At 67.6% G+C, this 113,949-nt stretch carries 106 protein-coding genes, 1 tRNA gene, 1 rRNA gene and 2 pseudogenes (1 of these 110 only partly in view); 62 read left to right on the plus strand and 48 right to left on the minus strand.

Going from position 1 to position 113,949, the window contains the following annotated elements; translation table 11 throughout:
- The 4 genes from rrf to ACFVJ5_RS31100 form a co-directional block, all read left to right on the plus strand.
- Positions 1-91 (plus strand): 5S ribosomal RNA (gene rrf, locus ACFVJ5_RS31085); the annotation flags it as partial.
- 163 nt (positions 92-254) lie between these two features.
- Positions 255-872 (plus strand): YdcF family protein, encoded by a 618-nt coding sequence (locus tag ACFVJ5_RS31090; RefSeq protein ID WP_379225652.1) that lies wholly within the window; start codon positions 255-257, stop codon positions 870-872.
- A gap of 140 nt (positions 873-1,012) precedes the next feature.
- Positions 1,013-1,822, plus strand: a complete 810-nt coding sequence (locus tag ACFVJ5_RS31095; RefSeq protein WP_379225654.1) for an SAM-dependent methyltransferase — start codon at positions 1,013-1,015, stop codon at positions 1,820-1,822.
- A 35-nt stretch (positions 1,823-1,857) separates the two neighbouring features.
- Positions 1,858-3,150 carry a diguanylate cyclase domain-containing protein gene (locus ACFVJ5_RS31100; protein WP_379225656.1) on the plus strand — a complete coding sequence of 431 codons (1,293 nt, stop codon included), beginning with the start codon at positions 1,858-1,860 and terminating at the stop codon, positions 3,148-3,150.
- A gap of 18 nt (positions 3,151-3,168) precedes the next feature.
- Here the strand turns inward: ACFVJ5_RS31100 and ACFVJ5_RS31105 are convergent, their stop codons facing one another.
- Complete coding sequence (locus ACFVJ5_RS31105; RefSeq protein WP_379225658.1) at positions 3,169-4,161, minus strand: acyl-ACP desaturase; 993 nt, start codon at positions 4,159-4,161, stop codon at positions 3,169-3,171.
- Positions 4,162-4,362: 201 nt separating this feature from the next.
- Here ACFVJ5_RS31105 and ACFVJ5_RS31110 point away from each other — a divergent pair, with 201 nt between their 5' ends.
- Positions 4,363-5,610: a KasA/KasB family beta-ketoacyl-ACP synthase gene (locus ACFVJ5_RS31110; protein ID WP_379226027.1), complete on the plus strand. Its 1,248-nt coding sequence runs from the start codon at positions 4,363-4,365 to the stop codon at positions 5,608-5,610.
- Positions 5,611-5,668: 58 nt separating this feature from the next.
- On the plus strand, positions 5,669-7,549 hold the full coding sequence (gene fadD32 / locus ACFVJ5_RS31115; RefSeq protein WP_379226029.1) for a long-chain-fatty-acid--AMP ligase FadD32: 1,881 nt from the start codon (positions 5,669-5,671) through the stop codon (positions 7,547-7,549).
- A gap of 90 nt (positions 7,550-7,639) precedes the next feature.
- Here fadD32 and ACFVJ5_RS31120 read toward each other — a convergent pair whose 3' ends face one another.
- The 5 genes from ACFVJ5_RS31120 to ACFVJ5_RS31140 form a co-directional block, all read right to left on the minus strand.
- Positions 7,640-9,097 (minus strand): LCP family protein, encoded by a 1,458-nt coding sequence (locus ACFVJ5_RS31120; RefSeq protein ID WP_379226031.1) that lies wholly within the window; start codon positions 9,095-9,097, stop codon positions 7,640-7,642.
- Positions 9,098-9,222: 125 nt separating this feature from the next.
- Entirely contained in the window at positions 9,223-10,431 is a 1,209-nt protein-coding gene (locus tag ACFVJ5_RS31125; RefSeq protein ID WP_379225660.1) for an Ig-like domain-containing protein, read from the minus strand.
- A gap of 25 nt (positions 10,432-10,456) precedes the next feature.
- A complete protein-coding gene (locus tag ACFVJ5_RS31130; protein WP_379225662.1) occupies positions 10,457-10,999 on the minus strand; it encodes a YceI family protein in 543 nt (180 codons plus the stop codon).
- Between the two features lie 90 nt (positions 11,000-11,089).
- The gene (locus tag ACFVJ5_RS31135) at positions 11,090-11,284 is read right to left on the minus strand and encodes a hypothetical protein (RefSeq protein ID WP_379225664.1); all 195 of its coding nucleotides are present in this window, start codon (positions 11,282-11,284) and stop codon (positions 11,090-11,092) included.
- Between the two features lie 77 nt (positions 11,285-11,361).
- The gene (locus tag ACFVJ5_RS31140; protein ID WP_379225666.1) at positions 11,362-12,582 is read right to left on the minus strand and encodes an MFS transporter; all 1,221 of its coding nucleotides are present in this window, start codon (positions 12,580-12,582) and stop codon (positions 11,362-11,364) included.
- A 167-nt stretch (positions 12,583-12,749) separates the two neighbouring features.
- On the opposite strand from ACFVJ5_RS31140, the gene ACFVJ5_RS31145 reads away from it, so the two are divergent.
- Complete coding sequence (locus ACFVJ5_RS31145; protein ID WP_379225667.1) at positions 12,750-13,592, plus strand: DUF72 domain-containing protein; 843 nt, start codon at positions 12,750-12,752, stop codon at positions 13,590-13,592.
- A gap of 111 nt (positions 13,593-13,703) precedes the next feature.
- Positions 13,704-14,237: an Rv3235 family protein gene (locus ACFVJ5_RS31150; RefSeq protein WP_379225669.1), complete on the plus strand. Its 534-nt coding sequence runs from the start codon at positions 13,704-13,706 to the stop codon at positions 14,235-14,237.
- Between the two features lie 62 nt (positions 14,238-14,299).
- Here ACFVJ5_RS31150 and ACFVJ5_RS31155 read toward each other — a convergent pair whose 3' ends face one another.
- The 4 genes from ACFVJ5_RS31155 to ACFVJ5_RS31170 form a co-directional block, all read right to left on the minus strand.
- Positions 14,300-15,679 (minus strand): metallophosphoesterase family protein, encoded by a 1,380-nt coding sequence (locus ACFVJ5_RS31155; protein ID WP_379225671.1) that lies wholly within the window; start codon positions 15,677-15,679, stop codon positions 14,300-14,302.
- 114 nt (positions 15,680-15,793) lie between these two features.
- On the minus strand, positions 15,794-16,318 hold the full coding sequence (locus ACFVJ5_RS31160) for a DUF4254 domain-containing protein (RefSeq protein WP_379225673.1): 525 nt from the start codon (positions 16,316-16,318) through the stop codon (positions 15,794-15,796).
- 159 nt (positions 16,319-16,477) lie between these two features.
- On the minus strand, positions 16,478-17,623 hold the full coding sequence (locus ACFVJ5_RS31165) for an acyl-CoA dehydrogenase family protein (protein WP_379225675.1): 1,146 nt from the start codon (positions 17,621-17,623) through the stop codon (positions 16,478-16,480).
- A 112-nt stretch (positions 17,624-17,735) separates the two neighbouring features.
- Positions 17,736-18,296 (minus strand): hypothetical protein, encoded by a 561-nt coding sequence (locus tag ACFVJ5_RS31170; protein ID WP_379225677.1) that lies wholly within the window; start codon positions 18,294-18,296, stop codon positions 17,736-17,738.
- 423 nt (positions 18,297-18,719) lie between these two features.
- On the opposite strand from ACFVJ5_RS31170, the gene ACFVJ5_RS31175 reads away from it, so the two are divergent.
- Entirely contained in the window at positions 18,720-20,012 is a 1,293-nt protein-coding gene (locus ACFVJ5_RS31175) for a hypothetical protein (protein ID WP_379225679.1), read from the plus strand.
- A 60-nt stretch (positions 20,013-20,072) separates the two neighbouring features.
- Here ACFVJ5_RS31175 and ACFVJ5_RS31180 read toward each other — a convergent pair whose 3' ends face one another.
- From ACFVJ5_RS31180 to ACFVJ5_RS31220, 9 genes are all read right to left on the minus strand, one after another.
- Positions 20,073-21,575 (minus strand): AIM24 family protein, encoded by a 1,503-nt coding sequence (locus ACFVJ5_RS31180; RefSeq protein WP_379225681.1) that lies wholly within the window; start codon positions 21,573-21,575, stop codon positions 20,073-20,075.
- Positions 21,576-21,724: 149 nt separating this feature from the next.
- Positions 21,725-22,717: an ABC transporter substrate-binding protein gene (locus tag ACFVJ5_RS31185; protein ID WP_379225683.1), complete on the minus strand. Its 993-nt coding sequence runs from the start codon at positions 22,715-22,717 to the stop codon at positions 21,725-21,727.
- Positions 22,718-22,776: 59 nt separating this feature from the next.
- Positions 22,777-23,865, minus strand: a complete 1,089-nt coding sequence (locus ACFVJ5_RS31190; protein ID WP_379225685.1) for a FecCD family ABC transporter permease — start codon at positions 23,863-23,865, stop codon at positions 22,777-22,779.
- Positions 23,862-24,674, minus strand: a complete 813-nt coding sequence (locus ACFVJ5_RS31195; RefSeq protein WP_379225687.1) for an ABC transporter ATP-binding protein — start codon at positions 24,672-24,674, stop codon at positions 23,862-23,864. Before ACFVJ5_RS31195 ends, ACFVJ5_RS31190 begins: the two co-directional genes overlap by 4 nt.
- Positions 24,671-25,618, minus strand: a complete 948-nt coding sequence (locus ACFVJ5_RS31200; RefSeq protein ID WP_379225689.1) for a hypothetical protein — start codon at positions 25,616-25,618, stop codon at positions 24,671-24,673. Before ACFVJ5_RS31200 ends, ACFVJ5_RS31195 begins: the two co-directional genes overlap by 4 nt.
- A gap of 5 nt (positions 25,619-25,623) precedes the next feature.
- Positions 25,624-26,928, minus strand: coding sequence for an MFS transporter (locus ACFVJ5_RS31205; RefSeq protein WP_379225691.1), 1,305 nt, complete (start codon positions 26,926-26,928; stop codon positions 25,624-25,626).
- Positions 26,925-28,028 carry a PLP-dependent cysteine synthase family protein gene (locus ACFVJ5_RS31210; protein ID WP_379225693.1) on the minus strand — a complete coding sequence of 368 codons (1,104 nt, stop codon included), beginning with the start codon at positions 28,026-28,028 and terminating at the stop codon, positions 26,925-26,927. Before ACFVJ5_RS31210 ends, ACFVJ5_RS31205 begins: the two co-directional genes overlap by 4 nt.
- Positions 28,025-28,852: a hypothetical protein gene (locus ACFVJ5_RS31215; RefSeq protein ID WP_379225695.1), complete on the minus strand. Its 828-nt coding sequence runs from the start codon at positions 28,850-28,852 to the stop codon at positions 28,025-28,027. The genes ACFVJ5_RS31210 and ACFVJ5_RS31215 overlap by 4 nt, the downstream gene beginning before the upstream one ends.
- Positions 28,849-30,126, minus strand: a complete 1,278-nt coding sequence (locus ACFVJ5_RS31220) for an ATP-grasp domain-containing protein (protein WP_379225697.1) — start codon at positions 30,124-30,126, stop codon at positions 28,849-28,851. Before ACFVJ5_RS31220 ends, ACFVJ5_RS31215 begins: the two co-directional genes overlap by 4 nt.
- 102 nt (positions 30,127-30,228) lie before the next feature.
- Between ACFVJ5_RS31220 and ACFVJ5_RS31225 the strand changes: the two genes are divergently transcribed.
- On the plus strand, positions 30,229-31,653 hold the full coding sequence (locus ACFVJ5_RS31225) for an amidase (RefSeq protein WP_379225699.1): 1,425 nt from the start codon (positions 30,229-30,231) through the stop codon (positions 31,651-31,653).
- Between the two features lie 47 nt (positions 31,654-31,700).
- On the opposite strand, the gene ACFVJ5_RS31230 is transcribed toward ACFVJ5_RS31225, so the two are convergent.
- Positions 31,701-31,931, minus strand: coding sequence for a hypothetical protein (locus ACFVJ5_RS31230; RefSeq protein ID WP_358068415.1), 231 nt, complete (start codon positions 31,929-31,931; stop codon positions 31,701-31,703).
- A 212-nt stretch (positions 31,932-32,143) separates the two neighbouring features.
- Positions 32,144-32,584: a MarR family winged helix-turn-helix transcriptional regulator gene (locus tag ACFVJ5_RS31235; RefSeq protein WP_379225701.1), complete on the minus strand. Its 441-nt coding sequence runs from the start codon at positions 32,582-32,584 to the stop codon at positions 32,144-32,146.
- Between the two features lie 80 nt (positions 32,585-32,664).
- Here ACFVJ5_RS31235 and ACFVJ5_RS31240 point away from each other — a divergent pair, with 80 nt between their 5' ends.
- The 5 genes from ACFVJ5_RS31240 (at position 32,665) to ACFVJ5_RS31260 (ending at position 36,055) form a co-directional block, all read left to right on the plus strand.
- Positions 32,665-33,039, plus strand: a complete 375-nt coding sequence (locus ACFVJ5_RS31240) for a cupin domain-containing protein (RefSeq protein WP_379225703.1) — start codon at positions 32,665-32,667, stop codon at positions 33,037-33,039.
- A 133-nt stretch (positions 33,040-33,172) separates the two neighbouring features.
- Entirely contained in the window at positions 33,173-34,045 is an 873-nt protein-coding gene (locus ACFVJ5_RS31245; RefSeq protein WP_379225705.1) for a metal ABC transporter substrate-binding protein, read from the plus strand.
- Positions 34,042-34,776 (plus strand): metal ABC transporter ATP-binding protein, encoded by a 735-nt coding sequence (locus ACFVJ5_RS31250; RefSeq protein ID WP_358116468.1) that lies wholly within the window; start codon positions 34,042-34,044, stop codon positions 34,774-34,776. Before ACFVJ5_RS31245 ends, ACFVJ5_RS31250 begins: the two co-directional genes overlap by 4 nt.
- Positions 34,773-35,657: a metal ABC transporter permease gene (locus ACFVJ5_RS31255; RefSeq protein WP_378994708.1), complete on the plus strand. Its 885-nt coding sequence runs from the start codon at positions 34,773-34,775 to the stop codon at positions 35,655-35,657. The genes ACFVJ5_RS31250 and ACFVJ5_RS31255 overlap by 4 nt, the downstream gene beginning before the upstream one ends.
- 59 nt (positions 35,658-35,716) lie before the next feature.
- On the plus strand, positions 35,717-36,055 hold the full coding sequence (locus tag ACFVJ5_RS31260; protein WP_379225707.1) for an MmcQ/YjbR family DNA-binding protein: 339 nt from the start codon (positions 35,717-35,719) through the stop codon (positions 36,053-36,055).
- Positions 36,056-36,088: 33 nt separating this feature from the next.
- Here ACFVJ5_RS31260 and ACFVJ5_RS31265 read toward each other — a convergent pair whose 3' ends face one another.
- Positions 36,089-36,520, minus strand: coding sequence for a hypothetical protein (locus ACFVJ5_RS31265; RefSeq protein ID WP_379225709.1), 432 nt, complete (start codon positions 36,518-36,520; stop codon positions 36,089-36,091).
- Positions 36,521-36,606: 86 nt separating this feature from the next.
- Here ACFVJ5_RS31265 and ACFVJ5_RS31270 point away from each other — a divergent pair, with 86 nt between their 5' ends.
- Both ACFVJ5_RS31270 and ACFVJ5_RS31275 read left to right on the plus strand, forming a co-directional pair.
- Positions 36,607-37,149, plus strand: a complete 543-nt coding sequence (locus tag ACFVJ5_RS31270) for a YaeQ family protein (RefSeq protein WP_379225711.1) — start codon at positions 36,607-36,609, stop codon at positions 37,147-37,149.
- A gap of 100 nt (positions 37,150-37,249) precedes the next feature.
- Positions 37,250-38,152, plus strand: coding sequence for an alpha/beta hydrolase fold domain-containing protein (locus ACFVJ5_RS31275; protein WP_379225713.1), 903 nt, complete (start codon positions 37,250-37,252; stop codon positions 38,150-38,152).
- 6 nt (positions 38,153-38,158) lie between these two features.
- Here ACFVJ5_RS31275 and ACFVJ5_RS31280 read toward each other — a convergent pair whose 3' ends face one another.
- Positions 38,159-38,740, minus strand: a complete 582-nt coding sequence (locus tag ACFVJ5_RS31280; RefSeq protein ID WP_379225715.1) for a TetR/AcrR family transcriptional regulator — start codon at positions 38,738-38,740, stop codon at positions 38,159-38,161.
- An 89-nt stretch (positions 38,741-38,829) separates the two neighbouring features.
- Between ACFVJ5_RS31280 and ACFVJ5_RS31285 the strand changes: the two genes are divergently transcribed.
- A complete protein-coding gene (locus ACFVJ5_RS31285) occupies positions 38,830-39,867 on the plus strand; it encodes a beta-ketoacyl-ACP synthase III (protein ID WP_379225717.1) in 1,038 nt (345 codons plus the stop codon).
- Positions 39,868-39,936: 69 nt separating this feature from the next.
- Here ACFVJ5_RS31285 and ACFVJ5_RS31290 read toward each other — a convergent pair whose 3' ends face one another.
- From ACFVJ5_RS31290 to ACFVJ5_RS31300, 3 genes are all read right to left on the minus strand, one after another.
- Positions 39,937-40,266, minus strand: coding sequence for a hypothetical protein (locus ACFVJ5_RS31290; protein WP_378639262.1), 330 nt, complete (start codon positions 40,264-40,266; stop codon positions 39,937-39,939).
- A gap of 156 nt (positions 40,267-40,422) precedes the next feature.
- Positions 40,423-41,004 carry a TerD family protein gene (locus ACFVJ5_RS31295; protein WP_101464103.1) on the minus strand — a complete coding sequence of 194 codons (582 nt, stop codon included), beginning with the start codon at positions 41,002-41,004 and terminating at the stop codon, positions 40,423-40,425.
- A 54-nt stretch (positions 41,005-41,058) separates the two neighbouring features.
- Entirely contained in the window at positions 41,059-41,337 is a 279-nt protein-coding gene (locus ACFVJ5_RS31300) for a hypothetical protein (RefSeq protein ID WP_378994690.1), read from the minus strand.
- Positions 41,338-41,718: 381 nt separating this feature from the next.
- Between ACFVJ5_RS31300 and ACFVJ5_RS31305 the strand changes: the two genes are divergently transcribed.
- The 5 genes from ACFVJ5_RS31305 (at position 41,719) to ACFVJ5_RS31325 (ending at position 47,922) form a co-directional block, all read left to right on the plus strand.
- Positions 41,719-42,759: an acetyl-CoA carboxylase biotin carboxylase subunit family protein gene (locus ACFVJ5_RS31305; protein WP_379225719.1), complete on the plus strand. Its 1,041-nt coding sequence runs from the start codon at positions 41,719-41,721 to the stop codon at positions 42,757-42,759.
- Positions 42,760-42,849: 90 nt separating this feature from the next.
- Positions 42,850-44,805, plus strand: a complete 1,956-nt coding sequence (locus ACFVJ5_RS31310) for a hypothetical protein (protein WP_379226032.1) — start codon at positions 42,850-42,852, stop codon at positions 44,803-44,805.
- 79 nt (positions 44,806-44,884) lie between these two features.
- Positions 44,885-45,460, plus strand: coding sequence for a TerD family protein (locus tag ACFVJ5_RS31315; RefSeq protein ID WP_067457219.1), 576 nt, complete (start codon positions 44,885-44,887; stop codon positions 45,458-45,460).
- Between the two features lie 194 nt (positions 45,461-45,654).
- Entirely contained in the window at positions 45,655-47,460 is a 1,806-nt protein-coding gene (locus ACFVJ5_RS31320; RefSeq protein WP_379225721.1) for an alkyl/aryl-sulfatase, read from the plus strand.
- A 63-nt stretch (positions 47,461-47,523) separates the two neighbouring features.
- The gene (locus ACFVJ5_RS31325) at positions 47,524-47,922 is read left to right on the plus strand and encodes a nuclear transport factor 2 family protein (RefSeq protein WP_379225723.1); all 399 of its coding nucleotides are present in this window, start codon (positions 47,524-47,526) and stop codon (positions 47,920-47,922) included.
- Positions 47,923-47,932: 10 nt separating this feature from the next.
- On the opposite strand, the gene ACFVJ5_RS31330 is transcribed toward ACFVJ5_RS31325, so the two are convergent.
- On the minus strand, positions 47,933-48,709 hold the full coding sequence (locus ACFVJ5_RS31330) for an SDR family NAD(P)-dependent oxidoreductase (RefSeq protein ID WP_379225725.1): 777 nt from the start codon (positions 48,707-48,709) through the stop codon (positions 47,933-47,935).
- 142 nt (positions 48,710-48,851) lie between these two features.
- Here ACFVJ5_RS31330 and ACFVJ5_RS31335 point away from each other — a divergent pair, with 142 nt between their 5' ends.
- Positions 48,852-49,457 carry a TetR/AcrR family transcriptional regulator gene (locus tag ACFVJ5_RS31335; protein WP_379225727.1) on the plus strand — a complete coding sequence of 202 codons (606 nt, stop codon included), beginning with the start codon at positions 48,852-48,854 and terminating at the stop codon, positions 49,455-49,457.
- On the opposite strand, the gene ACFVJ5_RS31340 is transcribed toward ACFVJ5_RS31335, so the two are convergent.
- Positions 49,415-49,885 (minus strand): hypothetical protein, encoded by a 471-nt coding sequence (locus ACFVJ5_RS31340; RefSeq protein ID WP_379225729.1) that lies wholly within the window; start codon positions 49,883-49,885, stop codon positions 49,415-49,417. The two genes, ACFVJ5_RS31335 and ACFVJ5_RS31340, sit on opposite strands and share 43 nt — an antisense overlap.
- A 185-nt stretch (positions 49,886-50,070) precedes the next feature.
- Between ACFVJ5_RS31340 and ACFVJ5_RS31345 the strand changes: the two genes are divergently transcribed.
- The 5 genes from ACFVJ5_RS31345 to ACFVJ5_RS31365 all read left to right on the plus strand — a co-directional run bounded on the left by ACFVJ5_RS31345 (position 50,071) and on the right by ACFVJ5_RS31365 (position 55,794).
- Positions 50,071-50,448 (plus strand): SHOCT domain-containing protein, encoded by a 378-nt coding sequence (locus tag ACFVJ5_RS31345; protein ID WP_378629635.1) that lies wholly within the window; start codon positions 50,071-50,073, stop codon positions 50,446-50,448.
- A gap of 55 nt (positions 50,449-50,503) precedes the next feature.
- The gene (locus tag ACFVJ5_RS31350) at positions 50,504-52,399 is read left to right on the plus strand and encodes an alkyl/aryl-sulfatase (protein ID WP_379225731.1); all 1,896 of its coding nucleotides are present in this window, start codon (positions 50,504-50,506) and stop codon (positions 52,397-52,399) included.
- Between the two features lie 64 nt (positions 52,400-52,463).
- Complete coding sequence (locus ACFVJ5_RS31355) at positions 52,464-54,143, plus strand: SulP family inorganic anion transporter (protein ID WP_379225733.1); 1,680 nt, start codon at positions 52,464-52,466, stop codon at positions 54,141-54,143.
- A 1-nt stretch (position 54,144) separates the two neighbouring features.
- Positions 54,145-54,804: a GAP family protein gene (locus ACFVJ5_RS31360; protein WP_379225735.1), complete on the plus strand. Its 660-nt coding sequence runs from the start codon at positions 54,145-54,147 to the stop codon at positions 54,802-54,804.
- Positions 54,805-54,828: 24 nt separating this feature from the next.
- Positions 54,829-55,794 carry a DUF389 domain-containing protein gene (locus ACFVJ5_RS31365; protein WP_379225737.1) on the plus strand — a complete coding sequence of 322 codons (966 nt, stop codon included), beginning with the start codon at positions 54,829-54,831 and terminating at the stop codon, positions 55,792-55,794.
- 51 nt (positions 55,795-55,845) lie between these two features.
- On the opposite strand, the gene ACFVJ5_RS31370 is transcribed toward ACFVJ5_RS31365, so the two are convergent.
- Together ACFVJ5_RS31370 and ACFVJ5_RS31375 are read right to left on the minus strand one after the other, a co-directional pair.
- Positions 55,846-56,157 (minus strand): SHOCT domain-containing protein, encoded by a 312-nt coding sequence (locus tag ACFVJ5_RS31370; RefSeq protein WP_379225739.1) that lies wholly within the window; start codon positions 56,155-56,157, stop codon positions 55,846-55,848.
- Between the two features lie 12 nt (positions 56,158-56,169).
- Entirely contained in the window at positions 56,170-56,592 is a 423-nt protein-coding gene (locus tag ACFVJ5_RS31375) for a DUF6325 family protein (RefSeq protein ID WP_379225741.1), read from the minus strand.
- Between the two features lie 122 nt (positions 56,593-56,714).
- Here ACFVJ5_RS31375 and ACFVJ5_RS31380 point away from each other — a divergent pair, with 122 nt between their 5' ends.
- From ACFVJ5_RS31380 to ACFVJ5_RS31390, 3 genes are read left to right on the plus strand one after another with little or no spacing between them, the layout of a single operon-like run.
- A complete protein-coding gene (locus tag ACFVJ5_RS31380) occupies positions 56,715-57,371 on the plus strand; it encodes a GAP family protein (RefSeq protein WP_379225743.1) in 657 nt (218 codons plus the stop codon).
- Positions 57,372-57,383: 12 nt separating this feature from the next.
- On the plus strand, positions 57,384-59,066 hold the full coding sequence (locus tag ACFVJ5_RS31385) for a SulP family inorganic anion transporter (protein WP_379225745.1): 1,683 nt from the start codon (positions 57,384-57,386) through the stop codon (positions 59,064-59,066).
- A 28-nt stretch (positions 59,067-59,094) separates the two neighbouring features.
- A complete protein-coding gene (locus tag ACFVJ5_RS31390; RefSeq protein ID WP_379225747.1) occupies positions 59,095-59,718 on the plus strand; it encodes a DUF4203 domain-containing protein in 624 nt (207 codons plus the stop codon).
- 39 nt (positions 59,719-59,757) lie between these two features.
- On the opposite strand, the gene ACFVJ5_RS31395 is transcribed toward ACFVJ5_RS31390, so the two are convergent.
- Genes ACFVJ5_RS31395 through ACFVJ5_RS31405 form a run of 3 tightly spaced genes read right to left on the minus strand, consistent with a single transcriptional unit; the run spans position 59,758 to position 64,799 of the window.
- Complete coding sequence (locus tag ACFVJ5_RS31395) at positions 59,758-61,362, minus strand: MFS transporter (RefSeq protein ID WP_379225749.1); 1,605 nt, start codon at positions 61,360-61,362, stop codon at positions 59,758-59,760.
- A gap of 38 nt (positions 61,363-61,400) precedes the next feature.
- Entirely contained in the window at positions 61,401-63,785 is a 2,385-nt protein-coding gene (locus ACFVJ5_RS31400) for a beta-glucosidase (protein ID WP_379225751.1), read from the minus strand.
- Between the two features lie 21 nt (positions 63,786-63,806).
- The gene (locus ACFVJ5_RS31405; RefSeq protein ID WP_379225753.1) at positions 63,807-64,799 is read right to left on the minus strand and encodes a hypothetical protein; all 993 of its coding nucleotides are present in this window, start codon (positions 64,797-64,799) and stop codon (positions 63,807-63,809) included.
- Positions 64,800-64,943: 144 nt separating this feature from the next.
- Here ACFVJ5_RS31405 and ACFVJ5_RS31410 point away from each other — a divergent pair, with 144 nt between their 5' ends.
- The gene (locus ACFVJ5_RS31410) at positions 64,944-66,188 is read left to right on the plus strand and encodes a helix-turn-helix domain-containing protein (RefSeq protein ID WP_379225755.1); all 1,245 of its coding nucleotides are present in this window, start codon (positions 64,944-64,946) and stop codon (positions 66,186-66,188) included.
- Positions 66,189-66,228: 40 nt separating this feature from the next.
- Here ACFVJ5_RS31410 and ACFVJ5_RS31415 read toward each other — a convergent pair whose 3' ends face one another.
- From ACFVJ5_RS31415 to ACFVJ5_RS31425, 3 genes are read right to left on the minus strand one after another with little or no spacing between them, the layout of a single operon-like run.
- Entirely contained in the window at positions 66,229-66,834 is a 606-nt protein-coding gene (locus ACFVJ5_RS31415) for a DUF305 domain-containing protein (RefSeq protein ID WP_379225757.1), read from the minus strand.
- Complete coding sequence (locus ACFVJ5_RS31420; protein WP_379225759.1) at positions 66,831-68,378, minus strand: LVIVD repeat-containing protein; 1,548 nt, start codon at positions 68,376-68,378, stop codon at positions 66,831-66,833. Before ACFVJ5_RS31420 ends, ACFVJ5_RS31415 begins: the two co-directional genes overlap by 4 nt.
- Complete coding sequence (locus tag ACFVJ5_RS31425; protein ID WP_379225761.1) at positions 68,375-68,983, minus strand: TetR/AcrR family transcriptional regulator; 609 nt, start codon at positions 68,981-68,983, stop codon at positions 68,375-68,377. The genes ACFVJ5_RS31420 and ACFVJ5_RS31425 overlap by 4 nt, the downstream gene beginning before the upstream one ends.
- 126 nt (positions 68,984-69,109) lie before the next feature.
- On the opposite strand from ACFVJ5_RS31425, the gene ACFVJ5_RS31430 reads away from it, so the two are divergent.
- Both ACFVJ5_RS31430 and ACFVJ5_RS31435 read left to right on the plus strand, forming a co-directional pair.
- On the plus strand, positions 69,110-70,225 hold the full coding sequence (locus ACFVJ5_RS31430; RefSeq protein ID WP_379225763.1) for a hypothetical protein: 1,116 nt from the start codon (positions 69,110-69,112) through the stop codon (positions 70,223-70,225).
- Positions 70,225-71,253, plus strand: coding sequence for a phosphotransferase family protein (locus ACFVJ5_RS31435; protein ID WP_379225765.1), 1,029 nt, complete (start codon positions 70,225-70,227; stop codon positions 71,251-71,253). Before ACFVJ5_RS31430 ends, ACFVJ5_RS31435 begins: the two co-directional genes overlap by 1 nt.
- A 53-nt stretch (positions 71,254-71,306) precedes the next feature.
- Here the strand turns inward: ACFVJ5_RS31435 and ACFVJ5_RS31440 are convergent, their stop codons facing one another.
- Complete coding sequence (locus ACFVJ5_RS31440; RefSeq protein ID WP_379225767.1) at positions 71,307-72,434, minus strand: NADH:flavin oxidoreductase; 1,128 nt, start codon at positions 72,432-72,434, stop codon at positions 71,307-71,309.
- A gap of 92 nt (positions 72,435-72,526) precedes the next feature.
- On the opposite strand from ACFVJ5_RS31440, the gene ACFVJ5_RS31445 reads away from it, so the two are divergent.
- The 4 genes from ACFVJ5_RS31445 to ACFVJ5_RS31460 all read left to right on the plus strand — a co-directional run bounded on the left by ACFVJ5_RS31445 (position 72,527) and on the right by ACFVJ5_RS31460 (position 77,338).
- A complete protein-coding gene (locus ACFVJ5_RS31445) occupies positions 72,527-73,114 on the plus strand; it encodes a TetR/AcrR family transcriptional regulator (protein ID WP_379225769.1) in 588 nt (195 codons plus the stop codon).
- Positions 73,115-73,203: 89 nt separating this feature from the next.
- On the plus strand, positions 73,204-74,217 hold the full coding sequence (locus ACFVJ5_RS31450; protein ID WP_379225771.1) for a TIGR03617 family F420-dependent LLM class oxidoreductase: 1,014 nt from the start codon (positions 73,204-73,206) through the stop codon (positions 74,215-74,217).
- Positions 74,214-75,062 carry an enoyl-CoA hydratase/isomerase family protein gene (locus ACFVJ5_RS31455; RefSeq protein WP_379225773.1) on the plus strand — a complete coding sequence of 283 codons (849 nt, stop codon included), beginning with the start codon at positions 74,214-74,216 and terminating at the stop codon, positions 75,060-75,062. Before ACFVJ5_RS31450 ends, ACFVJ5_RS31455 begins: the two co-directional genes overlap by 4 nt.
- Entirely contained in the window at positions 75,047-77,338 is a 2,292-nt protein-coding gene (locus tag ACFVJ5_RS31460; RefSeq protein WP_379225775.1) for an acyl-CoA dehydrogenase, read from the plus strand. Before ACFVJ5_RS31455 ends, ACFVJ5_RS31460 begins: the two co-directional genes overlap by 16 nt.
- 25 nt (positions 77,339-77,363) lie before the next feature.
- Here ACFVJ5_RS31460 and ACFVJ5_RS31465 read toward each other — a convergent pair whose 3' ends face one another.
- Complete coding sequence (locus tag ACFVJ5_RS31465; protein WP_379225777.1) at positions 77,364-78,374, minus strand: AraC family transcriptional regulator; 1,011 nt, start codon at positions 78,372-78,374, stop codon at positions 77,364-77,366.
- Positions 78,375-78,482: 108 nt separating this feature from the next.
- On the opposite strand from ACFVJ5_RS31465, the gene ACFVJ5_RS31470 reads away from it, so the two are divergent.
- The 7 genes from ACFVJ5_RS31470 to ACFVJ5_RS31500 all read left to right on the plus strand — a co-directional run bounded on the left by ACFVJ5_RS31470 (position 78,483) and on the right by ACFVJ5_RS31500 (position 84,828).
- Positions 78,483-79,454: a quinone oxidoreductase family protein gene (locus tag ACFVJ5_RS31470; RefSeq protein WP_379225779.1), complete on the plus strand. Its 972-nt coding sequence runs from the start codon at positions 78,483-78,485 to the stop codon at positions 79,452-79,454.
- A gap of 26 nt (positions 79,455-79,480) precedes the next feature.
- Entirely contained in the window at positions 79,481-80,347 is an 867-nt protein-coding gene (locus ACFVJ5_RS31475) for a TauD/TfdA dioxygenase family protein (RefSeq protein ID WP_379225781.1), read from the plus strand.
- Between the two features lie 46 nt (positions 80,348-80,393).
- Positions 80,394-81,446: a 3-keto-5-aminohexanoate cleavage protein gene (locus tag ACFVJ5_RS31480; protein WP_379225783.1), complete on the plus strand. Its 1,053-nt coding sequence runs from the start codon at positions 80,394-80,396 to the stop codon at positions 81,444-81,446.
- Positions 81,447-81,525: 79 nt separating this feature from the next.
- Positions 81,526-82,827: an MFS transporter gene (locus ACFVJ5_RS31485; protein ID WP_379225785.1), complete on the plus strand. Its 1,302-nt coding sequence runs from the start codon at positions 81,526-81,528 to the stop codon at positions 82,825-82,827.
- A gap of 26 nt (positions 82,828-82,853) precedes the next feature.
- On the plus strand, positions 82,854-83,438 hold the full coding sequence (locus ACFVJ5_RS31490; protein WP_379225787.1) for an RBBP9/YdeN family alpha/beta hydrolase: 585 nt from the start codon (positions 82,854-82,856) through the stop codon (positions 83,436-83,438).
- A complete protein-coding gene (locus tag ACFVJ5_RS31495) occupies positions 83,435-84,178 on the plus strand; it encodes a CoA transferase subunit A (protein ID WP_379225788.1) in 744 nt (247 codons plus the stop codon). Before ACFVJ5_RS31490 ends, ACFVJ5_RS31495 begins: the two co-directional genes overlap by 4 nt.
- Entirely contained in the window at positions 84,175-84,828 is a 654-nt protein-coding gene (locus tag ACFVJ5_RS31500; protein ID WP_379225790.1) for a CoA transferase subunit B, read from the plus strand. Before ACFVJ5_RS31495 ends, ACFVJ5_RS31500 begins: the two co-directional genes overlap by 4 nt.
- Here ACFVJ5_RS31500 and ACFVJ5_RS31505 read toward each other — a convergent pair.
- Positions 84,815-85,267, minus strand: a complete 453-nt coding sequence (locus ACFVJ5_RS31505; protein WP_378629686.1) for an Lrp/AsnC family transcriptional regulator — start codon at positions 85,265-85,267, stop codon at positions 84,815-84,817. The genes ACFVJ5_RS31500 and ACFVJ5_RS31505 overlap by 14 nt on opposite strands.
- A 130-nt stretch (positions 85,268-85,397) precedes the next feature.
- Here ACFVJ5_RS31505 and ACFVJ5_RS31510 point away from each other — a divergent pair, with 130 nt between their 5' ends.
- Entirely contained in the window at positions 85,398-86,354 is a 957-nt protein-coding gene (locus ACFVJ5_RS31510) for a DMT family transporter (protein WP_379225792.1), read from the plus strand.
- Here the strand turns inward: ACFVJ5_RS31510 and ACFVJ5_RS31515 are convergent.
- Together ACFVJ5_RS31515 and ACFVJ5_RS31520 are read right to left on the minus strand one after the other, a co-directional pair.
- Entirely contained in the window at positions 86,351-87,469 is a 1,119-nt protein-coding gene (locus tag ACFVJ5_RS31515; protein WP_379225794.1) for a PucR family transcriptional regulator, read from the minus strand. The genes ACFVJ5_RS31510 and ACFVJ5_RS31515 overlap by 4 nt on opposite strands.
- Before the next feature lie 337 nt (positions 87,470-87,806).
- The gene (locus tag ACFVJ5_RS31520) at positions 87,807-88,445 is read right to left on the minus strand and encodes a PadR family transcriptional regulator (protein ID WP_379225796.1); all 639 of its coding nucleotides are present in this window, start codon (positions 88,443-88,445) and stop codon (positions 87,807-87,809) included.
- A 118-nt stretch (positions 88,446-88,563) separates the two neighbouring features.
- Between ACFVJ5_RS31520 and ACFVJ5_RS31525 the strand changes: the two genes are divergently transcribed.
- Entirely contained in the window at positions 88,564-89,502 is a 939-nt protein-coding gene (locus ACFVJ5_RS31525) for an ATP-binding cassette domain-containing protein (RefSeq protein WP_379225798.1), read from the plus strand.
- Positions 89,499-90,305 carry an ABC transporter permease gene (locus ACFVJ5_RS31530; RefSeq protein ID WP_379225800.1) on the plus strand — a complete coding sequence of 269 codons (807 nt, stop codon included), beginning with the start codon at positions 89,499-89,501 and terminating at the stop codon, positions 90,303-90,305. Before ACFVJ5_RS31525 ends, ACFVJ5_RS31530 begins: the two co-directional genes overlap by 4 nt.
- Before the next feature lies 1 nt (position 90,306).
- Here the strand turns inward: ACFVJ5_RS31530 and ACFVJ5_RS31535 are convergent.
- Positions 90,307-90,844: pseudogene (locus tag ACFVJ5_RS31535) on the minus strand (hypothetical protein).
- A 151-nt stretch (positions 90,845-90,995) separates the two neighbouring features.
- Between ACFVJ5_RS31535 and ACFVJ5_RS31540 the strand changes: the two are divergent.
- Complete coding sequence (locus tag ACFVJ5_RS31540) at positions 90,996-91,937, plus strand: SDR family oxidoreductase (protein ID WP_379225802.1); 942 nt, start codon at positions 90,996-90,998, stop codon at positions 91,935-91,937.
- A gap of 13 nt (positions 91,938-91,950) precedes the next feature.
- On the opposite strand, the gene ACFVJ5_RS31545 is transcribed toward ACFVJ5_RS31540, so the two are convergent.
- The 3 genes from ACFVJ5_RS31545 to ACFVJ5_RS31555 form a co-directional block, all read right to left on the minus strand.
- A complete protein-coding gene (locus ACFVJ5_RS31545; RefSeq protein WP_379225803.1) occupies positions 91,951-92,721 on the minus strand; it encodes a sulfotransferase family protein in 771 nt (256 codons plus the stop codon).
- Complete coding sequence (gene cysC, locus ACFVJ5_RS31550) at positions 92,718-93,296, minus strand: adenylyl-sulfate kinase (protein WP_379225805.1); 579 nt, start codon at positions 93,294-93,296, stop codon at positions 92,718-92,720. The genes ACFVJ5_RS31545 and cysC overlap by 4 nt, the downstream gene beginning before the upstream one ends.
- Before the next feature lie 138 nt (positions 93,297-93,434).
- Positions 93,435-93,935 carry a GtrA family protein gene (locus ACFVJ5_RS31555; RefSeq protein WP_379225807.1) on the minus strand — a complete coding sequence of 167 codons (501 nt, stop codon included), beginning with the start codon at positions 93,933-93,935 and terminating at the stop codon, positions 93,435-93,437.
- 157 nt (positions 93,936-94,092) lie between these two features.
- Here ACFVJ5_RS31555 and ACFVJ5_RS31560 point away from each other — a divergent pair, with 157 nt between their 5' ends.
- The 11 genes and pseudogenes from ACFVJ5_RS31560 to ACFVJ5_RS31610 all read left to right on the plus strand — a co-directional run bounded on the left by ACFVJ5_RS31560 (position 94,093) and on the right by ACFVJ5_RS31610 (position 103,735).
- Positions 94,093-94,272: a hypothetical protein gene (locus tag ACFVJ5_RS31560; RefSeq protein ID WP_358068566.1), complete on the plus strand. Its 180-nt coding sequence runs from the start codon at positions 94,093-94,095 to the stop codon at positions 94,270-94,272.
- A 127-nt stretch (positions 94,273-94,399) separates the two neighbouring features.
- Positions 94,400-94,861, plus strand: coding sequence for a phage tail protein (locus ACFVJ5_RS31565; protein ID WP_379225809.1), 462 nt, complete (start codon positions 94,400-94,402; stop codon positions 94,859-94,861).
- A 109-nt stretch (positions 94,862-94,970) separates the two neighbouring features.
- Entirely contained in the window at positions 94,971-95,492 is a 522-nt protein-coding gene (locus tag ACFVJ5_RS31570; protein WP_379225811.1) for an OsmC family protein, read from the plus strand.
- Positions 95,493-95,979: 487 nt separating this feature from the next.
- Positions 95,980-96,525 (plus strand): hypothetical protein, encoded by a 546-nt coding sequence (locus ACFVJ5_RS31575; protein WP_379225813.1) that lies wholly within the window; start codon positions 95,980-95,982, stop codon positions 96,523-96,525.
- A gap of 68 nt (positions 96,526-96,593) precedes the next feature.
- Entirely contained in the window at positions 96,594-97,955 is a 1,362-nt protein-coding gene (locus ACFVJ5_RS31580) for a hypothetical protein (protein WP_379225815.1), read from the plus strand.
- Positions 97,956-98,003: 48 nt separating this feature from the next.
- Positions 98,004-99,572, plus strand: coding sequence for an MFS transporter (locus tag ACFVJ5_RS31585; protein WP_379225817.1), 1,569 nt, complete (start codon positions 98,004-98,006; stop codon positions 99,570-99,572).
- A 107-nt stretch (positions 99,573-99,679) separates the two neighbouring features.
- Positions 99,680-100,657, plus strand: a complete 978-nt coding sequence (locus ACFVJ5_RS31590; RefSeq protein WP_379225819.1) for a sterol desaturase family protein — start codon at positions 99,680-99,682, stop codon at positions 100,655-100,657.
- Between the two features lie 372 nt (positions 100,658-101,029).
- Positions 101,030-101,205, plus strand: a pseudogene (locus ACFVJ5_RS31595) (GAP family protein); the annotation flags it as partial.
- Between the two features lie 119 nt (positions 101,206-101,324).
- Positions 101,325-102,722, plus strand: coding sequence for a DUF1254 domain-containing protein (locus ACFVJ5_RS31600; protein WP_379225820.1), 1,398 nt, complete (start codon positions 101,325-101,327; stop codon positions 102,720-102,722).
- Between the two features lie 189 nt (positions 102,723-102,911).
- Positions 102,912-103,088, plus strand: a complete 177-nt coding sequence (locus tag ACFVJ5_RS31605) for a hypothetical protein (RefSeq protein ID WP_379226039.1) — start codon at positions 102,912-102,914, stop codon at positions 103,086-103,088.
- A gap of 236 nt (positions 103,089-103,324) precedes the next feature.
- On the plus strand, positions 103,325-103,735 hold the full coding sequence (locus ACFVJ5_RS31610) for a DUF4189 domain-containing protein (protein WP_379225822.1): 411 nt from the start codon (positions 103,325-103,327) through the stop codon (positions 103,733-103,735).
- Between the two features lie 150 nt (positions 103,736-103,885).
- Here ACFVJ5_RS31610 and ACFVJ5_RS31615 read toward each other — a convergent pair whose 3' ends face one another.
- From ACFVJ5_RS31615 to ACFVJ5_RS31625, 3 genes are all read right to left on the minus strand, one after another.
- Complete coding sequence (locus ACFVJ5_RS31615) at positions 103,886-104,527, minus strand: hypothetical protein (protein WP_379225824.1); 642 nt, start codon at positions 104,525-104,527, stop codon at positions 103,886-103,888.
- Positions 104,528-104,636: 109 nt separating this feature from the next.
- Positions 104,637-104,966: a hypothetical protein gene (locus ACFVJ5_RS31620; protein ID WP_379225826.1), complete on the minus strand. Its 330-nt coding sequence runs from the start codon at positions 104,964-104,966 to the stop codon at positions 104,637-104,639.
- Positions 104,967-105,203: 237 nt separating this feature from the next.
- Positions 105,204-105,285 (minus strand) — tRNA-Leu (locus ACFVJ5_RS31625).
- 373 nt (positions 105,286-105,658) lie between these two features.
- Here ACFVJ5_RS31625 and ACFVJ5_RS31630 point away from each other — a divergent pair.
- Positions 105,659-113,949 carry the 5' portion of a fatty acid synthase subunit beta domain-containing protein gene (locus ACFVJ5_RS31630; protein ID WP_379225828.1) on the plus strand. The gene runs 1,036 nt beyond the window's last position, so the window shows 8,291 of its 9,327 coding nt (coding positions 1-8,291); its start codon is at positions 105,659-105,661; the stop codon falls past the right edge of the window.

Here is a 113,949-nt window from a genome sequence, read left to right on the forward strand (position 1 = left end):
GCCCGGTCCCATTCCGAACCCGGAAGCTAAGGCCACCTGCGCCGATGGTACTGCACTCGACAGGGTGTGGGAGAGTAGGACACTGCCGGAACATCATTGCGAAAGGCCCTCCAACTTCGGTTGGAGGGCCTTTTTGCGTTCCCAGGATACCTCCAGGACCGGGGCGAACAGTCCGAACCATCAACATTTCAGAAATGGGCATGTCGGAGGTTCCGGTAGGCGACGATGATGCGACGTCGCTTCGGGAGGTCACCATGAACTGGCTCTTCACTCACCAGTCACTGCGTCGTTGTGCGGCCGCCCTGGTGCTGCCCGCCGCACTGGTCGGAGCGGTCGCGACAGCGCCACCCGGGGCCGCCTCGCCATCCGCCGACCCACTGGTCGGCGCGGTCGGTTCGGTCGCGGGCCTCGCCGGGATCGAGCTGCCGGCCACCTACGGCCCCGAGACGGCGATCGTGGTGCTGGGATACGGTCTGCTGCCCGATGGCACGATGCGACCCGAACTGGGTAATCGCTTGCACGCGGCGCTGATTCAGGCCTTCATGTCACCCGCTTCCCCGGTCATCGTGACCGGCGGCAACCCACGCAACGGCATCACCGAGGCGCAGGTGATGGCCGACTGGCTCAATATTCGCGGTGTCGCCAGGAATCGGCTGCACGCGGAAACCGAAGCCGGTTCCACCGTGCAGAATGCCGAGTTCTCGGCGCGCATGATGGAAGCGCTCGGCGTGACCAAAGCTGTCCTGATCACCTCCGCCGACCACATGCGCCGCGCCCTGGACAATTTTCTGGCTGCCGGCATCCCGGTCGTCGCCACGATGACCCCGGACGTGGCTCCCCTCTGGGCTCAGCCCTACGGCACCGAAAAGTAGACCGCGGCAGCACCGTTGGTCGAAAACATAACCCTCGCTAATAGATAGCCGCGCCGATGTCGGTGGCGCCGATTACGATGCGGGTGGCGTCATCGCGGGTTGCGCGGGCGCGGTGCGGTAATGGCAGACAGGGGAATTCGATGGAACGGCCGGTATGGGCGCCCGAAGGTGTCGATATGCAGCATCCGAGTCCGGCTCGGATGTACGACGCTTTGCTCGGCGGCTCGCACAACTTCGCGGTCGACCGGGACGCCGCGGAGCTGGCTACCGGGCTCGTTCCTGATCTGCCGCGGTTGGCACTGAGCAATCGCGCGTTTCTGCGACGGGCGGTCCGCTTCATGCTCGACGCCGGAATCCGGCAGTTCCTCGACGTCGGGTCGGGCATCCCCACCGCGGGCAATGTGCACGAGATCGTGCACGAGATCGATCCGGAAGCCCGAGTGCTCTATGTCGACATCGACCCGGTGGCGGTCGCTCATTCGCGAACCATCCTGCAGGGCAACGAGCGCGCGGGTGCGATCGAGGCCGATCTGCGCAAACCCGTCGACCTGGTCGCTGCGGTACGCGAAACAGGATTGATCGACTTCGACGCCCCCGTGGGTTTGCTGCTGATCGCGGTGCTGCATCTGGTGCCCGATGTCGATGATCCGGTCGGCAAGGTGGCAGCGCTGCGCGAAGTGGTGGCACCGGGTAGTTTCATAGCCATTTCACATCTCACTTCCGAGCTTCGGCCCGATGACGCCGGTAAACTGGGTACGCACTCGGTGAACCAGTCCAAGGTCGGTATTCATTTCCGGTCGAAGGATGAGATCGTCGCATTGTTCGAGGGATGGGATTCGGTCGAGCCCGGCGTTGTCGAGTTGCCGTTGTGGCGGCCCGAGTCCGAGCGTGACCAGCACGAGAAGCCAGGCCGTTCGCTCGGCATGGGTGGGGTCGCGATCAAGAAGTAGGCCGCCTGCATGGCGGTTGCGATAGACGATGACAGGTGGATGAAGCAGTGGGGTCGTGGGAGCTGGCGCAGCGGTGGGCGGATGCCCTCGACGGCGTCGTAGCTCCTACCCTCAATCGCTCCCAGATCGAAGACATGCTGGCGGCCCTGTGCATCGGTCTGATCGACGCGGCGCGCGGCGGGGAGGATCCGGATATCGCCCGGCGGGCCGCTCGGATGCTGGTCGCCGCCAACTACCGTGATCCGTCGGCCGTGAGCCGCTCGGTGCCGGTGATCTGTGCCGATCTGGTCGAGATCGTCGCCGATGGTCCAGCCGACCCCGCGCTACCGCAGATCCGCGACCGGGCGATCGTCCTGGCCGCGGATTTCGCGGCAGGCTTCACCGCGGCGTTGCGGGCTGCCGCGCTGGCCGAGCAGGAGGCCACGCTGGCCGCTGTGCTCGCCGCGGCGCAGGAGGCCGAGAACCGCAGAGCGCTCTCGGAAGCCCGCTTCGAGGCGGTCTTCGACGGTGCGCTCGTCGGCATCGGCACTGTCGACATGACCGGTCAGGTCGTCAACTGCAATGCCATCATGGCCCAGATGCTCGGCCAGACCCCGGAGACGATGCCGGGCCGCACCGTCGCCGACATTCTCGGTCCGCGGAATCTGAACTTCGCGTTCGAGCAACTTCAGCTCATGGTCGCCGGCAAGTCCGAGAGCTTCCGCACCGAGACCGAGCATCTGCATACCGACGGCCGGGTGACCGCGATCGACCTGTCGATGTCGGCGGTGCGTCGTACAGACGGAGATATCGAGTTCCTGATCGGCGTCGCGGTCGATGTCACCGAGCGTAAGCAGCTCGCCGACCGCCTGTGGCACGACGCCAATCACGACGCGCTCACCGGCCTACCGAACCGCCCGCACCTGTTCAACAGGCTGGCCGACGCGCAGCCGCCGATCGGGGTCTGTTATCTCGACCTCGACGGCTTCAAGGAGATCAACGACCTGTGGGGGCACACGGTCGGAGATCGTGTGCTCGAGGTCGTGGCCGACCGAATGCGCGAGGCGGTGCGGCCGGACGAGGCGCTCGCCGCCCGCATCGGCGGTGACGAGTTCCTCGTCCTGGTCGAAAGATGCTCCGGTGAAGCGCAATTGGCGCGACTGGCCGACGAGCTGCTGTCCGCGCTCACCGAGCCGCTCGAGGTGGACGGACACATGCTCGCCGTGGGCGCCAGCATCGGCACCGCCTTCTTCGAGCAATTGCCCGGCGCCGTAGACGAATTGGTGCACGCCGCCGACGCGGCGATGTACCGCAACAAGAACGACGCACGCCGCGACCCGGCCCGGTAGCGGCCGGGTCGGAGTCGATCAGACCGATTGCTGCTCGCGCTCGGCCGCCCGTGCCAGCGAGCGATCGCGTTGCTCCTCGAAGCGAAGGACGTCCCCGCCCAGCCGTTCGAGGAAGGCTGCCAGATCCTCGCGAGCGCGCTCGCCCCGAGGCCCGAAGTCGTTGCGCTCGAAGATGTCCCACTTGCGCAGCACCGGCATCAGTACCTCTTCGAGATGCTGGCGCAGATCGTAGATGCCGTGCTTGGCCATCAGCACGCCGTTGCGCCGCCAGCCGGGCATGCCCGCACCGGGCATCTGGAAGTTCTGCACGATGGTGTTGATCGCCTCGATGGTCTGGTCGGGGGCCAGGTCGAGCGAGGCGGCGCACAGGTTGCGGTAGAAGATCATGTGCAGGTTCTCGTCGGCGGCGATGCGGGCGAGCATGCGGTCGGCGATCGGATCGTCGCAGACGCGACCGGTGTTGCGGTGGCTCACTCTGGTGGCCAGTTCCTGGAAGGTCACATAGGCCACGGAGAACAGGAATCCGGCGCCGGTCGAGGCGTGGATGTCGAAGCCCGGCGCCTTGTCGTCCACGACGGCCATCGCCGAGTATCCGTTGGTCATGTGGATCATGCGGGCCTGCTCCAGCGCGACCGGGTCGACCCCACGGGTCACCACGAGGTAGTCGCGCAGCACGATCCCGTGCCGGTTCTCCTCGGCGGTCCAGCGACCCACCCAGGTGCCCCAGGCGCCGTCCTTGGAGAAGTTCTCGGAGATCTCACGGTGGTAGGAGGGCAGGTTGTCCTCGGTGAGCAGGTTGGTGACCATCGCCGCCTTGGCGAGTTCGCTGAGGGCGGATTGTTCTGGGTCCCAATCGATTCCGCCCATGGCCGCGAAGTTGCGGCCACGGTCCCACGGCACATAATCGTGCGGGTGCCAGTCCTTTGCCATCGATAGATGGCGGTCGACATTGCTCGCGGCGATGGGTTCCAGCTCGATCAGTAGTTCCAGTTGGGTCAGGTTCCTGGCCACGCTCGTTGCCCTTTCCGGTTAGTGAAAAGCGAGAGTTGCGTCGGTCCGGTAGTGTTGCCCGTCGTCACAATAGACCCGGCGCATCGCGCCTGGAAACGACACGGTGTTCCTGCGCACTGTTTCGGAATTTGGGCGCGTCGCGCCGTGTGCATATACGCTCCACCAGTTCAGCTCCATCAGCGGTTCCCGTTCAGTCGTGGCATAGCTAGAGAGAGTGAGCGAAAAATTATGACGGACATCGTGGTCACGAGCCTGGCGGCGACCACGTCGATCGCGGGCGACGTCGACTCGACCTGGAAAGGTCTGCTCAACGGCGAGAGCGGAATCGACGTCTTGGAAGACTCCTTCATCGACGACTTCGAACTTCCGGTGCGGATCGGCGGCCACCTGAAGGTGTCGCCCACCCTCTCGCTCACCCGCGAAGAGGCGCGCAAGCTGTCCTACGTAGAACAGATGGCGGTGGTCCTCGGCCGCGAGGTGTGGCGCAACGCGGGTAGTCCCGAAGTGGACCGCGACCGCCTCGGCGTGTCGATCGGCACCGGCCTCGGCGGCGCGGAATCGCTGATCTACGCCCGCGACCGGCTCCGCAACGGCGGCTACCGCAAGGTCTCACCGCTGACCGTGCAGGCCATCATGCCCAACGGTCCCGCGGCCTGCGTCGGCATCGAATTGGGTGCGCGCGCGGGGGTTTCCACTCCTGTTTCGGCCTGCTCGTCGGGCTCGGAGGCGATCGCCAACGCGTGGCGGATGATCGTGATGGGCGATGCCGACATGGTGGTCACCGGCGGTGTCGAGGGCTCCATCCAGGCGGTGCCGATCGCGGCGTTCACGCAGATGCGGGCCATGAGCACCCGCAACGACGATCCCAAGGCGGCCTCGCGTCCCTTCGACGCCGACCGTGACGGGTTCGTCTTCGGCGAGGCCGGCGCGATGATGGTGATCGAGACCGAGGAGCACGCGAAGGCGCGTGGTGCGACGATTCACGCCCGACTGCTCGGCGCGGGCGTCACCTCCGACGGATTCCATCTCGTCGCACCGGATCCCGAGGGCACCGGCGCCGCGCGGGCGATGACACGGGCGATGCAGACCGGCGGGATCAGCCGCGCGGATGTCACCCACATCAACGCCCACGCCACCGCGACCCCGATCGGTGACACCGCCGAGGCCAATGCCATCGCGAAGGCGATCGGCTCGCACGCCTCGGTGTACGCCCCGAAATCGGCTCTCGGGCATTCGATCGGCGCGGTCGGTGCGCTCGAATCGGTGTTGACGGTGCTCAGTGTTCGCGACAGCATCGTTCCGCCCACGCTGAATCTGGACAATCAGGACCCCGCAATCGATTTGGATGTCGTGTCGGGTCAGGCGCGGCGCGGTCGCATCGATTACGCGGTCAACAACTCCTTCGGTTTCGGCGGTCACAACGTGGCGATCTCGTTCGGACGGTATTGACGATTCGCCTCGTGGTGGCGGATTCGGAGTCAATGTGCGTTGAAAAGGATTGGGAATGATCGGCGAGACTTTCGACGACTATGTAGACGAACTGGGGACTATCCGGATTCCCGGTGATCAGACCTTGATCGACTTCGTCGACAAACACAGCGAGGCCAACGGGGACGACCTGGCCTATCGCTTCATCGACTATTCGACAGAACGTGAGGGGGAGTACCAGGAGCTGACCTGGCGTGAGTTCGGCGTGCGGCTGCGCGCGGTGGCCGCACGATTGCAGCAGGTGACCCAGCCCGGCGACCGGGTGGCGGTGCTGGCGCCGCAGGGCCTCGACTATGTCGTCGCGCTGTTCGCGGCGGTGTACGCGGGGAATGTGGCTGTGCCACTGTTCGATCCGGAGGAGCAGGGCCACAGCGACCGGCTGCACGCCGTCCTCGGCGACTGCGAACCCGCCGCGGTGCTGACCGTCGGCAGCGCGGCCGCTGGGGTGCGCAACTTCTTCCGCGAGCAGCCTGCCGCGCAACGGCCCAGAATCATCGCGGTCGAGGCGATTCCCGATACCGTCGGCGCACGCTGGCGCAGGCCCGACATCAATATCGACAGCGTGGCGTATCTGCAGTACACCTCCGGGTCCACCCGGGTGCCCGCCGGCGTCGAGATCACTCACCGCTCGGTGGGGACCAACCTGCTGCAGATGATCGATGCCATCGGGATCACCGAGAACGCCCGCGGGGTCACCTGGCTGCCGCTGTTCCACGACATGGGGCTGCTCACGGTGATCCTGCCGACCATCGGCGGCAAGTTCATCACCATCATGTCGCCGAGTGCGTTCGTGCGCAGGCCCGCGCGCTGGATCAAGGAATTGGCCGCCCAGGCAGACGGTGCCGAAATCTATTCGGCAGCACCGAATTTCGCGTTCGAACATGCGGCGATGCGTGGGTTGCCCAAGGGCGGCGAGTCGCTCGACCTGTCGAACGTGATCGGTCTGATCAACGGCAGCGAGCCGGTGTCGGTGGCCTCGATGCGCAAGTTCAACGAGGCGTTCGCGCCCTACGGGCTGTCCAAGACCGCGATCAAGCCGTGCTACGGGATGGCCGAGGCGACACTGTTCGTGTCGGCGACCAAACGCGACGACGAGGCGCGGGTGGTCTATGTCGATCGCGGGCAGCTGAACGACGGCCGGATGGTGGAGTGCGACGAGCACGCCGCGAACGCGGTGGCGCAGGTGTCGTGCGGATACGTCGCGCGGTCACAGTGGGCGGTGATCGTCGATCCCGGCACCGGGGTGGAGCGTCGCGACGGCGAGGTCGGCGAGATCTGGTTGCACGGTGACAATATGGGCATCGGGTACTGGGGGAGGCCGGAGGAGACCGAGGAAACCTTCCACAACCGGGTGGTCGCGCGCATGCCGGTCGGTAGTCGCGCCGACGGTGCGCCCGATGACGCGAAGTGGATGCGGACCGGCGACTACGGCGCCTATCACGACGGCGAGCTGTTCATCACCGGTCGGGTGAAGGACCTGGTGATCGTCGACGGGCGCAACCACTATCCGCAGGATCTCGAATATTCGGCACAGGAGGCCAGTACGGCCCTGCGGCCCGGTTTCATCGCGGCCTTCTCGGTGCAGGCGGGGCAATTGCCCGCACCGGTGCTCGAGGCCGGGACGGTGTCCGATCCGGCCGCGGAGCAATTGGTGATCGTCGCCGAAAGAGGCACGGGTGCGGCGAAACTCGAGCCGGGCCCGATCACGGACGCGGTGCGCGCGGCGATCGCGCGCAGGCACGGGGTGATGGTGCGGGACCTGCTGCTGGTGCCCGCGGGGTCGATTCCGCGGACGTCGAGCGGGAAGATCGCCCGACGGGCCTGCAAGGCCGCGTATCTGGACGGGACGCTGCGCGGTGGATACCGGCAGCAGGCCTATCCGGACGCACCGGAGGAGTGAGAATCGGTCGGCCACTGGGCAGTCCAGTGGCCGACCGACATCCACCCAGCGCGTCCGGTGACTGCGCCTGGCCGAAGCGGCGCAGGATGCTCAGTTGACGCAGGGGATGGTGTCGCCGATGTTGGTGGACAACGGTTTTCCCTGATCGGGCAGTGGCGTCGAGCCGGACGCCGTAGTCGTGGGGGGAGTGGTCGTCGATGTGGTCGGGCTCAGCTCGGCGGGCATGATGAAGTCCGCGCCGAGCGCGACCTCGATCCGCCCGTCTTCGATCGACGGCGACGCGGAAACAGGCAGCCCGCCGAGAAGTTCCGCCAGCGCACGCGCATCGTCGGCGGCACCGAGGCCGTAGGTGATGGCCGAGTACTGGCCGCCGCTCGGATCACCGCTGCCGATCAGGCCCGCACCGTAGCCCCGGCTCGTCAGCGCGGCCGAGAGTGCCGCCGCCTGACCATTCGCGGTGCCCACATTGTGCACATCGACCACGCTCGTCGGGGTCGGTGCCGTGGTTTTCGGCACCTCCTGGCCGAAAGCCGCCCGCACCTCCCGTTTGATCGCGGCCGGGTCGACGATGTTCACGTCCTGACCGTCGATCACGTCGTAGCGCACCACCGGCAGCGTGCGGAATTCGACCGGTACCGAGCCGGCGGAGCCCATGTCGCGGGCGAAGTCGAACAGGTTCCAGCCGTCGGAGAGCACCACATCGCGGTGCGCCACGTCCATCAGTTCCGTGAGCTGGCTCAGATTGGTCAGCGTTCCGGAGTCCTTGAGCGACTTGGCCACCGAGGTGAGGAAAGCCTGTTGACGGTGGGTGCGGTCGAGATCGCCGTTGAGCAGTCCGTGACGTTGACGGACGAACGCCAGGGCTTGTGAACCATCGAGATGTTGCCTGCCCGCGGGGAAGGTCGCGCCGGAGAACTCGCTGTCGTCGACGGCGTGGTTGAGGCACACATCGACCCCACCGACCGCGGTGGCCAGGTCGTAGAAGCCCGCGAGGGAGATCTCGGCGAACCGGTCGATCGGAACCCCGACGAGATTGCGGACGGTGGTGACGATGGACGCGCGTCCGGCCTCCCGGCCGCGCCGCTCCAGCACGACCGGATCCTTCTCGCCCCGCTCGATCAACCTCGCTTGCACCGCAGCCTTTTTCAGACCGTATGCCTCTTTGATCTTGACCTGCTGGTAGCCGGGGATACCCGTCACCGGCACATAGTTGTCGCGGGGGATGGAGAAGGCGACGACCTTGCTCTTGTCGGCCGGAATATGCAGCAGGATCAGCGAATTCGCGTTGTAGCCGCCCTCGGTGCCGTCGCCGGCGTGCAACTGGTCGAGCACCTCTTTCGGCAGGTCGTTGCCGTTGAGGTCCTTGCGGGTGTCCAGGCCGATCAACAGGATGTTGACGGCGCCGCCGCCGGAACGCGGGGCGTCCTCCCCGAGTGCGGTGGAATGGGTGAAGCCGGAATCGAAGTCCTGCTTGGCCGACCAGGCCAGGCCGGTGCCCGCGAGTACGGCCAGCGCGGTGGTCGCCACGAGCATCCTGGCCATGATCAGCCCGGCTCGGCGAGCGCGTCCGCGCCGTGGCGCGCGATGGTCGGTGGGGGCGTGCCTGCCGACGCGCTGTGGTCCCCGCCGTGTTGTCTCCCGGCGCGGCGGCGCCGGAAAGGTGTTGTCCCCGTTCACCGCAGCGCGCTACCTGCCTGCCACTGTTCCCACGGCACACTCCAGTCGCCGTTCTGCCACACCTCGAGCGGGGCGCCGCCGGTATTCCTGATCTCGACCACGTCGCCGGGTTGGGAGAAATCGTAGAACCAGCGGGCGTTCTCGCCGCTGAGATTGAGGCAGCCATGTGAGACGTTGGTGTTGCCCTGCGCCCAGATCGTGTCGTCGAGTTGGTGCAGATAGATGCCGTCGGTACTGATCCTGGTCGCCCAGCCGATGGATTCCTTGTAGCCGAGCCGGGAGTTCACCGGCAGGCCGTAGGTGGAGGAGTCCATGATCACCGGATTGGCCTTGTCCATCACGGTGTACACGCCCGGCTGGGTCCAGAAGGTGATGGTCTTGCCCGCGACGGTCTGGCTGCCGCCCATGCCCAGCGAGGTGGGCATGGTCTTGATCAGCGTGCCGTTCTCGTACACCTGCACCTGCTTGTCGTTGTCGTCGACGATCGAGACGTGCGAGGGGCCGATGGTGAAGCTGGTCTTGGTGTCTTCCTGCCCGTAGAGGCCGCCGCCGAGATCCTTGCCGTAGATGTCGGCGGTGAGTGTCACCTTCGTGCCGGGCGCGTAGTAGTTCGCGGGGCGCCAGTGGGCGTTGCGGTTGTCGAGCCAGTACCAGGCGCCGGTGACGGGCGGATCGGTGGTGACCGACAGGTGCTTCTCGGCCGTCGCGCGATCGGGCACGTCCTCGTCGAAGTGCGCGACGACGACGGTGCCGACGCCGAATGTGCCCGACGAGGAGAGTTCCGTGCCGCCCGTGGTTCGGAAATAGACCTTGGTCTGGTTGTTCGGCGCCAGGGTGGTGAACGACGACGTGATCGGCCCGACCCGGCCGGTGACGGTGACCGCCTCGGCTGTGACCGTGTAGGTATGGCCGTAGCCCAGCGGTTCCGACGGTTTCCATGCCGACTGGTCGGGGGTGAGGATGCCGTCGACCGTGCCGCCCTGCTCGTTGGTCATCGTGACCGCGGTGAGCTGCCCGTCGCTGGTGCTCACGCGGACCGGGCCGAGCGGATCGATCTCGGTCGCGCCGTCTTCCGGCGCGACCGAGATCGCCGGTGCCGGCGGGGCGGCGGATTCGGTCCCTGATTCGGTGGGTGAGCCGCCGCAGGCCGCGACCAACACCAGGAAACCGGCAGCTAGGCCGGCTCGGAAACGTCGTCCTGACATGCGCCCCTCCTGTGCTCGGTGCCGCTCAGCTCTGCAGGCCGACCTCGACGTCGAGCGAGAGGTTGATCTTGTCGCCGATCACGGCGCCGCCGTCGGCCATCGGTATCTCGGTGGTGAGGCCGAAATCGCGGCGGTTGATGGTGGCGGTGGCGGTGAAACCGGCGACCGGGGCGTCGGCCATACCGGGGCCGGTGCCGAGGAATTCGACCTCGAGGGTCACCGGGTGGGTGTTGCCGCGGATGGTGAAGTCGCCGGTGACGGAGAATTCGGTGCTCAGTGCCTTGATACCAGTGGCTTTGAAGGTGGCGATCGGGTGGTTGGCGACGTCGAAGAAGTCGGCGCTGGCCAAGTGCCCGTCTCGCTGCGCGTTGTCGGTGGTGACGGAGGCGACCTTCATCTCGACATCGGCGTCGGCGGTGCCGTCGGGATGAACCACGAGTGTGCCCGCGAAATCGGTGAATCGGCCGTGAACTTTGCTCACCATCAGATGGCGCACGGAGAACTGGAGCGTGGAATGCGCGGGGTCGATGACCCAGGTTCCAGCGGATAGTCCGGTAGGGGCCGACATGGTCTCTCCTCACTTGGCGATCCGGCCGTGTGGGCCGACGGGCGTGAAGCGATAGCGCCAACCAGCGTAACCCTGTTCACCGCGGGCGGGTCAGTCCTCGCTGGTGGCGCGTTCGCCGAGAAATCGCAGGAGCGCGGGATCGGTGGAGGTGAAGCGGTCTACTTCCTGTCCGCCGGTGCATTCGTAGAGGGCGATGGTCACGGAGTCCGGTCGGCGGCGCACGACCCGCCAGACCGCGCCGGAATCCTGCCAGCGGAGCAGGGTTTCGACGGGGTCGGTGCTCACCCGATCCACCGTAATGCGCGTCGCGGATCGTTCGGTTGTCCGATGTGCGTGCGAGCTTCGGCGGGACAGGGTTCCGCTCAGATCCGTTCGCGGTAATTCGCGGCTACGAGCGCGAGGCAACCGGCGGCGATCGCGGCGGTGACCAGATACATGGCGGGATAGCCGACACCGAGGCCGCTGTGCAGGGACGACAGGACCGCGGGCACGCCGAAGCCGAGGTAGCTCACCGAGTAGAAGACCGCGTTCAAGCCCGCCAGGTCGCCGGGGCCCGCGATACGTTCGATCTGCTGCAACCCGGCGACCAGGCCGATGCCGTAGCCGCTGCCGAGCACCACGGCGGTCAGGAGCGTCACCCAGATGCTCAGGGTCGCCGCCGTCCACGCAGCCAGGACCATGCCGGTGGTGAGCAGTACGAGCGCGACCACCGCCGCGCGCGCGGTGCCGGGGCGGTCGATGCGTCGCGCCACCGATTGGATGGTGAATCCGCAGCCGAGCGTCACCATGGTGACCAGCGCGGAGAAGGCGATCGGGGCCTGCTGCACGCGCGGCAGCATCAGCGTCGGCAGGACGGCGTAGGCGGTGGCGTTGGCGGTGAACAGCCACAGGGCGATCGGCACCGCCACCCGCAGAAATCGTCGGTGTCCGGCGGCGGGGATCTTCAGGTCGTCGCGCAGCCTGCCCGGATTCGCTCGGCGGGTCACGGTTTCCGGTGTTCGAGCCACCCAGAACGCGGTCGCGACACAGAGCGCCGCATTGACGAGATAGGCGGTCGAATCGGGCAGCGGACCCCACTGCGCGAGAGTTCCCGCCACACCCGCGCCGAGGGCGAACCCGGCGGTCAGGCTCATCGCGGATCGCCGGGCGCCCTTGCCAGTGGCGGCCGCGGCGAACGGTGGTTGCGACAGTTCCTTGAGCCAGCTGCCGCCGACCGCCATCGCCAGTCCGAGCGCGGCACCGCACAGCATCCGCCCGGCCGCGAGCATCGGCACCGAGGCCGCGCCCACCGCGAGCAGCAGCGAACCGGCCGCGGCGATCAGCGGTGCGGGCAGCATCAAGGGGCGGCGGCCGAACCGGTCGGACAGCGGGCCGCCGATGAGCAGGGCGGGCACGATGCCCAGGACGTAGTAGAACAGCAGCAGGTCGACCGCGGTCAGCGGAAGGCCGTGGGCTTTGTACATCACCAGCAGTGGTGTGAACTCGTTGCCGCCCCACGCGATCGCCACCATGGCGGCGGATACGCCGAGCCACGCGCGGGTGACGGAGACAGCACTGGGCCGCTCGGTGGTGAGAATCGCCATCACAGGCCCTTTCCGTCGTGCGCGCACCGGAATTCATGGATGTGGCGGGCGCACGGTCGCCGACCTGCTCGGCCGGACACCGCTACTCCCGCCGCCCGCGCACAGGGCGAATTGGTGGCAACCGGTCTCATTTTAGGGGCGGCCGGTCGCTGTACTACCGTCGGCCTGTGCGTGAGCTGCGGATGGGGTGTGCGATGTGGACGCATCCGCAGTGGCAGCAGCGGTTGCCGGCGCCGGGGGAGCGCTTGCGTGCCTACGCCGGGCACTGCGGTGCGGTCGAGGGCAACACCACGTTCTACGCGACGCCGTCCGCGTCCACCGTCGAGTCCTGGGCGCGACAGACCGCGCCCGATTTCCGGTTCGTGCTCAAGCCGCCGAGGGCGGTGACGCATGAGCGCCGACTCGTCGACGCGGGCGCCGAACTCGGTGCGTTCCTCGACGTGATGGCGCCGCTCGGACCGCGGGTGCACGCACTGTGGATCCAGTTGCCCGCGTCGTTCGGCCCGACCGACCTGGGCGCCCTCGCGCGCTTCCAGCGTGAGCTGCCCGGTGGACTGCGGTGCGCTGTGGAGGTGCGTCATCCGGCGTTCTTCGAAGACGAGCGGGCCGCGGTGCAGCTGGAACGGGTGCTCGGGCGGATCGGGGCCGAGTGGGTGCCGTTCGACACGACGGTCCTGTTCGACGGGCCACCGGGTGACCCCTCCGAATACGAGGCACGAGCGAAGAAGCCTCGCGTTCCGCGTCGGATGCGGGCGCTCACCGAGAACCCGATCGTGCGCTACCACGGGCGCGCCGACACCGACCGCACCGTCGCGGGCTGGCGGCCGTGGGTGGAGACCGTCGCGGGCTGGTTGCGCGAAGGTCGCTCGCCCACGGTCTTCGTGCACACTCCCGACAATGCCGCGGCGCGTGGCCTGGCTCGCCGCTTCCACGACGAGGTCCGGGCGATCGTCCCCGATCTACCCGCACAGCCGACGCCGGTGTCCGACGAACCGATGACGCTGTTCTGAGAGCGGACATCTGCGGCGACCTGCGTTGATTTCGCGAACACCTGTCGGACCTCCGTGTCATGCTGTGCGCCACCACTGGGGAGTGGGTGGACTGACTCGAAGGGGACGAGCATGTCTACGGAGGGAACGGTGTTGTCGCCCGCGCCGCATTGCGAGCCGCGGTTGGAGGGCGGGGAAGCGGTACAGCGGTCTGCGGCCGTGAATACCGCTGTGCCCCATCGGGTTACTGGTTCCGGTCGACCGAGGGCCGCGGGCGGGACGCCGGCGAGTATTCGCAGGGCAGTGCGTGCGTCCTGCCCCCGAGCAGCGACAACGGCCGAATCTTCCGCGACCGCAAAGCGATTCACCGAGCAGGTACTCCGGCTGCTCTTGGAGGTGGTCGATCGGCGCAGATCGTCGACTCACCTGCGCGCTTACACAGACGCACGAGCGCTCGCCGCCATCAACACCATGCTCGCGCAGGACTTGGTCCCCGGCCGGGGCCTGGGCAGCGCCACCCTGACCCGCGTGAAACTGACCGCGACACACGACGGTGCCGCCGAAGTCTTCGCGTCGTATCAGCGTGGGCCTCGGACGCTCGCTATCGCCGGCCGCATCGAGTCGACCAAGGACAGTTGGCGCTTGGTCGCGGTGCGGATGTTCTGATCGCCGGGGGGCGAAGCGTGATGTCGATTCGACGAGCTCATGGGCGAGGTCCGTCGACTGCCTCAACGCAGCGCGGTGACTCCCGAGAAGTCATGGGGTGCGCGGTGATTGCGGTCGGGGAGGCTGCCGAGAGCGTGGTCGGGGTGAAGGCCGAAGTACTGCTTGCGAGTCTTGCTGGTCCAGGCCAGCGCCGCCGCGGCGGCGATGCGGTGGAAGTGGACGGTGTAGCCGTGTTCGTAGATGCGCAGCAGGACGTAGCCGCCGGGGTACTCCTTCACGGCAGCCACCTCCAGGTACTCGACGTGGCCGGAATCGGGGCGGCTGCGCCGATTCCGGTGGGTGTGGCCGCTGTGGTGCAGGAATACGCCAGGGGTCGTTCGGTAGCAGGCTTGCAGCGCGACCACGCTCGCGCGATCGAGGACGAAACCGGGGCCGCCGGGGTTGCTCAGTGCCGCGTAGCGAGTCGCGGGGTGGTGCCCGAAGATCAGCGTCGGGCGGTCGGGGTCGGCGGCGAGTGTCGCGCGGAGCTGGGCGAGTTGGCCGGCGTCGATCGTGCCGCCGGAACCTCGCCGACGGGTGGTGTCGAGGCCGATCAGGCGCAAGCCACCGAGCTCATGGCAGGTGAGTTGCCCGAACGGCTGAAACGCCGTGCCCCAGTGATCGTTCGCGCCGCGCGGAACGTCGTGATTGCCGCGGCAGACGAAGTGATCGCTGCCCGCCCTGCCCCAGGCGTCCAGGCGCGCCCTGATGCCCGCGGACTGTTCGGCGGTGCCGCAGTCGGTGAGATCGCCCGCGACCACCAGATGATCCGCCGCGCGCTCGGGTCGGCGGATGTCGTGCAGCAGTGCCTCGGTCATCACCTGCGGGTAGTGACCGTCGTCGTGGCGCAGACCCGGCGGCAGTCCGGCGACGATCAAGCCGCTGCGGTCCTCGCCCCAGTGCAGGTCGTTGGCGAGGGCGATCGTGCGCAGCAGTCGTCCCGGTGGTGGCGGCGCGGTCAGGAAAACGCCCGTGACCTCCGGAGTTCCAGGGCGTCGAGTGACCCAGGTACGGCCGGGAACAGCGATTTCGCCGTCGGAGCAGGCCCGGAAGCGATAACGGCGGCCGGGTTCGAGGCCACGCACCTCCGCGTAGTGGTGCGCGGTGCGACGGCCGTCGAGGTAGCAGGTCACCGGTGTGGCAGCGCTGTCGGCGGGCGCGAGCAGCACTTCGGTGTCGGCCGCGGCCGGGCGAAGCCGGCCCGCGCGATCACGTCGATGGGTGGACCACGTGAGGATCGCCGTGTCGTGAGTGACGGTGACGACCTCGAGATCGGTGACGACGAGCTGATCACGCACGCCGCTCCACGAATACGGCCGCGCCATCGGCGCGCGCACGGTGGCCGCCGCGGCCCCCGAGGCGGCGTTGACCAACCATGCGGTGTGCAGTCGCGGATCGAGCATGCCGGGCTCCGTTCGCCGTCTCCCGCTGACGGTACGGCGCCCGGCTGAACACCCGTGGGCGGTGATGTGGACGTTGATCGCCCAGGTAGCGACCGGAAAGCGATGACGCCGCCGCTAGTCGTTGTGCGGCTTCTTCCTGAGCTGCTGTGTCCCATCGCTTTCCGGTGGGTCGCTGTCGAGTCCGTCGGGTAGCCGCCGTGCCCCACTGGCTACCTCGGCGATGAGATCGTCATAACCGCACGCCAATTCGTGCAGGCGTAGTTGCGCGGCATGCAGTTGGGCTTCGGCGCCGCAGGCCAGCGCGCGGTAGGTGAGCGCGGCGAAATGGGCCATGCGGTCGACGACGGCGCCGATGCTCTCGGTGTGCATCGGCGCCGAGGTCGCCGGAGTGGGCGAGCGGATCACCACCCAGCGGTCGATCTCGCAGACCAGACGCGCACGCGCCCAGTCGATCTCGCTGGTATCGCCGGGGATCTGCTGTTCGCGGCGTTCGTGCAGCGTGGCCAGCTCGTGCGCGGCGGAGAGGACGGGATCACTCGCGCCGGCGACCCCGCAGACCGCCTGCATCATCTGTGCTCGGTCCGGCAGTACCGGTTCCGGTCCGGGTCGTCCCGTCGAACCGCTGCCGTCCGTGTCCACTGTTGCCGCACCGTCCCCGTCGTCGGTTTTGTACCGCTTGTCGAAGGACATTCGTCTCGGCGGGGACGACGGATAGGTCACGAAATGACCCCCCAACAGCGAAAACCGGCCGCGAACAGGCGTTCGCGGCCGGTCGGGATCACCGATCGAGCTGGAGTATCACAGGCTCCGGGCGATGATCTCCTTCATGATCTCGTTGGTGCCCGCGTAGATCAGCTGGACGCGGTTGTCGACCCACATGCGTGCGATCGGGTACTCGTTCATGTACCCGTAGCCGCCGAACAGCTGCAGACAGGTGTCGGCGATCTGCATCGCCTTGTCGGTGGTCCACCACTTGGCCATGGCAACAGTGGGGATGTCGAGTTCGCCGCGGATGTGCTTCTCGACGCAGTCGTCGATGAACACCCGCGCGATGCGGGCCTCGGTGGCGACCTCGGCCAGCTTGAACTTGGTGTTCTGGAAACCGAACACCGGGCGGCCGAACGCCTCGCGCTCCTTGGTGTAGCGCAGCGTGTGGTCGAGGGCGACCTCCATGCCCGCGACCGCGCCCATCGACACGATCAGGCGCTCCTGGGGCAGCTGCTGCATCAGCTGGATGAAGCCCTGGCCCTCCTGGGTGCCGAGCAGGTTGGTCACCGGGACGCGCACGTCCTCGAAGAACAGCTCGGAGGTGTCCTGGCCCTTCTGGCCGATCTTGTCGAGCACGCGACCGCGACGGAACCCTTCGCGATCGGCCTCGACCAGGACCAGCGAGACGCCGGAGGCGCCCTGGGTGGGGTCGGTCTTGGCGACCAGGATGATCAGGTCGGCCTGTGCGCCGTTGGTGATGAAGGTCTTGGAGCCGTTGATGACGTACTCGTCGCCGTCACGGATCGCCTTGGCCTTGACGGCCTGCAGGTCGGAGCCGGTGCCGGGCTCGGTCATCGCGATGGCGCCGACGACCTCGCCGCTGGCCATCTTGGGCAGCCAGTGCTTCTTCTGCTCCTCGGTGCCGTAGGCGAGCAGGTAGTGGGCCACGATGCCGTTGTGCAGGCTGACGCCCCACGAGGTGTCGACCGCGCGGGCCTGCTCCTCCATGAGCACGGCCTCGTGCGCGAAGGTGCCGCCACCGCCGCCGTACTCCTCGGGGATCGAGATGCACAGCAGGCCGACTTCGCCCGCCTTGTTCCACAGGTCGCGGTCGACGTGGTGCTGCTCGCGGTACTTGTCGATGTTGGGGACAAGTTCCTTGGCCATGAACGCGCGGGTCATGTCACGCAGGGCGTCCAGGTCCTCGTTCATCCAGCTGGACCGATTGGCGGCCATCGAGTCTCCTTGTTCGGCTCGGCACAGCACCGGTCCAGGCGTGACCGGTGGTTACGGACACCAGTGTGCCGCAGTATTGGCGTCGTGACAATAGTGCCGCCGAAATGGGCTCTCACCAGCGCATCATGGGTAACGGTGAGAGCGGATGGATGAGCGCGCGCCGGACCGTCAACTCCACCAGCTTGAAGTGGAAGCCGCTGTCGGGGTATCGCCGCATCAGTGCGGAGTAGGCCGCGTAGGGCAGGCCGTAGCGCCGCGCGCCGAATGTCACGTCGATCAGATCGGCCCGCCGGAACAGCTCCACCGGATCGGTCGCGCCGCCCGCCGGGCGCACACGATGGTGGTCGCGGATCATCGCGGTGACGAGCTCGGCGATGTCCTCGCGGTCGTGCGTGATCAGCCAGTCGCCCGCCAGCGCGCACGACGGTTCGAGATAGTCGAAGGTGCACGCTGCCCAAATGCCGAGATCGTGGAAGGTCGCCGCGGTGCGGAACTCCTCCCGCGAACTCGGCGGCGGCCCCGGCTCGCCGCTGCGGGCGAACAGGAGATCGGCCGAGCGTAATACCCGCAGCACATGATGGAAATAGGCCTTGCGGTCGGCGCCGAGCCGGGCGGTCCACGGTTCGAGTCGTTCGGCGATCGCCTGGTCGAGTTCGCTTGTGTGCTCGGTCAATTCGTCACTCCGAAGTAGATCTCACGGGCGTACGCGAACCCCCCGGCACCCCCGAACCAACCCTAGGTGTCCGCGGTGGGCGTCGCCCGGCGAAACGGAGTTTCACTCGAACGGCTCGGCTACGCGGTGCGGCGTGCGAACAGTGCGCCGGTCCGGCCCGGTCGGGTTGTCCGCGAGCGGTGTTCGGCAACGGTCGGGCACCGAACTCCCGGAAACTCCGGCTCGGGCGGCGGCGGGGGATTATCTTCGCTGATCGAGTGTCCGACCGAAATTGTTGGGCGTGTCGCGCGCGGCGCGCCGTGTTCGGGGAGCCGTGTAGGAGCATCGGTTTCGCGCTCGAGGGTATATCGACTAAGAATGGTCCGTGCCGTTCACACCTGTGGTCACCTGCCTGCCTTCGCGCGCCCGGGGCGGTGGTCTGGCATGACGATCGAATCCGGTCTCGAGGACGACGTCAGCCAGCTCGCCCAGCGAGTCGAACGTGCCCGCGGGCGTCTTGCTTACCAATTCGATCCGGCCCTCACCGACGCGCTCTCCGAAGACGAGTTGCGCGCCGAACGCGAACTCGCCGAACGCATCCGTGAACAGGATCGCGAGCAGCGCTGGAAGCACACCCAGGCGATGGCGTCCGCATCGGACCGCAGCCGACAGACCACCGAAGCGATCGAGAAGGCCGACATGCGAGATCTGCTGCTCGCCAGGAAGGCGATGGCGTCCCAGCGTCGCGAATCGAGCCCGCACGCGAAGCTCGCTTCGCTGTACCGGCACCGGTCGTGGTCGCTGAAGGCACTGGCCGGTGTGGTCGGCGCGGGCATGCTGTGGTCTGCGGTGAACGTGCAGCAGAACATCGCGCCCGGTGGGCCGAGCGATCCGCTGTTCTGGTTCAGCTATCTGCTCGAAGCGATGATCAGCGTGTGTTTGATCATCATCATGGTCGGCACGAACAAGGTCGCCGAGTGGGGCGTGATCGACAACCGCCGCCAGGTCGCGCTCGCCGAGCTCGCGCTGCTGGGGCTCACCGTCACCCTCAACACCTATCCCTACGTGCGGGAGGGACGGTGGTACGACGTCGCCGTGCACGCGGTCGCGCCGGTGATGATCGGTGTCGCGCTGCTGATCCACGACGCGGTCAGCGCCAGGTACGGCTTGGCCATCACTCGCGCGACCAGCCAGGTCAGGGACCTGCCCGACCCCGCCGACAACATCCTCGGCCGTCAGGCCACCGAGGGGATCCGCCTCACCTACACCCCGCCGATGACGAGCGCGGCTCGCGCCGAGGCGATCGCCGCCACCGAAACGGCCGCTACGACGCCGATCACCCGCGAACCCGCCTGGACCCCCACCGAGCCGGTCACCAACGGCAACGGCCGCCCGCCGGAGAAGCGCAAGCGCTTCGGCATCGGCAAGCCGTCCGCCGCGGACAAGGCCACCGCCAAGAAATCCGCCCCCGCGCCCGTCGTGGCGCCGGAGCCGGCCAAGGAGCCTGCCAAGCCGGAGCCGGCCACCGATTCGGTTCCCGCCGCCCGCAAGAGCGCCATCTCCGACATCGAGGCCCGGGTCGAAAAGGCGTTCGCCGAAGCCAATTTCGGCTACGAGGCGATCGAGCCGACCAGCATCTACGACACCGGCCAGTTCCGCATCGCGGAGAGCCTGGAACAGGAACTCAACGACATGCGTGAGGCCCGCCGCCAGGCCCGCAAGGAGCGCGCGAACTAGCAGGCAGGACAAAGGCCGATATCCGCGAACGCGCGGGTATCGGCCTTTTCCGTGTTCGGGTCAGCCGAAGATGCTGCCGCCGGTGCCCGCTTGCTGGCCGCCGCCGGTGCCGCCGATGAGGCCGCCCGGGGGAAGTTCGGAGGGCTGGACGATGACGAAGCCGCGGCCGGAGAAGGCCAGGGTGCTCGCCTCGCCGGTGCTGCGGCCCATCAGACGACCGAGGCCGAAGGAGTCGTTGCGCTTGATGCCGGTCTGCAGGCTCGACGACCACGCTACGGCGGCGTTGGGGTCGGCGTAGGTGGCCTGGTCGACGGTGAGGACGACCGGGGTGCCGTGCGTGGTGATGGCGATGCGGCCGCGGCCGGTGAAGACGCAGTTGAACAGGCCCGCGTTGGAGGCGTAGCCCGCGGCGCCCTGGACGCGGCCGATGTCGTAGCGCAGCGTGGAGTCGAAGGCGAGGACGTTGGCGCCGTTGATGGTGAGCCCGTCGGTGCCGTCGAGGTCGATGATGTGCACGTCGGCGGCGCTGTTGGCCAGGAACAGGTCGCCGCGGCCGGTCACCTTCATCAGCGGCACGCCTTCGCCGGTGAGGTGCTGGCGGATGGCGCGGCCGATGCCGCCGGAGCCGAGCGCTTCGAATTTCAGGTCACCCTGGTAAGCCACCATCGACCCGGACCGTGCCATCACCTCCCCGTTCATCCCGACCTTCACCATCTTGCCGCCCTGTTTCTGGATACCGAGGCCGTTGACCTCGGCATGCGAGGGGTCGAACAGGTCGCTGTGCACGGGCTGGGCTCCTTGCTGAGATGCATACGTTGGCTGTTGAGCGGGTCCGCCGGGTTGTCCGTAGGCGGGTGGTGGGTAGGCCGGCGCACCCGGTGGGGGAGCGGCTGGGTAGCCGCCCGGCTGACCGGGCAGCGGGGGTGGCCCAGGCGGCGGCGCGAATCGGCCGGGCGGCACCGGGGCGTTGGACCCGGGATGGTGACCAGGGCCGGGCGCACCCTGATAGCCGCCGGCAGGGCCCGCACCGGGGACCGAATTGTCCTGCGCCGCAGCGGGTGCGGGGTCATCGTCGAGGTTCACCCCGTAGGCCGAGGCGATACCCGCGAGCCCGTCGTCGTAACCCTGACCGATCGCGCGGACCTTCCACGCGCCGTTGCGGCGATAGATCTCCACGCACACCACACCGCTCTCGGTGGTGAGTCCGGGGATCGGGAAAGTCAGTGCGGTGGAACCGGATTCGATGGTGGTGGTCAAGGTGCCGACGGCGGCGAAAGTGGCGGGTCCACGACCGTCGAGGCTCGCGGTGACCACCACCTTGTCCACATCGGCGGGCAACGCCGAGGTCTGCACACCCACCACGTCGGGTCCGCCGTTGCCGTGCCGGTACACCACGCCCGGCCCGGTCGGCTGATTGAAGAAGACGAAGTCGGCGTCGGAGCGCACCTTGCCCGCCGCGTTCACCAGCAGGGCCGACACATCGACCGACGCCGAACTCGCGACCGTGACGGTCAGTTGATCACCGGGCGCGGGCCGGTTCTCGCCGGGAGCCAGCGCGGTCACGACGCAGCACCCGAACGTCGCGCGATTCGCAAGTGTTCCACGCGTTCGATAGTGCCGTGTATGCCGTCACCGCGCCAGCGACGGCCGTCAGCCCGGCTGTTTTCCCGGATGCGCGGGCCCCTGCGCCCGGATCGCGGTGGTGGTGGCGGTCATCGCAGCTGCGCCAGTTCGCGGTCGAGCACTTCCAGTCCCTCGACGGCTACCGGCCCCGGCCCGGTGTAACCGAAGGGCGCCACGATGATCCGGTTCTCGCGGATCGCGCGCAGCCCGGCCAGTTCCCGACGTTGGCGCAGGGCGGTGCGCACCGAGTCGGGTGTCTGGTCGCCCTGGGTGAGCAGGACGATCACCTCGGGGTCGGCGGCGATGAGTGTTTCGGTGTTGGCTTCGAAGTTGCGCTTGTCGATCTGGCCGTAGACGTTGCCGAGGCCGAGGATCTTCAGCTGTTCGTGGACGGTGCTCTTGGCGCCATAGGCCTTGAGCTGGGCGCCGTCGCGCGACAGGATCAGCGCGGCGGCGGGACGGGGAGTCGTCGTGCCACTGTGCCGTTCGGTCACGGCCTGTACTCGCTGCTTCAGCGTGGTGACTTCGGCGTCGGCCGCGTTCTCGGTACCGAAGAGCTTTCCGTAGAGGGTGATGTCGGCGAAGACGTCCTCGAAGGTGCCCGCCGCGTCGCGGCAGTAGCCGCGGGTCACGATCAGCGGGATGTTCACCTGGGCGAGGTCGTCGGGGGTCACCGAGAGCCCTTCCACGCTCACGACCAGGTCGGGGGACCGGCTGATGATCTCCTCGCGGGCGAGTTCGGCGGTGGGGGCGGTGATTTCGATGCCCCGCAATGCGTCGCCGTACTGGCCGGGGAAGGCGGCGGCTTCGAAGGTGCGGGTGACGATGCGGTCCGCGGCGCCCGCGGCCGCGATCAGCGGTGCGGCGATGGATCCGACCGTGACGACGCGCTGTGGGGGCGAGGTGAAGGTGACGTCGCGACCGCAGCTCGAGATCGTCAGCGGGAAACCGCTTGCCGAGGGTGTGGTGGCGGGAGCTGTTGTGCCGCAACCGGTAACGATCGCAGTGGTGAGGAGGGCGAGTACGAGAGCGGCGGAGCGGCGGGCGGAGATGACACGGGTGAACACGGTGTTGGTCCTCATCGATCGGTGGTGGGGATTGGCCGGTCGTCGTGACCGGGACAGCGGGTGGGGTGTGGGATTCAGGACTCGCCGGTCGCACGGAAGCGGCGGATCAGGACGAGGAGCAGTGGGGCGCCGACCGCGGCGGTGACGATGCCGATGGGCAGTTCGCGTGGTGCGAAGACGGTGCGTGCGGCGACATCGGCGATCACCAGGAACAGCGCGCCGATCAGCGCGCTGACCACGAGTAGGTGCCGATGTGTGCCACCGGTACACAGCCGGGCCACGTGCGGCACGATCAGCCCGACGAATCCGATCGCCCCCGCGACGGCGACCACCGCGCCGACCGCGAGCGCGACGATCAGCAACGCCCACAGCCGAATTCGATTCGGTGCGATGCCGAGCGTGCGCGCGGTGTCGTCACCGGCAGCCAGTGCGTCCAGCCGGGGTGCCATCAGCAGTACCGCGAGCAGTGACACCGCGACGACGGCCACGGTGGTCGCCACCGAGGACCAGGCGGCGGGCGCGAGCGAGCCGAGCAGCCAGAACAGCACGGTGCGCGCGCCTTCGGGCCGGTCGGAGGCGAAGATCAGGAAGCTGGTCGCGGCCGAGAAGATGTAGCCGATGGTGACCCCGCCCAGCAGCAGCCGCAGCGAGGTGAGCCGGCCGTTGATCCGCGAGATCACGAACAGCAGCGCGGTGGCGATCAGCGCGCCGATGAACGCGCTCGCCGCGAGTGCGGTGGCTGTGGTCGCCGCGGCGACCCCGAACAGCAGATACACCGCGGCGCCGGTCGACGCGCCCGAGGTGACGCCGAGGATGTGGGGGTCGGCGAGCACATTGCGCACGATGGTCTGCAAGACGGCGCCGGTGATCGCCAGAGCGGCGCCCACGAGCGCGCCGAGCAGCACACGCGGCACCCGCACCAGCCAGACGATGGAGTCCTGGGCGGCGCTCCAGTCGACGGTCGCCGGGTAACCGAAGGCGTGGTGGCCGATGATGCGCGCCACCGTGCCCGGCGGCACGGCGACCGGTCCGAGCCCGGCCGCGACCACCAGCGTGAGGGCGAGCGCGACGGTCAGCCCGGTCGTCAGCAGCACTGCGCGGCCGCGGTGGCGGGCGTGGTCGAGATCGTCGATGGCCGGCTCGGCCACCAGGGTCACGGTCATGTCGTGGCCGCCTCTCTGGTCTCGGACGGAGGTGTTGTGGCGAGCGGTTCGGTGGCCGGGCCGAAGAGGAGCTGGACAGCGCCGAAGGCCGACGTTCGGCGGACGGGGATCTTGTAGACGGGCTCGAGGATCCGCGGGGTCAGGACTTCGGCGACGGTGCCCGCGGCGGCGACGCGGCCCTGGTCGAGCAGGACGAGGCGGTCGCAATAGCGGGCGGCCAGGTTCAGCTCGTGCAGCACCACGACCGTGGTGGTCGCGGTGAGATCGCGGACCAGGGTGAGCAATTCGTGCTGGTAGCGGATGTCGAGGTGGTTGGTCGGTTCGTCGAGGAGCAGGTGGTCGGCCTGCTGGGCGAGTGCTCTGGCGATCAGGACGCGCTGGCGTTCGCCGCCGGAGAGCGTCGCGAAACGGCGATCGGCCAGTGCCCGCGCCCCCACGTGTTCGAGCGCGGCCGCGGCGGCGATCCGGTCGGCGCGCGAATACCCCTGGAACGCACCGACCCACGGCGACCTGCCGAGCAGGACGGTCTCGGCCACGGTGACCGGCGTGTCCGGCGGCGCTTCCTGTGCGACGACGGCGAGGCGACTCGCGAGCTCGCGCCCGCGCAGCCGTTCCACCGGCTCCGCGTCGATGACGACGGATCCGCCCGCCGGGCGCAGTGCCCGATACATCAGCCGCAGCAGCGTGGACTTGCCCGAACCGTTGGGGCCGATCAGCCCGAGCGTGCTGCCGGGGTCGACACGAAAGCTGATGTTGTCGAGGGTGATTCGGCCGTCGTAGGTGAAGTGGATCTGATCGACGGTGATCATCGCGGCGAGCTCTCTGTTCGGGGAATCGTCATCAGGTGTGGGTGATCGACGGTGGGGACGCGCTGTACGCCGGGTCGCCACGAGTGATGCACCGCGACCGAGCAGGCGAAGGCGGCGCAGATCTCGTGCGCGGCGAGGACTTGCTCGCGCAGGCGTGGATCGTTGTCGGCGAGCAGGATGCCGGTGGTCGTGCCGCTGTGGGCGACGACGACTCCGGCCGCACCGATGGCGCGCGCTGCCCGGATGGTCGCGTCCAGATGCGGACGGTCACGCGATGCGGCGCTCAACACGGCGCTGCGGGTGGCCACCGCGCCGATCGCGGCGATGTCACCGTGGGTGATCGCCGGGCCGAGGGCGCCGAGCAGCTTGTCGAATTCGTGTTTGTCGGCGGCGCTGAAACCGGGTTCGCCCCGGTTGAACTCGACGGTGTCGACCGAGCCGCCTTCGTCACCGGTGACGATCGTCAGTGCCGGGAGGGTGCCGAGGCGGGCGAGCAACCGCACCTCGCGGTGGAAATAGGCGACGGTGCCGGAATACATGACGCCGTCGGACGGTTCGATGGCGCGCAGGTCGGCTTCGAGTTCGGCGACGGGCACCGAGCGGCCCTCGGCGTCGGCGACCGCGCGGGCGGTGGCGACGAGATCGGCGGTGGAGCTGGCCAGCCCCTTGCCTTCGGGAAGTTCGCTGTGCAGGGTGAGCCGCCCGCCACGCAGCACGCTCGATCTGCCGATCATCCCGCTCGCGAGACGCGCTGCCTTCGACTTGCCTTCCGGCGCCACCTGTATGCGGTCGCCGCCCGGCTCGAAGACGGCCACCGTGCCACGCCGAATGGGGAGCGTGACCAGGAAATGCCGATTCTGTGCGGTGACGCCCTGCAGCAGTTCGCCGCAGCTTCCATAGGCGCGACCGACACCGATTCCCGGCGTGGGCAGGTCAATTGTCATCGGATTCATCGCTTTTCGCTGGGGGTGTGGTCGTCGGCGACCGGCGCGAGTTCGGGCGGGACCGCCGCGGGTTCGGGCAGCAGGTTCCGGCGGTGCAGTCCCAGCAGCGCGAGGGCGGACAACAGACCGGCGGCGGCGCACAGCAGTGCGGGCGGCCAGCTCAGGGGTCCGCCGGTGTGGTCGAGGACCGCGCCGGTGATCGAGGTGGCGACGACCGTGAAGAGGCCGGACGCCAGATAGAACGCGCCGAAATAGGTTCCGGTCAGCCGAGTTCCGGCGAAGCGGCCGATCGCCTCGTTGACGAAGGGTTGCACCGCGGTCACGCCGATCGCGAGCAGTACCGCGGCCGCGACCACCGGAGCAACCCGGATCGCTGTGCCCGCCGCGCTGTTTCCCTCGAACACGGCGATGCCGGCGATCGCCGGCGGCAGGAGGAACGCGGCCCCCATGACGGCCATCCCGAGCGCCATCGCGGGCCCGCGCTGTGGTCTGCGCGCCAGCACCGTGGTGACCCGAACCTGCAGCGCCACCACGGCGATCGTCTCGACCACGAACAACGCCGCCACCGCCGCCGGTCCGTGACCGGGCCCGGCACTGTCCTGCGCTTGGAGGGTGAACAGGAAGTAGATCTGGCTCTGCAAAGCGAACATCGGCATCAGCGCGAGGGTGAAGGCCCAGAACCGTCGATCGGTGAACACCGTCGCGAAGTCGGCCCCGACCCCACCCTCGTGCGCGGGCACCGCCCGCGCGGGCAGCAGGAGCCACTGCACCACGGCCAGCACCGCGAAGATCGCCGCCGCGACCAGCGCGGATATCCGGAATCCCGCCGCTATCAACATCGTGCCGAGTACCGGTCCGATCGCCGAACCCGTATTGCCGAATACGTTGAACAGCGCGAAGGCCTGCGCCGAATGCGCACCGCTGTCGCGGGCGATGAACGCGCGGACCGCCGGATTGAACAGCGCCCCCGCGAAACCGGTGAGCACCGAGGCAGTCAGCACCACCGGCAGCGAACCGCCGACGGCGAACAGCGCGAAGCCGAGTGCCCGGATCGCCAGGCCGACCATGATCACGCCGCGTGCGCCGAGCCGGTCGGCCGCCGAACCGCCGACGAGGAACAGCCCCTGCTGGCTGAGATTGCGCACCCCGAGCACGATTCCGACAACGGCCGCCGACAGCGCGAGGTCGTCGAGCAGGTAGTCGGCCAGAAACGGTACGAGGAGATAGAAACCGATATGGCCCACAAGATGATTCACGAGCAGCAGCCGTACGGCCCCCGGTAACGCGCGGAAGGTGTCGATGCCGTTCATCCGGTGGTTCCGTGCGGGAAAGCCGTATAGGTCCGGTCGGAGCCGGCCGAGTAGGAGTGGGGACTGTTCGCCTCGGCGGCAGGGTCGCGGACGATCGAACATCGGCCCCAGCCGAGCACCTCCGCGCTGTCCGGAGTGGCGATCGTGGTGGGTTCGGTGGCGGGCGCGCGGAACAGACCGTGGGTTCGGCACCAGTCGTCGTTGTAGATGGTGCCCAGGTAGCGGTGTGGCCCGTCGGGGAACACGGTCAGCACGCGGGCGCCGGGTTCGCGCTCGGCGACCCAGCCCGCGACCAGGGCGGCGGCGCCGGTGCTCCAGCCGCCCGCGATGCCGGTGGCCGCCGCGACCCGACGACACGACGCGACCGCCTCGGCGGCGTCGACCCAGTGCACCTCGTCGAAGTCGGCGTAGGCGACATTGCGGGGCAGGATGCTGCTGCCGAGACCGCGCATGAGCCGGCGGCGGTCGGGCTGGCCGAAGATCCGGGAGCCGACGGCGTCGACCCCGATCACCCGCAGTCGGGGCCACCGTGTGCGCAGCACCCGGGCCAGTCCGGCACAGTGCCCGCCGGAACCGATCGAGGCGACCAGCACATCGACGGCGTCGACCTGGGCGAGGATCTCCTCGCCCATCGCCTGATAGCCGCCCGCGTTATCGGGGTTGTCGTACTGGTCGGGCCAGTACGCGCCCGGTGTGGCGGCGAGCAACGCGGCCAGCCGATCCAGTCGCGCCTGCTGCCAGCCGCCGGTCGGGTGTGGTGCGGTGACCACGTCGAGCGGGATCTGAAACGCCGAGAACAACGCGCGGAGATCGGGTTCCAGCTCGTCGTCGACCACCAGCACCACCGGATGACCGAGTGCCTTGCAGGCCAGCGCCAGCCCCAGTCCCAGAGTGCCGCTGGTGGATTCGATGATCGTCGCGCCCGGCGCGAGCTCGCCTCTCGCCGCAGCGGCGCGCAACATCGACACCGCCGCACGGGCTTTCATGCCGGCCACGCTCGCCGCTTCGAGTTTCGCTGTGTACCAGCTGTTTCCGGCCGGAACGGGCACGGCCGGCGTGCCGCCGATCAACTGCAGGAGCGCGGGTTGGGGGGATGTCATGACAGCTCTCGGTAGGTGACGATGGCGCTCGGCCCGCCGTCGAGGGAGAAGAACGGGTAGGGCTCGGCCGAGACCGCGTGCACGCCCGCGCCGAGGAACCAGGGCAGCACCGCGCTGCCGGTCTGGGCGAACAGCACCAGCGGCAGGCCGCGCCGGTTCGCCACGGCACGGAATTCGTCGAATGTCTCGTTACCCAGCGACATTCCGGTGACCAGCAGCGCGTCGTAGTCCGACGGAGCGTCGGCGACCGATTCGAAGACCGGCTCACCCCATTCGGTGACGCCACCGGCGAGGTCGCACGGCAGATACGCGATGGCGCGCGCCCGCAACTCGGCGAGCAGCGAACCGACCACGCCCACCACCAGCACCCGCGACACCCCGGCGGGCAGCAGGTCGACGACGGCGCTCGCCCGGCGGCGCGACTTCGTCAGCGAGGTCGGCCCGTCGATCACCACCGGTTCGCCCTGCGCACCACCCGCGTGCGGATGCGGACGGACGTGCATCAGATAGGCGTCGAGCGCGGCGATCCGGACCGCGGGTACCGGATGTTCGAGCAATTCGCCGATCGTCGCCGCGACACAGCTGTCGACCAGATCGTCGGTGGCAGTGCCGGGTTCGAGCCCGCACGAGCCCACCGCCGCGCCGACCCGCAGGCTCAGCACCTCGTTGCGGTATCCGCGAGAGCGGCCCGCGTGCCGGGTGCCGTAGGCGGTGCGAAACGCCGTGGACGCGTGCAGGGTTGCCGGTTCGGGTCCGAGCCTGCCCCGGCGCGCCCACGTGATGAGCTCGGCGACGGAGTCGGGGCGCACGGCGGATTCGATCATCGCGCACCGTCGAGTTCGAAACGGAGATCGGCGATCAATCGCTGTGCGAGATCGCCGGTGGTGCGGTGGGTTTCGTCCACCACCATGACGTGACCGAGATAGGTGTTGTTGTCGGTCGCCGGGCGCACCTCGGTGCCGGGGTCCGCCAGTTTCCGCTCCACGATTCTGGGGTCCGCCGCCCAGTCCCGCGCACCGTCGACCCTGGTCAGCAGGCCGGTATCGGTCGGCACGGCGAACGCGACGGCCGCGCTGGCGATACCGGTCTGCCCAGGTGTCAGATCGGGCTTCCCGCCCGCGACAGCTTCGGCGTGCACCGCGGTGAGGTCGATTCCGGTGACCCGTCGCACCAGTTCGGTGATGCGGTTCCCGGCGGGGCGGGGGTTCACCTCGATCAGGCGCGGGCCCTGCGCGCCCAGTTTGACCTCGGTGTGCGCGACGGTCGCGTCGAGGCCGAGCGCGGTGATCGCCGCGACTGCCAGCTCGGCCACAGCGGTGGCGTCGCCGGGCTCGAGGGCGGCGGGGAACATGTGGCCGGACTCGATGAACGCGGGCGCGCCGGTGATCTGTTTGTCGGTCACTCCGATCACCGTCGTCTGCCCGGCGACGGTGACTGTCTCCACGCTGAATTCAGGACCGTCCACACACTCTTCGAGCAGGATGCGTGGTGAGCGGTGCTGCCCTCGGGCGTTGATGGGGAATCCGGCGATGGCGTCCACCGCGACGCGCAACTCGGCCTCGTCGCGGACCCGGCGGACGAACATCCCGCCGCACAGGTCGACCGGCTTCACCACCAGCGGAAAGCCGAGTTCGGTGGCGGCGCTGACGATCTCATCCCACTGCTGCGCGACCGCGAAGGCAGGGCCCGCGACACCGGCGGCCCGGCAGATCAGCCTGGTCCGGTACTTGTCGCAGGCGTCGGCCACCGCGCTCCGGCCGGGCCCGGGCAAGCCGAGATCGGCGGCGATCGCGGCGACGGTCGGCAGGTAGTAGTCGCACGAGGTGAGTACACCGTCGAAACCGAAGGCCGCCTGCAGTTTTCGCACGTGCGGCAGCAGTGTCGACTCGTCGTTGGTCTCGGCGGTGAACACGTTGGCCGCGCCGAGCAGGGGATGCGGCACGGGTGTTCCCGCCCGCAGGTAGTGCCCGAGATCTCTGGTCAGAAAGCTGAATTCGTGGCCACTGTCCTTGATTCCCGCCGGGAGCAGGGTGCTCATCGAACCGACCCAGCTCTCCACCATCAGCAGGTGTCCCACATGTCCTCCAACCTCGAGCAAGATGCTAATGATAACCATTATCAATAGAAATGCGATAGTCGAGCGGGACGAGCAGGTTCGTTACTGCTGCGAAGGGACGCGGGCTCGCATTACGCTGCGAACATGAGCTCTGCCGTGCACGGATTCACCGACGATGCCCTCGGAACGCTGGACGCGGTCGGTGTCGCCGCGGCGTTGCGCGCGGGGGAGGTGAGCCGGTCGGAGGTACTCGAGGCCGCGATCGCCAGGACCCGGCGGGTCGATCCGAGTCTGGACGCGGTGCAGATGACGTGTTTCGATCGCGCGGCGTCGACCCCGGAGACCGCGGGTGTGTTCGCCGGCGTGCCCGCGTTCGTGAAGGACAACACCGACATCGCGGGGCTGCCCAGCTGCCACGGCTCGGCCGCGTTCACGCCGCATCCGGCCACGGTGACCAGCGGTCCCGGCGCGCAGTTCCTGCACTCGGGCGTGATCGTGCTCGGTAAGTCGACGCTGCCGGAATTCGGGCTCACCGCCAGCACCGAATTCACCGATCGCGCGCCCACCCGCAATCCGTGGAATCCGGAATACTCGGCCGGCGCGTCCTCGGGTGGTTCGGCGGCGCTCGTGGCGGCCGGGGTGGTACCGATCGCGCATGCCAACGACGGCGGCGGCTCGATCCGCATCCCCGCCGCGGCCAACGGTCTCGTGGGCCTGAAAACCACCCGCAACCGTCTGCTCGACCAGCCGGGCGCCCGCAAACTGCCGGTGCACCTGGTCGCCGAAGGCGTGCTCACCCGCTCGGTCCGCGATACCGCGCACTACCTGGCCGCCGTGGAACGATTCGGCGCGAATCCGGCTCTGACGCCGGTGGGGTTGGTCGAGGGGCCGAGTGCGCGACGGCTGCGGATCGGCCTGATCACCGCCGATGTCCTCGGTCGGCCGGTGCACGCCGACAACGGCGTCGTCCTGGCATCCGCGGCGACAGTGCTCGAGGGCCTCGGCCACGAGATCGTCGAGATGCGTCTGGATGTGGATCCGCGCTTCGTCGAGGACTTCAAGCAGTACTGGGCGGTGATGGCCGCGGCGATGGCACTGTCGTTCCGGTTGGGGCACCGCGGGTACTTCGATTCGCGCAAGCTCGACCCGTTCACCACCGGTCTGATCGGGCTGGCCAAGCGCAATCCGCTCGCGGTGGCCGCGTCGACGTGGCGGTTGCGCGGGGGAGTCGCGGCCTACGACAGGCATTTCGCCGAGGTCGACGTGCTGCTCACCCCGGTGCTCTCGCATCCCGCGCCGCGCATCGGCGAGCTCGCGCCCGGCCAGCCGTTCGACGCGCTGTTCGCCAAGCTCGCCGACTACGTGGGCTTCACCCCGCTCAACAATGTCGGTGGGGGACCTGGCATTTCGCTGCCGCACGGCCTGCAGCCGAGCGGTCTGCCCGGATCGATCCAGCTGGCCGCGCGCCGTGGTGACGAGCGGACACTGCTCGACCTGGCCTACCAGCTGGAAGCGGCGAGCCCGTTCCCGCGGATCGTCGATCGGGCTGCCGCCGCGGGCGCTGCCTGATCAGGGTGGTGTGCACCGCGCTGATCAGGCGCTCGTCGCCGCGTTGATCAGTTGTTGCGCACCGCGACATTGATCGGGCGCAGTCGTCCCGGGCTGTCGGTGCCCGCGTCGAATGCCCAGTGCTCGCCGTCCCAGCCGGGGTAGTCGGCGCGCCAGCGATCGACGAGGCGGGCGTCCTCGAGCGAGGCGACCACGCCGGCCGAACCGGTGTACTGCAGCCGCTCGTACTTGTGCCGAGTGACGGTGTCGATAGTGGGAACGGTGACCAGGACTGACATTGACCCTCCGGGATCGAGGCGAACGGTGACGTGACGAGTGCGCTACCCGGACCGTCGGCCCGGGTGCTGCGGTGGCGCGTCACCGCTCGATCCGAGAGTATGCCGCTCGCCGTGACACCGCGCAGGTTTTGAAAATCCAGTTCTTCGGATTGTTGGGTACCCGTTATGCAAATCGTCGATTCGCAAGATTTGGTTACGGCGGTGGTGACGGTTCACCAGCTCGGGCGTACTCGTCCCGGGGTGACGACGCGACCCAGTGCCCTGCTGACCTGGGTGAGAGTGGTGGCGCCGAGGGTGTCCGACCAGTTCTGGGTGAATTCGGCCAAGGCGGCGTCGGCGGCCCGTGTGCACGCCCAGCCGCGCTCGGTGAGGGTGATCAGGCGGGCGCGCGCATCGCGCGGGTGTGGATTGCGATCGGCGTAGCCCTTGGTGACCAGCTCGTCGACCAGCTGGCTGGCTGCCTGTTTGGTGACGCCGAGGTGGTCGGCGATCTCCCCGACCGTCGCGCCGTCGGGCGCCATGCGCACGAACGCGAAGCCGTGCGTCGGCCGGATGTCGGTGAACCCCGCCGCGGCGACCCTGGCGTTCACCGCCTGGGTTACCTCGGCCGCTGCCGCGAGCAGGAGGAGGGGCAGGTCTGCGTTCGCGGGCACGGCAGTCATTCTGGCACTTGACACAGTGGTCAATCTACTTGACTATATAGACAAGTTGCTTGACCTTATGGAGGTTTGGAATGCCAGTGATCCGTTTCGCGGACGCGCCGGTGCACGAGGTGCACAACGCCCGCTTCACGTCCCTCGTCCGACCGGGTACCGGCAGTGCCGAACTCTGTGTCTGGCAGACCGAGGTTCAGGCCGATTCGGTCGGGGTGCCCCATCGCATCCTGGGTGAGGAGGCCTTTGTTCTGCTGTCGGGCGAGGTGACCATGACGATCGACGGCGAATCCGCGCCGATGAAACCCGGTGACGCGGCGGTCGCGCCCGCCGGTTCGATGATCGCCCTCGCGAACTCGACCGACGAGATCGCCACGCTGTTGGTGACCGTGCGGGTCGGCTTCGCGGCAGAGCTCCCCGACGGCTCTACTTTCACCCCGCCCTGGGCATCCTGAGCCGTCCTCGCGACTGTTTCAAGGCCAGAACTTGAAAGTTCGGCCACCCGAACAATATAATTCTGGAATGTGGGTTGGGTTCTACCGTTCGCCGGCTAGACGCCGGGTGCTTGCGGCATGCGTTCTGAGTGCCATGGCGTTCGCGCTCACTGCCTGCGGGGGGATCACCTCCGATGACGATGGCAAGAAGGTGGTTCTCACCACCTTCACGGTCCTGGCCGATATGGCGCGGAATGTGGCGGGCGAGCACCTGCGGGTCGAATCGATTACGAAGGTGGGGGCCGAGATCCATGGATACGAGCCGACGCCGGGCGATATCAAGAAGGCCGCGAAGGCCGATCTGATCCTGGACAACGGGCTCAACCTCGAAGCCTGGTTCAACCAGTTCGTCGCCGACCTCGATGTGCCGCACGCCGTGGTCAGCGAAGGGGTGGCGCCGATGGACATCAGCGAGGACGCCTACCGGGGCAAGCCCAATCCGCACGCCTGGATGTCGCCGGTGAACGCGCAGATCTACGTCGACAACATGGTCCGCGCGTTCACCGATCTCGACCCCGAACACGCCGACGCCTACCGTGCCAACGGGGACGCCTACAAAACGCGGCTCGGCGCCGTGCGCGACGATCTCGTCGCCGCGGTGAACACCCTGCCCGCCGACCAGCGTGCCCTGGTCACCTGCGAGGGCGCGTTCTCCTACCTGGCTCGGGACGCGGGGCTGACCGAGAAGTACATCTGGCCGGTCAACGCCGAACAGCAGGCCACCCCGCAGCAGATCGGCTCTACCATCGACTTCGTTCGCCAGCGCGGCGTGCCCGCCGTGTTCTGCGAATCGACGGTGTCGGACGCGCCGATGCAACGGGTGGTCGAGGCGTCCGGTTCCCGGTTCGGCGGCGTGCTCTATGTCGACTCGCTCTCCGAAGCCGACGGGCCGGTCCCGACCTACCTGGACCTGATCCGCCACGACGCGAAGACCATCGCGACCGCACTCGCCGGAGCCCCGAAATGACCGCGCCTGTCGTCGAGATCCAGGACGTGACAGTCCATTACGGTGATGTGCTCGCTCTCGACACTGTCGAACTGACACTGAAATCGGGCCGGGTGTGCGGGCTGATCGGCATGAACGGCTCGGGCAAATCGACGCTGTTCAAGACCGTGATGGGACTGGTCACGCCCGATCGAGGCCGGGTGCTGATCAACGGCCGCCCCCCGGCCGCCGCGCGCAAGGCGGGCAGCCTCGGTTACGTGCCGCAGTCCGAGGACGTGGACTGGAGCTTCCCGCTGTCGGTGCGCGATGTGGTGATGACCGGGCGCTACGGGAAAATGGGTTTCACCCGCCGGGCGAGCAAGGCCGACCGGGCCGCCGTCGACGCGGCGCTGGCCCGCGTCGAGCTCACCGACCTGGCCGACCGGCAGATCGGGCAGCTGTCGGGTGGGCAGAAGAAGCGCACGTTCGTGGCTCGCGGCATCGCCCAGGAGGCCACGATCCTGCTGCTCGACGAGCCGTTCGCCGGTGTCGACAAACGCTCCGAGGCGACCATCACCGCGCTGTTGCGTGAGCTCGCCGCCGACGGGGCCACCATCCTGGTATCCACCCACGATCTGCACGCGTTGCCCCAATTGGCCGACGAGGCAGTGCTGTTGAACCGCCGGGTGCTCGAGCACGGCGACCCCGATGTGGTGTTGCGGCCGGAGAACCTGGCCAAGGCCTTCGGCCTGGATGTGGACGGAGACCGATGAGCCTCGAGGAATTCTTCATCGACCCGCTGCGCTACGAATTCATGGTGCGCGCGCTGGCCACCACCGTCACGGCCGCCGTGGTCTGTGCGGTGCTGTCGTGCTGGCTGGTGCTGATCGGCTGGTCGCTGATGGGTGACGCGGTGTCGCACGCGGTGCTGCCCGGTGTGGTGCTGGCCTACATCGTCGGCTGGCCGTTCGCCGTCGGCGCGGTGATCTTCGGGTTCCTCGCGGTCGCGTTGATCGGCGTGGTCCGCGATACGAGCCGGGTGAAGGAAGACGCTGCCATCGGCATCGTGTTCACCACCCTGTTCGCGTTCGGTTTGGTACTGGTGTCGGTGACGCCGAGCCAGACCGACCTGAACCACATCGTCTTCGGCAACCTGCTCGGCGTGAGCCGCGGCGAGATGATCCAGATCATGATCCTGGCCGCCATCGTCCTGGTCGCCCTGGTCCTCAAACGCCGCGACTTCACCCTCTACGCCTTCGACGCCACGCACGCCCACGCCATCGGCCTCAACCCCCGCGTCCTCGGCACCGCGCTGCTGGCCCTGCTGGCCCTGACCTCGGTGGTCGCGCTGCAAGCGGTCGGCGTGGTCCTGGTGGTGGCCATGCTGATCATCCCCGGCGCCACCGCCTATCTCCTGACCGACCGCTTCTCCCGCATGCTCGTCATCGCCCCCACCATCTCGGTGCTGTGCGCGGTCACCGGCCTCTACATCAGCTACCACCTCGACACCGCCGCGGGCGGCATGGTCGTAGTGACCCAGGGCGTCGCGTTCACCTTCGTCTACCTCTTCGCCCCCCGCCACGGCGTGATAGGCCGCCGGATCACCGCCTCCCGCGCCCGGAAAACCGTCGCCACCCTCGGCGCGGTCGACTAGCGGTCCCGGCCCGCGGCGACGGATCCGATCGTGTCGGTGTGTGGTGTCAGGATGTGGGCATGAATGTCACCGGGGAGGACGTCCGTGCCTTCGTGCTGTCGCTGCCGCAGACGGCAGAGCAATTCGCTTGGGGCATGCCGATTTTCAAAGTCGCAGGCAAGCTGTTCCTCACCCTCCCCGAAGACGAGACCTCGATGGCGGTCCGCTGCCCGATTCTCGACCGCGACGAACTGGTCCTGGCCGAACCCGGCAAATTCTGGATCGCCTCGCACGAGTCCGGTAACCCCTGGGTCCGCGTCCGTCTGGCGTCACTCGACGATCGTGAGGAACTGGAAGCCATAGTCACCGACTCGTGGCGCCAGGCCGCCCCGCGGGCCTTGCTGGATGCGGACCAGTGAGCGCGAGACCGCCCATCGGGCCGCGAGATCGCTTTACAGCACCGGCGTGATCGTGGCCTCGATCGTTTGGATGGAGTCCACCGGGATGACGAACGTCTCGGTGATCTCCACGGTGGTCAGGCGGATATCGGCCACTCCGGTGTCGAGGAGGTAGTGGGTGGTGACCGTGTCGCCGGATTCGGACATGGTGAGGTCGCGAATGCCTTGGATCACGCGGTACTGGAGGCCGTTCTCCAAGTCGGCGCTCAGTTGCGGGCCCGAGTAGCCGGTTTGGAGGCCGACCTCGACGCGGGTGGCGTCGGGGGCGAAGGGGACCGCGCTCGCGTCGTGGGAAACCAGGGCGTCGAGGTAGGCGCGGGCGATGGCCTGGCGGGGGGAGTCGGCCGCATTCGGCTCTGCCGCGGCGGTTGCCGTGCCGAGTGCGAGGAGAACGGCGGCCAGAGTCGAAACGTGAGTGATTCTCATGTACAGATGCTGGCGGTCCGGACCGGCAAGTGCAACCGGGTGCTCGCGAGTAGTCGACGTTGCGGCCCGGTAGGGTCGGAGCTCCTATGGCACTCAGCGCAACACTGCACAACTTCGCCGTTCAGCTCGCCGATGTGGATCGGGGGGTGTACGAGGATCTCGAGTTGCGGGTCGCCCGGCACCCGTCGGAGACGGCCGAGTACATGATCACCCGGATCCTCGCCTACTGCTTGCAGTACGAGGAGGGGATTGTGTTCAGCGACGGCGGGATTTCGGCCACCGATGAGCCCGCGGTGCAGGTTCGGGACATGACCGGCCGGACGACCGCGTGGATCGAGGTCGGCGCACCCGACGCGGATCGTATTCATCGTGGGAGCAAACTGGCTGGTCGGGCTGTGGTCTATACCCACCGCGACCCGGCGAAGGTGCTCGCGCAGTACGCGGGCAAGAAGATTCACAACGCGGCGCAGATTCCGCTGGTCAGTTTCGATCGCGCGTTCATCGAGGAGGCCGCGGGGCTGGTCGACCGTCGCAATACCGCCACCCTCTCGGTCACCGAGGGCGTGCTCTATCTGGACCTCAACGGCACCAGCCTGCGCACCGATGTCACCGAGCAGCCCCTCGGCTGAGGCCGGCACGGAGTAGCTTGGCTGGAACCGGTGACGCTCGGCCCGAGCGCTTGGACCGCACCGGTCTCGTCGTCGAGTGGAGGTCGCGGTGCCCGGTGTGATGAGTCGGTTCGTGATTCCGGGATTCCTGCGGGTCACCCGGCGCAACCGGAATTACGTCGATGCCGAGCTGGCCGCGGCGCACGTGCGCGAGCGCGGGCTGCGGCCCCTCGCCTACGGTCCGCCGCGCAAACTCCGCGGTGTCGAGGTCTCGGTGGAGCACGACGGTGGCTGGCCGATCTACACCCTGACCCCGTCGGACGGGATCTCCCGCGGTGGCCTCGTGTACGCGCACGGTGGCGGCTGGGTGGGCGAGATCGCGTCCCAACATTGGCAACTCGCGGCCAGGATCGCCGCTCGGACGCATCTCGTCGTGACGGTCCCGATCTATCCGCTGATTCCGTTCGGTACCGCGGCCGAGGTGATTCCCCGCTTCGCCGAACTGGTCACCGCGGCCGACGAGCGCTACGGCCCGACCTTCCTCGCCGGCGACTCCGCGGGCGGTCAGATCGCGCTGTCCACCGCGCTGCACCTGCGCGACGCGGGCCATATCGTCCCCCGCACGCTGCTGATCTCGCCCGCCCTCGACCTCACTCTCGAGAATCCCGAGATCGACGCGGTTCTGCTGCGTGACCCGTGGCTGGGTCGCGACGGTGGCCTGGTGTTCGGCAGGATGTGGAGCGGCGAACTCTCGATGAAGGATCCCCTGGTCAGCCCGCTGTTCGGCGACCTCGCGGGGCTGGGCCCGATCACCGTGTTCACCGGCACCGACGACATCCTGAACCCCGATGCCCGCCTGCTGGCGGCGAAGGCGCGCGCGGCGGGCATCGACCTCGACTATCAGGAAGAACCCGGACTCGTGCACGTCTACCCGCTGACGCCCAGCCCCGAAGGCGCGGCCGCCCGCCGCCGGATCCTCACCACCCTGCGCGCCGAACTCGATGCGGCACAAAGCATCTCGTGAGACAGCTCACCGCTCGGACAGGTGCACCTTGAACAGGATCGTGAGCTGAGTGACCGCCTGGTCGAACGGGTGTGCGGACTTGAGCGCGCGGCTGTGCACGATCGTGCCCTCGATGGTGGTGAGCAGGAACCCGGCCAGCGACACCGCGGTCGCGCGCTCGATCCCGGTGGCGACGATCCCGTCGGCGAGCCGGGCGGTCCATTCGGCGAACGCCTGGCCCGCGATGGACTGGACGGCGGGGTCGAGTTCGTCGAGAGCGGCCGCCATCATGAACGAGCCCGCGGTGTAGTCGGACTTTTCCAGTGGGGCGCGCCAGAAGGCGAGCAGATCGGTGAGCCACTGCTGGGCCGACGGCGCGGTCTGGAGGGCGTCGGCCATCGCGCTCACGTGCGAGTACACCAGGCGGGCCACGATCCGTGCCGCTGTCTGCACCAATTCGCCCTTGCCGGAAGGGAAGTGCTGGTACAGCGAGTTGCGTGAGGTTCTGCTGCGCTCGAGCAGTTCGCTGAGGGAGGACGCGTGCACGCCGTGTTCCTGGACGGTGCTGATCGTGTGCTCGATGAGTCGGGCGCGTGGTCCGGCGGCCATCCGATCTTCTCCTACCCCTTGATTGAACCGATCGGTTCATGTTAGACCTATTCCTACGTGAACCGATCGGTTCATATGGAGAGGATGTCATGCCCACCCCCATTGCCACCGCGGTTCCGGTCACCCACGCGGGAATTCTCGGCCTCGGCGTGTACCGCCCGCGCCGTGTTGTGCCCAACGCCGAGATCGTCGACGCGATCGAGTCGTCGGACGAGTGGATCAAGACGCGTTCCGGGATCGCCGCCCGGCACTGGGCCGAGCCCGACGAGACGATCGTCTCGATGAGCGTCGCGGCCGCTCGGGACGCGCTCACGGCGTCCGGGGTGAGCGCCGACCAGATCGACGCGGTGGTGCTGGCGACGTCGTCGCAGATGGTGCTCGGTCCGTCGGCGGGCGCGGTGGTGGCGACCGAACTCGGCATGCACGACACCGCCGCCTTCGACATCTCCGCGGGCTGTGCGGGCTTCTGCTACGCGTTGGCCGATGCGGCCAATCTGGTGCGCTCGGGTCAGGCGCGGCAGGTGCTGGTGATCGGGGTGGAGCGGTTGTCGGATCTGCTCGACACCACCGATCGCGGGTGCGCGTTCATCTTCGCCGACGGTGCCGGTGCGGTCGTCGTCGGCCCGGCCGAGCAGGAGGGGATCGGCCCGGTCGCGTGGGGTTCGGATGGCGCGCGCACCTCGGCGATCAAACAGGACAAGGACTTCCTGGAGTATTTCGCCGAAGTCGCCGCGGCGGAGGCCAGCGGCGGCACGTCGCAACGCCCCTACATCCGGATGAACGGCACCGAGGTCTTCCGCTGGGCCGTCACGTTTCTGGAAAAGGCGTGTCGTGACGCGCTGGACCACGCGGGCCTCACGGCCGACGACCTCGACGCGTTCGTTCCGCATCAGGCCAATATCCGCATCACCGACGCGCTGGTCCGCACCCTCGGCCTGCCCGACACTGTCGCCGTCGCGCGCGACATCATCGAAACCGGCAACACCAGCGCCGCCTCCATTCCGATGGCCATGGAACAGCTCGTGCGCTCCGGCGCCGCCAACCCCGGTGACACCGCGCTGCTGCTCGGCTTCGGCGCCGGTCTGGCGTACGCGGGCCAGGTCGTTCACCTGCCGCCGATCGCCTAGTTCACCAGCGCGCGCAGCTGTCGCGGCGGTAGAAGCGTTGCGCGACAAAGGGATTCCCTGATCAGGTTGTCATGCGTTCGCCTTCTCGCGCAGCGACCGCTGGGTCACCGGTACCGCGTAGGCCGCGCCGTCGCGGATGCCGAATTCGAAGCGGCAGGGGAACAGTGAGGGTAGGCCGGTCGCGCGTAGGTCGAAGTTCGCGGCGAGGGTTTGCATGGCCCAGTTCTGGAGAGAATCCGGGAGCTGCAGGGTGGTGCCGTCGACGCAGCACACGTAGGCGTGGGTCTGTTCTCCGTCGACGGGCAGGGGGTTGCGCAGACCGACCGCGCCGATTTCCAGAATTCGTCCGGCGTTGTGGGAAGTAGCGACGCTCGGCAAATCCAACTCGATGTCGTCCATGCGGAAAACCGTAGCGCAGCAACTATTCAGGGAACACCGAAATCGCGTGGTCTTGACGAACTTCGCTGATGTCGCAAATGCGCGAAAGTGCGAGGTCTGTTCCCCGCGCCGCGGCGGAGCTCGGCGCACCGCGCGCCGGGCCCTGCCGCCGCGATGTCAGCCGATCGCGAAGCGCAGCAACGCCTGGCGATCGCCCTGCTTGATCTTGCCCTTGCGGTCGAGGACCTCCAGCTGCCACACCGGACCGTTGCGGAAGGTCCGCGCGATCGCGTTGGCGTTCTCCGCGCCGAGCAGTGACGGCCAGATATCGGCGACGGGCTGGGTATCGCCGCCGGTGGCGTCGTAGATCTTGAACGAGACGTTGTTCGCCTTCTCGAAGGAAGATCCCTTCTTGAACGCGACGGCGACGAAGACGATGGAGTCGATGGCGGGGGGCACAGTGGCGAAGGTGACGTGCACGGTCTCGTCGTCGCCGGCGGCCGCACCGGTCTGCTCGTCGCCGGTGTGCAGCACCGATCCGTTGCCGAGCGGGTCGAGCGAATCCAGGCCGGCGAATCGCACCGGCTCAGCGCCTTGGAACAGCACGGCGATCAGGTCGAGGTCGACACCGCGCTTGCGCCGGGCCATTCCGAGAATTCCACCGCTGGAACCCGCCGACGGATCCCAGCTCACCCCCACGCTCATTTTGGTGATACCGGCGAGATCGGCCGCGCCGTCTTCCTTCTTGAGAGTAATCACGATTTTCAGGCTACGGACTTCGCTCGCCACGTGCAGGGCGACAGAATTCGCCCGTCAGCCGGAGTGGGTCGCGAGGTAGACGAGGGCCGTGACCGCCAGGGCGATCGCGCCGAGGATGCCGCCCGCGATCGTGTCGGCGCGGTTGGTGGCCACACCGTTCTCGATCCGATCCCAGCCGATGAACGCGGCGGCCACCGCGCCGATGCCGGCTGGGGCGGCGACGAACTCGCTGACGACGGGAATGAACGAGACCGCGCAGGCGATGATGCCGAGCACCAACGACGCGAGGCCCACACCGTTGCGTGGGGGCGGCAAGGTCTCTGGACCGGGCATTCCATGAGCGTAGTCGCGCCGCGGGCGCCGGTCGCGCCGGCCGGGAGCTTCCCGGTCACAGCTTCGTCATGGTTGGTGGCGAAGGGCGCGGGTACTCCATTGAAATGGCAGCCCTGCAGGGATTCATTCAGGGTCCCGGATTTCCGGGCTGTGGAGTTCGAGGAGGGATAAGGTTTGTCGATTTCAGCTGACGAATCGAAAAGTCGAAACCCGAACAAAGGATATGTTGCCCTTCTGGGCTGGAGTTTGAACGCGGTCGAGGCGATCGATCGGTTCGATCGCCGCTATATTGTCGTCGCGCCCGAATGGGCGCAAAGTTATTGCACCGAGCACGACATTCCTTTTATCCCCTGGGATTTCGAGCGGCTCAACGATCGTTCGATGGAGATCGCGGAGACCCTCGAGGCAAAGGGGGTCGATGTCGCCATTCCGATCTTCGAGGAGACCGTGGAGTGGGCGGGTGCGATCAACTCCGTGCTGCTCGACAATCCTCGCCTGCTCGGGCAATCCATGCTCCTGCGCGACAAGTCGTTGATGAAGCGGCGTGCGCAGCTCGGCGGCATCCGGGTCGGTATCTTCGAAGAGGCGCACGAACGCGACGACGTGATCCGATTTCTGAAGCGCGTCAATCAGACGCTGCTGAAGCTCGACGGTGATCCCAATGATCCGATTCACCTGAAGGCGTTCGACAAGGCGGGCTGCCTCGGTCACCGGATCATCCGGACCCCCGACGAGGTCGACACGATCCCCGACGACGAGTTCCCGATGCTGATGGAATCGCACCTGGACGGCTGGGAGTTCGCGGTCGAGGCCTGGGTCCACAACGGCCGCATCTGCTTCCTGAACATCTCGGAGTACGTGACGCTCGGATACTCGGTGTTCGTGCCCGCGACGCCGGAGCTGGAGAAATATCGGCCCGAGATCACCCGTCAGGTCGAAAAGCTGATCAAGACCTTCGACATCGAGTTCGGCTTCATTCATCCCGAGTACTTCGTCACCAGCGACGGGGAAATGTATTTCGGCGAGGTCGCCTACCGGCCACCGGGTTTCAAGGTGTTCGAGCTGCTGGAACGGACATACGGTTTCAACGCCTACCACGCACTGGTGCTGGCATTCGACCCGAAAACCACCGACGAGGAGATCGACGCGTTCTTCCCGAAGGAAGTGGTGGATGCCACCGGCCATGCGGGGTGCTTCGGCGTGTATCCGCGCCGGCGTGTGGTCAGTCGGCTGTCGGTGCCGCCCGAAACCGAGGATCACGACTACTTCGAGACGCACGAGCTCACCGCGCCGCAGGCCGAAAAGGTCACCAAACGAACCGCATTCGGTAACCACTGGGGTCTGCTCTATTTCTTCGGTGAGGATCCGTACACTCTGCGGGACCTGTTGAAGCGACAAGAAGAACTCGACTTCTATATTTGATCCGTTGCCAGGGGCAACGGCGGGCGAAGGGATCGGCGATTGAGTCCGGACGGCCACGACGGGACGAGCCTGGACCGGCGCCTCGCCACGATGGACCACGCCACACAGTCCCTCGCGGACGCAGGCGATTTCGGCAAGCAGGTCAAGCTGCCCAGGGTCATGGACTCCCTGCGGCGGGTGCTCCTGCTGCCCGGCGGTTGCGCGGCGGTGCGCGAACGCGCCGAGAAGCTGGAGACCGCCGGCCTGTTCCTCGGCACGGATTGGGCGCAACCGCAGATCCTCATCCCGGCGCTGAGTACCGGCTCGTTGCGCAGCGCCAACGCCGACACCATGGTGTTGGAGGCGGTGAGTGATCTGCGGTTGCTCGCGGTCGCCCAGGGCGAATATCAGCATGCGCTGGTTTCGGCCGAACAGGCCGCTGATCATCTGTCGCAGGTACTCGCGGTGAATCTGTCGCTGCTGTTCTCCCCGCCCACCGAGGCCGAGCGGGAACAGCAGGGTCGGATGGCGCAGGTCTCGCGCGAGCTGCTGCACTACCTCGTCGCCGAGGTCGGGTACGAGAAGGTGCTCGAGAACCTGGTCGACGAGATCTGGCGCATCCTGCGGCAGCGGCCCATCCAGGTCGACGGGGTCAAGCGGATGATCACCCAGATCGCCGTCGCCCGTGCGAATCCCGACGTGGATCTCGGCGCCAGTGGTCTCGGCGCCGACCGGCTGATCAGCAGCCTCTACGGGACCACCGAGGGATGCCGGGAGGACCCCGGGGTCGAGGTCTATCGCACGCGGCTGGAGTCCATGGACGACAGTGCGTTGCAGTACGAGGCAACGGGATTCGCGCGGTCCATGCACGACACCGGGCTGGTCTCGCCGTATCACGCTGTGCTGCTGCGGTTTCTGCTCACCAAGGGTGCGTATCTGCTCGGCGAGGCGATGGGCTTGTCCAGCACCGGCCGCGACAGCCTGCTCTGCTATCACGAGCTGGTCCACAGTCTCATCGAGCAGGCCGTCCACGTCGAAACGGCGCAGTGCGTGTACGGGCTCACCTTGCTGCTCGAACGCGGCATCCTCTATCAACCGCCTGTCGCGCCCGCGCTGTGGCGCCAACTGGCACTGCGCCTTTCACCGCACTCGCGCGGGCGGCTGAGCCAGGTGTTCGGGCCGACGCCGGATCCGCGGGCGTGGCTGCTGTCCGGGATGCTGTCGGTTCTCGGTCTGCCGCTGGGAATCGGGCAGGGCGACAACCCCACCTGCCAATCGGCGCGGGCACTGTCGATGTGGGCCTACAACGACCCCGACTATCTGCTGCAGACGCTGGTGTGGGCCGCGCGCGACGACGAGATCGTCATGCACTTCGAAGGGCAGCCGATCTCCTCGCGCGAGACCGACGACACGGAATCGACTGCGCTGCAACTCGATCTGGACCCGGTATCGCTGCTGGTGGTACCGCACCTGGACCGGATCTACGCGGAGATGGGACGGCGCTGCATCGGCCGCGACGGCGATCCGCACCGCTGGATCAACCCGGAATTCCACGGCTGGTGGTCCGGGCGCGGCTTCCGGATCAATGTCGACGTGGCCACCGGCCTGCTGACCGACCTCGACGAGTTCCTGCGCCACTTCTACGCCGGGTACCACCCCTTCTACAACGGCAACCAGCCGGTGATCCACCCGCAGCCCGCCGGTATCGCCGTCACCGACAGCGCGGCACGCTTCGTCGGCTGGCACGCGATCACCGTGCTGCGAGTCAGCCTCGACCCGCAGGACGTGATGCGGGTGTACTTCTACAACCCGAACAACGACAGCGGCCAGGACTGGGGCGACGGGGTCGTCGTCGGAACAGCCGGGCACGGTGAGCGTTTCGGCGAAGCGTCGCTGCCCTTCGAGCAATTCGCCTCGCGGCTCTACATCTTCCATTTCGATCCACTCGAGCCGGGTGAGCTGGCCGCCGTCGAGCGCGCGGAACTGGACCGGGTGATCGGCTATCTCCACCGCAGTTGGGGCGCCGACCGTATGCCCGTGGAAACGGGTGCGGCCGAACAGGATTGATCACAGCAAACGTTCAGAGTCGAACGCTAGGGTGTGGGCGTCGGCGCGCTTCGTGCCGCGATGAGCAAGGGGATTCGATATGGGTGTCAGCTTGTCCAAGGGCGGCAATGTCTCACTGACCAAGGCGGCGCCGAACCTCACCGCCGTCGCGGTCGGCCTCGGCTGGGATCTGCGGACCACCACCGGCACGGACTTCGACCTCGACGCCAGCGCCATCGGCCTCGGCGCCGACAAGAAGGTGGTGTCGAGCGGGCACTTCGTCTTCTTCAACAACCTCAAGTCGCCCGAGGGCGCGATCGAGCACGCGGGCGACAACACCACCGGCGCCGGCGACGGTGACGACGAGACGATCAACGTCGACCTGGCCAACACCCCGGCCACGATCGACTCCATCGTGTTCCCGGTCTCGATCTACGATGCCGCCACCCGCAACCAGTCCTTCGGCCAGGTGCGCAACGCCTACATCCGCGTCCTGGACCGCAGCAACGGCGAGGAACTGGCGCGCTACGACCTGTCCGAGGACGCGTCCACCGAAACCGCCATGGTCTTCGGCGAGCTGTACCGCAACGGCGCCGAGTGGAAGTTCCGCGCCACCGGCCAGGGCTACGCCTCCGGCCTGGAAGGCATCGCCCGCGATTTCGGCGTCAATCTGTAGGGGTCCCGGTCAGCTGCGGAAATTCTCGAAGTCCGGGAAGACACGCAGCTGACCGGCCCAGCTTCTCAGCGTCCGGATTCCGCGGTGCGATCTCACCCGACCGGCCCAATTCACCCGTGGTGGGTGAGGCGGTGTGAATCGCTGACGGCGAGCATCGAGTCGACGCGTCGACCGAGCTGAGGAGCTGATTCGCGATGGCATTGGACTACGACGATCGCACCGATTTCGAGAATGCTGATCGCGGGTTCATCAAGACCCTGACGCCCATGCGGATCGCCAAGGCCGACGGCACGGTCGTTTTCGACACCAGTGGGTACGGGTTCCTCGACGGGCCGTGTCCGGAAACGGTCAACCCGAGTCTGTTCCGGCAGGCCCAGCTCTGTGTGAAGAACGGGCTGTTCGAGGTCGTGGACGGGATCTATCAGATCCGTGGTTTCGACATCTCGAATATGACGATCGTCGAGGGCGATACCGGCATCATCGTGATCGATCCGCTCATCTCGGCCGAGTGCGCGGCGGCCGGGCTGGCGTTGTATCGCGAGGAGCGCGGCGACCGGCCCGTGACCGGCGTCATCTATACCCATTCCCACGGCGACCATTTCGGTGGGGTCGACGGTGTGCTGCCCGACGGTCGTGGCGACGTGCCGATTCTCGCGCCCGCCGGTTTCATGGCGGAGGCCGTCTCGGAGAACGTCTACGCGGGCATCGCGATGACGCGGCGCGGCACCTACATGTACGGCATCGGGATGACGCCGGGACCCGAAGGTCAGTGCAGTACCGGGCTGGGTATTCAGGCCTCCCATGGCACGTTCGGCCTGATCCCGCCCACCGTCGACATCACCCGCACCGGCCAGCAGGAGACCGTCGACGGCGTCCCGATCGTCTTCCAGATGACGCCGGGTACCGAAGCGCCCGCGGAGATGAACTTCTATTTCCCGCGCCACCGCGCCCTCTGTCTCGCCGAGAACGCGACCCACAATCTGCACAACCTGCTGACCCTGCGCGGCGCTCAGGTGCGCGATCCGCGGATCTGGTCGCGCTACATCGACGAGGCGATCGAGATGTTCGCCGTCGACGCCGATGTCGCGTTCGCCTCGCACCACTGGCCCACCTGGGGCGCCGAGAACATCATGGGATTCCTGTCGCTGCAACGCGACCTGTACATGTACCTGCACGACCAGACGCTGCGGATGATGAACGAGGGACTCAACGGCCCGGAGATCGCCGAACAGTTCGAGTTGTCGCCGAACCTGGCCGACGCGTGGAGCGCCCGTGGCTATTACGGGTCGGTGAGCCACAACGTCAAGGCGGTCTACCAGCGCTATCTGGGGTGGTTCGACGGGAACCCGACCTCGCTCTGGGAGCACCCGCGGACGGCGAAAGCGGTCCGGTACGTCGAGACCATCGGCGGCATCGACGCGGTGATCGCGAAGGGACGTGCCTACGCCGACTCCGGCGATCTGCGCTTCGCCGCTGAGCTGCTCACCCACGCCGTGTTCGCCGAACCGGACAACAAGGCCGCGAAAGACGCACTCGCCCAGACCTATCGAAAACTCGGGTTCGGTGCGGAGAACGCCACCTGGCGCTGCTTCTACCTCACCGGCGACAACGAATTGCGGCACGGAATCCAACGGACCGAGCTCGACCTCGGCGGCGGGATGGCGGCGGCCCTGTCGGTGGAGCAGCTGTTCGACTCGATCGCCATCCGGGTGAACGGTCCACGCGCGGCGAAGGATTCGTTCCGGATCGAATGGCACTTCACCGACCAGGACTCCGTCGTGCGCCTCACCCTGTCCAACGGTGTCCTCATCCAGACGCCCGACCCACGGTCCAAGGCCGACATCGACCTCACCCTCACTCTCACCAAGCCACAACTGCTCGGCATCCTCGCGGGTAAGGGCTTGGACGGGATCGACCACACCGGCGACCCCGGCGTCCTCCAGCGACTGTTCGGCCTGCTGGACACCCCCGATCCGAACTTCGCGGTCGTGACACCGTAACTGTGCGGCGGCTCGTTCCATTCGTCCAAGACCGCCGACAGCGGCCGGGCCTAGCGTTGGTGCATGGCAACAACACGAACTTCCCCGGGTCGCGCGGTAGATGACCAACTCCTGGCCGTTCTCGATGAGTGGCAGGTGGCGATCGTCGCCAACGACGCGGACCGGATCGGTTCCTATATGGCCGACGAGTGGATCATGGTCTCCGAGAACGGCATGACCACCGCCGAACAGTTTCTGGCCTTCGTCCGGTCGGGCGATCTCACGCACTCGGCGATGGAGCGCGTCGGTGAGCCCAGAATCCGCTACCACGGCGACATCGCTCTGCTGACGACCCGGGTCACCAATACCGCCCACTACCAAGGCATTCGATTCGACGCCGACGAATGGACCACCGACGCCTTCATCCACGCCGACGGCCGATGGCGCTGCCTGCTGACCCAGATCACCACCACCAAGGAGTAGCGGTCGGCGGTCAGGCAGGTGGGGTAGCCATGAGGGCTCGGACGTGGCTGAGGACGTCGGGGTATTTGCGCAGGTGCGCGCCGCCGTTGAGGTCGATGGTCGAGCCGGTCATCCAGGTGGCCTTGTCCGACGCGAGGAAGGCGGCCATGTCGGCGATCTCCTCGGGACGGCCGCTGCGGCCGAGCGGAGTGTTCTCCAGGTAGTCCTCGGTCAGGCCGGGGACGAAGGCGATGCCGGCGACCAGGGGAGTGTCGACGAGGCCGGGGGAGATGGCGTTCACGCGGACCCGGCGATCGGCCAGCTCCAGCGCCGCGACCTCCACCAGCATCAGCACGCCCGCCTTCGCGGCGCAGTAGGCGGCCATGCCGGTGCCGGGTTGACGGCCGTTGAGTGAGACGATGCAGGTGATGCTGCCGCCGTCGGCGATGCGGCGGGCCGCGTGCTTGAGCACGAGGAAGGTTCCGGTCAGGCAGACGTCGAGAGTGAGCTGCCAGTTCGCGAGCTCGAGCTCGGTGATCGGGCCGGTCATCGACAGGCCCGCGCAGCTGACCACGGCGTGCACGTCGTCCAGGTCGGCGAATCCGGCCTCGACGGACGCTTCGTCGGTGACGTCCATCCGGATGCTGGCGGCGGACCCGCCGATGGCGGTCGCTGCCTCGGCGGCCGAACTCTCGTTGACGTCGGCGACGATCACCCGGAAACCGTCGGCGGTGAGGGCGTGCGCGGTGGCCAGGCCGATGCCCGACGCGCCACCGATCACGATGGCGGTGCGCTGGTCTGTGGTCATGGTGCTCCTCGCGGGTGCGGACCTGCCCGGTAGACAGATTGTTGAAACTGTCCAGCGATCGTAGACACATTCTCGAAGATGTCTACACCGTTGGTAGGATTCGTCCGTACCAGGACTGATCAGCCGCACGGAGGTGGGCCACGTGGTCGAAGCGCAGGCGGTGACCGTCGGTGACAGGCTGATCGATGCGGCGCAGAGAATGCTGGCCCGCAAAGGGATTCGGTCCACGACGATGATCGAGATCGCCGAGGAAGCCGGGGTGTCGCGCGCCTGGCTCTACCGGCACTTCCCCGACAAGACCGCGTTGCTCGGCGCCGCGATCGTTCGACTCAACGACGCTCTGTGGACCGGTTCCCGCGCCGAACTCGACGTTCTCGAGACCTTCGGTGAGCAACTCGCGGCAGGCGTGCGCATCGGGCGGGGAGCCTACGACGCCCCCGGCGCCCTGATCATGCGTCTGCGGCTGGACGAACCCGAGGAATTCGCGCTGTGCACCGGTGCCGGCGTTTCGGGCCTCGTCCCCGATCTGGCCGACTTCTGGCTGCCCTACGTCGAAGGGGCCCTCGCGCGCGGCGAGATCCATCCCGGCCACGACCGCACCGAGGTCGCCGAATGGGTTGCGCGTGTACTGATCAGCCTCGGGACCGTCCCCGGTGAAACCGTCGACGTCGACGACAACGCCGCGGTGCTGCGCTACCTCCGTCGCTACCTACTCCCTGGACTGACCACCGACCCGATTGCGGGATAAGCCGTCTCACGCACGTCGATGACGCTCAGGCTCGGTCGGGGGTTCCAGGTGGAGACGGCCCAGATGACGATGAGGTCGATGACGATGATGATCACCGACCACCACGGGTAGTACGGCAGCGACAGGAAATTGGCGATGATCGACAGGACGGCCAGGCAGTAGGCGAAGATCCGGGCCCAGGTCGCGGTCAGCATCATGCCGATGGCTACCGCCACGAGGAATACCCCCAGCGCCAGGTGGATCCAGCCCCAGCTGCTGACGTCGAGCTCGTAGCTGTATTCGCTCGGGATCAGGAATAGCTCGTCCTTGGTGACGCCGGCGATACCGCGCAGGATGCTCAGCGTGCCTGCCACCAGGAGCATGATCGCCGCGAGCATGGTGACGCCTGCCGCGAGACCCTGGCGGACGGGGTGCGAGGTGATCGTCATGGATTCGACGGTAGGGGCCGTCGGGGACGATCCGGATCCCCCGTTCTGGGTGAGGTCGAGCGGCTCGGACGGATTCACCCGATTCGGATGATGTGGACGGCCGGGGTTCTTCGCGACGATGGCGGCAAGGGTCGAACCGTGACCGCCGCCCGGTGGACACGCATCACAGAAGTGAGGGTCGAATCATGTCTTCGGTGTGGGACGTTCTCTGGGTCATCATTGTGAGCTTCTGCTTTGTCGCCTACCTGATGTTGATGTTCTACCTGCTCACCGATCTTTTCCGCGACCGGTCCACCTCGGGCTGGGTGAAAGCGGTGTGGGTGGTGTGTTTGATCCTGTTCCCGCTGCTCACCGGACTGGTGTATCTGATCTTCCGCGGTAGCGGCATGGCGGAACGAACCGCCGAAGCGCAGAAGCAGGCGCGCACGGAGGCCGACGATTACATCAGGCAGGCCGCGGGCACCAACTCCGCCGCCCAGATCGCCGACGGGAAGAAGCTGCTCGACGCCGGGGCCATCACCGAGGCGGAATTCCAGCAACTCAAGGCCAAGGCCCTCGCCTGACATCCGCGAAACGACTGCGCGATCCGGCGTCGCTCACAGACAGGAACACCATCTGATGACCAGTCAGCAGGAAGCCTCGGCCAGCGTCGAAGCCGACAACGAGACGTTGCTGCGTTCGCTACCGTTCGAAGACACCCAGGATTTCGCCGATGCCGAGCGCGGGTTCGTCGCGGCGCTGACGCCGGGGGTGGTGAAGAACGCCGCGGGCAAGGTGGTGTGGGACATCGACGCCTACTCGTTCCTCGACGGCGAGTGCCCGCCCACGGTGAACCCGAGTCTGTGGCGGCAGTCGCAACTGTGTGTGAAGCAAGGTCTGTACGAGGTCACCGACGGTATCTTCCAGATCCGCGGATTCGATCTGTCCAATATGACGCTGGTGGAAGGTGACGCCGGCGTGATCGTGATCGATCCACTGATCTCGGAGGAGACTGCCGCGGCCGGGCTCGCGCTGTACCGCGAGCATCGGGGTGACCGCCCGGTGGTCGGGGTGATCTATTCGCATTCCCATATCGACCATTTCGGCGGCGTGAAGGGTGTGACCACCGATGACGAGGTCGCGGCAGGGCGTTGCCCGATCATCGCGCCGGTCGGTTTCACCGAACACGCGGTCGAGGAGAACGTGTACGCGGGCACCGCGATGGCGCGCCGATCGGCGTACATGTACGGCGCCGCACTTCCTCGCGGGCCGAAGGGGGCGGTCGGCGCCGGCCTCGGGCCGACGAATTCGCTCGGTACCCCGACCTTGATCTCGCCGACGGTCTACATCGACCACACCGGGCAGACCGTGACGGTGGACGGGGTGAGCATCGAATTCCAGATGACGCCGGGCACGGAGGCGCCCTCGGAGATGAACTTCTACTTCCCCGATCGGCGGGCGCTGTGCATGGCCGAGAACGCCACCCACACCCTGCACAATCTGCTGACATTGCGTGGTGCGCTGGTTCGCGATCCGCACGTGTGGTCGAAATACCTCACACAGGCGATCAACCGATACGCCGCCCGCACCGATGTCGTGTTCGCTTCGCACCATTGGCCGACCTGGGGAACCGACCGGCTGACCGAGTTTCTCTCGGTACAGCGCGATCTCTACGGCTACCTCCACGACCAGACGTTGCGGGCATTGAACAAGGGCTCCACCGGCATCGAGATCGCCGAGGACCTACCGTTGCCACCGGCCGTCGTGAACTCGTGGTCGACCCACGGCTATTACGGGTCGGTGAGCCACAACGTCAAAGCGATCTACCAGCGGTACATGGGCTGGTTCGACGGCAACCCCGCCACGCTGTGGCAGCACCCACCGGTCGCGAGCGCCCGGCGCCATGTCGAATTCATGGGCGGTGCCGACGAAGCCATCGCCAAGGCACGAAAGTCCTACGACGACGGCGACTTCCGCTGGGTCACCCAGGTGCTCAACTACGTCATCTTCGCCGACCCCGACAATGCCGAGGCGAAAGCGCTGCAGGCCGATACGCTCGAACAGCTCGGCTTCGGCGCGGAGAACGGCACCTGGCGCAACTTCTTCCTGATGGGCGCCTACGAACTACGCAACGGCAATGTCGGTACCCCGCTGGCGACTTCCTCGGCCGACATTTCCTCTGCCCTCTCAGTGGAGCAGGTGTTCGACGCGATCGCGCTGCGCGTCGACGGCCCGCGCGCGTGGGACGCGAAGATCGTCATCGACTGGCGCACCACCGATTCCGGCACGGTACACCGGACTCAACTGCGCAACGGACTGCTCGTGCACTTCGACGTCGAGGGCGACCTCCCGCCTGCCCAGACGACGTTCGCGCTCACCGAAGCGGATCTGCGCGCGGCACTGCTCGGTGGCCAGGATCTGGCGAAGATGATCGGCGACGGCCGCGTCACCGTCGAGGGTGACCCCGCCGAGCTGGCCGAACTAATCGGCTACCTCGACGCCCCCGACCCGGATTTCGCGATCGTAACCCCCTGATCCACCGGTCCGCCGTCGAAGGAGCTGCGATGGGCGCGAGGGGCGACGGTGCGGCGGCGGACCGGTGACCGACATCGTGCGGCGGGTACGACGGTGGTTCGCGACCGAGCGCATGTCGAAAGCCGATGTCGTCGCGGGGATTCCGGGTGCGATCGGCGGGGTGCCGGACGGGATGGCGGCGGGTGTTCTCGCGGGGGTGAGTCCGGTACACGGGCTCTACGCGAGCATGGCCGGGCGATTCTTCGGCGGGTTCGGCACCAGCACGCAGCTGATGGTGGTCACCACGACGAGCGCGTCCGCGTTGGCGGTGGGTTCGACCCTGACCGATGTCGAACCGGATCAGCGGTCGGGCGCCATCGTGATGTTGACACTGGTCGCGGGCGCGATGATGATCGTCGCCGCGATCTTGCGGCTGGGCAAGTACACCCGGTTCGTCTCGCACTCGGTGATGACCGGATTCCTGCTCGGCATCTCGGCCAACATCCTGTTCGGTCAGTTGCCGAGTCTGCTCGGCGCGCCGGTGCGGGGGTCGATCGCTGCGGAGAAGGCGCTGCACGTGGTGCTGCATCCGCTGGACTTCGACTGGCGGGCCGCCGTCGTCGGCGTACTCGCGACGATGCTGCTCATCGGGCTGGCACATACGCGGCTGCGCACGGTCGCCGCCCTGTTCGCCTTGGTGGTGCCGATGATCGTCGTGCTCGCTTTCGGCTGGAGCGATGTCGGTACGGTCGCTGACACAGGCGAGATTCCCACCGGGATTCCGCTGCCGCACCTGCCCGACGCGAGCACGCTGTCGCTGTCGTTGATCGCCGGGGCGCTGGCGGTGACGCTGATCGTGCTGGTCCAGGGGGCCGGGGTCGCGGAGTCGGCACCCAACCCCGGTGGGACGCGGAGCTCTGTCGATCGTGATTTCACCGCGCAGGGCATCGGCAATATCTTCGCCGGGTTGTTTCGTGGGATGCCGGTCGGTGGGTCGGTGGGGCAGACGGCGATCAACGTCTCCTCCGGTGCGCGTGGCCGTTGGGGCGGAATGTGGTCGGGGCTCTGGATTCTGGTGATCCTGGTCGCGCTGGCCGGGGCCGTCGGCCGGGTACCGCTGCCCACACTTGCCGCGATACTGATGGTCGCCGCAGCGCGTTCGATCGATCCCGACCGTCTCGTCGCCATCTGGAGCAGCGGCGCCATCTCACGGACCGCGCTGCTGGTGACCTTCTTCGCCACCCTGCTGTTGCCCGTGACGGCGGCCGTCGGTGTCGGGGTCGGGCTGTCGCTGCTGCTGCAGCTGAACCAGGAGGCCATCGACTTGAAGGTGGTGCGGTTACGGGTCGACGGTGACCATCTCGTCGAGGCGAAAGCGCCGACCACATTGTCCGACAACGAGATCGTGATCCTCGATGTCTACGGCAGTCTGTTCTACGCGGGCGCGCGCACGCTGCAAGCGAAGCTGCCCGACCCCGAGGGCGCGCACGACCCGGTCGTCATCCTGCGCCTGCGGGGGCGCACGAGCGTGAGCGCGACCTTCCTGCACGTGGTCGGCGACTACGCCCGCCGGCTGGACGCGCTCGGCGGCCGTCTCTATCTCAGCGGTGTCGACCCGCGAATTCGCGACGTCTGGACCGACGACCTGCTGCACGCACAGGGCTTGCACATCGAATTCTTTCCGGCGACGAGCACGCTCGGCGAGTCGACACTGGCCGCCTACGCCGATGCCGAGGTGCGGATCCACCGAGAGCGGAGGTCGTGACGTGGGCGGACTGATGGCATTGCTGTTGCCGGAGATCGTGGGATTGATGGTGACACCGGGCGCGGTGATCGGCTGTGTCCTGTTGCTGCGCTCGCGCGACCCGATAGGCAACGCATCGATGTTCGGGCTCGGGTTCCTGGTCGTGTATTCGATCGTCGCGCTCGCCGCGTGCATCGGCGGTGCGCCGGACCCGGCGGCGACCACGGCCCACACCTCCCACGTCGCCGGACTTGTGGTCGGCCTGATCTTTCTGGCACTGGGCGTCTTCATACTGGTGCGGCCCCGTCGGCACACCGGCGAGAAGCCGCGCGTGCTCGACGAGCTCGCCACCGCGGGCCCCCGCAAGGCCTTCGCGATCGGTGTCGTACTCGGAGTGTTGAACCCGAATCTGTTCATCATGATGTCGGGGATGAGCCTGATCGCCAGCTCGGCCGTCGGCCTGGCCGCGGCGCTGGTGGCGACCGTGATCCTGTTGATCGCGGCGGTCGTCGACTTCCTGATTCCGATCGGGATCTATCTCGCGATGGGTGAACGGGCCGAACACGGTCTGGCGGTAGCGCAGGCGTGGATGTTGAGCCACAGCCGGATGCTGACGTTGTCGGTACTGCTCGGATTCGGTGCCCTGTTCACCGCTCGCGGCATCGTCAACCTCGCCGGCTGAGGTGACTCTTCGGAAAGGACCGCCATGCTGAGCTTTCTTGTCCCGCAGGAGCAACGCCGATCGCTGGACGAGCTGACCGACAAGCTGGATCTGTCGGTGGGCCAGGTCGCCTCGAAGCGGTCGGCGTTCTGGATCATGCTGGTGATGTCGGCGGTGATCGCTATTTCGGGCGTCATCGGCGATTCCACCGCGACGGTGATCGGCGCGATGATCGTCGCGCCGTTGTCGATACCGATCCTGGGTGTCGCGTTGGGTGTGGTGACCGGTCGCGGGCCGTTGCTCGGCCGGAGTCTGCTGCTGGTCGTGTCGGGGATCGTGGTGGTGGTCGCGCTCGGCTTCCTCTTCGCGCAGTTGCTGCCCAATCCGGTGAATGTGCTGTCCAACGCCCAGGTCGTCGGGCGGACCTCACCGAAGTTGATGGATCTGACCGCGGCGATGGCGACCGGCTTGGTCGCGGCGATCGCGATCACCCGGCGAGACGTGGGCGATGTGCTGCCCGGGGTGGCGATCGCGATTTCGCTGGTGCCGCCGCTCGGGGTGGTCGGGGTGTGTTTGGGGTCGCACGCGCCCGCGCTGGCCGGCGGCGCGTTCGTGCTGTTCGCGTCGAATGTGGTCGCGATGATCATCACCTCGACGGTCGTGCTGCTCATCGCCGGGTACGCGGGCGAGGCCGATCCGGCGACGATGCGGCGGGGCCGGGCCTACCTGGTGCTCGGCGCGGCGCTGGTGCTGGTGGCGATCCCGATGGTGCTCAACTCGCTGTCGACCCTGTGGGCCGGTCAGATCGCCGACGCGGCCGACGACTGGCTCCGGGACACACCGGACGCACAGGTCATGGATGTCACCCTGCACAGCGACATCGCGACCGTCACGGTGCTCGGCCCCGCGCAGTTGCCGCCGCGCGAGGAGTTGCAGCGCACGGTGGACGAGCTCGTCCCGTGGGACCCGAAGGTGGTCATCATCCACACGGTCGGTGGTCGCCTGCAGTAGCCACAGCGCGACGCCCCCGGCACGGTGTCGGGGGCGTCGTTCGCGGTGTGCTCAGCTGAGCAGTTTGGCTTTCGCGGCGGAGAATTCGGCGTCCGACAATGCGCCCGCGGAATGCAGCTCGGCCAATTTGCCCAGCTGGGCGACGGTGTCGTTGCCCGCACTCGGGGCAGCGGGCGGCGGGGGAGCCTGTTGCGGAGGAGGCGGTGCCTGCTGTTGGGCGTAGGCCTGTTGTTCGGCGTTCCGCTGTGCTCCGCGCCGGTTCATCGCGTTCGAGGTGGCGGTCGCGGTGCCCGCGACGACCGCGGTTCTGGCGATGGTGCCGATCAGTCCCGGTCGCCCGACGCGACCCCTGCGAAGTGGCATCTCGATTCCTTCCTAGGCGAGGGCGAGCGCGGCGTCGACGGCATCGCGCGGTACCTGCACGTGCAGCGCGACCTCGCCGTCGGCCGCGCGCACCGCGCCTGCCAGGCGCAGCGCCCACGTTTCCTCGAAAACGATGACGACGGCGGTCGTTCCCGGTTCCATCGACGCGCGGACGACGTCGAGGTCGTCGTCGCTGACGAGGTCGATGTCGGCCGCCGTCAGACCCGTCAGACCCACCGCGGCGATGTCGTCGTCGATCTCACGTTCGGTGACGGCGCCCGCGTCGTCCATGGACAACACGATCAGATCGAGCAGCGTGACCGTGCCTTGCGCGACGATCTCGGCCAGTGCCGCGGACACGGATTCGTCGATCTCGGTGCCGGGAAAGGTGAGCACAAGGAATTCGACCGGTCCGAGCGTTGCTGGTGATCCCATGGGCCGAATCATGCCGTCGGAGAGTGCCCGGCCGCTTCACCCGAATCGGATGAAAACACCGAGCGCGCAGTTCACCCGGAAAGTGTGAGGCGCGCCGGGATCGGCCCGCTTAGCGTCGTGGCATGGGCTCAGTAATCGGCGGTCTCCTGCCACTGGCAGTGGGTGTGGCGGTCTCGCCGATCCCGATCATCGCGGCCATTCTGATGATCCTGTCGAAGAACGCGGGAGGCGCCGCGAAAGGCTTCGCCGTGGGGTGGGTGGCCGGAATCCTCGTCGTGACCGGCGTGATGACGTTGCTCGCCGGGACCCTGGGCGGCACGGACAGCGAACCGTCGACGGGCGCCTCGATCGTGAAGATCATTCTCGGCGTCGCGCTGGTGGTCCTGGCGGTGATCCAGTGGCAGGAACGCTCGCAGACCGAGGTGCCCGGCTGGATGAAGGCGATCGACACGCTCACGCCGGTGAAGGCGCTGGGGCTGGGAGCGCTGCTGTCGGGCGTCAATCCGAAGAATCTGCTGCTGTGTGTGTCGGCGGGTGTCGCGATCGGGGCAGGCGGTCTGAGCGCGGGCAGCGACCTGGTCGCGATCGTGGTGTTCACCCTGCTCGCCTCGGTCACCGTCTTGGCGGTGGTCGTCGGGTACATGCTCGCCGCCGACAAGCTCGGTCCGATGCTCGACAGCCTGCGGGAGTGGTTGCAGCTCAACAACCACGCGGTGATGGCGATCGTGCTGTTGATCATGGGCGCCGTGGTCGTCGGCAAGGGCATCGGCGGGCTGTAGCGAGGAGGAATCGTGGCACTGTCGATACCGGCGTTCGAGTCGTTGCACGGCTATCGGCGGGCGTGGCTGCGGCCGGATGTGATCGCCGGTCTCACGGTGTGGGCGGTGCTCGTACCCGAAGCGCTGGCCTACGCGTCGATCGCCGGGGTGCCGCCGGTGGTCGGCCTCTACGCGGCGGTGCCGTCGCTGGTGCTCTACGCACTCGCAGGCAGTTCGCGGCACCTGGTGGTCGGTCCGATGTCGGCGACCGCGGCACTGTCGGCGGCGATCATCGCGCCGCTCGCGGGCGCCGACAGCGGCAGCTACCTCGCGTTGACGGCCGCACTCGCCATCGCGACCGGCCTGATCGGACTGCTCGCCGGTCTCATCCGGCTCGGCTTCATCGCCGCGTTCATCTCCGAACCGGTGCTCAAGGGCTTCATCGTCGGACTCGCTCTGGTCATCATCATCGGGCAGGTGCCCAAGCTGCTCGGCGTCGACAAACACGACGGCAACTTCTTCCGGCAGACATGGGGCATCATCACCGAGCTGGGCCATGCGCAGTGGCGCACTGTGACGGTCGGCCTGATCAGCCTCGCGCTGGTGCTCGCATTGCGTCACTGGCTGCCGTTCGTTCCCGGCGCGTTGGTGGCTGTGGGGTTCGGCATCGTGGTCGTGACGTTGTTCGGACTCGACGACAAGGGTGTCTCGATCGTCGGTCATATCGACTCGGGACTGCCCACGCTCGGCCTGCCGTCGGGAGTGTCGTTCGGTGACTACCTCGATCTGCTCGGACCCGCCGTCGGGGTGTTGCTGATCGGCTTCGCTGAGGGCCTTGGCGCCGCGAAAACCTATGCGGCCAAGGCGGGTTACCCCATCGACGCGAATCGGGAGCTGCTCGGACTCGGTGCGGCCAATCTCGGCGCGGGGCTGAGTTCGGGGATGGTCGTCAACGGCAGTCTGTCGAAGACGGCGGTCAATGGCGGCGCCGGCGCGAAGACCCAGCTCAGCGGGCTTGTCGTGGCCGGGCTCACCGTCGTCACCCTGCTGTTCCTCACCGGGCTGTTCGAGAAACTGCCGGAGGCCACGTTGGCGGCGGTCGTGATCGCGGCCGTGATCGAGCTGGTCGACATCGCCGCCCTGCGCCGCCTCTACCGAGTCTGGACCCACATGCTCGCCAGCATCTACGGAAAAGCGGCGCGCGTCGACTTCCTCGGCGCGATGGCCGCGATGCTGGGTGTGCTGGTCTTCGATACGCTGCCCGGCCTGCTCATCGGTATCGGCGTGTCGATGCTGCTGCTGGTGTACCGGGCTTCGCAGCCGCATGTGGCCGAGCTCGGCAAGGAAGGGTCGTTGTGGGTGGCCGCCGTCCGGCACCCGGACGCGGCGACGCGACCCGATCTGCTGGTCGTCCGGGTCGAATCGGGGTTGTTCTTCGCCAACTCCGATTATGTGAAGGATCAGATCGAAGGGTTGTGCACCGACCGCACCCGGATGGTCGTCCTCGACGCGGAGACCTCGCCCTCGGTCGACGTGACCGCCGCGACGATGCTGCTCGCCCTGCGAGACACGCTGGCCTCCCGGCGCATCGGGTTCGCCGTCGCGCGACCGGTCGCCCAGTTCGGTGACGCACTCGGCTCGGCCGAGCACGGTGACGTCCCGGTCCCGATCTATCCCACCGTCGCCGCGGCGACCGCCGCACTGTCCGGGTCGTGATCGTGCTCGCCCGTCGAAAGGAACGCAGATGAACGGCATTCTGGTCGCCCTCGTCGGAGCGCTGTTGTGCTTCTACGGGATTCGCTCGGTCCACCTGGGCCTGCTCGCGATCGGGTTCGGGCTCGGCTGGCTGATCGCCGACCTGTTCAACGCGAACTTCTGGTGGCTGTTGCTGGCCGGACTGATCGGCGCGGTGTCGGTCTGGGCGGTCACCTCGTTGGTGTTCCATTTCGCCGCCTATTTCATCGGCGGTCTCACCGGCGTGATGATCGGCACCAAGCTGGCGACGGTGTTGCAGCCCGGCGACAAGAACGTCGCCTTGAGCATGATCGTCGCGCTCGCGGTGGGCGTGTCGGGCGCGTTTCTGGCCCAGAAGTTCCGGGCTCGCGCGCTGCTGTGGTTGACCTCGATCGGCGGCGCGAGCATGGTGTGCAGCGGTGTCGCGCAGTTCAGCGAGTCGCTGTCGTTCCTGCGCGACCCCGAGCCGGGCTGGCAGCAGGTCACCGCCACCCTGGCCTGGGTGGGTCTGTCGATTCTCGGCTGGATCACCCAGCGCCACCTGTTCGCCGAGCAGCTCGGCATCCAGCACCTGGTAGGCGACGACGACGAGCCGGACATGAGAGACCGCAACGGCGGCTGGCCCACGAAGTGACCAGCCGGCGGTCGACACCGCCGGCTGGTCGGTTCCGGATCAGTGGGCGGTGCCGCCCGTGGCCGGGGTGCGGCCGTGCTTCATCACCAGGGCGAGGGTGAGGGCGACGGCCGAGGCCGCCGCGCAGACCCAGAAGCCCAGTTGGTAGCCACGGTCACCGAACAGGTCGGGCAGCGGAGTGGGCGGTTGGGCCTGGCCGCCGACGCTCACCAGGGCGGTCATGCCGTTGCTGTGCAGGAACGCGGTGACGATCGCGAGCCCGATCGCGACACCCATGGACTGCATCACGCCGAGCATGCCCATGCTGACGCCCTGCTGTTCCTGCGGAACCGCCTCCACCAGCAGGATCGGCATACAGGCGTAGTACATGCCGAAGCCGATGCTGAAGATCGAGTTCACGATCAGGAAGTTGGTGGCGGTCAGCGGCAGGACCGCGAACGCGACAGCCGCGGCGGCGAAGATGACGAGTGCCGTGACGAGCGGCAGCCGGGCACCGATTCGTCTGGCCAGCAGCCCCGCGACCGCGCCGAAGAGCATCGTGATCACCGAACCGAGCAGTGCGATGCGGACCGCGAACTCGAGCAGGCTGTATCCGCTGCCGTAGGTGTAGCCCGGGTCGAGGGTCACCTGCACGGCCTCGATCGGTAGCGCCTGACCGGTCATCTGCTGGATCTGCGCGAGGGTGCCCTGCTGAACACCGGCGACGACCGTCGACTCGGGCGGGGTCTGGGACATGTAGGCGATGGCGTAGGACACGATGCCGATCTGCAGCGACGCGAAGAGCGCACCGGCCAGCACCAGCGCCACGCGGGGGTGGAACAGCAGCTTCATGTCCATGATCGGGGTGGTGGCCCGCTTCTCGACGACGACGAACAGCACGAGCAGCACGAGGCCGGCGATCAGCCAGGCCAGTGTGGTCGGCTTCGACCAACCCCAGTCGTGGCCCTTGTCGACGTAGATCAAGGTGAGTGCGGCACCACCGGCGAGCAGTGCGGCGCCGACGATGTCGATGCGTTCGCTGACCCGCAGCTTGGACTCGGGCACGATGACCCACACCAGCGGCAACATCAGAACAGTGAATGCCCCCAGTACCCAGAAGATGGCCCGCCAGCTGTGGTTGTCGACGAGGTAGCCGCCGAGCAGCGGGCCCGCGATGGAGGCGACGCCGAAGCCGGTCGCGGTGAGACCGAGGGCGAGCGGAACCATCTTGCGCGGCATCAGATCCCGGATGAGACCGTAGGCGATCACCGCGGTCGCGATGGCGGTGGCTTGCAGGCAGCGACCGAACAGGAACACACCCCAGTTCGAGGTGGTCGCGTCGAGGACGCAGCCGATGACGAACAGGACGCCGCAGATGAGGAACATCCGCTTCTTGCCCCAGACATCACTCATCTTGCCGATCAACGGAGACGCGGCCGCGCCGATCAAACCGAAAACGATGATGGCCCAGTTGATGTTGGCCCCGACGCCGGGGAAGCTCGGTGCGATCTTCTGTAGTGCCGCCGCGACGATCGTGTACTGCATCGGGGCGATCTCGGAGAAGAGCACGATCACGGCTAGGACCGTGAAAATCCTGGCGCGCGAAGCGCCTTCGAGTCTTCCGGTGTCATTGGTGTCGTCTGGCTTGATGGTACTGGTGGACATGGCCACGCTCCGTTGTTCGAGCTGATAGAAATTTCGAGCTAGTAGATGTAGGCGGTGTGGGGAAGGTCGGTGACGGAAGTTCCCGCCCGGACAGTGAATTCGCCGGGCTCGCTCTCCCAGCCGTTCGCGCCCCAGTGCTGGAAGGCGCGGGTGGGCAGGTCGATCGACACCGTGCGAGTCTCGCCGGGCGCGAGGCTGAGCGTGGTGAAACCGGCGAGCCAGCGAACCGGACGGTCGATAAGGCTGTCCGGGCGCGAGAGATACACCTGGACAACCTGTTTGCCGGTTCGCTCACCGGTATTGGTCACCGTCAGCGCGACGGTGCGGCCCTCGACGGTGAGATCGCTGGTTTCCCAGGTGGTGTAGCCCAGACCGTGACCGAACGGGTAGGCCGGTTCGATGTCGGCCTTCAGCCACGCGCGGTAGCCGATGTGGATACCCTCGGCGTAGTCGAGGACGCCGTCGACCGGGGTGGTGTCGAGCACGGGGACATCGGCCATGGACTTGGGCCAAGTGGTCGGCAGTCGACCGCCGGGTTCGACGGTGCCGGTGAGGACATCGGCCAGCGCCGCGCCGAACTCCTGGCCGGGGAACCAGGCGAGCAGTACGGCGGCGACGTCGTCGCGCCACGGCATCTCCACCGGCGCACCGGAGTTCACCACCACCACCGTGCGGGGGTTCACGGCGGCGATCGCCGAGACCAGCTCGTCCTGACGGCCGGGCAGCCGCAGCGAGGTGCGGTCGACGCCTTCGCTCTCGATCTGCTCGGTGGTGCCGACCACGACAACGGCCACCTCGGCGGCCGCTGCCTGCGCGACCGCGGCCGCGAACTCCTCGTCGTCGGCGCGCTGGGGACGGCGGATACCGAGCGTCGCGCCGAGGATGATGCCGAGGCCCGGCATCGCTTCCTCGATGCTGGTCACCACCCGGACATCGACCTCCTCGCCGACGGCGAGCGTGCGTGTGACGTGGCGTTGCGGCGGGTTGAGCAGGGCGGCGGCCGGGTCGCCGCCGTCGAGCACCATGTTCTCGTCGAGCACGGTCTCGCCGTCGAGGTCGAGCCGGATATGACCGACGCCGCCGAAACCGATCTGCCATTCTCCGGCCATGTCGGCGCGCAGGCGCGTGCGCAGTTCGATCGTGTTCGACTGTGCCGCGAGCTCATCGCCGAGTAGTACGAGTCGGCTCGTGGTCCGGTGTTGGGTGCCGAGTTCGGTCTCGTCCTTGAGATAACGGGCCGACAAGCCGGGCTCGCCGGTTTCGGGGTCGGTCATGATGGCGAGCGGTGCGGGGATCAGCGCCTCGGACAGGTGGACGCCCGCGGTGTGCGTCAGGGCGAGTCGGCCGGTGAGACCTTCGACCGGCGTCGTGGTGTGGCCCGGGATGACGGTGGCGCTACCGCCACCGAGGAACCGGGGTTCACCCGCCGACGGACCGACCAGGGCGACGGAGGTTTCCGGTGCGAGCGGGAGGATTCCGTCGTTGCGCACCAGGACCATCGCCTCGGCGGCGACCCGGCGGACCAGGTCCTGCGCCTGTTCGTCACTGAAATCCGGTGTGGGCTGGGGTTTTCCGTCGAGCGCGCCGACGCGATGTGCGAAACGCAGGATGCGACGCACTTTGTCGTCGATCACGGATTCGGCGATCTCGCCCGATCGGACCTTCTCGGCCAGCGGGTCGCCCCACAGGTACCACGGTCCCGGCATGCACAGGTCGGTGCCGTTGGCCGCGCTCTCGGTGCTGCGGATCGCGGTCCAGTCCGAGACGACGACACCGTCGAATCCCCATGCGCCCTTGAGCGGTTCGTCGAGCAGGGGGTTCTCGGTCATGGTGGCGCCGTTGACCGAGTTGTAGGCGCCCATGAGCATCCACGCGCCCGCTTCGACGGTGCGTTCGAAGGGGTAGAGGTACAGCTCGTGCAGCGCGCGGTCGCCGACCCGGACGTCGACGGTGAAGCGATCGGTCTCGGAGTCGTTGGCCACGTAGTGCTTCGGGCACGCGCTGACCCCGTGCGCCTGGACAGACCGCACATAGGCCTCGGCCATCTCGGCGGTGAGCAGCGGGTCCTCGGAGAAGCATTCGAAATGCCTGCCGCCCAACGGCGAACGATGCAGGTTCATCGTCGGGCCGAGGATCGCGTAGACGTCCTTGCGGCGCGCTTCGGCGGCGATCAGGGCGCCGATCTCGGTGAGGAGTTCGGGGTCCCAGGTCGCGGCGACCGCGGTGCCGGAAGGCAGGCTGACCGAGGGGTCGCGTTCGTCCCAGTTCTCGCCGCGCACCCCGGAGGGACCGTCGGACACCGGCATCTCGGCGAGTCCGATCGCGGGGGCACCGGCCATCCGAAACAGGCCCGCGCCGGAGATCAGCCGGAGCTTGCCGTCCAGATCCAGCTCGGCGAGTAGCTCCGTGATGCGGTCTTGCATGAAGATGCGGCCCTTCTTCGATCAGTGGGTGAGGGTGCTGGCTTGCTCGGCCCAGTACGGGTTGTGCAGGAATTCGCCGGTGCCCGCGACGAATGCGCCACGGGCGGCCGGATCGTCGCGCAATTGGCCACGGAACCACGCCGCCAAGTAGCCGAGGTAGCGATAGACGCCTTCGGCGCAGCTGTAGTTGGTGCAGTCGGGCTGGCCCTGGATGTCGTTGTGCTGGGCGCCGACCAGCGCGGCGCGGGCCTTGGGCACCTGCGCGGGCAGGGCGTCGTAGTACGCCTGCATGGACTGCCGGCCGATCAGCGCGGGTGGCAGCTGCTGGGTCCCCGGCGAGATGCCGTCGGCCGAACCGTTGACCAGCAGCACCGAGCCCGAGGTGATCGCGCTGGTATCGACACAGGTGCTCTGGCCGTCGACCGTCGGCAGCGACGAACACACCGCGGCCAGCGGCATCTCGAGCGTCACCGCGGTATCGATCAGGCCGGACTCACGCGCGAGCGCGTTCAGCGCACCGAGGCCGCCTTGGGAATGACCCACCGCGCCCACCGCATCGAGATCGATCTTGCCGTGGAAGACGCTGCTCGGGTCGTTGTTCTGCTCGGCGAGGTAGTGCACGGCGTCGAGCATCTGCGCGCCGGTTCCGGTGTCGGTCCGGTCGGTGGCGATCACGACGAAGCCCCACGACGCGAGGTGGGCGAGCAGGTAGGCGTATTCGCGCGGGTGCGCCATGGTGCCGTTGCCCCAGGTGATCACCGGGTGGACGCCCGCGTCGAGGTTCGCCGGGTACCAGATGTCGTAGGTATCGCCGGTCGAGGTGCAGCAGTCGGCACCGGATCGCTCGGCCACCGCCCATGGCCCCGGGGCGTAGTAGGTCGCCTCGACCGGCGCGGCAGGCTGGTAGGACGGCGCGGCCGAGATCGGTGCCGCCGACATGGCCGCGGTCAGCGCGACCGCGGTCAGGGCGATGCGGGTGCCTCGATGCACCCGGTGGACAGTTCTGTTGCTCACGATCTCCGACGTTAAGCAGGTGAACGGGCATCCAGGCCCTGCCACGTCGTCTTGCAGACATGTTGCAGACACCCACGCGCGGGGCTTCCCGCGACGTATTCTCGAACTGATGAACGAGTCGACCCGCACCGGTGCGGACCTCGGATGACCGAGGTCGGTTCTGCGCTGCGCGCGGCACGAACGGCGGCGGGAATCAGCCTGCAGGGCATGTCCGCGCGCACGAACTATTCGAAGCCGTATCTGGGTCAGCTCGAGACCGGCGCCCGGGTGGTGCGCGCCGAGCACGTGGCCGCGTACGCGTCGGCGCTGCACACTCCGCTGGATCATCTGCGCGACCGGCTCACCGTCGAATCGGTCAACGAACTCGACGATCTGCCCACGCAGCTTTCGTCGCTGCTGCTGCCGCCCGTCGCGCATTCGCGCGGCGATCACCCCGCCTTCGCCGCGACGGAGCTGGCGGACGCCGAGCAGCTCGCGACCTGGGCGCGCGCCAGGCAGTGGGACGACGGACCGGCGCCGCGCCGTGCCGTGACGGCCTGGCTGTCGGTGAATCTGCCGCGTTTACAGCAGCTCTCGGCCGCAGGCGGGCATGGACGCGCTTTCCGGGCCGGTGCCGAGCTGGCCGATATCGCGGCCGCCATGAGCTGGGACATGGAGGACGTCCTCGCCGGTCGCCGGTACTCGGTCGCCGCGGCACGGCTGTCGCACGCCGCGGGCGAGGAGGTGCTCACCGCCACGATCCTCGCCGAGGCGTCCTGGCAGCTCCTCGACAGTGGTAGGCCGGCCGAAGGGCTCGAGGTGGCCCAGCTCGCCCAGTATCTGGCGCGGCGCACCGCGACACCCCTGCTGCGGGTCGCACTCGCCGAGTTGGAGGCTTACGCGCACGGCATTCTCGGTGATCATGCCGCGTTCCAGCGTGCGATTGTCATCGCGGCGGAATGCCGTGGCGAAGCCGCCGGGACAGTGGCCGGTGACAGCGTTGCCGACCGGAGCCTCACCGCGGCCACCGTCGGCATGATCCTCGGACCGCGCCGGAATTGGCCGGGGCCCGGGCAGCAGTGGCGGCTGCTCGGCGCCAGCTATCGCCACCTCCTCGCTACCCGACCCGATTTGGCTCGCATCGCCTTCGGCGAGATGCACACGCCGTTGTCGCAGGACCTTGTGACACCGGCGACGGCCGCGATCTCCTCGGCACGCCTACAGCTGATGCTCGGTGACCCCGAGCTGGCTGTCGACCAAGTAGGTCTCGCCCTGTCGCTGTGCGGTCGACGACCTACGGGCCGCACCGCTGCCCGGCTGTTGGATTTCCTGCACGAGTCGACCGAGTTCGCCGAGGTCTCGACGGTCGGCGAGGTCCGCACCAGCATTCGCGAGCTGGTCGCACGCTGAGTTCGCGCTCGACCGTCGGCAGGTACTCAGCCCGTGGCCGTCACCCGCGCTGGGACATCAGCAGGCCGATGATCCCGGACTCCTGGCTCTGCGTGCTCACCATGTCGCGGGCCGCCTGTTCGACCGGTCCGCCCTCGGACAGCTCGTCGAACGCTTGGGCCATGGCGACACCGCCCTGGTGATGGCGATACATCAGCCGCAGGAACATCTTCTCCGCGTCAATGCCGTGTGCCCGCGCGAGCGCGTCGAGGTCGGCGCGGGTGGCCATGCCGGGCATGGCCGACGACGACGCGGCGGCGTGGTGACCGGTGGGCATCCACGACATCGGGTGCGGGTTGGTCGGGGTCGCCGCGGCCAACCGCAGCCAGCCGAGCATCATGCCGATCTCGAGGCGCTGGGCATCGGCGATCTGGTCGGCCAGCCGCCGCACGGTGGGATCGACATCGGTGGCCAGGCGCTCGACCATGATGAGCGCCTGCTGATGGTGACCCGTCATGTCCTGCACGAAGCCGATCTCGGTGGGCGTCAATACCGGTGTGACGGTGGCGGTCTCGGAGAAGAAGAGCGGTCGGGCGGCCGCGCCGACCACCAGCAGCAGCAGTACCGTCGCCGCACCCGCGGCGCCGAGCAGCACCCGCCGGCTCATGAGCCGACCGTCGACCGCTGATCGGTGGGCGGGGTGTACACCTCGGGCGACAGCTCCAAGGTGAGCAACCCGTTGTCGGCGCAGGCGGCCCAGAGCTGGTTGCCGCGCCACTCGGGAGCGGAGAAGCACCAGTCGGTGGAGAGGTCGCCGAAGGCCACGTCACCGGTGCGCGAACTCTGCGCCTGCTCGGGATCGAGAACGCCCGCGTCGATGGCCTGCATCACCGACTGCACGCTGAGCAGCGGCACCCCGATGATCGAGGCGAGCGCGTGCGGGGAGTTCCACAGTTCGCTGTTCTGACCGGTGCGCGCGGGCGGGTTGTAGTAGGCGATCTCGCGTACCCGGAGCGGGTCGCGGACGTCGAAAACCCGGATGCCGGAGGCGATCCAGCCACACGCGAGCGCGGTGGGGTTCACCGGGCGGTCGGCGGAGCAGTAGTGGGCGTCGTAGGTGAAGATCGACCCACCCATCCCGGAGGCGAGCGCGCTGTCACGATGTTGCTGCAGGTTGATCTCCAGCTTGATGGAGTTCACGATGCGCGGGTTGGTGTCGTCGGAGATGTCGATGAGTTTGGCGCCGCCGGATCCGGCCTCGTCGGCGGTGAACAGGTAGGGCACGCCGTTGTAGGTGACGGGCACGCTCTGCTGCGTCGCCCAACCGTCGGTCCAGGTCAGCTGGGAGATGATCGGCACCTGCGGGTCGGGGTCGCGTCGCTGCACCGCACTGGTGTCGAGGACGGCGAGCCCACCCATGTTGTTGGCCAGGTACAGGCGGTTGCCGTCGGCGCGCAGGCCCATGCCGTGCATGGACTGCCCCGGCATGCCCTGCCAGATCACGCGGGGGTCGGCCGGATCGGTCAGGTCGACGGCGCTGACGATGCCGGGGATCACGCCGGATGCCCAGTAGGTGCGGCCGTCGGGGGAGAAGCCACCCTCGTGCGCCGTGATCGGGACCGGCAGGCTCACGTCGGTGCCGGGCCCCGGGTTGAGCAGGCGCGGGCGCGCGCAGTCGGAGATGTCGTAGATCGAGATCAGTCCGGCTCCGGTGAACGCCGGAGCCCCGGTGCCGACCAGCAGCTTTCGCGCGGCGTTGACCTTGAGGCTCTCCCAGGTCCCCGCCAGCATGGCCGGTTCGGTGAGCGTGGTGGTGAGCACCGGGTTCGCCGGATCGGCGACGTCGATCACCTGCACGCCTTGCGCGGGACCGAGCATATTGCCGGGGAAGAAGCTGCCCAGGTAGACGCAGTGATCGAACTGCGTCGAGGTGATGCCCGCGCCGCGGCCCGCGTAGCCGCCGATGCGGCTGATGTTGCAGCGGTAGCCCTGGGTGCTGCGCCCGCTGTCGCGTTCAGCGGCGGGTACGTCACCCTGGAGACCCGGTTCGGGGATCGCGTCGCCCGCACAGCTCGCGCGAGCGACGGCGGTATCGGCGAGGCTGCGGTCCTCCTGAACGACGGCAGGCGAGTCCGGTTGCGCGGTGCCGACTGCGTTGGGGAGGACGAGCACGGCCGCGACGGCGACCAGCAAACAGTAACGCGTTCTCATGGTTGACTCTCATGCTCGGTGGCCAGGGTGGCCAGTGCCGCCGCGGTCTGACGGCAGAAGCGCTCGCCGTCCTCGTCACCGCGGGTGAGCGCGCGCAAGAGGGTTGCGCCGCGCAGGAATTCGAAGATCAAATCGGAATCGCAGGCAGGTGGGACCTGTCCGTTCACGATCGCCGCGTCGATGGTCGCGCGGAGGGCGACTCTGGCCAGCCCTTCGCCGCGTTCGCGCAGGCGCTGGTAGCTCTGTTCGTCGTCGTGGTAGGCCGAGAGCAGGCCGGGGATGCCGGAGCGGGCCGCGGGATGGGTGGCCGCGGCGAAGAACAGTCGCGTCCAAGCCAGCAGGTCGGCGGCGATATCGCCGGTCGGCTGCGGGACGGCACCGGTGTCGAGGGCGAAGATCGCGTCCTCCACCAGGTGGATCTTGTTCGGCCACCGACGGTAGATCGAGGTGGCGACCACCCCGGCCCGCCGCGCGACCCCCTGGATGGTTGTGGCCTGGAAACCTTGCTCCACCAGCAGTTCTTGAGTGGCGCGTAGCACCTGATCATCCAGTTGCGGGTCACGAGGGCGGCCCGGTCCCGGTCGGGCCTCGCGACGTTCACTCACTGTTCACTCCTCTGTCGGTGTTGGCAGAGCGTAGCCGAGAATTGAACTTTTTAAAAACGCTTCATGGTGTATTCGAATTGGGCTAACTTGAAACGTGTTCTACCTCCACTCCCGAAGGAAAAGTCCATGCTGACTCCCCAGGACGAACTGCTCTGCCACCAATTGCCGACGACCTTCGACCACGTCGTCCAGAGCGATCTGCGCTGGACCGAACGCATCGTGCTCTACGGCTTCGACACCACCGGCCGGGTCAGCGTCATGACCGGCATGGCGCGCTACCCCAACCGCAATGTGATGGACGCCTACGCGATGGTCACCATCGACGGCACGGCGCACGTGGCACGGCTCTCGCGCGAGATCAGCGGCAAGTACGACGACCTCGGCGCCTGGCAGATCGGCCCCTACCGCTACGAGATCACCGAGCCGCTGCGCGGCGTGCGCGCGACCCTCGGCGACAACGACCACGGCCTGCGCCTGGAACTGAACTTCGCCGGCCAGTTCCCCGCCTACGAGCAGGAACCCGCCTTCTTCCGCACCCGTGGCCGGGTCCGTGAGGACGCCCGCCGCTACTACCAGAACGGTGAGATCTCCGGCTGGCTCGAGGTCGACGGCGAGCGCATCGAGATCGATCCCAGCACGTGGTGGTTCGGCCGCGACCACTCGTGGGGCACCCGCCACGGCGGCGGTGGCGGCAGCCTGGGCGAGGGCGGCGGCCTGCAGCCCTCGGAGATCCCCGACGGCGTGCTGTACTTCATGGGCATCTTCCAGTTCGACGACGAGCTGGTGCACTTCGCCCAGCGCGAGACCGCCGACGGGCAGCGCTGGCACTTCGAGGGGTCGATCCAGCGCCCGATCGAGGCGGAAGTACCGACCGTGCCGATCGTCGGCGTGACCCATGACCTGAAGTTCCGTGACGACTTCCGGATCGTGTCGGAGGGCTCGTTCACCGCCAACGCCGCCGACGGCAGCGAGCGGACCTACGCCGTCACCGCGCTGCACGATTTCTGGCCCGGCCTGGCCGGATACGACATGTATCGCGGCTACGCGTCGGGGATCTGGAAGGGCGAGTCCTACAGCGACGGCTACACCGTGGATCTGTCCGACACCGCCGAACTGCGCCCGGTGAGCATGCTCACCGAGACTTTCGTCAAGGTCGAGTCCAGCGACGGCAAGGTCGGTTACGGCCTGGTCGAGATGGTGTTCATGGGCCGCAACGCTCGCTACGGATACGAGGGGTACTGATGACGACGCGCCCCAGTGCCGACGATCTGCCGAGCGCGGTGGTTCCCGTGTTGCGCAGTGGTTTTCCCGATGCCGGCTCGGCGCGGGTGACGAATTGGTCGGCCAGCCCGCGCGGTCTGGCCACCGAGACCTTCCTGTTCGACCTCGAGCGTGATGACGCCGAACCGGTCTCGCTGGTACTGCGGCGTCCGCCCGAGGTAGCGCTGTTCCCCGACTACGACCTGCTCCGTCAGGTCCTGGTCATGCGCCGGCTGGCCGAGACCTCGATCGCTGTTCCGTCGGTGCGCTGGCTCGACCGCGACGGTGACGAGCTGGGCAGCCCCTACTTCGTGATGGACCGCATCGATGGCTCGGCCCCGGGTGACCTGCCGTCCTACCACTCGGCCGGCCTCTACTTCGACGCCGATCCCGACGACCGCGCCAAGATGTGGTGGGGCTGTGTCGACACTATCGCCGAGATCCACCAGCTCGACTGGCGCACACTGAACTTGGACTTCCTGTTCTTCCCGCAGTTCGGTGTCGCGCCGCTCGAGCAGATGATCGGCTACGTGGATTCCGCGCTGGCCTGGGCCTCGACCAGTCAACCGCCCGCGCTGCGCCGAGCTGCCGAGTGGTTGCGCGCCAACCTCTATGAACCCGACCACGTCACCCTCTGCTGGGGCGATGCTCGGATGTCGAACATCCTCTACGACAAAGAGTTCCGGGTGTCGGGTGTGCTCGATTGGGAGATCGCCTACATCGGCGACCACGAGGCCGATCTCGCCTGGATGCTGTTCCTGGACTGGGCATGCTCGGAATTCCAGGGAACCGAACGACTTCCGGGTACTCCCACCCGCGAGGAGTCGATCGCCCGCTACGAGGAACGCAGCGGCATGAAGGTCCGCAACCTGCGCTACAACGAGGTGCTGGCCGCAGTCCTGCTCAGTATTCCGTTGCTGCGCATGGCACATCGCCTGAACTTGCCGCCGGAGATCGACGTCACCGCGTTCTGCGCGCAGCGCATCGAGCAGTTGCTCGGCGACGAATAACCACAGATGCCGGCTCGAGCACGGATTCGCGCGATTCGTGTTCGAGTGGCCGGTCAGGTGAGCACGCGCTGGTGACGTTCCTGGTCGAAGGCGGGCAGGGGCGCGCCGGTGCGCAGCACGCGGGCGATCGCGGGCTCGGCGAGATGCAGGCGGCCGATGGCCACCAGGTCGAATTCGGCGTCGGCGAGCCGTCGGTAGAGGCCGTCGAGTGCGGCCGGTTCGGGAGTGCCCTGCTCGTGCAGGGACATGCTCAGCCCGACGCTACCGACGGCCATGCTGTACGCGCCGGTCAGCTTCTTCGCCCAGCCCGCCAAGGTCAGGTCGCTGCCGTCGAAGGCTGGTCGGTCGAAAAACCTACTGCTGGCGTCGAATACATCCACACCGGCCTCCGCCAGGGCGGTGAGGATCTGTCCGAGCTCCTCGGGATTTTCGGCGATGCGTGCGCCGTAGTCCTGCTGTTTGTGCTGGGAGAAGCGGTAGAAGATCGGCAGTCGCGGACCTATTTCCCGGCGGATCGCGCGCACGACCTCGACCGGGAAATTGAGGCGTCTGCCCAGATCGCCGCCCCAGTGGTCGGTGCGTTGATTGGTGGCCTCCCAGAGGAACGCGTCGAGGAGATAGCCGTGGCCCGCGTGGACGGCGATGCCGTCGAAACCGACCGCGACCGCGTTGCGAGCCGAGCGCACGTAGGCGGCGATCACGTCCTCGATGTCGTGCTCGGTCATGGGTGCGGTCGGTGCGCTCACCGTCGACAGGTAGCGCTGGGAGTAGGTCGTGCGCCCGACCCGGCCCCACAGTCCCGAGGGGCGCAGGGGTGTGAGCGCCGGGTCCACGCGAGCCATCGCACCCCACAGTGGGCCGACGTGCCACAGCTGCGGCACGATCTTGCCGCCTGCGCCGTGGACGCCGTCGACCACGCGACGCCACCCGGACAGGGCTGATTCACCGTGTAGCCGAGGCACTTTCGTGCTGTCGACCGCCGTCGGATGATCGATCGCGACGCCTTCGGTGATGATCAGCCCGGTGCCGCCTTCGGCGCGCCTGCGGTAGTAGGCGGCGACGTCGTCACCGGGTGTGCCGCCGGGGGAGTGCTGCCGGGTCATCGGCGACATGACGATGCGGTTCGGCAATGACAACGGCCCGATTCGCAGGGGAGTGAACAGGGCGTCGGCGGCGTTCATGCACCCACGCTCCCAGTGTTGTCGGCCCCCGGCAATCGGCAGGCCCGCTGAGCGGCGCCCACGTGAATTATGTAACAGGTTATTATGTAATGATGCCCTCGGAAATTTCGCCCCGCCCCGGCAGGCCCCGCGACGCCGACAAGGACCTCGCGGTACTCATCGCCGCCAGGCAGTTGCTCGCCGAGGTCGGCTACCCGCAGGCGACGGTCGTCGCGATCGCCAAGCGCGCCGGGGTCAACACCCCCGCCATCTACCGGCGGTGGCCGACTCGTCAAGCGCTGCTCGAGGAGGCCATTCACGGCCCAGGGGGACATTCGCTGCCGGAGCCGACCGGCGACCTGCGGGCCGACCTGGCGACCTGGGTGCGCATCTTCCTGGCTCGCGCCGACAGTCCGGCCGCCCGCGCGGGCGTGCCCGGCCTGCTCGCCGATTCGCAGACCGAGGAGGCTCGGCGCAGGTTGCTCGCCATCGGCGCTCCCGTGCGCAAGGCCTTCGCCGAGTTGCTCGGAAGGGCGGTCGACGACGGTCAGATCGACCCCGGCGCCGATGTGGACCTGATCTTCGAGATCCTCTCGGGCACCACGACATTTCATGCGCTACTGCGTGACGCCGAGGAGGGGGAAGCCTTCGTCGCGCGCCTGGCCGACGCGCTGTATGTCTTGGCGTCCACGGGGCGCTGAGGCGGCTGATCATCGTGACTCGGGCCACACGTTAATAACGTTACATGCTAGTATGTAATTGTGAGCCGAGAGCCTCAGGGAGTGTGCGAATGAAGGTCGACCTGCAGTTGGGCGCGCGCCCGGAACAGGTGATCGCACGGTCCGCCGAGCTGACCGCCTGTGGAGTCGACGGCCTGTTCACCTTCGAAGGTGCCCATGACGTCTTCCTCCCGCTGACCCTGGCCGCCGCGGGCCCCGAGCCGGTCGACTTGATGACGAATGTCGCCATCGCCCTCCCGCGCAGCCCGGTCCACCTGGCGCACGCCGCCTACGACCTGCACCTGCTCAGCGGTGGCCGGTTCCGCCTCGGGCTCGGTTCGCAGACCCGCGCGCACATCGAAAAGCGGTACGGCGGTGAGTGGTCGCGCCCGGCCGCGCGCATGCGGGACATGGTGCTCGCCATCAAAGCCGTGCTCGGTTCCTGGCAGGAGGGCACTCCGCTGCACTTCGACGGCGAGTTCACCCGGCACACCCTGATGCCGCCGACCTTCGATCCCGGCCCGAATCCCTATGGGCTGCCGCAGATCTGTCTCGGCGCGCTCGGCCCGATCATGACCAGGACCGCGGCCGAAGTGGCCGACGGGCTGCTGGTCATGCCGTTCAACAGTGCCCGGCATTTCGCCGAACACACCGTGCCCGCCATCGAGGAGGGGCTCGACCGCGCCGGGCGCGATGCCGCCGATCTGCACATCTATCCACAGGTGATCGTCGCGATGGGCCGCACGCCGAGTGAGCTGGCGGCCGCGGCCGTCGGTGCGCGTCGGCTGCTCGGCTTCTACGGGTCGACGCCCGCGTACCGCCCGGTCCTCGACGCCGAGGGCTGGGGTGAGCTGCAACCGGAATTGAACGCGCTGTCCAAGCGCGGCGAGGTCGCGGCGATGACCGGCCTCATCGATCAGACGATGCTCGACACCTTGGCTGTGCACGGGACACCGGAGCAGTGCGCGACGGCGATCATCGAACGCTTCGGCGCGTATGCCGACCGGATCTGTTGCTATTTCCCCGGTTACGACGTGTCCGACGAGTACATCAAGGACCTGGTCACCGCATTGCAGGCGCCGTGAGCATCCGGATCGAGGTCACCGACGGTGTCGCGGTGCTGACGCTGGATCGGCCCGAACGCCGCAACGCCTTCACGGGCGCGATGGCTCGGGCGATCGGCACGGCATACCGCGAATGGGAGGCCGACGACGCGGTGCGCGTCATCGTGCTCACCGGCGCGCCTCCGGCGTTCTGCGCCGGCGCGGACATCGGTGGCGGTGACAGAACCTTCGACAAGCCCGACAGCGCGACGTTTTCCGCGTCTCCCGTCGACCCACCCGCCTTCGCGCTGCGCAAACCGGTGATCGCCGCGGTGAACGGGCACGCGATCGGCATCGGCCTGACGATCGCCATGCAGGCCGACATTCGCATCGTCGCCGAGGACGCGCGCTACGCCATTCCCCAAGTGCGGCTGGGTGTTCTGCCCGACGCGATGGCCCATTGGACGGTGGCCAAGGTCGCCGGAATGTCGGTCGCGGCCGACATCCTCCTGTCGGGTCGTACCTTCGACGGTCACGAAGCGGTCCGGCTCGGGCTGGCCGGCCGCTGTCTCCCGGCGGCCGAAGTATTGCCCGCGGCCCTCGCGATGGCACGCGATATGGCGGTGAATGTGGCGCCGATGTCTGCCGCTCTCAGTAAAAGGCTGCTGTGGGACACCGCGATCCACGGATACGAACCCGGCCGGGTCGCCGAACTGGAAACCGAGTCGCACCTGCGTGTCATGGGTGGACCCGATGCGGGCGAGGGCATGCGTGCCCGCGTCGATCGGCGCGAACCGGTCTGGTCGGCGCGGTTGTCGCGCGATTGGCAGGAATTGGGAACGGCCGACGTCACCGTCTCAGGAGTATGTAGATGTCTCTCGCAGTAACTGCTGACCAGCACGCGCTGGCGCAATCGGTAGCCGCGTTCGCCCGCAAATTCGCCCCGCTGTCGCAGACACGCGAGCACTTGGCCGAGTACGCGGCCGGGAACGCGCCGACAGAAGTCTGGACAGCCTTGTGCGAGCAGGGTTTACACGCGCTGCACCTGCCCGCGGCACAGGGCGGCGACGACTGTGGGCTGGCGACGCTCGCGGTGGCCGTCGAGCAGTTGAGCACGGCGATGTTCGCCGGCCCGTATCTGTCGACGGTGACGGCGAGCGCGCTCGCGATGGCGGCTCGACCTCAGCCGTTGCTCGCGGACTTCGGCGCCGGCATGACGGGAGCCGTCGTCACCGGACCCGACCTGCGGGCCACCCGCGACGGCGACGGCTGGGTGGTATCGGGCGTCTCCGACCCGGCACTCGGGCTGCCCGGGGCCGAACGAGTGGTAGTGCGCGCCACCGTCGCCGGGAATCCCGCAGCGAGCCTGTGGTTCTGGCTCAGCCCCGCCGATCACGGCGATGTCGGTGCGGATAGTTCCGGTCCCGTCGGTGAGCCGCCGCTGCCCCCTACCGGGGCGGTCGCTTCGATCCGGTTCACGACCGCCGAAGCTGTCGACCTCACCCGATCGCTCGGACGCGCCGAATTCGATGCCTACCCCGTGGATGCGGCGCGGGTGCTCGACGGCATCGACCCAGCTGTCGCGGAGTTGTGGACGACCACGCTGGCGGCGGCGGAGGCGACCGGGATCTGTCGCTGGTGTCTGGACACGACCGTCGAATACATCCGTGTGCGACACCAATTCGGTCGTCCGATCGGCAGCTTCCAAGCGGTGCAGCACAAAGCGGCGCTCATGCTGGTCCGCGCCGAAGTGGCCGGCGCGGTGACCTGGGACGCGGCCCGCGCCGAGACCCAGCCGACCGAGCAGCGGCTACTCGCCGCCGCGAATGCCGCGCTGACCGTGCTGCCTGGCGCGATCGATCAGGCGGTGGACTGCGTGAGCCTGCTCGGCGGCATCGGCTTCACCTGGGAGCACGATGCCCATCTGTACTGGCGTCGCGCGATCGCGCTGGCCGCGCTCGTGGGTGGCGAGGACGCGTCGGCCAGAGCGCTGGGGGAGCGTGCGCTGCTCGCCGAACGCGACTTCTCGTTCGTCGACGCCGACACGCTGCCCGGACTGCGCACGACGGTCGGCGTCGCGCTCGATGCGGTCGCCGCCATCGCGGATGACGAAATCCCGTCCGAGGGGTGGTCACCCGCGCGCGGTGGTCGCCGCCGCGCCAGGCTCACCGCGGCCGGCTTGGTCGCCCCACACTGGCCGAGCCCGTTCGGTCTCGACGCCGGGCCCGCCGAACAGGCGGTGATCGCCGAAGAATTCGCGTGCCGTGGGCTGTGTCAACCCGAACTCGGCATCGGCGCCTGGGTGCTGCCCACGCTGATCGAACACGGTGACGACGCGCAGCGCGAACAGTTCGTCACCGCGACGATGCTCGGTGACATCATCTGGTGCCAGCTGTTCTCCGAACCCGGTGCGGGCTCCGATCTCGCCGGATTGTCCACCGCCGCACGCAAAGTCGACGGCGGCTGGATCATCAATGGCCAGAAGGTATGGAATTCCCAGGCACAGGACGCGGATTGGGCCGTGTGCCTGGCGCGCACCGATGCCGATGTCCCCCAACACGCCGGCCTGACCTACTTCCTGATCCCGATGAACGCCCACGGCGTCGACGTCCGACCGCTGCGTCAGGTCACCGGCATCTGGGAGTTCAACGAGGTCTTCCTCGACGAGGTCTTCGTTCCCGACAGCCAGGTGGTCGCCGAGCCCGGGGACGGCTGGCGGATCGCCGTCACCACCTTGTCGAACGAGCGGGTCGCCATGGGCTCGGCCACCTTCGGCCACGGCTCCAGCACGCTGGTCCGGCGCCTGCTCGAATCCGGCGACCACGCCGGTACCCGCGACGACGCCGTCCGTGTCCTCGGCCGCAACACCGCGCTCGAACTGTCCGTCGCCGCGCTGAACCTGCGCGACGTCGTCGCGAGGATGAACGACATGGCCGACGGCAACGGCTCCAGCAACAGCATCCGCAAAGTCTGGAACGCCATCGCCCAGCGCGATGCCTCCCGGGCGCTCGCCTCGATCCTCGGCCCCCGCGCCACGATCGGCCACCCCGAACAGCCCTACACCTTCGACTTCCTCGGCCTGCCCGCCATCCTCTTCGGCGGCGGCACCATCGAAATCCAGCTCAACATCATCGCGCGACGCGTGCTGAGTCTGCCTCGATAGTCGGTCGCCTGCGGTTGCACCGCTTTCAGTGCCGGGTGTCGGCCTCGCGTTGCCGCCACTGCCGGGGGCTGACCCCGTACCTGGCACTGAACCACCGCGAGAAGTTGCTCACCGAGGAAAAGCCGAGCAGATCGCCCACCTCGGTGAGGGAGTGACGGCGGTTGGCCACCATCCGCTCGGCGAGTGCCCCGCGGATCTCGTCGACCACCGAGGTGAACGTCGTGCCGTCCTGGGCGAGTTTGCGATGCACCGTGCGCCGGTCGACCCCGAGGCTGCGCGCCACCTGTTCGACGGTGCACCGGCCCGTCGGCAACAGCAGTTCGACGAGTTCGCGGACCCGGTCGGCGACCGTGGCCTCCTGCGCGGGTGCCATCGCGCCGAGCAACTGCTGCGCGTAGGCGTGCAGCAGCGGGTCGGCCATCGCGTTCTCCGCGTCGAGATCGCTGCTGTAGGTGAGGATTCCGTCGAAATCCTGATCGAACTCGACATGCGGGCCGAACATCTTGAGGTAGGTGGCGCGGTCGCGCGGGGCGGGGTGGGAGAAGCACACCTGCATCGGCCGCCAGGTGGGTCCGACGAAACCGCGGAGCAATCCGTGCAGCACCCCGGTGGTGAGTTCGACGGCCTGCCGGACGGGCACCGCTCGGCCGACATCCACGCTCACCCGAATGGTGGCCATGCCGTTCGCCTCGATGACCTCGGTGTGCAGCGCCTCGTTGTACATGTGCTCGTGGCGCGACAGCAGCCGCAGCGCGCTGCGCACATCCGGTTCCTCGCGGATGACCAGGCTCAACGGGCCGAGGTTGGAGAAGCGGCGCAGCTGCGCCAACCGCACACCGAAGTCCTCCCGGCCGGATTCGGCGGCCGAGCGTTCCAGTAGTTCGGCGACGGCTTCGGCCGGAATCCACCGGTCCTGCGTGCCGAAACCGGCCGGGTCGAGTCCGCAATCGCGGATCAGCCGAGCGGGTTCGAGCCCGAGCGAGCGCGCCAGTTCGACGTAGTCGTTCAGTGACGCGTACCTGGACAACGGCTTCATCCGACACCTCCTCGATGTCCCGAGAGGAATAGTTTTCTGTCCCGTGAGGGCAAATATCCTGGTGTGACCCACCCTACAGTTAGCTGCATCACACAGGAGGAGATGGCAGTGGCATACGCAATTCGATTCGCTGAAACCGGTGGTCCCGACGTGATGCGGTGGGAGCCCACCGAGGTCGGTGAGCCGGGGCCGGGCCAGGTCCGGATCCGGCACGAGGCGGTCGGTCTCAACTTCGCCGACACCTATTTCCGCACCGGCCTGTACCCGGCAGCGTTGCCGGCGGGCCTCGGCGTGGAGGGGGCCGGCGTCATCGAAGCCGTCGGCCCCGGCGTCGACTTCGCGCCCGGTGACCGCGTCACCTACACCGGTAGCCCGCTCGGCGCGTACAGCACCGAACGGATCATGCCCGCCGAGCACCTGATCGCCCTGCCCGACGCGATCGCGTTCGACACCGCGGCCGCGACCACCATGCGCGGCCTGACCACCGCCTACCTGCTGCGTCGCATCCATCCGCTGCGCGCGGGCGACACGGTGCTCCTGCACGCGGCGGCGGGTGGCGTGGGTCAGCTGTTCACCCAGTGGGCGAAACTGCTCGGGGTCAGTGTGATCGGCACCGTCTCCAGCGAGGAGAAGGCGGCGGTCGCCCGCGCCAACGGCTGCGACCACGTGGTGATCTACACCCGCGAGGACGTCGCGACCCGGGTCCGCGAAATCACCGACGGCGCAGGCGTTCCCGTGGTCTACGACAGCATCGGCAAGACCACCTACCAGTCCTCGATCGACTCCCTCGCCCGCCGCGGCCTGCTCGTGTGCTTCGGCACCGCCTCGGGTCCGGTGCCGCCGATCGAGCCGATGCAACTGGCCGTGAAGGGCTCGCTGTTCGTCACCCGGCCCGCGCTCGCGGACTACATCGCCGACCCGGCCGAACGCGCCGAACTGGCCGGTGAACTGCACGACCACCTCACCGCGGGCCGCCTGCGGGTCGAGATCAACCAGCGCTACGAACTCCCGAACGCCGTCCAGGCGCATCGCGACCTCGAAGCGGGCCGCAGCGTCGGTGCGTCGGTCTTCGAGATCTGACGCGCCCACCGGAAAGGAACAAGCCAATGACCGTTCGAACCGCGATCCAAGCGGTGCCGCTGACCGCGACCATCGGCGCGCAACTGCACGGGGTGAATCTCGCCGAGGTCGCCGTCGACGACACGCTGTTCGCCGAACTGCGCACCCTGCTGCTGCGCCACAAGGTGCTCTTCGTCCGCGACCAGGACATCACCCGCGCCGAACACGTCGCTCTCGCTGAACGATTCGGCCCGCTCGAGGACCATCCGGCCCTCGGCAGCGATCCCGATCATCCCGGTCTTGTCCGCATCTACAAGGACCTCGACAGTGCGCCCGAGCACTACGAGAACGCCTACCACTGCGATGCCACCTGGCGGGTCAATCCACCGATGGGCGCCGTGCTGCGCTGCGTGGAAACGCCGCCCGTGGGCGGCGACACCATCTGGGTGAACATGGTCGAGGCGTACAAGCGGCTGCCGCAGTCGGTGAAATCGCAGGTCGCGCATCTGCGCGCCCGGCACAGCATCGAGGCGAGTTTCGGCGCCGCGCTCACGGCGGAGAAACGACTCGACCTGCACGAGCGTTTCCCCGACGCCGAACATCCGGTGGTGCGGATCCACCCGGACACCGGCGAAGACATTCTGTTCGTCAATTCCTTCACCACGCATCTGGTCAATTACCACACGCCGGAGAACATTCGATTCGGCGCCGACTACGCGCCGGGCGCGAGTGAACTCCTCAATTACCTGATGCGCCAGGCGAGTATCCCCGAATACCAGGTGCGCTGGCGCTGGACCGAGAACAGCTTCGCGATCTGGGACAACCGGTGCACCCAGCACTACGCGGTCCAGGACTACTGGCCCGCCGTCCGCAAGATGGAACGTGCCGGGATCGTCGGCGACCGTCCCTTCTGACATTTCCTTTTTCGATAACCCCCGCAATTCCGATCGGAGTACCCCCATGCATTTTCACGACGACGCGCTGTTCCCCGAAAACCAGGAAAAGCTGGTCATCACCGTCGCACCGTACGGCCCGGAATGGGAACTCGACGACTTCCGCGACGACCTGCCGCTGACCATGGACGAGCACGTCCAGGCGGCCGTGGACTGCTACGAAGCCGGCGCCACCGTGCTGCACATCCACGTGCGTGAACTCGACGGCAAGGGCTCCAAGCGCCTGTCGAAGTTCAACGAGCTGCTCGGCCGTCTGCGCGAGGCCGTGCCGGACATGATCCTGCAGGTCGGCGGCTCGATCTCGTTCTCGCCCGAAGGCGAAGGCGCCGACGCGAAATGGCTCACCGACGACGCCCGGCACATGCTGGCCGAGCTCGATCCCAAGCCGGATCAGGTCACCATCGCGATCAACACCAGTCAGATGAACATCGTCGAGCTGATGACCGAGGACGACATCGCGGGCACCTCCTTCGAGCGGCCCGAGGTGTACGAGGCCTATCGCGAGATGTTCGTCCCAGCGGGTCCGACCTGGGTTGCCGAACACCTGAAGCGTTTGCAGGCCAACGGTATTCAGCCGCACTTCCAGCTGTCGAGCATCCCGCAGCTCGAGACCGTGGAGCGGCTGATCCGGCGCGGCGTCTACACCGGCCCGCTCATGCTGACCTGGGTCGGCATCGGCGGCGGCTTCGACGGCCCGAACCCCTACAACATGATGGAGTTCATCCGCCGCACCCCCGACGGCGCCGTGCTCACCCTGGAGACGCTGATGCGCAGCGTGCTGCCGGTGAACACGATGGCCATCGCCATGGGTCTGCACGCGCGCTGCGGCAACGAGGACACCCTGTGGGGCCGCAAGGGCGAGAAGATGACCTCGGTCCAGCAGGTGCGGCAGCTGGTCCGGATCGCGGGCGAACTCGGCCGTGAGGTCGCCACCGGCAAGGAAGCGCGCGAGATCTACAAGCTCGACGAGCACTACGCCGACGCCGACGAGACGCTCGCCAAGCTCGGGTTCGCCCCGAATCGTCAGCCGGGCCAGGTCGGGTTCACCCACCACGCCTGACCCTTCCGGGGATCACCTTCCCCTTCTCGACAACCCGGTGGACGTCAGCGACGACGTCCACCGGTTCGCAGGAGCACCCATGGACCTCACCACCACCGCCGCGAAGCCCGCGCCGGCGCCTAGCCGTTCCTCGACCATCCGCCGCAACTATCCCTGGCTGGTGTTCGCGCTGGCCTTCGGCCTGCTACTGGCCGACTACATGTCCCGACAAGTGTTAAGTGCGGTCTTTCCGTTCCTGAAAACCGAATGGACGCTGTCGGATTCGCAGTTGGCGTCACTGAGCAGCGTGGTCGCGCTGATGGTCGGGTTGCTCACCCTGCCGCTGTCGGTGCTGGCCGACCGGTGGGGCCGGGTCAAGAGCCTGGTGCTGATGGCCGTGGTGTGGAGTATCGCGACGCTGGTGTGCGCACTGGCCGACAACTATCCGCAGATGCTGGCCGCGCGTTTCTTCGTCGGCGTCGGTGAGGCCGCCTACGGCAGCGTCGGTATCGCGCTGGTGCTCAGTGTGTTCGCCGCGCGGCGGCATGCCGCGCTGAGCGGCGCGTTCATGGCCGGTGGTTCGTTCGGATCGGTGCTCGGTGTCGCCGCGGGCGGTGTGATCGCCGTGCACCTGGGGTGGCGGTGGTCGTTCGCGACGATGGCGGTGTTCGGTCTCGTGCTGGCCGTGGCGTTCTGGGTGGTGGTCAAGGAGCAGCGCAACGCCGAACACGCGGCCGAACCCACTCCCGAAGTCGCCTTCCGCGCGCCGATTTCGACCCTGTTCACCAATCCGGCGGTGCTGTGCGCCTATGTGGGCAGCGGGTTGCAGATGTTCACCGCCGCGGTGCTGCTGTCGTGGATGCCCAGCTTCTTCAACCGCTACTACGGGCTGGCGCCGGACCGGGCCGCGGGTCTGGCGGCCGTGATCGTGACACTCGTCGGCACCGGCATGGTGGTGTGCGGGGTGATCACCGACCGGGTCGGACGTTCGGAGATGGCCCGCAAGTGGACCACCGCGATCGTGTTCTGCCTGATCTCGCTCGTCACCCTCGGCATCGGTTTCAGCCTGAGCACCGGTGTGCCGCAGTTGATTCTGCTCGGCATCGGCGCGTTCTTCTCCGGCGGCTCGGCCGGCCCCACCGTCGCCATGGTCGCCAACCTCACCCACCCCTCGGTCCGTGCCTCGGCGTTCGGCACCCTCACCCTGGCCAACAGTCTGCTCGGGCTCGCGCTCGGCCCGTTCGTCGTCGGCGTTCTCGCCGATCACCTCGGGTTGCAGCACGCGCTGCGCGTCACGCCGGTGGTGTCGGTGCTCGCCATCGCCGCCCTGCTTCTCGGACGCCGGATGTACCCGATCGGTCTGCGCAAACTCGCCACCGTCCACGCGGCGGCTCCGCACTGATCCCGTCGAAAAGGATTACCGCACAGATGAACTCTCCTATCGAACCCACCGTCGTGATCGTGCCCGGTCTGCGTGACCATGTCGCCGACCACTGGCAGACGTTGCTCGCCGACACCCTCGACAAGGTGGCGATCGTGCCGCCGCTCGAGCGCGACGGGCTGAGCCTGGCCGCGCGGGTCGCCGCACTCGAGGCGGTGCTCGCCGAGATCGACGGCCCTGTCGTCCTGGTCGCGCACAGCGCGGGCGTGATGATCACCGTCCACTGGGCTCAGCAGTCCGACCGGCCGGTGCGCGGCGCGCTGCTCGCCACCCCGCCCGACTTCGAAACCCCACTGCCACCGGGCTATCCGACCGCCGAGGAACTGGCGGCCAACGGCTGGACGCCGATCCCGCGGCGGCAGTTGCCGTTCCCGAGCATCGTGGCCGCGAGCAGCACCGATCCCTTGGCCACGACGCGTCGCGTCGCGGGCATGGCCGAGGTGTGGGGGAGCAGGCTGGTCGATCTCGGCGATGTCGGCCATCTGAATCCGGCGGCGGGCTACGGTCCGTGGCCGCGCGCCAAGGAACTGCTCGACGACCTCCTCGACCTCACCGGGGAGCTCGCCCGATGACGACGGTGTTCGCCACGGCTGCCGCGGCGGTCGCCGATATCGGATCCGGATCCTCGCTCGCCGTCGGCGGTTTCGGAGTGTGCGGCATTCCCGACGCACTCGTCGCCGCACTGGCGGCGGGCACGGCCGACGAGCTGGAGATCTTCTCCAACAATTGCGGCACCGACAGTCATGGACTGGGGATCTTGCTGGCGCAGAAGCGCATCCGTCGGATCACCGCGTCCTATGTCGGGGAGAACGCCGAGTTCGCGCGCCAATATCTGTCCGGTGAACTGGAAGTCGAACTGACACCGCAGGGCACCCTCGCCGAGAAACTGCGCGCGGGCGGGACCGGGATTCCGGCCTTCTTCACCGCGGCGGGTGTCGGGACGCCGGTGTCCGACGGGGGATTGCCGTGGCGATACCGGTCCGACGGGTCCGTCGCGGTCGCCTCGCCCGCCAAAGAGGTCCGCACCTTCCACGGTCGCCGGTTCGTGCTCGAGGAATCCATCACCGCCGACTACGCGCTCGTGCACGCCCTGATCGGTGACACCGACGGAAACCTGGTGTTCAACAAGGCCGCCCGCAACTTCAATCCGCTCGCCGCGATGGCGGGGAAGGTATGCGTCGCGCAGGTCGAGACGCTGGTGCCCGCCGGTTCCCTCGACCCGGCGCAGGTGCATCTGCCCGGCGTGTTCGTCGACCGGATCGTGCACACGGGACCGCAGACCAAACTCATCGAAAGGCGGACCGTGTCATGACCGCATCGTCGGTGGCGCTCGGCTGGACGCGCACCGAGATGGCCGCCCGCGCCGCGCGGGAACTACGGCCCGGCGAGTACGTCAACCTCGGTATCGGGCTGCCCACCCTGATCCCCAACTTCCTGCCCGCGGGCGTGGAGGTGACTCTGCATTCGGAGAACGGGATCCTCGGCACCGGCCCCTACCCCGCTGACGACGAGGTCGACGCCGACCTGATCAACGCGGGCAAGGAAACCGTCACCGTCGCCGACGGCGCCTCGTTCTTCGACTCGTCGCTCAGTTTCGGCATGATCCGCGGTGGCCACATCGACACCGCGGTCCTCGGCGGCATGCAGGTCTCGGCCGCCGGTGACCTCGCCAACTGGATGGTGCCGGGGCAGATGGTCAAAGGCATGGGCGGGGCGATGGACCTGGTCCACGGCGCCCGCCGCGTGATCGTGGTGATGACCCACACCGACAAGGCAGGCACCCCGAAAATCGTGCCTACCTGCACCTTGCCGCTCACCGGGGCGGGCGTCGTGCATCGGATCATCACCGACCTGGCCGTCATCGATGTCGCGCAGGCGGGGCTGATCCTGCGCGAATGCGCACCGGGCGTGCGCGAGGAACACGTCCGCGCCGTCACCGCGGCACCACTCACGTCGGGCTGATCACCTTCTTGCGCAGGTGCCCGTAGACCACCGAGGTGCGGACGTTGGCGAGTTCCGGACGCGTTGTCAGCTTGTCCAGGACCACTCCGTGCAGATGGTCGGTGTCGCGGACGGCCACGTGCACGAGGAAATCGTCGTTGCCGGTGAGCACGAACAGCGAGATCACCTCGGGCATCTGCTCCAGGAACGCCTGGAAGCCCTCGATCACCGCACGGGTCGGCGGGTGGACGCGCACGGCGATCACGGCCTGCAACCCACGTCCGATCGCCGCGAGGTCGGCCTCCGCGTGGAACCCCGTCAGGATGCCGCGTTCGCGCAGCGATCTGATCCGCTCCAGACAGGTCGACGGGGCGATGTCGAGCGCTTGGGCCATATCGCGATTGGTGCGCCGACCATCCTGTTGGAGCATCCGCACCAACGCCGAATCTAGTTCGTCCACGCTCGCCTCCCTGAACCAATTTCCGAACCTAATTCGGAGTCTACGCATGACTGCTGATGATGTTGCTAGCGTCTCGCCGGTCAGCTGATTTTCGTTCGGCTGCGATGGTTACGGAGAGAGGTGCCTTCCGGTGCGTGAACGAGGGCCGAGCATGGGGGCGATGGGCGCGGTGGTGGCGGCCGCGCTGTTGTGGAGCAGTTCCTACGCGGTGACAAAAGTGCTGCTGGCCGACCTCGGCCCGCTCAGTATCGGTGCCGTCCGATTCACCGTCGCGGCGGTGCTGCTCGCCGTGATGGTGCGGCTGGACCGCCACCGTGGCGACCGGCCGGATGCCAGGCAGCGACGGCAGCTCTACCTGTGCGGATTGCTCGGCATCACCGTGTATTTCGTCCTCGAGAACGTCGGCGTGGATCTGTCCACAGCCTCCGACGCGGCTCTCATCGTGGCCACGTACCCGCTGATGACGATGCTGCTGGAGCTGGCCGTACTCCGCGTCCGGCTGCCACCGCTGCGGGTGACGGGCGTGCTGCTGGCCACCGCCGGCGCCGTTCTCGTGGTCCACGACGGTGCCCGGATCGGCGGCAGCGCGCGGTGGCTGGGCGACATCATCCTGCTGCTCGGCGGGCTGGCCTGGGCCGGCTACAACGTGCTCGGCAAGCGGGCGAGCGCCGGACACAGCGCCCTGACCGTCACCTACTACCAGACCATGGCCGGCGCGGGCGGGTTCCTCCTGATCGCGCTCCTGGAAGCCGGCAGCTGGCGAATGCCGGACGTGACCACCTCGTCGCTGCTCGTCTACCTGGCCGTGGCGTGTTCGGTCGGCGGGTTCCTGCTCTACAACTACGGCCTGCGCCGGATGGCGCCGAGCGTCGCGGTGAACATCCTCAACCTGGTCCCGGTCTTCGGCGTGCTCGCCGCCGTGATCATCAACGGCGAACCGTTCCGACTCGCCCAGGCGGTGGGCGGCGCGGTCATCGTCGCAGGTGTCGCACTGGGCTTGATCGAACGGCGAGTACCGTCCCCGACCGAGCGAACTCACTGCGAGCCGTTGACCCGAGGAGTGGCGGCCGGGCCGGCGAGGCACTAGACCACCGTGTTGTCGGGCCTGCCCATCGATTGGTAGTCGCGCACAACCAGCGCGGACTGTAGTAGCCACAGCAGCTTCGGATCGCGGGCACTGAGCCCCACGAGGTCGTAGATACGCCGGAGCCGATAGTCGACGGTGTTCGTGTGGACATGGGTTTCGCGTGAGGTGAGTCGGCGGTTGAGGCCATTGTTGATATGTGCGCGCAGCGTGCTGATCAAGTCCGGAAACGCGGCAACCGGGTCGAGGAACGATTCGAGACGATCTCGTCCAGGCCCTGGCCGAGTCAGTTGATACTCGACGGCGAGGTCTTCGATCTGGTACATGCCCGGTGGGTAATGGAGTCTTGTCGCCACATCCAGTAGTTCGTGTACCTCTTCGACCACCGAGGGAATCCGATCTCGGTCGGCGGTAATCCCCACCGCGGTGAGGGAGGTCGGTCCGACCAGGTCGCGGATCTTCTCGACGGCCAATGATTCCGGTACCAGAATTGTTGCGCCGAACCGGGATTCCAAACCTGGCACGGGCTGCCCGAATTTTGTCGACAGCATCGCCCGGAAGTCGCGCGGTGACACCGCATCGCGCGCGGGCCGATCCGCGGCCACCGCGAGCACCGTGTACCGCTCATCGGGCGGCGCTCCGTGCTCGCGGGTAGCTCTGGTGGTGTAGCGACCACTGAGCAGAGTGCGCGCCACGTACGCACCGTGATCGCTGCTGGGCGGTGCGACCTCCATGTAGATCGTCGACACCGTCGCGGTCACCGAGCTCAATGCATCCATCAGTCGACGAACTTCGTCGAAGGGCGCGCAGTGGGCTTGGAGATCGTCCAGGTGCAGTCGGAACCCCGCGTGCACATGGTGCTGCACAGTGTCGATCGGGACACCGATGCTCGCCCACCGCGCGACGGTCGGACGCATACGCGGCATCTGGACGCTGAGGTGTGTCCGCTCTGTGCCGGAAATCAATGCCAGGCAGTCGGCGACAATGGCGCTGATCTCCTCGCGCAAGACGTTTCCTCGTCGGCTACGACGCGGCATGGTTTCGAGAATCTTGTGCGCGATCCGATCGGTCGCCGGCGAGAAATGCGCGGACGACCCTGTTTCGATGGGGCTGGTCATCGGGGGCTCACAGTGTGCCGCCGCCACCGCATGTGCTGCTTCATCGCAAGCATTTCAGCAATTCCTATCCGATCGACCGCACACCACCGATCAAGGTGTCTCGAGCCACAATTCAGCGATAGTGTGATGCGCGTCGCTTCGCGAAGGCGGCAAGTGAAGTCTGTACCGATCGGTATGCGCCGTCACTGCACTGAGGTCCAGAGTCGACAGAAGCGACCTTGTGGTCGGCGCCAAACTCTGATCGGCCGACGCGCGGCACGCATTCCCCCGACAGGCCGAAGCTCGCCGAGCAGATGGCGCCGGTGGGCGGTAGGCGCGGCGAGTGGTCGGGAATCGGTCAGCGGAGGTCGTCGGGGTGGGGGCCGGTGCCGAACGGGTTCGGCTCGTCCTCGGCGAGGATGCCCACGAAGGGTTCGCCCTCGTCGGCGAAGGTGTACGCGCCGCCCTCGATGCGGTCGATCAGGCCGTGCGTCCAGGCCGCTTCGCTGTCGGCGGAGCGCACCCACATGTTCATGATCTCGCCGATGTGTCCGAGCTGCCCCGGCCCCTGCTCGGGGGTGTAGTACTCGGTGACCGAGGCACGCCACTGCTCGAGGCCGGTGATTCGTTGCTTCAGGAGTGCGACGGCCTCGTCGCGCGGTAGGTCGACGATGAACCCGATGGCGGCCGAGATCATGTCCATCTGCTGGTCGTACGAGGTCAGGGCCTCGCGGAGCAGTGTGAGGAATTCCTCGGTGCCCTTGTCGGTGATCTCGTACTCGACGCGGGGCGGACCACCGACGGTGCTCGGGGCGACCTCGTGCGCGATGAGCAGTCCCTGCTTGGCCATCTGCTTGAGCGCGTGGTAGATCGAGCCGGGCTTGGCGTTGGACCATTCGTGCGCGCCCCAGAATTCCAGGTCGTTGCGCACCTGATAACCGTGCGCTCGTCCGTGCTGACGGACCGCGCCGAGGACCAGCAGCCGGATCGCTGACATGGACGTCTCCCTTCCGAGCGAGTGCGATCAACGTAGCAGTATTCAAGTTTGACTAACCGAACCGGCCTCGGTACCTTGGCCATCTAGTCAAATTTGATCACTGGTGATGGAGGGTGTTTTGACTGACCACGATCTCTCGATCGTCGTCGAAGGCCTGCGCAAGAAGTACGGGGCGAAGCAGGCCCTCGACGGACTCGATCTCGCTGTGCGGGCCGGTACCGTGCACGCGGTCCTCGGCCCGAACGGCGCGGGAAAGACCACGGCCGTGCGCATCATGTCCACATTGCTCCGGCCGGAGGCGGGGCGGGCCGAAGTAGCGGGCATCGATGTGCGGACGCGGCCCGACGAGGTGCGTTCACGAATCGGTCTGCTCGGCCAGCACGCGGCCGTCGACGAGGAGCTCAGCGGGCGGCAGAACCTGGAGATGTTCGGGCGTCTGTACCACCTGGGCGCGCGGCGCGCGGGTGCGCGGGCCGACGAACTCCTCGCGCGATTCGGTCTCGCGGACACCGGCAAGAAGGCGGTCAAGCAGTACAGCGGCGGTATGCGGCGGCGGCTCGACCTCGCGGCGTCTCTCATCTCCGAACCGCAGGTGCTGTTCCTGGACGAACCGACGACCGGGCTCGATCCCCGGGGCCGCGCCGAGGTGTGGAGTTCGGTGCGTTCTCTGGTCGACGGCGGCACCACCGTGCTGCTGACCACGCAATACCTGGAGGAGGCCGATCAGCTGGCCGATCAGATCTCGGTGATCGACCACGGGAAGGTCATCGCGGAGGGCACCGCCGACCAGCTGAAATCCAAGACCGGCGGCGACCGCATCGACGTGGTTCTGCGCGACTCCACCCAACTGGCCCTCGCGGCCGCGCTGATCCCCGGCGAGGCGGTGGTGGACGAGGACCGGCGGATGGTCAGTGCCGCGGTGGGCGATCGGATGGTGGCGCTCACCGAGACGGTCCGGGCGCTGGAGACCAACGGCATCGAAGCCGAGGACATCGCGATCAGACGCCCGACACTCGACGAAGTCTTCATGCAGCTGACCAAGGAGGACGCGGCGTGAGCGCGACGTATTCGACGAACCGGACCCTGAGTACGGCGCTCACCGATTCCTGGACGATGACCAGACGCGAGCTGGCGCACTGGGCCCGTCAGCCCGTTCAGGTGGTCGTCGGGCTGGTGTTCCCGGTGATGCTGTTGCTGATGTTCAGCTACCTGATCGGTGGCGGACGCGGCATCGACGGCGACTTCAAGGACTACCTGGTCCCCGGAATACTCACCATGACAATGGCTTTCGGCCTCGAAGCGACCATGCTCGCGGTGACCCAAGACCTCGGCAAGGGGGTCATCGATCGATTCCGCTCGATGCCGATGAACTCGGCCGCGGTCCTGGTGGGTCGCAGCGTCGCCGACATGCTGCAGTCGGCGGTCGGGCTGATCGTGATGATCGCGGTCGGGTACGCGATCGGCTGGCGCTGGCACGACGGTGCCGCCTCGTTCCTGGCGGCGGTGGGGCTGTTGTTGCTGTTCCGGTTCGCGATGTTGTGGATCGGCATCTATCTGGCGATGGTCGCGGGCAAGCCCGAACTGGTGCAGGCGGTGCAGATCCTGGTCTGGCCGATCAGCTTCCTCTCCAATGCCATCGCCTCGCCCGAATCGATGCCGTCCTGGCTGGGCGTGGTCGTCGAGTGGAATCCGATGTCGGCGACGGCCACGGCAGTGCGCGGGCTGCTGGGCAATCCGGGTGCGGTCGGCGACTCCTGGGCCGGAGCACACGCCGACATGCTGGCGGTAGTTTGGCCGTTGGTCTTGATCGCGGTGTTCTTCCCGCTGGCAGTGAAGCGGTTCAGAGATCTGAGTCGCTAGCTCAGCGCAGCATCTCGGTGCTGACCACGGAGAGCAACTGCAACCTCTCGTAGCTCTCGGTACCGGGTGTCGCGGTGTAGACCAGCAACAGATGGGACTGTTCGGGGTCGAGCAGGGTGTGGCAGTTCAGGTCCATGGCGCCGACCTCGGGATGCAGGAAACGCTTCACCTCCCGGGGTCGGACGCCTACCTCGTGGGTCTGCCACAGGGTTCGGAACTCCTCGCAATCGGCGAGGAGCAGGGTCGCGTAGTGCGCGGCGCGGGAATCGGGACCGCGCCGGGTCACGGCTTCGCGGAGTCCGGAGACGAACATCCGGGACAGGAACGGGTGGTCGTCGGGTCTGTTCCGACGGTTGCGGTCCGCGTTCCTGTTCCAATCGGGCGTAGTAATCGGTCGACATGTGACACAGGACGGCGACCTCTTCGCGCCGCAACCCGCTCGTCCTGCGCCGCCGCCCGCGCGGCAGCCCGACATCCTCGGGTTGCAACGTCTCCCGGCGTTGTCTGAGGAACTCCGCCAGCTCGGCACGATCGATCACCAGAGATCTCCTTCGGTGTGACTGATTCGGTTCTACCGCCGAGGCCTGCGGGTATCCACTGATCGACAGTCCCTGGATGTCGCCACCCGACCCGACGATCGTGGATATCGGATACCACCAGCTCAGCACACCGAGACACAGGAGACGCGACATGCCACGTCGGCAACCCGATATCACTGTTCCCGACCTCACCGGTCACCGCGCTGTGGTCACCGGAGCCAGCGATGGCATGGGCGTCGGGATCGCCTCGCGTCTGGCGGCCGCCGGCGCCGAAGTCGTTCTCCCGGTACGTAATCAGCGCAAAGGCGAGGCAGCGCTCGCCACCGTGCGGCAGGCGAGCCCTGATGCGGAGGTCTCGCTGCGCGAACTCGACCTGTCCTCCTTGGCATCCGTGGCGGCGCTCGGCAAGACCCTGCTGGCGGAAGACCGCCCGATCCATCTGCTGATCAACAACGCGGGCGTGATGACCCCACCGGATCGCCAGGTCACCGCCGACGGTGTCGAATTGCAGTTCGGCACCAACCATCTCGGGCACTTCGCGCTGGTCGGACATCTCATGCCCCTGCTCCGCGCGGGACGTGCGCGCGTGACCTCCCAGGTCAGCGTCGCGGCCAACCAGAACCGGATCAACTGGGACGACCTCAATTGGGAACGCTCGTACAACGGCAGGGCTGCCTACAGCCAGTCCAAGATCGCCTTCGGCCTCTTCGGGCTCGAACTCGCCAGGCGCAGCCGCGCACACGGATGGGGCATCAGCAGCAATCTCGCCCACCCGGGCGTCGCACCGACGAATCTGCTCGCCGCCCGGCCCGAGCTCGGGCGCACCGAGGACACCACGGGGGTCAAGCTCATCCGGTGGTTGTCGGCCCGTGGCATCCTGCTCGGCACCGTCGAGTCGGCGAAACTTCCCGCCCTCTACGCCGCCACCTCACCCGACGCCGAGACCGAACGTTTCTACGGACCCAGCGGACCAGGACATCTCGGCGGCCCACCAGCCGAGCAGAAGCTCTATGGCCGGCTCCGCGACCACGAGGACGCCCAGCGCATCTGGCAGATCTCCGAAGAGCTCACCGACGTCCGAATCCCGGCATGACCGGGTCAGGCGCCTACGGGCGAGCCGGGTAGCCCCATTCTCGGCACGCCGACCTCAGCGCGTCCGGGATCGTCTCGTCGGCGGGCAGTGGTCGAGCAGGCTGGATGGCGCCGGAGCGGATGGTGTCGCTCCAGTCGCCGATACCGCGAACGTAGCTGCCGTGGTCGAAACGGCCGTAGTCCAGCATCGAGGGTTGCCACTCGACGTCGAGGAAGTGGCACAGCCCGCGCACGGTTTCCTCGGGGCGGTGGGTCAGGTCCTCGTAGCGGATCTCGTGGCCGGTCAGCGCCGCTCTCGCCTCGTTCATCGCCGCGACGAACTCCAGAGTCCGCCGCACCGGGTCGATTTCACGGCGGTCCGCCCACGCGCGGCCCAAGGAGTCGGCGATCTGCACCGGGTGGCGCAACAGGAACACATAGCGGGCGTCGGGCCAGCACGCGGCGATCCGTCGCCAGCTCAGCACGTTGCTCGTCGTCTTGTTGACCATCCGGTCCTTCCCGCTGCGTTCCAGCTCGTGGTGCAGGAGGCGGTCCCAGAGGAGATGTTCGAGCTCGCGGATCGTCAGGCCGAGCGCGTCCAGCGAGATGCTCGCGTAGCGCTCGGTGATGTCGTCGGCGGCCCACTCGAGTTCCTGGACGGTCAGCAGATTCAGGTGCAGTTCGTGCGGGGCGTGGATGCGTGCGTGGCTGTCGAGGACCGAACGCAGCAGGGTCGACCCGGATCGGGGCGCGGACAGGATGAAGATCGGCGCGGGCACGAGGCGGTTCGCCGTCGCCTGCTTCACGGTCGTGGGCCCGGCAGCGTGGCGGTGATCAGGCCCCGGCGGATCAGGAGATCGAGTACGTGATCGGCGGATTCGGCGATCGACTCGGCGGTGGTGTCTATCCGCAGGGCGGGGAGCAGCGGTTCCTCGTAGGCCGCGTCGACACCGGTGAGCTGGGTGAGCTCGCCTCTGGACCGGCGCCCGTACAGGCCCTTGACGTCGCGTTGTGCGCAGGTCGAGAGCGCGGTAGCGACGTGGACCTCGGCGAAGTCGAGGCCGGCGTCTTCGTGGCGGACCCGCATCAGCGCGCGATCGGCGGCGTACGGCGCGATGGCTGCCACGAGGACGAGCACTCCGTGCCCGGCCAGCATCAGCGCGAGGGTGGTGATCCGGCCGAGGTTCTGCCTGCGGTCGTCGGGGGTCAGGCCGAGTTCCGGCCACAGCCGCCCGCGCACGTCGTCGCCGTCGATTATCTCGACCCGATGCCCGGCGGCCGCCACCCGATGCCGGGTGGCGGCGGCGATGGTGGATTTTCCCGAACTGGGCAGCCCGGTCAGTAGAACTGTCCCGCCCGGTCTGCAGGGCCCGTCACTCATCAGATATTTCTGACAGGGCGAAATTATGTGGGGGTAGCGATTGCGCGATCGACGCGTAAACGCCTGCTGCCCAGAAGAATTCGTCCTGGCGCGATAAGAGAAACGATGCCACTGATAATGAAACGGCGCATCTGTCGCCTAGTTTCCGAAGACGAGGCTGCGCAGCACCAGGAACCGCAAACCGCCCACCGCGGCCATGACCGCGATCACGGCACCCGCCTGCGCGACCTCCCCGAGATCCGGTGCCAGGAAGTCCAGCCCGGCCAGCGCCGCCGTGCTGATCCCGAGGCCGAGCAGCGCCAGCCCGCCGCCCTCCCACTGCGCGGTGAACCCGCCGACCCTGCTCCCCGCCCGGAAGGTGAGCTGGCGGTGCAATTCGTTGGCGATCACGGTGCTCACCATCGACCCGGCGACATTGGCGACCAGTGGACCGCTGTCGTGCATGGTCATGAACAACAGCACATAGGCGATGTTGCTGGCGCCGCCGACCAGGGCGAATCGGATCAGCTGAGCGAGGGTGTGGTCGCCGCGCAGGAATCGCAGCACGCGGACGAGATCGATGCGCGGCGCAGGACCGACCCACGCGGTGTAGACGCTGGTGGGCAGCGTTGCAGGGCGGGTGATCTGCGAGACGGTCATGTTCGTTCCGATCGAGCGTGCGGGACTCGGCGATGGTGCCGAACAACGCTTGTGACTATACGTAGATGTATACGTATAAACAAGTGGTGGGCAGCGCGGTGCCCGTGGCGACGAGATCGGCATGGCATCCGCGGCGCAGTCGGCGGACACTGGAGGAATGGTTGACAGGGAGCAACGCACACCCTTCTACGGGGTGGTGCTGATTCTCGCAGCGTTGGGCGCGTCGATGGCGGTCAGTTACTACGGGCCGACCTGGTTTCGCGTCACCGTCTACATCCTCACGGCGGTAGTAGTCCTGGTCGGCGGTGTCATGACCTTTCGCGACTACTCGCACTGACGCAGCGAACTCGCGCGTCGCGCCCTGGCCTGTCAGGGGGCGCGATGGGTTGTGCGGCCTAGGATCATCCCGATAGCTCGAGAGAGCATCTTCTGACGTGCTCGACGTACCCGCTGAGGAGTTCGCCGTGGCTTACATCGTGGATTTCGAGACCGTCTCGACCCGAGGATTGGAGTCGTCGCCGGTTGCCGACGCGCTTGCGGGATTGCGGGCGAACGAGGCCAGATACTTCAAGAACAAATACGATCACGTCTTCACGGTGGAGCCCGCGAGCGAGGCGAAGTCGGCCGTCGACCGGGTGAGCCGGATCCTCGAGGCAGAACGCGATATCGTCATCGCCTCGCGCCCGCTCGAGGCCACGGCTTTTCAGGTCGAGAACATTCGCATGGCCTACGTTTTCTACGAGAGCGGTCTGTCGATCAACGTGATGTACACGATCGACGATCCGAAGAAGCGAGCGGTCGGATTCAAGCTCAGCGAAGGAATGGAAGTGCCCGCGGAGCTCGATTCGTTCAAGTTCGCACGGCAGAAGTCGAAGCTCGCAGGCACCATTCGCGGCTCCTTCTTCGTCATCAAGGGCGAGTACTGACCGGTCCGGTGCTGGACTCAGGGTGCGGTAAACCCTGTTGAGAGTGCGGCTGCGGCGAGGACCCTGTGGTGGTTCGAGTATTCCCGCTCGCCGCCGCAAGGAGACTCTCATGACCGTCGAAGCCAGTACCCGACTCAACGACGTGGATATCGACGCCGTAGGCGGTCTCGTGGAGGCTGTTCGAGCCGATCCGGCCAAGGCGCAGACGACCTGGGCGGCGCATGTGGGGTGGAAGGGCAGGTTCGCCTCGGAGGCGCGCGTCCGCAAATTCGCGGCGATCCCGTCGGACGAACCGTCGGCTCTCGGCGGCGCCGACACCGCCCCCAACCCGGTGGAACAACTTCTCGCGGCACTCGGCAACTGCCTCGCGGTCGGCTACGCGGCCAATGCCACGATCGCCGGTATCCGAATCGATGATCTGCGCATCGACGTGAAGGGCGACCTCGACCTGCACGTGTTCCTCGGGCTCGCCCAGGGACACGCGGGCTTCGAATCGATCACCGCGACAGTGTCGATCGATTCGGATGCCTCCCGGGAACAGCTCGAGGAGTTGCACACGAAGGTGCTGTCCAGTTCGCCGGTGGGACACACGTTGCGCACCGCGGTGCCCGTCGATATCACTCTCGCCTAGGCGAGGTCGCTCACCACGAGCGGCTCCGTCGTTGAATTTCGGTGCATCGCCAAGAAATTTCGGCCGTAAACAGAACAGTCCCCGGTAGTCTCCACCGAAACCATGAGCTCAGTCGTCGCTGATACTCCGGTATTCGATTGGCTTGCCGGGGGCTTAGCCAGATCCTGAAATTACGTCACTACCGTCGGCGAACGTCTTCGTCGGCAGTGCGGCTCATTCCGGTGTTCCGGTATGTGTCCAGTCTTCTCCGGATCTGCTCGATGTCAATACCTTCGTGCTGCCGAATATTGCTGATTTCGGGCGTCGTGACGACATTCAGCGCATTGTGTGGTTCGTCTTTTAGGAGGACAGTGGATGTGTCCGGTGGCGCCCACCGGGGCGTCATCCTTCCTGGAGTAGGAGGTGGCCCGTGTACGCACGTTCCAGCACATTCGCTGCCCAGCGGTCGTCGATCGACCGCGGTATCGCATACCTCCACAATGCGGTGATGCCGAACATGCCCGAGATCGACGGGTGGGTCGGCATGTCACTGATGGTGGACAGGGCGACAGGCCGATGCATCGCCACGACCGCGTGGGAATCCGAGGACGCCCTGCACGACAGCAGGATGCGCGTCCGGTCGCTGCGTGACGGTCTGGGCGAAGCGCTCAACGGTCAGGTGGAGAACATCGAGGAATGGGAAGTCGCGGTCATGCACCGCGATCACCTGGCCGGCGCGAGTGCCTGCACCCGATGCACCTGGATCCAGGTCGACCCGGCCGCGGTCGACTTGGCAATCCACACGTTCAAGTCGAGCTTGCTGCCGGAGTTCGAGAAGATCGAAGGATTCCGCAGCGCCAGCCTGTTCGTCGACCGGGAAACCGGCAGAGGGGTGGGATCCACGGTCTGGGCAAGCAGAGAGGAATTGGACAACAGTCGCCCCCTGGTGGATCGCATGCGAGCCGAAGCGATTCGCACGATGGGAGCCGAAGTCCTCGAGGTAGCGGAATTCAGACTCGGCTTCGCCCACCTGCGCGTTCCCGAATTGGTCTGACTCACGAGACATCCGGCCGTGGAGCGGCAACTCCCCGGCCGGCCTTCGGGCCGGATCGAAGGAGCACTGTGAATGCCTCAATCGGAGCCGATGAGCCACTGAACACGGCTGAGCGTGCGGAACTACAGCGTTTGCGAAAGGAATTGGCCGAACTGCGCGGCGCCCCCGGTGCGGAATCGCCGAATGCTGCTCCGGTCGACGGCTCACCTTCCTCCGGTCACCGGAAATTGCGCTGGACGGGTGCGGCGGTCCTGCTCGTGTTGGTCGCCGTCCTGTCCTTTTCCGCGGTCCTCGCCCGCTACGCCCACAACGAGGTCCTCGACACCGACCGCTATGTCCGGACAATGGCGTCGCTCGGGTCGGACCCGGTGCTGCAGGGCGAACTCACCGATCAGATCACCGACGAGATCATGACGCGCCTCGATGTCGAGGCTGTCACTGCCGACGCGCTGCGATCTATCGCCGAGGACGCTCCTCGCGTACCGCCCGTCGTGGTCGGGCTGGCGCCGGTGATCGCCGATCAGGCCGAGTCGTTCGTGCATCGGACGGTGGCATCGTTCGTGGCCTCCGACCAGTTCGAAGCGCTGTGGATCCAGGCCAACGAGCAGGCTCATCAGGCGCTGGTCGCGGTGCTGACCGGGCAGACCCGGCCTGCCGTCGATGTGAGCGATCAGGGTGTGGTCAGCATCTCGCTGGCCCCGATCATCGACCGAGTCCGCGCCGCGCTGATCGATCGGGGATTCGCGTTCGCGGACAAGGTCCCCACGGTCGACAAGTCGTTCGTGCTGTTCGAATCGCCCGAACTCGTCAAGGCGCAGCAGGTGACCTCGGCGTTGGACAAGGCCTCCGCGGTGCTGCCCTGGTTGACCCTGCTGGTCGCCGTCGGTGCCGTCTGGGTGGCGCCGAACGGCGCACGCCGACGCGCCGTTTGCCTGGTCGGAGTCAGCATCGCGATCGCGATGGCGGTGCTGGCCGTGGCGATCGCCCTCGGCCGGTCGTGGTATCTGGGGGCCGTCGCGGCGGACGTGCTCTCCGCGCAGGCGGCCGCGGTGCTGATCGACACCGTGCTGGTTCCGCTGCGCACCGGATTGCGGGCGGTGTTCGTGCTGGCCGTGGTGATCGCGGTCGTCGGATACCTCACCGGATCGTCGGGATCCGCGGCTGCGGTCCGCGGCGCGGGTACTCGGGCGCTCGACGCGCTGCGCGTGCCCAAGGACGGGCGGGCCCCGTATCCGATCGAGTCCGCGGTCGCGCGGTTCCGTATCCCGCTGCGGGTGGTCATCATCGTGATCGCGGTGACGACTCTGGTGTTCTGGCCGTACCCGTCGGGAGTGGTCGTGGTGGTGACCGTGCTGGTCGCGGTGGCCGCCCTGCTGATCGTGGAACTGGTGGCCCGGCCCGCGCTGGTCGAACGCGACGCACCTCGCTGACAACGATTTCCAGGAGTACGGCCACGGCTGCCGGGACGGTGGGTTCAGATGAGCGGCGATTCGGCGGGGCAGATCGGCGGCACTCAACGACTGCTGGCGGCGCTGCTGGCGATGGCGATGTTCGTGCTCGTCGTCGATACATCGCTGATGAACGTGTCGATCTCGGCGGTGGTTCGCGATCTCGAGACGACCGTCAGCGCGGTCCAAGCGGCGATCGCGCTGGAAGCGCTGGTTTCGGCGGCGTTCATCCTGATCGGGGGAAAAGTAGGTGATCTGATCGGACGCAAGCGGGCATATGCGCTGGGTCTGATCGGCTACGCGGTCGGGGCGTCGGCGATGGCGTTCGCGCAGAGCCTGATCGCGATCGTCATCTTCTGGGCTGTGCTCGGCGGGATCGGCGCGTCGCTGCTGTTGCCCGCGATGCAATCGCTGATCCACGGCAACTTCGAAGGAGCGGCGCAGAAGAAGGTCTATGCCCTGGTCGGTGCGGCGGCCGCGATCGCGGCCGCGGTCGGCCCACTGCTCGGAGGATTCATCACCACCTACCTGTCGTGGCGCATCGGGTTCGTGCTGGAGGTGGTCGTGATCGCGATCGTGCTGTCCGGGATGGGAATTGTCCGCGACGTGTCCTACACCGGCCCCCGCGGCGTCGATCTGGTCGGGGCGGTGCTGTCGGTTCTCGGCATGGGCGGAATCGTGCTGGGAATCCTGGTGTGGCAGGAGGGCGGCGAAGCGGTCGGCGCGCTCCTGTCTGTCGGCGCGATCGCGCTGGCCGGTCTGGCCTATTGGCTCGTCCGGCGCAAACGCGCGGGAAAGTCGACGTTGCTCGATCCGGACCTGTTCCGGTCCAAGATCTTCCGGTTGGGCATCTCGGGGCAGATGCTTCAGCAGATCGCCCTCGGCGGCACGATGATCGCCCTGCCGATCTATCTGCAGATGGTGCTCGAGTACAACGCGATGCAAGCCGGCCTGTCCATCGCGCCCCTGTCGTTGAGCATGTTCGCCGTTGCGGTGCTCACGGGCAGATACGCGGGCAATCGGCCGGCGACCAATATCATCCGGTGGGGATTCGTGCTCCTCACGGTCGGGATACTGGTGCTCGTTCCGATCGTGCCCCGAGCGGAATTCGGCTGGGGGCTCATCATTCCCCTCATCATCGCGGGCTCAGGGTTGGGTCTGCTGGTGTCTCAGCTCAACAACTACACACTGGCCCCGATCGAGGAGGAGCGGATCAGCGAAGCCGCAGGCGTCAATTCGGCGGCCGGGTCGTTCGGGTTGTCCTTCGGGCTGGCGTTCGCCGGCGCCATCATGCTGGCGACCTTGTCGATCACCTTCACGAGCATGGCGGAATCGAGCACGGTCCTCCCGCAGGCACAGCAGCAACAGGTGGCGCAGGTGCTGGAGGACGACGCCGAGATCATGAGCAACACCCAGCTCGATCAGCTGCTCGTCGACCAACCTCCGCAGATCCGCGACGAGGTCGTTCGCATCAACACCGAGGCTCGGCCCTTCGCCCTGCAAGTGGCGCTGCTGGTTCCGCTCCTGGCCGGTCTCGTCGGGTTGATCACCTCGTTCCGGATGAGGCGCATCCCGGAAGTCGTACCGAAACCGTCCTGATTCAGAAGGCGATACCGGCGGGTATTCGGCCCTGCCGGCGACAAGGTGGCTATCAGCCACACCTGGGGTCCCTGGTGTGGAGCGCCGCTCCGGACGATGGTTTACCTATGACTGGCATGAAATCGACCACCGAGGCGTGGCGGGAGAAGTTCTGGGCCCGCCGCCGGACCAGGTTCATCATGGCTTCCACAGTGCTCCTCGCGGGACTGAGCACGGCTGCCGTAGTCGTCGTCATTCCCCGACTTGCGTCTGCGATGTCCGGCATGGATGTCTCGACCATGCTGATCTGGCTGGCAATTCCGGTCTTCATTGTCGCCGTCGCGGCGGAGTTCGTGTACATGAAGCGTCACGGCAAGTCGTACGACTACCGTGACTCAGCTACCTCCATCGCCGCCGGTGTGGGGTACCAACTCCTCAACATTCCCTGGGCACTGGCGGAACTCGCGATCTTCGCGGCTGTTTCTTCGCTGGTGCCGTGGCAGCTCGAGGGCTGGGTTGCGTGGGCCGTCGCGCTGGTCGGGGTCGACTTCGCCTACTACTGGTTTCATCGCGCGCACCACGAAATCCGGGTGTTCTGGTCGGTTCACCTCGTGCATCACTCGAGCGAGAATTTCAACCTCACCACGGCGCTACGTACGCCATGGCTGGTTGTCACGTCCCTGCCGTTCCTCGCGCCACTGGCACTGTCGGGAATCGACGGCAAGATCATCGCCGCCTCCTACGCGATCAACCTGCTGTACCAGTTCGGCATCCACACCGAGGCCATCGACAAACTCTGGGCGCCTGTCGAATTCGTGTTCAACACGCCGAGCCACCACCGCGTGCACCACGGCTCCAACACTGAATACCTCGACCGCAACTACGGTGGCGTGCTCATCATCTGGGACCGCGTCTTCGGCTCCTTCGAGCCGGAGGGCGAGCGGGTGATCTACGGCCTCACCGAGAACGTCAACACCTACAACATCGCAAAGATCAACGCCCGCGAGATAGTCGCGATCTGGCAGGACGTGAAAAACGCGACGAAATTCTCCGACAAGCTCGGCTTCCTGTTCCGAGGTCCCGGTTGGCAGCCACAGCCGACCTGAGCGACCAACTCAGCCGACGGGCTCGGCGCGTCGCCAGGAACGCGGGGTTACGCCGTACCTGACCACGCCGTCGTCAGTCCGTCCTTCGTCGAAAGTGCACCACAGGACCAGACCACCCGCGTAATCCCCGTTGTCGTCCCAACGAACCGAACCGGACACCGCCCCGTAGCTCCGCGCCACGCAGTGCTGCCTCCATTCGGTCGACACACACCTGGCGTCGGTAGCGCGACCCGCGGGCGACCTGTGTGGTGCACCCCTGTTCGGCATCGCTTCGGCGACGAAGCGACCGGGACCATTCCGCCGGCCGGTCGAGCGAATATCACCCATAATGTGTGACGCGCGGTACCAGATGTCCGACCTAGCGTGAGCCGTATGGGCTCAGTCCTCGGTGATCTGCTTCCGTTGGCGGTGGGTGTGGCGATCTCGCCGATCCCCATCGTCGCGGCCATTCTCATGATCTTGTCGAAGAACGCGGCGGCGCGGCCAAGGGATTCGCGGCCGGGTGGGTCGGCGGCATCCTTATCGTCACTGTGGTGGTGACCCTGCTCGTTCGCACCGACTTCCTCGACGCGATGGTCTCTCGCGCCTCCTAACTCGCCCGCCAACCAAGTCTGTTGCATCCCAGAGACTGCGAACCCCTGAAATTCCGTGACAATAGGAGGCGAGCATGGCGAATCCGTCGCTGCCGGGTCGTTTGGCGCGGGTAGGTATGGACGGTGAGCTACCGGCACGTGCCGATCTTCCGCTGATCTTCGACGAACTGGACTATCAGCTGGCCTGCCAGGTCTACCTGTGGGCATTGCCGCTGGTGTCCTATGCGCAGTGGCAGACGCAGCATCGAGAGGTGTTCGGCGCCGGGGACTTCGACCTGGTGCATTACGTGTCCTATCGCGACCGCCTCGGGTTGATCACCGCGAACGGCACCACCCCCTACATCCTGAACTTCATCGATCTCGGTCACACCGGTCCGTTGGTGATCGAGGTACCGCCGGGCCACACCGCAGGAGGTTTCTCGGACTTCTGGCAGCGAGAGTTCGGCATTCTCGGTGAGATGGGGCCTGATCAAGGCCGTGGCGGCAAACATCTGATCGTTCCTCCCGGCCGCGACGATCCCGAACTCGACGGCGATTACTTCGTTCATCACGCAACGGGCCGCAACATCATGTTCGGCTTCCGGACCTTGGATCCTGACCCGGACAAGGCGCGCGGCTTGGTCGAGCAGGTGCGTATCCAACCGCTCGAAGGCACCGCCCCGCAGACCCGACTGGTGTCGCCGCAGGGGCGTCCCTGGAGCGGGGACCAGCCGCGTGGCCTCGACTATTGGGTTCGCCTGCACGACATCTATCAACGCGAGATCGTCGACGAACGCGACCGGTTCTACCTGGCCATGCTGAAGCAATTGGGGATCGAGAAGGACAAGCCGTTCGAGCCGGACGAACGGATGGCCGCGATCCTCGCCGACGCCACCGCTGCCGGAGAGCTGATGGCGCAGGCGAATACGTTCGCCAAGCGTTTCCCCCGCGCGAAGTACTGGCCCGACCGGCAGTGGGATCTGGTCGTGCAGCTCGATCATTCCGATCAGCGTGGGCCCTACTACGACCAGCTGCTCGAACGCGCCGCGTGGTTCTACGAGGCAGTCAGTTTCTCCGAAGCGATGAAGAGCCAGACCCCGGGGGTGGGTCAGGCCTATCTCGGCGCGTACACCGATGCCGAGGGAGACTGGCTCGACGGCGGCAAGTCCTACACGCTGCACATTCCCGCAGACCCGCCGGCGAAACTGTTCTGGTCGGTCACCGTGTACGACACCTGGACTCGCTGCCTCGTCGACAACGAGCAGCAGCGCGGCGATCGAGGCTCGCGCGACCCCGACCTCGTCGTGAACGACGACGGTTCGGTCGATGTGTTCTTCGGTCCGACACCGCCGACGAGCGAAACGGCCAACTGGATCCAGACGATCCCCGGCAAGCACTGGTTCTCCTACTTCCGGTTCTACGGGCCGCTGGAGCCGTATTTCGATCGCAGCTGGGAACTCGGCGACATCGTCGCGGTGACGGACCTGACCTAGCGCAGGTTCGCTTGGAACTACTCGAAAGAGGCGCTCCTGTGCGATCAACGCGGCGTTGACGTTGCGATTGAGCTACCAACACGAAGCTACTCAATGTCGGCTTGCTGGTCCTTATCGCCGTCATGCAGCTCAACAAAGGTATTCAAGGTCTCTGAAATGGACACGCCGCGATCACCGAGGAGGGTTCTTGTGGATAACGCCTTGAAAGATCTGGCCACCCAGGCATGGGTGTACGGGTTTCCGATCGTCTTCAACCTCGACCAGGTCCGTCGCTACGTGAGCACCGGGGTCGGGGCCAATCGAGCCGCCCCCCGGCTGGTCGATGCCGTACGAGCAATCGTTGTCCCCAACTACCGCCCTGAGTAACTGAACGGCCGGCGCCCTTACCCAGTATGCAGCGCAGGACTCGATCGGCAAGCCCGGTTACGCGGTGCAGAGAATCGACCTCACCATGATACGAGAACTGCGCTTCTAGCGACTGCTCCCGCCTCCCGCTGTTTGCTGTGACCCCAAGACTTTTGGGGCGTCCTCGCGTCCATGCGCTGCGGTATCTTCCATGCGATCGCCGCACCTGGTCGGCGCGCAGAGGAAGCACACACCACATGTTCAACAAGTCCTTTGCGGTCGCCGCGCTCTCGGTGAGCGCCGCTGCCGTCCTCGTGGCACCGCCCGCCGCCGCCGACCCGGTCAACTGGGGCGCCGGTTCCCTCAGCGTGTGGGGCAATGTCTACGCGTTTTCGGTCAACCACCCGACGGAAGCCGACGCCGTTCGAGCCGCCGACCGAGCGTGCAAGGGTCAAGGCATCATCGACTGCCGGATGATGGTGACGTTCGCGAACGGCTGCGGTGCAGTCGTGACGAGTCCGCTCGCGATCGTCGCAGGGTTCCCGATCGTGGGCTTCGGTAAAGGGGCGACCCCAGGGGAGGCATACGCAGACGCCACCCGAAACCTCCCCACCGGCACCGGAAGCGCCGGCTCGTTCAATGGTGACCACGCCTGCACCCGGCCTTGATCTAGTTCCCGCACGGTCCTCGGTAAAGGTCGGGCTGAACACCCCTCCTTAGCTCACGCCGTCGATGCGCACCTGAGCGAGTGAAGCCGAGGGCGGTCGGGCAACCAGCCGGACCGCCCTCAGCGCTATCACGCTGTCGGAAGGTCGAATTCAGTGGTCGGAGAGCGCGGGTCGGCGTTGCTCCCGGGTGTCCGACGCCGCGCGCGAGAGGGTGGGGGCGCACCGGTGAGGAGCGCCAGTGCGGCGCGACTTCGTGCAGGTGAGATCGAGATCCTGTGGTCGCAATGCCAGCGCACCGCCGCGACGGCATGCGGTCTCGAGATGGAACCGCAGGATCAGGGAGTCGAGTTCGGGATCGTCGCCGGATGTGGCGGCGACCTGACAGATCTCGGCGACCTGACCCCACGGGATCGCATACCGATGCGATGACCGACGCGACGGAATCGGCGACCGCCCTGCCGGATTGTCCTGTGGCCGAACCCACCCGGCTTCCTCGGCATAGCGGTAGAGACAGCGCACCGCGGACACGAAATGCTCGACCGCGCTGGTCCCGCCTCGAGACGCGCGGTTGGTGCGGGCAGTCGACTGCACCGTGTACGCAAGTTCTTCGAGTTCGTGGCGGGTGGGCTCGGTCAAAGACCGGTCCGGCCAACGCGATTCGAGCAGATCGAAATGGGTCCCGTTGGTACGCGCGGTACCCGCCGACAGACGTGCCCACACACGCGGGATCGCCTCGGCGAAGGTCGGGGCTGCTGGTGGGGTGTCGACGAGGTCGGCGGCGGTAATACCCATCTGGGCCTACAGCGACCGGGCCGCAGCCAAGGTATCCGCGGTGACAGCAGTCTGAGCAGCGCTTTGGATAGTCACAGCGATTCCTCCAGGATTCGTCGGCTCTGACTGGTCAGTCCGTCGAACACGGCCGGGGATGGATCAGAAGGCTTTTCTTCCCGACGTGCGCCACCAGCAGCACCCGGTCACCTTCGAGCAGACCGACGCGGCGACGTCTACGGACCGGAACGCGGAAGAACCCGGCGCGAGTCACCTGGACAGAGCCATCGGTCGCCTCGCGCACGAGAATCAGTCGGTCCTCAGGACACGACACCGTCAGCCGGATTCCCGGTAGCCAGCCCAGCGCCGTCAGCACCGCGCGGTCGGTGACACGGCCCGCATCACCCACGACAGCGAAGCCGTAGACGATCTCCGGGTCGGTTGTGCGGGGGATGAAACGCACACCGGCAGCGGCCCGTGGATGCGTTCCTGAAGAGGGGTCTGCGGCGGAACGACGGGCTCGATCACCGACGTTCACCGCACCCGGCACCGAGGGCGCCGAACAGGCTGAAAAGTGGCACAGCTGCCACCTGTGTTTTACGTACATGCAGGTCAGTGACATGCAAGGTGGTTCTTCTTCGTGTGCGAGTGCACTCGAACACGCTGGAGCCCCGAAAGTGGCAGGTAGGCCACAAATCTGTGCGCGAGAGGGGACTTGAACCCCTACGTCCGTGGACACCAGAACCTAAATCTGGCGCGTCTGCCAATTTCGCCACTCGCGCTTGGATGTGTACGACCGTCCAAACTCTACCGGGCGAATCGGGCTTCGCGAAGCGTTGGGGCGGCGTGGCGTACTCGTGGGTAACACGACCTGGGGTTATAACGATTCGGTAACCCTCAATGTGAGGGGCACTCATGTTTGAGAACTCGGGTAACAGGCCGGACCTGCGCGTTCAAACATGAGGCTGCGTCATGTTTCAGAAGATTCTGGTACGAGCGTGCAGAAATACCGGGGAGTAGCCCGCTACTGGGCCGGAAACGTGAGGCTTTCCTCATGATTTTGTGCGATTGTGGCTCTCAACAGGCCCGAGGGGCTGCCGGAAACGTGTGCGTGCCGTCGGTGGGCGACACGCCAGGAGAAGGAAGTCGAGCGTCTTGACGATCAACGAGAGCACCGAAATCGGCATGGGAGCGACCGCGAGCGCCAATGGTCGTGGCCAGACGAGGGGTGTCCGCGCGGCGCTGCTGGAGCAGCTGCGCAACGGGGCGGGATACGCGTTGGCGTTCGGTGGACAGGGTGCGCAGTGGCTGCGCGAGCTCGAGGAGATCGGGCGCGACAGCGCGCTGGAGCCCGAGCTGACCGCGCTGGTCAATGACGCGGCCGTGCTGATCGAGCCGGTTGCGACGCAGTTGCTGGTGGTGCGCCCCGGTGGTTTCGACCCGATGGGCTGGGTGCTCGAGAGCGAGCTCGACGAGCCGGAGGAGCCGTCCTCGGCGCCCTCGGACTCGGTGCTGCGCTCGGTGGCTGTCTCCATGCCCGGCGTACTGCTGGCCCAGCTCGCCGCGACCAGGGCATTGCGCCTGCAGGGTCTCGACCCGGCCGAGCACGCGCCCGTCGCGATCGTCGGACATTCGCAGGGGCTGTTCGCCGCCGCCGCGGTCGAAGCGGGCGGCGCGCGTGACGCGGAGCTGCTGGCCATCGCCCAGCTCGTCGGCGCCGCAGCCGGGCTCGTCGCGCGCAGGCGTGGACTGATGCCGGTGGGCGAGCGCTCGCCGATGGTCGCGGTGTCGAACGTGGATCCGGAACAGCTGCGCGCGATCGTCACCGAGGTGGCCGAAGGAGTCGACCCCGCGATCGCCGCGGTCGTGTCGATCCGCAACGGACGCAGGCGCGTCGTGCTCTCGGGTGCGCCCGCGCAGATCGATCGGGTGCGCACGCGCTGCGCGCAGCTGCACGACGAGCAGACCCGTGAGCGGGACAGCAAGGCCCGCGGTGGCGCGGTCTTCGCGCCCGTGTTCGAGGACATCTCCGTCGACGTCGCCTTCCACCACCCGGCGCTCGCCGAGACCGTCGAACTGGTCGCGGGCTGGGCCCGTCAATGCGAGATCGACGCCGACCTGGCCGCCGCCCTGACCCAGCAGGTGCTCGTTGACCCGATCGACTGGGTCGCCACCGTCGACGCCGTGGTCGACGCGGGCGCGCAGTGGATTCTCGACCTCGGCCCCGGCGACCTGCTCTCGCGGGTCACCGGCGGCTCGCTCAAGGGCACCGGCGTCGGCGTGGTCGCCGCCGCCACCCGCGCCGGTCAGCGCAGCCTGCTCACCCCGGGCGCGGCACCCGAGGCATCGACGCCGTGGTCGGCCTTCGCGCCGAAGCCGGTGCGGCTGCCCAACGGCCGCATCGTCGTCGAGACCGCGTTCACCAAGCTCACCGGGCGCTCGCCGATCCTGCTGGCCGGCATGACCCCGACCACCGTCGACGCGAAAATCGTCGCGGCCGCGGCCAACGCGGGCCACTGGGCCGAGCTGGCCGGTGGCGGACAGGTCACCGAGCAGATCTTCGCCGACCGGGTGAGCGAGCTGCGTCAGCTGCTGCAGCCCGGCCGTGCGGTGCAGTTCAACTCGCTGTTCCTCGACCCCTACCTGTGGAAGCTGCAGCTCGGCGGCAAGCGTCTGGTGCAGAAGGCACGGGCCGCGGGTGCGCCGATCGACGGCGTGATCGTCACCGCGGGTATCCCCGAACTCGACGAGGCCGTCGCGCTGATCGGTGAGCTGTCCGAGGCGGGCATCAGCCACGTCGCGTTCAAGCCGGGCACTGTCGCTCAGATCAAGGCCGTCCTGCGCATCGCCGACGCTGTCCCGGACTACCCGGTGATCATGCACATCGAAGGCGGCAAGGCGGGCGGGCACCACTCCTGGGAAGACCTCGACGACCTGCTGCTGGCGACCTACGCCCAGCTGCGCAGCCAGGCCAACGTGGTGATCTGCGTCGGCGGCGGCATCGGCACCCCCGAACGCGCCACCGACTACCTCACCGGCACCTGGTCCACCGGCCACGGTTACCCGCTGATGCCCCTCGACGGCGTGCTCGTCGGCACCGCGGCCATGGCGACCCTGGAAGCCACCACCGCCCCCGAGGTGAAGCAGCTGCTGGTCGACACCCCCGGCACCCCCGATTGGGTCGGTGCGGGCACCGCCAGCGGCGGAATGGCCTCCGGGCGAAGCCAGTTGGGCGCCGACATCCACGAGATCGACAACGCCGCCTCGCGCACCGGCCGCCTGCTCGACGAGGTAGCCGGCGACGCCGAGGCCGTGGCGAGCCGTCGCGCCGAGATCATCGCGGCGCTCGACGCCACCGCCAAGCCCTACTTCGGCGATGTCGCGACCATGACCTACCAGCAGTGGCTGGAACGCTATGTGTCCCTGGCTGTTTCGAGCGAGGTGCCGATCTCGTTCGACTGCGGCAGCGATATCGGTGACGCGATCCGCGACGCCACCCGCTCCGACTGGCTCGATATCAGCTGGCGCGACCGGTTCGCGGAGATGATGCGCCGCACCGAATCCCGGCTCAACCCGGCCGACAGCGGCGAGATCGAAACCCTGTTCGCCGACGACGAAGCCTTCGAGCACCCGGTGCAGGCGTTGTGCGAGCTGAAGAAGCAGTACCCGACCGTCGCCGAGACCGTGCTGCACCCGGCCGACGTGCCCTTCTTCGTCTCGCTGTGCAAGACCCCGGGCAAGCCGGTGAACTTCGTGCCCGTCGTCGACGCCGATGTGCGCCGCTGGTGGCGTTCGGATTCGCTGTGGCAGGCCCATGATCCGCGCTACTCGGCCGATCAGGTGTGCGTCATCCCCGGCACCGTCGCCGTCGCCGGTATCACGCGCGTGGACGAGCCGGTCGGCGAACTGCTCGACCGCTTCGAACAGGACACCGCGTACAGCCTGGTCAGGGCCGGTGTCGTCCCCGAGCCGGTGGACGCGCGTCGCGTCGCCGGTGTGGCGGCGGGAGCGATCGACACCGTGCTCGCCGCCCCCGATGTGCAGTGGGCCGGTCGCACCACCGTCAACCCGGTGCACCGCCTGGGTGACATCTCGGAGTGGACCGTCGAGCAGGGGAGCGCGGTGCATCAGAGCACCGGCGCCACCCTGACCGAAACCACCGGTCCCGAAAGCGAATTCAGCTACGTGGAGCTGACGGTGCCGCTGGCCCGCGACTTCGTGCGGATCCGCATCACCGTGCCCGCGAGCGTGTATTCCGGTGGCGCGCCGGTGATCACCGACGCCGACGCCGAAACCGCGATGTCGGCACTGCTCGGCGTCGCCGCCGGGAAGTCGTTGCCCGAGGTGAAAGCCGGTGTGGCACACCTCAACCTGGCGTGGATGCCGGACCTGATCGCAGACCACGCCGGCGTCACCGGCTCGGGCCTGCCCGACACCCTCAGCACCCTCGGCCGCACCGCCCCCGATGTGCTCGTCGGCGCCTGCTGGCCCGCGGTGTTCGCGGTGCTCGGCGCGGCGCGTACCCCGGTCGGCGGCTCGGTCATCGAGGGCATGCTCGACCTGGTCCACCTGGATCACCAGATCGAACTGCTGAACGAATTGCCCTCGGAGACGAGCATTCTCGTCGTTCGGGCCGAAGGCGGCGCGGTGGTCGACACCGACATGGGCCGCGTGGTCGAGGTCGTGGTGAACATCGGCCTGATCCTGGACCAGGGACTCGACGCCACCCCGCTGGCCCGCCTCGTCGAACGCTTCGCCATCCGCGGCCGCAACGGCGCCGGCGAGCTCACCGATCCGCCGCGCGGGGCCGGTGCGGTGTCCGACACCGCCACCGACACCCCGCGCCGCCGTCGTCGCGACGTGCAGATGGCCGCCCCGCGCGCCATGCACGCCTTCGCCGCGGTCTCCGGTGACCACAACCCGATCCACACCTCCGACGCCGCCGCCAAGCTGGCCGGCCTCGGCAGCCCGATCGTGCACGGCATGTGGCTCTCGGCCGCAGCCCAGCACGCGGTGGTCGCGGTGGATCCCGAAAGCTCCGTTCCCGCACGCACTCTCACGGCATGGACCACCCGGTTCCTCGGCATGGTGCGCCCCGGCGCGACCGTGGACGTGCGGGTGGAGCGGATCGCGGTGGACGCGGGCGCCGAGATCGTCGAGGTCTCCTGCCGCGTCGACGGTGACCTGGTCATGACCGCGACCGGGCGCACCGCCGCCCCGAAGACCGTGTACGCCTTCCCGGGCCAGGGCATCCAGCGCAAGGGGATGGGCCTGGACGCGCTGACCCGCTCGAAGGCGGCCAAGCGGGTGTGGGAGCGTGCCGACGCACACACCCGTGACGCCCTCGGTTTCTCGATCCTGGCGGTGGTGCGCGACAACCCGACCTATCTCAAGGCGCGCGGTGTCGAACACCGGCACCCGGACGGCGTACTGCACCTGACCCAGTTCACCCAGGTCGCTATGGCCACCCTCGGTGTCGCCCAGGTCGCCGAGCTGCGGGAAGCGGGCGCGTTCGTCGAAGGCGCGATGCTGGCCGGCCACTCGGTCGGTGAGTACAACGCCCTCGCCGCCGTCGCCGGGGTGCTGCCGCTGGAGGCCGTGCTCGAGGTCGTGTTCCAGCGTGGCTCGGCCATGCACGAACTGGTGCCGCGTGATGCGCAGGGCCGCAGTGACTACCGGATGGCCGCCATCCGCCCGTCGCAGATCGGACTGCCCGACCCCGAGGTGATCGACTTCGTCAACGGGATCGGCGCGGCGACCGGTGAATTCCTCGAGGTGGTGAACCTGAACCTGCGCGGCTCCCAGTACGCCATCGCGGGCACGGTCGCCGGGCTCGAGGCACTCGAAACCGAAATCGACCGCCGCCGTGCCGAATTCGGCGGCAAGCGGGCCTTCATCCTGGTGCCCGGCATCGACGTGCCGTTCCACTCCTCGGTGCTGCGCGACGGTGTGCCGGAGTTCCGGCACAAGCTCGAGCAGCTGCTGCCCGCCGAGGTGCACCCGGAGGTTCTGGTCGGACGCTACATTCCGAACCTGGTGCCCCGCCCGTTCTCCCTGGACCGCGCCTTCCTCACCGAGATCGCCGAACTCGTGCCGTCGGAGCCCCTCGTGGCCGTGCTGGCCGACTTCGACAGCTGGGCCACGCGCGATGCCGAGCTGTGCCGCGTGGTGCTGATCGAGCTGCTGGCCTGGCAGTTCGCCAGCCCGGTGCGCTGGATCGAAACCCAGGACCTGCTGTTCACCGACACCGCGCACGGTGGTCTGGGCGTCGAGCGTTTCGTCGAGATCGGCCTCGGCGCCACCCCGACCGTGGCGAACCTGGCCTCGCAGACGCTGAAGCTGCCCGCCTTCGGTGGGGCGACCGTGGAGGTCGTCAACGTCGAACGTGACGCGGCGGTCGTCTACTCCACCGACACCGATCCGGCCCCGGTCGACGACATCGACGAGACCCCGGTCGAAGCCGCGGCCGCGCCGACCGCGGCGGCCCCCGTCGCCGTCGCCGCTCCGGTGGCGACCGGCGGCCCGCGCCCCGACGACCTCGCTTTCAGCGCCGCCGACGCCACCCGTGTGCTCATCGCGCTGTGGACGAAGCTGCGGATGGACCAGATCGGCCCGGTCGACACCATCGAAGGCCTCTGCGACGGTGTCTCCTCGCGGCGCAACCAGCTGCTCGTCGACCTCGGCGCCGAACTGTCCCTCGGTGCCATCGACGGCGCCGCCGACGCCGACATGGGCGCACTGGCCGCCACGGTCGAACGTCTGGCCCGCACCTACAAGCCCTTCGGCACCGTGCTCACCGACTCCATCGGCGACCATCTGCGCAAGGTCTTCGGCCCCTCGGGCAAGCGGCCCGCCGCCATCGCCGACCGGGTCAAGAAGGTCTGGGAACTCGGCGACGGCTGGGCGAGCCACGTCACCGCGGAGGTCTCGCTCGGCACCCGCGAAGGCGCCAGTGTGCGCGGCGGCGACCTCGGCGGCCTCGCCGGTGGCGCGCTCAGTGATGCCGCTTCGGTCGACGCGGCCATCGACGCGGCCGTGCAGGCCGTGGCAGCGCGGCGCGGTGTCGCGGTCTCGATGCCCTCGTCGGGTGGCGCGGCAGGCGGCACCGTCGACGCGGCGGCGCTCGGCGAGTTCACCGAGCAGATCACCGGACGCGACGGCGTGCTCGCCACCGCGGCGCGGGTGGTGCTCGAACAGCTCGGCCTCAGCGAGAAGATCAGTGCCCCCGAGGCGACTCCCGACACCCTCGCGGACCTCGTCTCGGCCGAATTGGGTTCGGACTGGCCGCGTCTGGTCGCGCCCGCGTTCGACGCCCGCAAGGCCGTTCTCATCGACGACCGGTGGGCCACCGCCCGCGAGGACCTCGCGAAGATGTGGCTCGGCGACGACGCCACCACCGCCGAACAGTCGATCGACGGATTCGCCGGCGCCGGTGAAGCTGTTGCCGCCCAGGCGAACTGGTGGCGGCAGCGGGCCATGCACGAGGCCCGTTCGGTGCTGGCCGGGGTGTACGCGCAGATCGCGAAGACCGCGCTCGACACCACCGAGCCCGGTCTGTGGTCCGACGACCTCGCCGTGATCACCGGCGCCAGCAAGGGTTCCATCGCGGCAGCGGTCACCGGCAAGCTCCTGTCCGGCGGCGCGACCGTAGTGGTCACCACGTCGGGTCTCAACGACGAGCGGCTGAGGTTCTACCGCTCGCTCTACCGCGACAACGCCCGCCACGGTGCGGCGCTGTGGGTGGTCCCGGCCAACATGGCCTCCTACCAGGACCTCGACGCGCTGATCGAATGGGTCGGCACCGAACAGGTCGACAACGCGGGCGGCGCCAAGGTCAAGGTCAAGGACGCGATGACCCCGACGATGCTGCTGCCGTTCGCGGCGCCGCGCGTCGCCGGAGACCTCGCCGACGCGGGCGCCCGCGCCGAAATGGAAATGCGCGTGCTGCTGTGGTCGGTGGAACGGCTGATCGGCGGCCTGTCCGCCCTCGGCGCCGACCACGACGTCGACGCGAAACTGCATGTGGTGCTGCCGGGTTCGCCCAACCGTGGCCTCTTCGGCGGCGACGGCGCGTACGGCGAATCCAAGGCGGCGCTCGACGCGGTGGTCTTGAAGTGGAAGGCCGAGAAGTCCTGGGCCGAACGCGTCACCCTGGTGCACGCGCTGATCGGCTGGGTGCGCGGCACCGGGCTGATGGGCCACAACGACCCCATGGTCGAAGCCGTCGAAAAGGCGGGCGTGCAGACCTGGTCGACCGCCGAGATGGCCGACGAACTGCTCAAGTGGTGCACCTCGCGCGCTCGTCAGGTCACGATCACCGGCCCGCAGCAGATCGACCTCACCGGTGGTCTGGCGCGCGCCAAGCTCGACCTGCCCGCGCTCGCCAAGCAGGCGCAGGAGGCCGCGGCCGAGAAGATCGAAGAAGCCGCCACCGCCGCGACCATCGCCGCACTGCCCGCACCGCCGACCCTGAGTTCGGCACTGCCGGTGCCGGAGTGGGCCCCGGTCACCGCGGAGCTGAGCGAGATGGTCGTCATCGTCGGCGCCGGTGAGCTCGGCCCGTACGGCTCCTCGCGCACCCGCTTCGAGATGGAGGTCGAAGACAAGCTGTCGGCCGCCGGCGTGCTCGAGCTGGCCTGGACCACCGGTCTGATCCGCTGGGAGAACGAACCCAAGCCCGGCTGGTACGACACCGAATCCGGCGACTTCGTGCCGGAATCCGAGGTCGCAGAGCGCTACCACGACACCGTGGTCGAACGCTGCGGTGTGCGCCGCTACGAAGACGACGGCGCCATGCTCGACAACGCCGCCCCGCTGCTCACCTCGGTGTTCCTCGATCAGGACCTGTCGTTCACCGTCGCGGGTGAGGCGGAGGCACGTGCCTTCCACACCGCCGATCCCGAACACACCGTCATCGCGCCGGTCGCCGATTCCAGCGACTGGACCGTGACTCGTCAGGCCGGCACCGAGATCCGGGTGCCGCGCAAGGCCAAGCTGTCCCGCGTGGTCGGCGGCCAGATCCCGACCGGCTGGGATCCCACCATCTGGGGCGTCTCGGCCGACATGGCCGCCTCGATCGACCGGGTCGCGCTGTGGAACATCGTCTGCACCGTCGACGCGTTCGTCGGCGCGGGCTTCAGCCCCGACGAGCTGATGAGCTGGGTGCACCCGAGCCTGGTGGCCAACACCCAGGGCACCGGCATGGGCGGCATGTCCTCGATGCGCTCGCTCTACGTCGACAACCTGCTCGGCGAACCGCGCCCGAACGACATCCTGCAAGAAGCGCTGCCCAACGTCGCCCTGGCGCACGTGGTGCAGTCCTACGTCGGCAGCTACGGCGCCATGGTGCACCCGGTCGCGGCGTGCGCCACGGCGGCGGTATCGGTCGAAGAGGGCGTCGACAAGATCCGGCTCGGCAAGGCCGAGGTCGTGGTCGCCGGTGGCTT

Source organism: Nocardia sp. NPDC127606, from assembly GCF_042671725.1.
In the GTDB taxonomy this organism is placed as follows: Bacteria; Actinomycetota; Actinomycetes; order Mycobacteriales; family Mycobacteriaceae; genus Nocardia.

Bases quoted from the DNA above. Each gene is read 5' to 3' on its own strand.
- ACFVJ5_RS31270 (WP_379225711.1), top strand. From the start codon at position 36,607: ATGGCACTCAGCGCAACACTGCACAACTTCGCCGTTCAGCTCGCCGAT.
- ACFVJ5_RS31225 (WP_379225699.1), top strand. From the start codon at position 30,229: ATGAGCTCTGCCGTGCACGGATTCACCGACGATGCCCTCGGAACGCTG.
- ACFVJ5_RS31300 (WP_378994690.1), bottom strand. From the start codon at position 41,337: ATGCCCGGTCCAGAGACCTTGCCGCCCCCACGCAACGGTGTGGGCCTC.
- ACFVJ5_RS31610 (WP_379225822.1), top strand. From the start codon at position 103,325: ATGTTCAACAAGTCCTTTGCGGTCGCCGCGCTCTCGGTGAGCGCCGCT.
- ACFVJ5_RS31570 (WP_379225811.1), top strand. From the start codon at position 94,971: ATGACCGTCGAAGCCAGTACCCGACTCAACGACGTGGATATCGACGCC.
- ACFVJ5_RS31325 (WP_379225723.1), top strand. From the start codon at position 47,524: ATGGCAACAACACGAACTTCCCCGGGTCGCGCGGTAGATGACCAACTC.
- ACFVJ5_RS31155 (WP_379225671.1), bottom strand. From the start codon at position 15,679: ATGCTCGATCCGCGACTGCACACCGCATGGTTGGTCAACGCCGCCTCG.
- ACFVJ5_RS31310 (WP_379226032.1), top strand. From the start codon at position 42,850: ATGGACCACGCCACACAGTCCCTCGCGGACGCAGGCGATTTCGGCAAG.
- ACFVJ5_RS31615 (WP_379225824.1), bottom strand. From the start codon at position 104,527: ATGGGTATTACCGCCGCCGACCTCGTCGACACCCCACCAGCAGCCCCG.
- ACFVJ5_RS31495 (WP_379225788.1), top strand. From the start codon at position 83,435: ATGACGACGGTGTTCGCCACGGCTGCCGCGGCGGTCGCCGATATCGGA.
- ACFVJ5_RS31430 (WP_379225763.1), top strand. From the start codon at position 69,110: ATGCTGACTCCCCAGGACGAACTGCTCTGCCACCAATTGCCGACGACC.
- ACFVJ5_RS31435 (WP_379225765.1), top strand. From the start codon at position 70,225: ATGACGACGCGCCCCAGTGCCGACGATCTGCCGAGCGCGGTGGTTCCC.
- ACFVJ5_RS31140 (WP_379225666.1), bottom strand. From the start codon at position 12,582: ATGGCGATTCTCACCACCGAGCGGCCCAGTGCTGTCTCCGTCACCCGC.
- ACFVJ5_RS31450 (WP_379225771.1), top strand. From the start codon at position 73,204: ATGAAGGTCGACCTGCAGTTGGGCGCGCGCCCGGAACAGGTGATCGCA.
- ACFVJ5_RS31390 (WP_379225747.1), top strand. From the start codon at position 59,095: ATGAACGGCATTCTGGTCGCCCTCGTCGGAGCGCTGTTGTGCTTCTAC.
- ACFVJ5_RS31345 (WP_378629635.1), top strand. From the start codon at position 50,071: ATGTCTTCGGTGTGGGACGTTCTCTGGGTCATCATTGTGAGCTTCTGC.
- ACFVJ5_RS31490 (WP_379225787.1), top strand. From the start codon at position 82,854: ATGAACTCTCCTATCGAACCCACCGTCGTGATCGTGCCCGGTCTGCGT.
- ACFVJ5_RS31240 (WP_379225703.1), top strand. From the start codon at position 32,665: ATGCCAGTGATCCGTTTCGCGGACGCGCCGGTGCACGAGGTGCACAAC.
- ACFVJ5_RS31560 (WP_358068566.1), top strand. From the start codon at position 94,093: ATGGTTGACAGGGAGCAACGCACACCCTTCTACGGGGTGGTGCTGATT.
- ACFVJ5_RS31255 (WP_378994708.1), top strand. From the start codon at position 34,773: ATGAGCCTCGAGGAATTCTTCATCGACCCGCTGCGCTACGAATTCATG.
- cysC (WP_379225805.1), bottom strand. From the start codon at position 93,296: ATGAGTGACGGGCCCTGCAGACCGGGCGGGACAGTTCTACTGACCGGG.
- ACFVJ5_RS31480 (WP_379225783.1), top strand. From the start codon at position 80,394: ATGCATTTTCACGACGACGCGCTGTTCCCCGAAAACCAGGAAAAGCTG.
- ACFVJ5_RS31315 (WP_067457219.1), top strand. From the start codon at position 44,885: ATGGGTGTCAGCTTGTCCAAGGGCGGCAATGTCTCACTGACCAAGGCG.
- ACFVJ5_RS31380 (WP_379225743.1), top strand. From the start codon at position 56,715: ATGGGCTCAGTAATCGGCGGTCTCCTGCCACTGGCAGTGGGTGTGGCG.
- ACFVJ5_RS31500 (WP_379225790.1), top strand. From the start codon at position 84,175: ATGACCGCATCGTCGGTGGCGCTCGGCTGGACGCGCACCGAGATGGCC.
- ACFVJ5_RS31515 (WP_379225794.1), bottom strand. From the start codon at position 87,469: ATGACCAGCCCCATCGAAACAGGGTCGTCCGCGCATTTCTCGCCGGCG.
- ACFVJ5_RS31520 (WP_379225796.1), bottom strand. From the start codon at position 88,445: ATGTCAGCGATCCGGCTGCTGGTCCTCGGCGCGGTCCGTCAGCACGGA.
- ACFVJ5_RS31485 (WP_379225785.1), top strand. From the start codon at position 81,526: ATGGACCTCACCACCACCGCCGCGAAGCCCGCGCCGGCGCCTAGCCGT.
- ACFVJ5_RS31245 (WP_379225705.1), top strand. From the start codon at position 33,173: ATGGCGTTCGCGCTCACTGCCTGCGGGGGGATCACCTCCGATGACGAT.
- ACFVJ5_RS31095 (WP_379225654.1), top strand. From the start codon at position 1,013: ATGGAACGGCCGGTATGGGCGCCCGAAGGTGTCGATATGCAGCATCCG.
- ACFVJ5_RS31575 (WP_379225813.1), top strand. From the start codon at position 95,980: ATGCCGAACATGCCCGAGATCGACGGGTGGGTCGGCATGTCACTGATG.
- ACFVJ5_RS31440 (WP_379225767.1), bottom strand. From the start codon at position 72,434: ATGAACGCCGCCGACGCCCTGTTCACTCCCCTGCGAATCGGGCCGTTG.
- ACFVJ5_RS31195 (WP_379225687.1), bottom strand. From the start codon at position 24,674: ATGATCACCGTCGATCAGATCCACTTCACCTACGACGGCCGAATCACC.
- ACFVJ5_RS31320 (WP_379225721.1), top strand. From the start codon at position 45,655: ATGGCATTGGACTACGACGATCGCACCGATTTCGAGAATGCTGATCGC.
- ACFVJ5_RS31340 (WP_379225729.1), bottom strand. From the start codon at position 49,885: ATGACGATCACCTCGCACCCCGTCCGCCAGGGTCTCGCGGCAGGCGTC.
- ACFVJ5_RS31420 (WP_379225759.1), bottom strand. From the start codon at position 68,378: ATGAGAACGCGTTACTGTTTGCTGGTCGCCGTCGCGGCCGTGCTCGTC.
- ACFVJ5_RS31200 (WP_379225689.1), bottom strand. From the start codon at position 25,618: ATGACAATTGACCTGCCCACGCCGGGAATCGGTGTCGGTCGCGCCTAT.
- ACFVJ5_RS31230 (WP_358068415.1), bottom strand. From the start codon at position 31,931: ATGTCAGTCCTGGTCACCGTTCCCACTATCGACACCGTCACTCGGCAC.
- ACFVJ5_RS31185 (WP_379225683.1), bottom strand. From the start codon at position 22,717: ATGAGGACCAACACCGTGTTCACCCGTGTCATCTCCGCCCGCCGCTCC.
- ACFVJ5_RS31290 (WP_378639262.1), bottom strand. From the start codon at position 40,266: ATGGACGACATCGAGTTGGATTTGCCGAGCGTCGCTACTTCCCACAAC.
- ACFVJ5_RS31280 (WP_379225715.1), bottom strand. From the start codon at position 38,740: ATGGCCGCCGGACCACGCGCCCGACTCATCGAGCACACGATCAGCACC.
- ACFVJ5_RS31465 (WP_379225777.1), bottom strand. From the start codon at position 78,374: ATGAAGCCGTTGTCCAGGTACGCGTCACTGAACGACTACGTCGAACTG.
- ACFVJ5_RS31375 (WP_379225741.1), bottom strand. From the start codon at position 56,592: ATGGGATCACCAGCAACGCTCGGACCGGTCGAATTCCTTGTGCTCACC.
- ACFVJ5_RS31460 (WP_379225775.1), top strand. From the start codon at position 75,047: ATGTCTCTCGCAGTAACTGCTGACCAGCACGCGCTGGCGCAATCGGTA.
- ACFVJ5_RS31540 (WP_379225802.1), top strand. From the start codon at position 90,996: ATGCCACGTCGGCAACCCGATATCACTGTTCCCGACCTCACCGGTCAC.
- ACFVJ5_RS31090 (WP_379225652.1), top strand. From the start codon at position 255: ATGAACTGGCTCTTCACTCACCAGTCACTGCGTCGTTGTGCGGCCGCC.
- ACFVJ5_RS31370 (WP_379225739.1), bottom strand. From the start codon at position 56,157: ATGCCACTTCGCAGGGGTCGCGTCGGGCGACCGGGACTGATCGGCACC.
- ACFVJ5_RS31285 (WP_379225717.1), top strand. From the start codon at position 38,830: ATGCCCACCCCCATTGCCACCGCGGTTCCGGTCACCCACGCGGGAATT.
- ACFVJ5_RS31590 (WP_379225819.1), top strand. From the start codon at position 99,680: ATGACTGGCATGAAATCGACCACCGAGGCGTGGCGGGAGAAGTTCTGG.
- ACFVJ5_RS31190 (WP_379225685.1), bottom strand. From the start codon at position 23,865: ATGACCGTGACCCTGGTGGCCGAGCCGGCCATCGACGATCTCGACCAC.
- ACFVJ5_RS31410 (WP_379225755.1), top strand. From the start codon at position 64,944: ATGACCGAGGTCGGTTCTGCGCTGCGCGCGGCACGAACGGCGGCGGGA.
- ACFVJ5_RS31175 (WP_379225679.1), top strand. From the start codon at position 18,720: ATGACGATCGAATCCGGTCTCGAGGACGACGTCAGCCAGCTCGCCCAG.
- ACFVJ5_RS31130 (WP_379225662.1), bottom strand. From the start codon at position 10,999: ATGTCGGCCCCTACCGGACTATCCGCTGGAACCTGGGTCATCGACCCC.
- ACFVJ5_RS31205 (WP_379225691.1), bottom strand. From the start codon at position 26,928: ATGAACGGCATCGACACCTTCCGCGCGTTACCGGGGGCCGTACGGCTG.
- ACFVJ5_RS31210 (WP_379225693.1), bottom strand. From the start codon at position 28,028: ATGACATCCCCCCAACCCGCGCTCCTGCAGTTGATCGGCGGCACGCCG.
- ACFVJ5_RS31400 (WP_379225751.1), bottom strand. From the start codon at position 63,785: ATGCAAGACCGCATCACGGAGCTACTCGCCGAGCTGGATCTGGACGGC.
- ACFVJ5_RS31265 (WP_379225709.1), bottom strand. From the start codon at position 36,520: ATGAGAATCACTCACGTTTCGACTCTGGCCGCCGTTCTCCTCGCACTC.
- ACFVJ5_RS31445 (WP_379225769.1), top strand. From the start codon at position 72,527: ATGCCCTCGGAAATTTCGCCCCGCCCCGGCAGGCCCCGCGACGCCGAC.
- ACFVJ5_RS31555 (WP_379225807.1), bottom strand. From the start codon at position 93,935: ATGACCGTCTCGCAGATCACCCGCCCTGCAACGCTGCCCACCAGCGTC.
- ACFVJ5_RS31330 (WP_379225725.1), bottom strand. From the start codon at position 48,709: ATGACCACAGACCAGCGCACCGCCATCGTGATCGGTGGCGCGTCGGGC.
- ACFVJ5_RS31215 (WP_379225695.1), bottom strand. From the start codon at position 28,852: ATGATCGAATCCGCCGTGCGCCCCGACTCCGTCGCCGAGCTCATCACG.
- ACFVJ5_RS31395 (WP_379225749.1), bottom strand. From the start codon at position 61,362: ATGTCCACCAGTACCATCAAGCCAGACGACACCAATGACACCGGAAGA.
- ACFVJ5_RS31260 (WP_379225707.1), top strand. From the start codon at position 35,717: ATGAATGTCACCGGGGAGGACGTCCGTGCCTTCGTGCTGTCGCTGCCG.
- ACFVJ5_RS31305 (WP_379225719.1), top strand. From the start codon at position 41,719: ATGGAGATCGCGGAGACCCTCGAGGCAAAGGGGGTCGATGTCGCCATT.
- ACFVJ5_RS31275 (WP_379225713.1), top strand. From the start codon at position 37,250: ATGAGTCGGTTCGTGATTCCGGGATTCCTGCGGGTCACCCGGCGCAAC.
- ACFVJ5_RS31125 (WP_379225660.1), bottom strand. From the start codon at position 10,431: ATGTCAGGACGACGTTTCCGAGCCGGCCTAGCTGCCGGTTTCCTGGTG.
- ACFVJ5_RS31165 (WP_379225675.1), bottom strand. From the start codon at position 17,623: ATGGCCGCCAATCGGTCCAGCTGGATGAACGAGGACCTGGACGCCCTG.
- ACFVJ5_RS31600 (WP_379225820.1), top strand. From the start codon at position 101,325: ATGGCGAATCCGTCGCTGCCGGGTCGTTTGGCGCGGGTAGGTATGGAC.
- ACFVJ5_RS31585 (WP_379225817.1), top strand. From the start codon at position 98,004: ATGAGCGGCGATTCGGCGGGGCAGATCGGCGGCACTCAACGACTGCTG.
- ACFVJ5_RS31250 (WP_358116468.1), top strand. From the start codon at position 34,042: ATGACCGCGCCTGTCGTCGAGATCCAGGACGTGACAGTCCATTACGGT.
- ACFVJ5_RS31475 (WP_379225781.1), top strand. From the start codon at position 79,481: ATGACCGTTCGAACCGCGATCCAAGCGGTGCCGCTGACCGCGACCATC.
- ACFVJ5_RS31150 (WP_379225669.1), top strand. From the start codon at position 13,704: ATGTCTACGGAGGGAACGGTGTTGTCGCCCGCGCCGCATTGCGAGCCG.
- ACFVJ5_RS31365 (WP_379225737.1), top strand. From the start codon at position 54,829: ATGCTGAGCTTTCTTGTCCCGCAGGAGCAACGCCGATCGCTGGACGAG.
- ACFVJ5_RS31415 (WP_379225757.1), bottom strand. From the start codon at position 66,834: ATGAGCCGGCGGGTGCTGCTCGGCGCCGCGGGTGCGGCGACGGTACTG.
- ACFVJ5_RS31350 (WP_379225731.1), top strand. From the start codon at position 50,504: ATGACCAGTCAGCAGGAAGCCTCGGCCAGCGTCGAAGCCGACAACGAG.